The organism is Kribbella sp. NPDC051952 (assembly GCF_040680855.1).
In the GTDB taxonomy this organism is placed as follows: domain Bacteria; phylum Actinomycetota; class Actinomycetes; order Propionibacteriales; family Kribbellaceae; genus Kribbella.
In genome coordinates this window covers 1-82,832 of sequence record NZ_JBFAXQ010000029.1, presented here as the reverse complement: position 1 = coordinate 82,832, position 82,832 = coordinate 1, and the positions used below count along the sequence as shown (strand labels likewise).

Genomic DNA, 82,832 nt, shown 5'->3' with positions numbered 1-82,832 from the left:
TTGAACGACGTCGGATTCACGATCCCCGCGGCGGGAGCGACGTACTGGGTCGGCGAGGCGATGGGCTCGGTGGACTACAACGACGCCGGACCCAAACCCGACACCACCGGCCTCACCACGAAGACCGAGGTCGCGCGCGTTCATGGACCCAGCGCGCGCGACCGCTTCAAATTCACCGAGGCCGCCCTGGATCCAGCCCGCACTATTTCTTCGGCGAAACCGGACGGAGAACGTCCGGAACCAGTCCTAGGGTGAAGTGAACTTTCGATCATCACGAGAAGGATGAGCCCGTGGCTGGTTACGTGGTTGCGCATCTGGACGCTATCGAGGAATTCGACGACGCAGGCTGTCACTACCGGCCGATCCGGCACGAACTCGGCATCTCGGCATTCGGTGTGACTGCTTGGACGGCCCACGCCGCAGGCGACCTGGTCATCAACGAGCACGACGAGGGCGACCCCACCGCAGACCAGGAACTCTTCCTCGTCCTGCGCGGCCATGCGGTGTTCGATATCGACGGCGCCGAGGTCGATGCTCCGGCAGGAACTCTCGTCTCCGCCCCTCCCTGCACCAAGCGAACCGCCTCCGCCAAGCAGGCCGGGACGACTGTCATCGCACTGGAAGGCACACCGGGCAAGGCGTACGACGCACGCGGCTGGGAACTGTGGGCACCGCTCGCCCCGCTCTATCGGGCCGGCGGGTACGCCGAGGTCGCCGACCGTCTCGGCGAGCTTGTCGCGACCAGCCCGCAGTACCCCATGCTGTTCTTCAACCTCGCCTGCTGCGAGAGCCAATGCGGCCGCACCAGTTCCGCACTAGATCACCTCCAGCACGCCATCGACATGTCAGCAGAGTTTCGCACCTCTGCGCAGACCGACTCCGACCTGGACCCGATCCACGACGAACCCGCCTTCCAGCGACTGATCCTCGACGCGTAGCCAGCCCGTCATTGTCTAACCCGACGGACACAGGCCTCACAACCTGAGTGAGGCTCGGTTATTGCCTGACGCAACAAGTAGCGAGGTCGTCCGACAACAAGTGATTGAGCCCTATCCGGGATCGAGGGCGCTCCGAAGTAGGTGTACAAGGCAACAAAACCCTCCCAACACCGTAGGAGCCTTCCATGGATTACCACAGCGGCATCAACATCGTCGTCGGCCTGTTCGTCGAGATCAGCTCACGCTGGAGTGGCCACGGCCACGGCGGCTGGAGCCACAGCCTGCTCGGCCTGTTCAACTGAACCGACGCACCACAAGGAGCTCCCCGCATCAGCGGGGAGCTCCTCGCCGTACTAGATAGTCCGGACCACGGCGGCCCGATAGACACGGCAAGCGAGGCCGCAGCGCACGTCGTCCTACCGTTCTGCAACCTGCGCCTGCGGCAGATCCGTACGGGTCCTTCACTTCGAGACCGCAACGGGAGAACGCGTCCGCGGATGTCGGTGCCGGCGGGCGGCCGTGCTGTGCTGTGCCAACGCGCTGATCTGCGGAGCCGGACCCACACAATGCAATCGCGGGCAGGCAGCCTCGTGCAATTTGCTGGACACTGATCAGCATGAGTCTTTCCCTGATGAACGTCACGGTCGACACTGACGTGCCACCCGGCGCGGTCGCCCGTTGGTGGGCCACCGCGCTCGCCGCGAAACTCGACGGAGACTGGGGCACTGCGGCGCGGGTGAACCTACCGGCCGACGGAGCACCACGTCTGCTGTTCATCCAGGTCCCCGAACCCAAACACGGCAAGAACCGTGTCCATCTCGATCTGCTCGCCGACGACCGCGACACGGAGGTGCAGCGCCTCACGGATCTGGGCGCAACCGTCGTCGCTCACCAGGACGAGTCAGGCGAGTCCTGGACAGTCATGCGAGACCCGTACGGCAACGAGTTCTGCGTCAACTGAACGCCTGCGCAAACGCCCATACGTGCCGCGATTCGTGCAACCAATGGACAGTCACACGATCCGCTGCGCAGCCCGTCCTCGAGAACCCGCCGGTCAGAGGCAGGATCGCGAGCCACCGGCAACTATCGATCAGGTTTGGCTGAATCAGGCCTTAGCAGTGGGTGGAGGACCGCTGGACTCCGACCGTCGACCTTCTCATTACGAGGAGGAATGACATCGCCGCATCGCGAGTGGACCCAGGCCGAAGTGACACCAGACCAGGCTGGTGTCGCATAAGCGGCTACAAGATCGACCTGGACATGATCGCTGCCCTGCTCGAAGCAGGGCGTGTGGCGTACGTCGAGCCGACCGGCGGCCGCTTCGGGACTTCGAAGCGAAATCCGTCAGCTCGCCGGAAGTTTCTCTTTGAACTGCGGGCAGACCTGATAGACGGCCTCCAACTGGACTGCGACTTCACTAGGCCGCTGTGCGTACGTCTCAGCGGTGACCTCCTCCCACGTCTCGCCATCCTCCAGCAAGGTGCACGTTCGCTGAGCCAGGTGCCAGGCGTCATCGGGGCTCATATAGGTGATGCCTGCAGTCCGCAGCTTCTCGGCGAACTCATCGCGCTTCACAGACTCGGGGTCCGTCTGATTCTCGGTGTTCGCGATGCACCCCGTACACGGCCGGGTGGTCTCCGTCTGAGGGCTCTCGGGGGCAAGAGTCACTCCAGCCTTGCTCAGCCCGCTGTCGTCGGACGCGGAGGTTTGATTGCCTCCTCCAGTCAGGCTGATGACCAGGACAATGACTGCGAGGATTGCGAACCCGATGAGCGCGGAGAGGACACGACCCACGATCGTCGCAAACACGATGGTCAGGAACTGCTTCATTGCTGCCTCCTTGATTTGAAGTACGGGCCACCACCGCAACCCGAGCCGGCGTGGAATGGTTGAACCCGTAGCGATCGCAAGACCGACCCGCCATGACCGGCAGCCGATTCACCGATCTGGCACGGCGGCTCCGGTCAAAAGATCCATTTGGTGGACTCAAGGTCGGACTTGGCGATGGTGTCGACAGCTTCCTAGCGCGTTTGGGAGTCCTTCCGGGTGCTGCGGAAGCTGTACACGTCGGCGTCAAAGACGGCGATGCCGGTCGACCGGCCCCACATGCGTCCTCGCTAGTCGCGCCCGTCCATGAAAGTCCGCACTGCACCACGTGCGATCCCCACCACGAAGGAGGATCAGACTCACCACGGCGGACACCCGCGACTACTGCGATGCCGATAGCACCCACAACGCCGTTAGCTTCCTACTGCCCCCGCTCCAGGCCATGCATCAATTTCAGCCATGCCAGTACCCCCCAAACATCCCCCGCGCAGTGCGCAACCCCCATCCCCCTTGCTGCGCACCCGCCCCTGGCTACATCGGCACCAACCACGCAGCGTTACACGATCCAGTCCAGCAGTTCGTCGTCCCCCTGTACTGCCTGGCGGTTCTGGACCGGCACGCTCGTCCGCATGCCACATGCTCCGTTCGACTTCGAGAGCTTTCCGGGCAGAACCCGGACGCGACTTGCGAGCACCGCATTGAAAGTGCAAGGGTCGCCGGACACAGGACTAAGTTTCATTGACAGTTCCTTGACCGCGGCCCCGAAGTCTCCGGAGTGGGAGGCTTAATGGACCGGGGACATCCCCGTCCCGTACCACTGCCCCTGGTTGCGATGAATGGCGGTAGGCCCGCCAGCAGTTCGGCCTGCCGCCAAGGTGGTGGCCGGCGACTACGGGAACCCGGCAACGATCGGTACCGTCCGCGGCATGTTCCGCGTGGCCGCAGCTGTGACTAGAGCCAGGCAAGCAGACGCGGCCTGGCAACAACGGACCGCAACGGTTGCGGCGATCTATCGCGGGCGGCGCGGCACGCCAGTTCCCCGCATGCGGGCAAGTGGCCGGATCATTTCGGCGGCTGACACTGTGGGAGGTACGGCTTCTTCGCGCAGATGGGAGGCTCTTCCGGGTCGACCGTCTCGGTCACCGGCGGGGTCGAGGTCGCGGCCTACTCGATCCCGTGGTCGGTGCGCCTGGCGTAGTCGGACCTCTCGTGTCGGGAAGCGTTTCTGCGGTCGCGGCGCACCGCAGGGCCCGCACCTGTGTCGTCACCTGTTCCGCGTTTGCCTGATCCTCTTCCGGCGACGCCGACTCCTTCAGCAGCCCCTTCCTGACATGCTGACATTTCTCCGATATTCCGTCCCGTTGGGCGTCGTCGCTCATTCCCATCACCCGAAGCTCCTCGACGAAGTCGGGAATCAACCCGACGTTCGCGACGCCCTCGAAGTTGATGTCATACGGATCGCTTCGTCCACTCCAGGACAAGACTTCGCGATCGAAAGACTCGTTGGTCATCGGGGAGGTGAAGGGGTACTTCGATCCACGTAGGCGACGAGCAAAGATGCCACACCAGCGCGCCGTGGTAGCTACGACTTGTAGAGCGTTTGCCTGGCCCGGACTTCGGAGGAAACGCCGCGGAAGTTTGTGCCGCCGTCCGGACGGATGATCTCCGTCATCTCCACGACCTTGCCAGACGGGTCCTGCGCGAACAGCTTGAGCTCCAGGTGCCACTCGACAATCCCCGCAAAGGTCGACACAGGTATGGTGCCGAACTTCCACGTCCGTCCGGCCTCGATCTCAAATGCCTGTACGCCGAGGAACGGCTCTCGGTGGCTACGGATCACCTCGCCGGCGTTCTCACCCATCTCTACGTGGACCGCAGCAGAGTTCGCCTGGTCCAAATCGAGCGCAAGCGCCTCACCGATCAGCCCTCCGCTCTCGGAGTCGAACCGCGCCGCGAAAGTAGCCGGCGTCCTCTTGTCCACTACCGCTCGAAGGCTTGTGATCTGCAGCGACAGTTTCTGCGTATTGGTGATCGCGACCTGCGCTCCGCCGAACTCATCGATACCTCCGGCCCTCCACAAGGTAGCGCTCCTGCAGGCAGACGAATCGTCTGCTGCCGTATCGCAGGCGTTCCACGCTGCCATCACCCCCGGCCAGTCCGCAGGAGCCTCACGAAAAGTACATGTTCCAGTTGCTGTCATTCTGCGTCGCCGAAATCGCGACAGGCGGCACGTTCTCCGGGGGCCACAGAGCGTCGGACACACGAGGTACGACGTATCCGACGACCGCGGCGAGCACCACCAGGGCAACAGAGGCCACCGAGGCCCAGAACTTTCGTCCGTGATGCGGCGCTGTGGATCGAGCGTCAGTTCGGCGCCCAGCAATCTTCCGCACCGGCATCATGCAACTCGCAGGGGCATGAGATCTCCTTCCGCCCGTCCGGCATTAGAGGTGGTCGCGAGGCGTCTGATACATACCAGCCGCCTGCAACGCATCGGTGTTGCGGCGTGCTCGGACCGAGGCTGGCGCGGTTGGCCGCGTACGGCAGGTCACTCATCTGGCTGGCCCCATGGCGAGCTGGCTGCCGTGCTGACAGTCCGCCGCCCAGCCGCGGGCGGTGCCATCGGTAAGCCTCGATCCGAGATTGGACATCGCCAGGATGGCCTGCCTCAGCGGCAGCGCGGGTCCATCGTTCGGCCTCGTCCAGGTCGCCGCGAATCAGCATCATGTATCCCGTCGCCTCGATGTGCCTCCAAGCTGAGATGGGAGCCGTTTGCGGTTCACTCCGTGCCTCATGCGGGCAGCTGATCGCCAATTGTGAACGCTCGATCGTCGTCATAGGCGAGTAGCTCCGCCCGGGCCGCGATTCGGAACCGTTTCAATGGCTCATAGAGATGCTCGTACGCCCGTAGGCCGTCTGGAGCCCCGTTCCAATAGGTGCTGTTAAGAGCGTCAGCTAGTCCTCCGAGCGATTCGCTGAGACGACCGGAGGCGATGAGAGCCAATCGGTTGTGGAGAATCCACAGTCGACGAGTGAGCTCCTCGGAGCGAGGCCCATCGTTGTTGGCGGCGCTCTCGATCTCCTGATAGACCTCCAAGAACGCGACGATCGCCTCGTGGCACCCATCGCGCCGCTCGGCGACCCGGGCGACCCTGTCCTTCCTCTCAGCTTCAAGCTGCGCGATTCGGTCCTTCCTCTCAGCCTCCCGCTGGGAATACCGCTGAGAAACGATGGTCGTCAACGAGCCGATGACCGCACCAAGAAGGGTGCCGAGAACTGAGAGCCATGCCATTGGCGCATTCTGCCGTAAACCCGCTCCAGCGGAACCCGCCCAGTGGCTCGACACCGGAACAGTCCGAGGTCGGGGCCGCCGGGCGCCGCCCGGGAGCGGCAGTCATGAGTGGACGTAACACCCAGCCACCAAACGACGATGACCGAAGCAAGGGGGAACACTATGCGAGCAATTGCAACCGTCGCTGCGGTCGCCGCCGTCTGGCTGCTGACCGGCTGCGGTAACGACCAGCCAAAGCTCCGGTATCAAGTCCAACGTTCACGATCAGCGGAACGATCACCCTGAGCGCGGCCATATCCACCGACACCAGCACGGTCACGCAGATGGGCAACCAGTGCACTCCAGATGCTGGTTACGAGGACATTACGACCGGCGCGCAGGTCACAACGAGGAACGGAACGGCAAATTCGCACCGAAGCCTCAGCTCATCAGTATCGGCGTGAACGACGACGGCGGCCTGTACTGCTTCAACGTCCTGGAAGCTCAGGAGCACGCTCGCAAGGTCGAGCAGGTGCGCGTTCGAGGTCTGCAGGCCCAAGTCGAGATGGACCAGTACCGCGTGACTCACGCGCACTGACTCTTAGCGTCACGGCCAAACCCGAACCGCAACAACCACTTGCCTTACGCCGTGACGCCTCTCATTCCTAGGAGGCAGAACCAATGGATTTTCTCAAGATCGTCGCTGCGACGATCGTCGGTCGTATCCTCGCGTCTCTCATAGGGCTCGTTGTGCTCGGAGGACTCTTGGTCCTCGTGTACTTCTTCAGCGGAGGCAACATGAGCCCTGCAGACGACCCAGCACCGTTGTCCAAGGCCGGTGTCACCGTCGCCCCTGAAAACCCCTCAGAAGGGCTTACAACGGCTCCTGAGACCCCCGAGACGTCAGAGACCTACTCCGTCGACGGCGTCGCACAGCACAACTTCATCAACGCGGTCAAAGAGAGTTCCTGGTCCTGGATTCTGGCCAACGACTCCGACGACAAGATCGCGGAGCTGGGAGCGCTGGCCTGTACCAGGTTGCAGGAGGGTGCGACCTGGGACGAGATCAAGACGGACAAGGCCAAGCACAACGCCTCCGAGGTTGAGGCGATCGACGGTGTGCTGAAGCTCGGTGTGAAGTACTTCTGCCCGCAGTACAAGAAGCTCCTCCCGAGTAGCTAGGCACAACCTGCACCAAATCCCGTACGTGATGGTGAACAAGGGGCTGACGACTGCGACCCGAGTGCGAGTAAGGGTCAGGATTCGTAAACGTCGACTGGCGGAATGGGACGCCAAAGGATTCCTCGCCGGCCGGCGAGGCCGCGATATCGTCGCCCAGCTCCAACGCCGCAATGTCGACGGACACCAGTTCCTTGAGACGTGGTTCGTCGACTGCACCTACTACGCACGCGGTGTGCGGCTCGACCCGTTGCAAAGGACTGTCACCTGGGCCACCGCGGAGCGGCCCGACACTGTGCTGTTCATCGAAAGCACCTCCGACGGCTCGGGAGCAACCAACTTCCCGATCAGCTTCCCATCGACGTCCCGCAGAAGTTCAGCGGTTCCATGGAGACGTACAGCCAAACAACACGTTGCCGATGACGCCAACGGCAGTCAGCCCCTGCCGACATCCCATGAATCGCGTGGGTCTTTCTCCTTGGCCGTGTCCCCCTCCGCCACCGTTAGCGGGTTCCCGGACTGCGCGTTACGGCCGAGCACCAGCCGGCAAGGTAGCTTTGTCTGATGGGCTCGACACCCGACAGCGCACCCGACTCGGACGTAGTACGCCAACTCCTATCTTCGACAACGGACGTTGGCCGCGTGTCGGGACGTAGACCGCTGCTTGATCTTCTTCGCTGGATCAGTCGCGGTCGGCTCGGACACCGCACAGACTGGCCGGTGATTCCCCGACTGCCCAATCCCTGGCAAGACACGATCACTGCCGAACGTGTCGGCTGGCGTCAGCGTGCGGCCAACCTCGCAGATCCCGCGAACCGTGAAGGTGAGTTCGTGTTCGCCGTCGACTATCGGGTGTGTCGCCGATGCAGTCTCGGCTGGGTCGAGCAGCCTTACACCATCCCGCGCTATCAGCGTAGAGGCATAGCCAGCGGCGGCTTGGCCGCTTTGCGTACCGAGCATCCCGGCGTGGCGTGGCACACCCTCGGCGGCCACCTTGGTGACGCACGCGAGTTTTGGTCCGCTGTCGGACTCGGAGTACCGGGCGGATACCGCCAGCGCGAAATGTGTAGCCACGTCCGTCCAAGGGGCTGATTGCCGCCAACGGGGCGCCCCAGCTCCTTCGGTGCGCCGACGATTGTGCGAGGAGGCTGTGGATCACTCCTCGGCCAGCCGCCAGGTGCTGCGAACTGTTGGGGTGTCTGATCGTCAACGCTCCAAAACAACTCGGTCCCTCTGCGCACTCCGCGAAGCCGTCACCTGGGCGAACGATGGCGGCACTGCGCAGGTCCCTCAAGGAGCCGGAAATATCGTGCCGATCAACTGAAGCGGATCGCGAGCTAGGTCCACGTATGCGGAGTTCGCGCCGCCGGCAGCCCGGCGTTTCCGCGTCGCCGCATGCCGCTCAGCCCCGTCCGTACCAGAACGGCTGCCGCACGGGCTCCGAACCGCGTGACAGATACGTATCCAGCACGTTGACCAGCTGCTGTGGGGCGAGCCGCGCGAGAAACCACTTAGCTGCGCAAGCCTCGCTGCAGAACACACGGACGAGCGCGCAGTTGCGCGCCTCCGGCGCCGAGCGGACCAAGCTCCAGCTCTCGGCATCCGCCTCGGCGAGGTCCTGACCGCACACCGTGCAGGCCTCTTCGTTCGGTTCAGCCATGGCAGCACAGTTTAGCGCCGAGGCGCACCGCGAGTTAGAGCTCGGAATCTGTCGAGCCGTGTAGGCCTGGCGCCGGTTCGGACAAGCGCCGAAGAGGTCTCAGGCCGCCTGGCCGACTGACGACGTTCCCGGCCAGCCCTGAGCGGCCGTCCAGATCCAGCCTCTGCACCCCGGCGTTTCGGTTCGGTACGCGAGCGGCCAAAACTTCATCAGCTGATCGCCCCATCCGCTGGGTCGCTAGGCGCTGGTCCTCCCGTTCGGAGACGTAGAAGACCTGGTGATCCCACTCGACCGAGCCACCGACCGCCTTCGTTCAACCACGCGTCCAGCTCGCCAACCCGACGCTGGCATCCGTCCACGGGAACGGGCGGGTCGACACCCCTGACGTCAGCCTGATCTCGCGGCCCGTGAACCGTGTACGGCAGCTCGAGATCCGCTACTAAGGCACTCGCCTCGGCAGCGCTCGCGCAGCGGCCACGATGACCGTTCATCGCGTTGTCCCAGACGATCCAGCTGAATCACGATCGGTCGCGTCTGTCGCGGCGACAGCGCACCGCTGAACCGGCCGTGCTCTCCGGGCGCGCATACGGGAGCGCTGCTGACCAGCCACGGCGCAGCCGCTTCGGCGGTCACGGGCGCTACCCCCGGGAGCCCGCACAACGGGGCCCGACCAGCAACTGAATCGTCAACCGCCGGTGCAGCGAGATGCGCCATCTCCCCCAGCTGCCAGCCGGACTACCGCACGCGTCCGCCCTGACGAACTCACCCCCCAGCGACAAACTCTTTGTGTGGCCGAGGCTGAGCCCGCGTTGGTGCGCGGACTCAGCCTTGTCGGAGTGTCGGTGCAACGATCAGAAGTTGGTCGTTGTGCCTGGGTAGGAGCTCAGGACCTTGTTGAGCGCGGTGAACGAGGTTTGGTCGTAAACGCGATGTGTCCACGCCGAGTTCAACGGGCAGTTGTTCGTCTTGCTTGAAGAAATCATGCCGATAGCGAAGTTGCCGTTGACCACTACACCTCCGCTGTCACCGCCGATCACGCACATGTCTGCGCGCCACAACGGGCCGGCGTACCCGGCCGACTCTCCGTTCGCGTCGAACCACTCGATGAAGGGCTTCAGCTGCCCCACCTCACCACACGACCAGCCCGATCGGGTTCCAGACTTGCAGACGTCCATCCCGGTCGACGGCGCCGCCATCGAGGCCATCGGTCGGTATCCCTCAGCGACGTGTGTGTTGATGCTCGAGTAAGCCCCGGCCGAGGCGGTCAACTGGACCAGCGCGACATCTGGCGCTGGGGCGGAGGCAGGGGCCATCTCCCGGAACCCGTTGCCGATCACGCGGCCGAGGTACGTCGAAGTGCTCGGTGGACCGCTATACGCATAGTCGCCCGTGCCGTAGAAACAGTGCCCGACCGTCAGCATCACCAGGCTGCCCTGCCGCAGACCACTGAAGCCCTGCGTGCAGATCGCATTGCCGTTTACTCCGTCGTACGAGATCTCCATGCCGTTACCGCCGATCTGCGTGGCCGCCGGTACGTCCTTACGCAGCTCAACCGGTGTATACCTCACCTCGACACCCGGCATCCTCGCAATCCGGGCGCCGAAGCTGCGAGCTCTCGACGACGCTGTCAGCGAGACGACGACGGCCTGGTTCGGAAGGTCGAGCGTCGCCTCGCGAAGCTCCATTACCCTCGCCGACTCAGCCGCCACCGCGACGGTGTGCGCGAGCGCGTTCAGGTCGGACTCGCCGCGGACGACGAAACGTGGGACCAGCCCCGCCGCCCGGGCCTGATCTGCGGTGGCTTGCTTGGACACGTTGACGCGCAGCTTGTTGTCCGCCTCGACGAAGTAGGACCCGTCGACGTCGGACGTGCCGGCCCTCAATTTCTCCAGGGCGGCGACGGCACCGGCCTGCGCATCGAGACGCGCAGCTGCTGCCTGAACGGACACGCCGCGGTGCTTGGCCAGCGCCTCCAGCATTCCCTTGTCATATCCAAGCAGCCTGACGCCTTGCCCCGGTTGCGGTAGCTGGTCGACGATCGCGTGCGCGGGTGAGAGCGCCGTGGCGGCGAGCAGCAAGCTCACGATTCCGACTGCGGCAACATGACGTTTTCGCATACAAGTCTCCTCGTTTGGGCGGACGAACGAGTGCAGTGCCGACTGAATAGTCGACCGGACATCTCTCAGAGGCTAGGGGGCTGCCTGCTGACACGCCCACGCAGTTGCAACTACCTGCAAATGCAGCCTTGAAGCTCCGATTCGAGACAGTCGCGCACAAGCGCGAGAATGAGGGCACCCGTTCCGCCGTCCGCTGAACACGACTGCTAATCGTGGGAGCTGCCCGAGCGCGGCTCTCGGCTCAGACCATGATCAGAGAATCCTCGACGCCTGCGCGATGCCGGCGTCAGGTCCGGGAATCCGACTTGCTGCGCTCGATCGATCTCGGCGCCGCAGTGGGCGGAGTCACCGAGCAGACATCTTGGGGCTCGGTTGGAAGCTGGTGACCAGTGGCCCTTGTGGCCAGGCCAGTCCCATGGTTCGGCTCCTGTCAGGTGAGTGGTTCGCCGAACCCTGCCCTGGTAGCGAGGGCAATAACGAACGCTCATGAAGCTTTTGAGAGCGCTCGTCACAACCGAGTATCTGACCGGCTTCCTGTCGTGGCCAGCGCCCCCGCACGACTCGAAACACTGGATGCCAACCACGGGTGGAGTGACGACCGGACGACGTACCGCGCGCCCAGCTGCCGAAACTCCTTTCAATCCTGGCAGGCTACTCGCATCGAGACTTGCGCATGACTGGGCTGCGACCCTCGGCATCAACCTCGTGTGGTCCGGCACGAGCGCCACGGTCACCGAAGCGCCACCCGCCTGGACGCGAACCGTCTGGCTTCAGCAGTTGGCTGAGCGGGTGCTGGTATATGGGACTTAGTTGACTAGATTCAGCCAGGTGGTGGTGTTGGCTACTCCTGTGGCGGGGAGGTTTACGCGGGTCTGGAAGGTCCGGAGGTTGGTGTCGGTGGCGGGGCCGAAGTCGCCGTCGGCTTGGGTCGTGATGCCGTGGGCGGTCAGTTGGCTTTGGAGGGCCTTGACAGCGTCGCCGGTGCTGCCCTGCTGGACGGTGATGATCAACTGCTGCCACGTCGCCGCGTCCACCCGCCCGTCGACGGGCAGGCCGTGGGCGCTCTGGAAGGACTTCACGGCGGCCAGGGTGGCGGGGCCGAAATCCCCATCGACGTCGAGGCCGGCGGTCTGGTGCTCGTTGAGCAGGTATTGGACGGTTCTGACCCGCTCACCCTGGTTGCCGGTGACAACGGTCGGCCAGGACGGTGGAGGCGGCGGGGTGTCGTCGCCCGCAACCTGCACGTCCAGGTAGTCGCCGTCGATGTTGAGCTTGTAACCTCCGTGCGTCTCGTCGACTCCCCCGCTGTACTGGTGCGCCCGCTGATGGTTCGCCCAATGAGTCGGGTCGATGTAGCTGCTGTCAGTACTGTGAGCGTTGTTGTAGCTCGCGAACCAGATCACGTCCGGAGACGTCGATCCGTAGCTGCCGTTGAGATCGCGTACGCCGCTCAGCAGGCTGCTGTAGACACCCGACTTGTAGCCCTTCGCATGGAGCTCGGCCGTCCACGCCGCAAGATAGCTGAGCACATTCGTCTTGTACGTCGCGCTGTACGCCTCCATGTCGTTGTACAACACGCTGCCGGCGGGCATCCCCAACGCACCCGCTCGGAGCACCGCGTCGTCGGCCTCCGCCGTACCTTTGGCCGCCGCGCCGGTGCCGAGTCCGGACGCCTGCGTACCCACATAGATCGGCAGGAAGTGCCAGCCGCGACCGGCTTGCTCGGTCAGCCAGGCCGGCGTCAGGTTCGGCTGGGCCGAGCACGCCCGATGACTGCCGCCGAAGTAGATCCCGATCGCGCGGTACGTCGACGACGCGGTCCACGCAGCCATCAACGCCGACGAGGGCGCGTTGCAGGCGTCGAATCCCAGACCTGTGTAGTTCGTGTCCGTCGCCGCGATCGACGGCGTCGCCGCAACCTTTGGTGCCGGCACTGCCGCAGCACGCGCAGCGCCGTCCAACCGTGCACTCCGGAGTACGCCGGCCAGTTCGTCGAAGCCGGCGCCGTACGATGCGCTGACCACGACACCGGCCGCGGGTACGGCGTACTGCACCTCCTGATCGACCGTCCGGATCAGATCGCCGGGAGCCGCACGCGTGGAGTCCAGCACCTCGAGGTTCGGATGGGCGGCGACCGCACCCGAGTCCAGCGGCTGGATCACGATCGACTCGGTCCGGCCGACAGCGTGCGACGGGCACTGCTGGTCTCGGCCCGGGGTACCTAGGTAGATGACGTGCTGGTCGCTACGCACACAGGTCCTGGGAGTCGCGGCCAGGTCGACAACCCGCCACTGCGTTGGAACGGACAGGCTGTAGCCGCGATAGGTCACTACCCGGGTCGCGGAGGATGCGCTTGCCGGCCCGGTGATCGACCCGAGCACCACTGCGGTGGCCAAGGCTCCGGTCACGACGTGATGCAATCGCATAGCTGATTTCCTTCCGGAAGAACGTCAGAGGAGGAGGGATTTCCAGGTGTCGATGTCGACGGTGCCGGTGACCGGTAAGCCATTGGCGGTCTCGAATGCGCGGACCTGCGTCTCGGTGCCCTGGTCGAACGTTCCGGTGACCGGCGTCGAAAAGCCGCGAGCCGACAACTGGGTCTGCACCGCCTTGATCGCGGCGCCGGTGTCACCTGGCTGCACGACCGGTACGAGCGCCTTCCAGGTCGCCGGATTGACGATGCCGTCAGCAACGATGCCGTGCGCGGACTGGAAACCCTTCACCGCGGCGGTGGTCAGCGATCCGAAGACGCCATCGACCGCAAGTCCCTTGCCGAGCAGCAACTGGACGGTCTTCACCCTGTCGCCGGTGCCGCCCTGTTTGACCGTCGGCCAGCCGAGCAGCCCGACGTCCATCGCATACACGACCCGGTTCCCGGGCACCTCGCTCAGGGACCACAGCGCGTTCGTAGCGGGCCAGTACGAAAGATCCTCCGGATGCGCCTGCAGCGTGTTGAGGAAGCCGGTCGGGCCCTCCGCCCGGGTGAACGTGTACAGCGAGCCGTACGACGCGGAGCTCGTGGTGTAGCTGGTCGAGGCGTAGAACCGCCCGCGCACCGACGCTGAGCCCTGCACGTGCGTGATACCGGTCTCGTACGCCTCGGTCCCCGCCGATCCGAGCTCGAAGGTACTCGCGTCCGCGGGGAACCGAACCACGCGGTGTGTGCCGCTTGCAGAGGTGTTGTACTCGCAGACCACCATGCTGTCCGACGTACCGGTGCGGTCCAGGGAAACGGCTGAGTAGCGCAGTGCCGAGTACCCCGTCGTCGATGCGGTGTAACGGAACGCCTCCGGCAGCACGTACTTGTAGCTGTACGCCTCGTAGCTGCCGTCGGACTGCCGTCCGATCGCCGTCTTCGTCGAATCGACCTTCCACAGGTGGTCGAGATCGAAGACGCGGAAACCGCCCCAGGTGTCGGCGACGTACAGGTAGTGGCCGTACCAGGTGATGCCGCCCGAATGGAGCGAGATCTTCGCGCCGGTGTCGGCATCGACGGTCGTCTCGGCGCGGAAGTCGGGCTGGTGCGCCGAGTTGGTGTACGGCTCGACCAGCAGGACCACGCGGTACTGCGGGGCGCTCGGGTTGGAGTAGTCGACGAATGCGATCCGCGCACCACGCTCGGTTCCACCGCCGTTCCAGTACCAGCTGGCGAGGATCGCCTTCCGGTTTTGGTAACTGCCCGAAGGGTCCGCATCGGCGCTCGTTGTGATGCCCTGTGGATACCAGTCCGAGGTGTGTTCGTCGTCCGTACCGGCGGCTGAGGACCAGCAGAACGACGCTATCCGGCCGGACGCGTGCGACCCGCACAACGGCGCGGACCGGTTGGCGTCGTCGATCACCTGTTGAGCCGTGGCCGTGGGCAACTTCTCGTCCAGGCCGGCGATGGCTGGGTTGTACGCCGTCTTGTGCAGCTGGAAGTTGGCCGCTGTCAGCCCCGATGGTGCGGCAGCGGCTGTGTTCATTGCGTACGTCGGGATCAGGGCCGACGCGATCAGTGCCGCGGTGGCCGCCAAGTGCTTCTTCATCGGCTACCTCGCCACCGGGCTCGCGTAGCCCATGATCGCGGAATACGACCGGCTGACCGTCTTCTGCAGTAGGGCGTCGTCGTTACCCGTGGCCGGGTTGGAGGTGTTACCCGAGATGTAGGTGACCGAGCTGCTCGTCGCGGACACCACGAGCCCGACGTGCCCGTAGCTGAAGACGATCGCGTCACCGGGCTGCGGGCTACCGGTGTGCCAGGTGCCGTAGTTCTGGCCGTAGGTCTTGAAGCTGCTGTAGTACGAGGTGACGTACGTCGTCTTCGCGCCGGCGAGGTTCCACACCCACTTGCCGAAGTCGGCGCACCACGCCTGTGTCTTCCAGCCGTTGGAGCAGTGTGCGCCGGTGCCACTGAGACCGAGTGCGGTTGTGTAGTAGTTGCAGTTGTACCCGCCGATCTCGTGGTTGCGCGCCGGGTTCGCGGTCTCTTGCTGGGCGATCTGGACGATTGCCGCGGCCAGTACGCCGGGTGGCGGCGGGGTGCAGTCCTTGACCCGGGTGATGCCCATCGCGGTCATCGTCGCGGCGTCGGCCTGCCCGGTCTGGGTCAGACTGTGCGCGCCCTGCCACGTCTTCACCGCGGTCTCCGTCGCCGGCCCGAACTCCCCGTCCGGGTCGGCGCCGACAGCCTGCTGCACCTTGGTCACCTGCGCATCGAGCTCGGCGGTCGTCATCGCCCCCACGACCCCGTCGTCATCCAGACACCGATCCGTCTGAAACGCCTTCACCGCGGCCGTCGTCTTCGGCCCAGTAGCACCGTCCACGTCCCCGAACCCCAGATAAGCCATCCCAGCCAGATCGAACTGCACCTGATTGGTGGTCACCGCCTCCGCGGGTTGCACCCCCGAGACGACCAGCCCTAGAACCAATCCACCCACGCCCAGCAAGCCACGAATCCTCACAGCTGTTCCTCTCATCAAGTGCTCGTAGAACAAGGGCATGACGTCACCACCAGCGGTTGGCGAGGCTGATATACGTTCCGGCCGTCGATCCGAGTCCCGCGGCGGCATCCGTCAGCGAGAAGGTGAGATGGACATGCCACGCAGCCATCTCCAGTCGCATCGCATGGACGAGGAAGGCATCCGTCGCCGGATCACCGGTCGCGAGTAGCACCGACCGCTCGGTGGCCGCCGCACCGCGGTATCTGCCTGCTGCCGACAGGACCCGTCCCGAGGCGACAGTGCCCGCGAATGCCGCCGCCTGGACGCCGGACTGGGTGGCGTTGCCCCACTCGTCGTTGGCCACATACACGCCGGCATCGAACGTACTCATCGCCGCACCGGCCCAGGCACAGTACTTGTACGGCGAGCAGAAGCCGAGAACTGTCTCGGCCCCCTTCCACACCGGATGATTGACCAGGCTCTTCAGCTTCTGTGCGAGTGTCTTCGGCGGGGCGATGGAGTAGTGGCTGCCGCAGTAGTCGTGGGCGGTGTCTACGTGGCAGCCGGGGTGCCAGATTTCGTAGCTGGCGTTGCCGTCGGCGCCGCAATAGTTGTGGGCGGAATCGACGTAGCAGCCGGGGTAGTGGCGTTTCGCCGGGTGGTAGGTACGGCGTGCCGGGGCGTGATAGTGGTACCTGCCGTTGTGGTAAGTCTTGGCGCGGGCGGCCTGGGACTTCTCCCAGTTCTTCATGCAGGAGCCCCAGCAGTCGGCCGGCTTGAGGCCGGTCGGATCGCTCAAGGTGACCGGGTTGTCGGCCGCGTACGAGTAGGGGTTGGCATTGCTGGGCTCGGCGTTGTTGTCGAGCGGGTCGGGCGAGACGAACTTGGCGATCGTCGCGTCGTAGTACCGGGCTCCGAGCAGATCGAGGCCGGTCGCCTTGTCCTGCACCTTGCCGAGGAAGCCCCGGTCCGTCGGCAGTTGGCCGGCACCACGAACAGCGCCGTTCGGCAGGTACCGCTGCCGGCTCACCGAACCGTTCGCCGCGATCGCCAGCTGCTCCGAACCCTGCTGGTCAGCGGTCAGCCAGGTCAGGGCCGCCGGAGTCCGCTGGGCAACGGTGGCACCAGCAGAAACGTAGTACCGAGTGGCGCTGACCCCACCCGTACCGGCGGTGAGCTCGGTCCCGTCGAGGAACAGCGTGGTGCTGCCAGGGTCCGTACGCAGCAGGCGTTCTCCTTCGGTGTTGTAGACAAAGCTGCTCGTCCCAGTAGGTGCGACCACCGAGGTGAGCTGATTCTGCGCGTTCCATGTGAGCGTGGACTTCACTCCAGCAACAGTGCGGGTCTGAAGGTTGCCGTCGGCATCGTAGGTGTAGCCATTGGTCCCGACCGAGCTGACCGCATGCGGCCGGACCGAGCCGGTCCCCTGGGTGGGATAGGTGTACGTCGACAGCGCCCCGTTGCTCTTGGCGGTCAGCATGTTGCCGCTGCCGTCGTAGGTGTAGCTGAGGTTGTACGGGTCAGGCCCGCCGGTGTCGGCCGCGTTCGGGCAGGTCGCGGTCGTCGTGTACGCCGACGTGAGTCGGTTGCGGCCGTCGTACCCGAAACACTGTGCCTGGTTGGCGACCCGATCGGCGATCGTCGTGACATTGCCGGTCTTGTCGTAGTTGTAACCGTCGTCCTGCACGACGTTGCTGCTGACAACGGTCTTGATCCCGGACAGCCGGTTCGTGGTCGGCTCGTAGCTGTACTGCCGTTGCACCGTGCTGCCGTACTGACGCGACGCCAACTTCAGCGAGTCGGAGAATCCGGTCGCGGACACGTACGTCGCCGCTCCGACGAGGGTGCTCGGCAGACCCAGCGCGGTGTAGCTCTGGGTCACGGTCTCCTTGGGCAGACCGCCGGCCGCCGGATAGGTGATCGATGTCTGATGGTCCGCGGAGTCGTAGCCGTAGTCGAACTGGTACGTCCCGGCCAGCGAACTCGGGGCCGGCACGTTCACCGAGCGACCGATCGCGCGGTAGCGGCCGTCGTACCCGCTCACAGTCTGGGTATAGGCCTTGCCGTCGGCGCCGTACGACGTGGTCGACGACGCCTGGCCCAGGGCCTTGGTGCCGCCGTCGAGCGGCGTGGTGTCGTAGGTCCACTCGGCCTGCTTGGTGCCGGTGCCGACGCTCCCGAGCCAGCTGGACGTCTTCCGCCCGAGGTCGTCGTAGCCCAGGGACACCTTCTGGTTCTTGGCGTCGGTGACCGAGGCGACCTTGCCGGCCAGGTCGTAGACGGTCGTACTCGTGCCACTGTCAGGGTCGACGGCGGTCAGCTGCTTGCCCCTCCAGTCGTAGCTGTAGGTGCTGACGTTCCCGTTCGGGTCCGTAACGGACGCCAGCTCGTGCGTCGGTGTGTAGGTATAGGTGGTGTCCTGGTGCGCGGAGCCGTCGAGGTAGTTCTGGACCTTGACCGGCTTGTCGCGTACGTCGGTCCAAGTCACGGTCTGCCCACCACTCGGTGGGACCTCGACCGTGTGGTCGCCGTGGTCCGTCGTGGTGGTCCGCCACAGCTCGGCACCGGCCGCCTTGGTGACGGTCGCGGACTCCCCTTCCTGCGCGTCATAGCTGGTCGTGGAGTACTGCGGGATGACGTTCTCGGCCGGGTTCAGCAGCCCGGATCCGGCGGCGGCCGAGTTGTAGAACGGCTGGGACTCGAGCGCGCTCAGCCCGCGGCTGTCGTTCCGGGTGACGGTGACGACCCGGCCGCCCTGCGGTCCAGGTGCCTGGGTCTCGACCGTGCCGCCGAACCCGTCGTTGTACTCGTAACTGCTCAGCCAGACCGCAGCGGCACCGGTGCCGGATTGCAGCTGCTTCGAGGTGACCAACGTCGGCCCGGTGGGTGACGTGATGCCGTCGGCCGGCGTGACGTAGCTGAAGGTGGACGACGGCGTACCGGCGGAGCGGGGTTCGGTCGGGCGCCAGACCGCGGTGAGGCGGCCGAGCGCGTCGTAGTCGGATTCGGTGACCTTCCCGTTGATGTCCTGCACCTTGGTCGGGCTGCCGAACGCCGGGCTGGTGACGGTCACGGCCGACTGATTCAGCGGGTTGGTGACAGTGACGCCGTCGGTCGGATAGCCGGTGGCCGGCGCGTACGTCGTCGAGGTGACCTTGCCCAGCGGGTCCGTCTCGGTCTTCACACGGCCCTGGTCGTCGTAGCTGTGCTTGACCGTGCTCACAGTGGTCGGGTCGACGGACGTACGCACCTCGGTCGCATTGCCGTCCACCGGCTTGTTGACCGTGTCGTCGGTCGAGGCGGCGCCGTCGTACAGCGTCACCTTGCGGGAGATCACCTGGCCGGTGCAGGCGCCTTGATGGGTCTCGACGGTCTCCGGGTAGGAGATCATGTACCGCCAGTCGTCGGTGTTGCGTGCGTACGACGTGGTGGTGCAGGTGTCGTCGGTTGCGACGCCGGTGTCGCCGAGGTCGGACTCGGAGGCGATGAGGCCGTACGTGTCGTAGGTGTGATCGACCTCGGTCACCCGCCAGGTGCCACCGTCCAGCAGGTCGCGGGTGTAGTGCTTCTGCTCGCGCACCTGGTAGGCGTCGTGATTGCCCGGGCCGTTGGCCGTGATGCCGGTATCGGTGTAGAGCCACCGCTCCGAGGACAACTCGGTGAGCGAGTCGTCGTCGTTGCGCCGGAACTGCTGCGCCTGCACCTTCTGTCCGGTCCGGCGCTCGTAGTCGAACCAGGCGTTCCCGTCGTAGTCCGGAATGGTCGTCTTCTTGGTGGTGCCGTCGACCTTGATGTCCTCGTAGAGGCCGCGGTAATACGTCGTCGTCGTGACCGTCCGCTCAGTTTTGGCGCCGTTGCCCTTGGTCACCCGCACCTGGCCGTAGCCGCGCCAGTCACCCCACGACTTCTGGTCGCTCGGGGTGAGCATGTCGTCGTCGTGGTGCCAGGCCGCGTTGCCCAGATACTCGTACGACGTGACCTGGTCGGGCTGGCCGCCGACATGGTCGATGTCGCGGACCTCGACCGCCGAGTACTTGTGGAAGATGCCGAAGCCGGCGGCGGCGTCCTCGGGCTTGAACAGTTGCGGGTAGCACTCGTCGTCGTTGGTGTCCCAGTGCCCGTCCTTCGTTCGGTACCAGGCATCCCACCCCGATGCAGCAGAGCCGCCGGTGAAGCACCCATGACCCTTGCCGTGGTCGTAGGTGACCTTGGTCTCCCCGCCGAACTCGTTGTGGACGCTCACCAGCCGTCGCATCGACAGCGGCTTCACGCCCAGGCTGTCGTTCCAGTCCACACGGTTGTTGAGATTCATACCGTCGAACCTCGTCACCGCCTCGCGGATCGTCCCGCCCTGGTAACCGATGCGACGGACGTAGTCGAGCCACAGCGCCGGCTGGGTCTTGTCGTCGGTGGCCGGGAAGGAGTACTTGAACTGGTACTTCGTCACCGGGTCATAGCCGTTGCCCGCCTTGTTGCGCACGAATGTGCTGACCGAGTCCAGCCAGTCGGTGACGAAGAACGTCGGTGACTTCTTCGAGCAGGTGGACGAGCAGATCTGGTCCGTCGGCACATCCGGGTACGACGACGGCGAGCTCGCGATCGTCGGGCAGTCGGCCGGCGGGGTCTGGTCCGGATCGTCCACAGTGGTGCGCTGCTTGCAGCGGTTGTAGTGAGTGAAGGAGATGTACGCCGGCGGCTCCGCGTCCGGCGTCTCGGTCTTGCCGTACTCGATCTTCGACAGATACCCGCCACGGATGTAGGACAAGATGTTGCCCGACGACTGGCGCTTGTAGCTGTTGGTCTCGGTGGCGTAGTAGAGGACGGTCCAGTTCTCGTTGGGGTCGTGGACGTGGTCCAGGTTCCACCGGTACGTCTGCTTGCAGGAGGCGTTGTCGCTCTGGTGGCAGGGCTCACCAGCGTCGTCGCTGACCACGGGCACGTACCAGTTCGAGTTCGTCTTGGCGTGGGTCGTGCGCTGCTTGTCCTCGCCGTACCCGAAGTAGTACCGGGTGCCGTCCAGGGTCGAGATGATCCAGTACTCGCCGTCGTTGTCGTCGTTCGGTCCGCCGGTGACGTGCTCGATCTTGTACGAGTTGTCGTCCTTCATCCGGTACGAGCCGTCGGAGGCCTTGATCAGCTCGGTGGTGTGGCCGCCGAAGTTGATCATGTATTGAGCGGCTGCCGGGTCGCCGGAGTACGGCGACGACCAGCACAGGTCACCCCAGTCGAGGTGACCGTCCAGCGAGCAGGACTTGTAGACCCGCTGGATGTACGGCTCGCTCAGATCCCAGCCCTGCCCCACCCAGGACGCCTGGTTGTTGCTCTTCGACGAACGGCCGTCGACGGACCCGGAGTTGTAGCTCAGCGACAGGTCCGGGGCGTCGCCGTACGGCGGTGCCGGGGCCTCGAGCGGATACGAGTACGTGAACGCCCCACCCGCTTCACCGGCCATCCACTTCGCCGTGTCGCTCAGGTCGGTAGCGCGGTAGTCGCCGGACTGCCCGGAAGCCATCGGCGTGACGGCGTACACGACCGGAGTGCTCGTGGTGGCGACGGTCGCGGTCAGCGTCTGCGTGCTGGCGTTGTTGCTGGTGATCACCGGTGTGCCGCCGGAGCAGGCGGCGTTGTCAGGGTGGTCCGCACAAACTCCTGGCAGCTCGACCACGCGCAGGCGGTCGGTGTACGAACCGCCGTACGCATTGGCGAAGCGGGAGTAGTTGACCGTCAGCGCCACCGGACCGCTCCGGCCATCGGTACTGCGCAGCTCGAGCGCCATCGCGGTTCCGGATCCGAAGTGCTCGGCCGAGTCGTGGCCCAGGCTGCGGGCCCGGACCTGTGCCGGCGCCGAGGCAGTCATGGATTTCGAGGCGGCCGCGCTCACGCTCACAGGCAATGCGCCGAGTTGGACGGGTTGTCCGTTCGGCACAGCGACCGTCAGGTCGGCAGCCTCCGGCCAGGTGGTCGTGGTGTCGATCGTGGCCGTGCGGTCCGGGTCTGCCTGCTGCGCGACAGCCGGCGCACCGCGGCCCGGGACCGACGTCTCGGTGGCCAGCGGCGCCGACGGGGCTTTCGGTGGACCTGCAGTCGCAGGCAAGGCTGACAACGAGCCTGCGATCACTGCGGCGCTGAGCAGCGGGACAAGGAATCTCGACAGCATCGAACGGTTCTCCTGGCAGACGTCGGGCGGCGCGGGCACGGTTTTCCCGCTCGGGCAGCCTGACGGAGCGCAATTGCCACAACGTTGCCAAGACCGTGCCACGCCGGCACGGACCCCTGGGCTAGCTGTTCAGCCGGAAGATCTCCGGGGTGTCGGGGACGGTTTGCCCCAGCAGCAGCTCGGCCTGCGCGGGACGCAGTACGTCGAGGTCGCGCAGGATCGTGATCGCGTCGTTCCAATGGATGCGGGCGCGGTCCTCGTCGCCGAGAGCGTGGAACGCCTGACCGATCCCCCAGAGCTGCTCGGACTCGTTGTAGCGATCGCCCCAGTCCCGGAACAACGGCAGCGCGGCCTGATGGCAGTCGATCGCGAGCGACGGGAGCCGGGACCGCTGGTAGACCCAGCCGAGGTTCGCCAGCGCGAGGGCCTCGCCGGTGTGGTCACCGATCCGGCGGTAGCCGGCGATGCTGAGCTGGCTGCAGGTGATCGCTTCGTCGTACCGGCCCGTCGCCTGCAGGGCGAGACCGAGATGGTTGAGCGCGGACGCCTCGCCCGGGAGGTGACCGATCCGGCGGTTGATCGCCAGCCCGTCCTGCAGGCACGCGACAGCCTCGCCGAGCCGTCCCAGCTGCCGGTAGGCGATGCCCAGACCGGTCAGGCAGCCGGCCTCCCCGATGTGATTGCCGGTCTGCCGCCAGATCGCGAGCGCCTGCTCTGTGCGCTGTACGGCGTCCTCGAGCCGACCGACCTGTCCGCAGAGTGCGCCCAGATCCTCCAGTACCAAGGCGTAGAGCAGTTGGTCGCCGGCCGCGTCGGCCGCCATTTCGTTGAGCGCAATGCGCTCTCGTGAGTGGCCTCGATTCGCCAGCGGCCGGTACAGCGCGAGTACCAGCCGAACAGCAAGGTCGGGGACGTCGCCTGGAAGCTGGACGGCCCTCCGCACGGTGGCGACCAAGTCGGCCAGGTTGCGTTCGGTCCACTCGATCGCCTGTGTCGCCGTGGTCAACTCGCCCGTCCGACCGTCTGCGGCGGCGACCCGACGTGACTCGCTGGGGTGGATCAGCAGCGTCGCCTGCGTCGCATGGACGAGATAGTCCTGCAGCAGGCGTCGGACCGCCGCGCACTGCTCCTCCTCCGGCTCGTCGGCCAGCGCACGATCGCGGGCGTAGGCGAGCACCAGGTCGTGCATCCGGTAGCTGCCGGGTTGACGCTCGTACACCAGGTACTCGTCCAGCAGAGACTCCAGCTGCGCGTCAGCCTCGGCCACCGGCAGCCCGGAGAGCGCGGCGGCGGTCCGGGCGCTGAGTTGGTGCCCTGGGTTCAGACCGAGCAGCCGGAAGAAGCGCTGACGCTGCGGCGGCAAGGCCTTATAGGACAGGTTGAACGACGCCTCTCCCACAGGTCGATCGGCGTCGACTGCCAACCTGGCCACCAGATCACTCAGCGCCCAGGTCGGGTGGGCACGCAGGCGACGAGCCGCGAGCGCGATGGCCATCGGCAGGTAGCCACACAGGCTCGCGACCCGGGCGGCGTCCTCCTCGTTGCCGACGATCCGCTCGGGTCCCGCGATCCTTGCCAGCAACGCGATCGTCTCGGACCGCGTGAAGACGTCCAGCGGAAACGGCTGTACGCCATCCAGTCCGGACAGGCGACGCCGACTGGTGATCAGCACCAGGGACGATCCGCTCCCGGGCAGGAGCGGCCGCACCTGCTCCTCGGTCGCGGCGTTGTCCAGGAGGACGAGCGCTCGCCGCCCGTCCAGCTGACTGCGGTACAGCGCGGCCCTGGCCTCCAGGTCCTCCGGCATCTCGCAGCCCGGGACCCCGAGCTGTCGCAGGAACGCGCCGAGAACCGCAGCGGGATCGGTCGGGCATCGCTGCGGGTCGAACCCGTGCAGATCCGCCCACAGCTGCACCTCCTCGAACCAGCCGCGGCGGACGAGGTCGTGCGCCGCGCGGATCGCGAACCGGGTCTTGCCGACACCGCCCATCCCCTCGATCGCGCAGACCACAGGCGAATCACCCGGCCCTGTCCCGGCCGGTGCGGCCATCGCCGTCAGCGTGGTCAGCTCGAGGTCGCGGCCGGTGAACTCGGGGATGTCCATCGGCACCTGGTGCGGCGGTCCGAGACTGCTCAACTGCGCGGTCTCCGCCGGCCGCGTACCTGCCAGCTCCGGATCGGCAGTGAGGATCCTGTGCTGCAACTTCTGCAGCTCCGGACCCGGGTCGAGTCCCAGCTCCCCACTGAGCCGGTCGCGTGCCTGCCCGAGTACCTGCAGCGCCTCGGCCTGCCGTCCGGCCCGGTACAGCGCGAGCGCGAGCCGCGCCCAGAGCCCTTCGCGATACGGGTGGTCCCCGATCAGGCGGTACACCTCAGCCACCACCTGTTCATGACGTCCCAGGTCGAGGTCGGCATCGACGGCCAGCTCGAGCGCGATCAGCCGGAGTTCGTCGAGTTCGGTCGCCAGGCGCCGGCGGAGCAGGTCAGAGCTGGCGTCTGCCAGCGCCGGGCCCCGCCACAGGTTCAGAGCCGATCTGAGCTGCGTAGCTCTCGAGCTCGCGTCGATGGTTGCCCGCGCCTTCTGTACGAATGCGCTGAAGCGGTTGGCATCGATCGCCTCCGGGGCTGTCTCGAGCAGGTAGCCCCCGCCACGCGCACCCAGCCGTACGCCGTACTGGTTGCGGCCGGCCGGATCGAGGCAGGCGCGCAATCTCGACACGTGACTACGCAGGCTGGCCCTGGCTGTCTCGGACGGACTGCCGTCCCAGAGCAGATCCATCACCCGCTCCGCGGACACGACCTTGTTGGCCTCCAGCAAGAGCACAGCGAGCAGCGCCCGCTCCCGCCGCCGCCCGAGCTGCAGCCGTTCGTTACCGCGCCAGGCCTCGATCGGCCCCAACAGCCCGAACCGCGCCGAGCCCACCTCCGGCTCCCCCGCCCGCGGAAGCATCCTCACCGTCCGGCCCCCTCTCCATCCAACCCAACAGTCTGCCCCGCCAGGGTGTCGCCCGCCCTGCCTCAAGTACGACCTCCACACGTCCGCCCGTGTGACACCCAGCGATTGGTGCTGCCCGATCGGGCAATAGCACCCGAGGTGAGTCCGCCGGCGTCTTCACCTGGCGTTGGAGGTTTGTCGGGAGGCTTGAGGGCTTGCGGTGGGTGAGGTGTGGGCTTATATTTCCGGCAAATCAACAGATCATGTTGACGGTGTGGCTTCGGCCGGTCGGACTGATCGTCCAGGCACACCACGGGTCACACGATCTCCCTTGAGAGGCGTCGCGATTGCGCCGCCAGTCGGTGCGCTGTGCGCACTGGAGGGAGAATCTCGTGTCGATCCACGCCTCCGCAGACTCGGTCGAAGAGCAGACCGCGGACATGGGTACGACGTCGTTCACGACGAAGGTCGTGTACGGCAACTCGGCGTCGTTGATGATCGCTACCCGACCGGCCGGCTACCACTCGGCGCCCCATTCGCACGACTGCGAGCAGCTCAACTGGCTTCAGCACGGTGAGTTGTGGGTGTTCGTCGAGGACACGGCTCACCACCTGAGGACCGGCGACTTTCTCCGCATCCCGGCCGGCGAGGTGCACTGGTCCTGGAACAAGTCCGACGAGCCGTGCACGCTGATCGAGGTCCACAGCCCGGGGCTGCACGCGGACCCGCTGGTGAAGGCCTTCGCGGTCGGCCTGCATCGCGACGGCGAAGTACCGGACTTCCTCGGTTCGCCGATCAACGAGTTCCTGCCCGAGGGCAGCTCGTTCGACCCCACCGTCGCCGAGCAGCAGGCGGAGTAGTGCCATGGCTGCGCAGACATCATCTGGCCGGGGCGTCACCCGCACTGCGGCGTACGGCGCGGTCGTGCTCGCGGTCCTGTGGCTGACCCTCCTGGTCTCGTACTTCGATCGGGTCGCGATCGCCGCCGCGCTGCCGTTCATGTCACGCGATCTCGGGCTGTCCCCGTCCGTCGTCGGGCTCGTCACCGGCGCGCTGTTCCTGAGCTACACGGCGGTCCAGGTGCCGGCGGGATACCTGTCGGACCGGTTCGGGCAGCGCCGGGTGATCGTCGCCGCGATCGCCTGGTGGACGATCTTCAGCTTCCTGACCGGTGTGGTTGCCGAGAGCCTGATCGCACTCGTCGTCGTCCGGTTCCTCATGGGTGCGGGCGAGGGATTCCACCCGCCACCGCTATGGCGGATGCTGGCCAACTGGTTCAGCCCGGGACGACGGTCGACACCGTTGGCGATCATGCTCACTGCTCTCACACTGGGCCCGGCGCTGGCCCCGGTGGTGGCGTTCCCGATCATCTCGTCGCTGGGCTGGCGGTGGGTGTTCTACCTGACCGTGATCCCCGGCGGCCTGACCGTCGTCCTGGCGGCGCTCGCACTACGCGACTCGCCTGAGCACAAGAACCTGCGCACAGCACCAACAGCCGTCGATCGGGTTGCACAGCAGCGGAACTGGCTCGTTCCGCACATCTGGCTGACCTTCGCGGCGTTCTTCTTCTTCGGATTCGTCCTGTACGGCCTGATGGGCTGGCTGCCCACCTATCTGATCAGGTACCGCGGTCTGAACCTCGCGCACGCCGGTGTGTTCGCCAGCTCGCCGTACCTGGCCGGAACGGCCGGGCTGGTGATCGGCGCGATCCTCTGCCAGCGGTACTGGAACCACATCCGCCGCAGGTTCATCGCCGCGACGTATCTGCTCACCGCGGTCTGCATCCTGCTGACCGTCCTCGCACCCACCGTGAACCTCGCCGGGATCGCGCTGACCGTGTCGGGCTTCTTCCTCTTCTCCGGCCTCGGCCCGTTCTGGTCCGTGCCGATGGACATCGTCCGGCCGCACGAGGTCGGCATGTGGCTCGGATTCATCAACATGGGCACGCAGCTCTCGGGCTTCCTGGGCCCGATCCTGATCGGCTGGATGATCGGGCTCACCGGCTCGTTCACCGTCGCACTGGTCGCGATGATCTGCTCCCTGGTGCTGGCCGCGGGATGTCTCACACTGGCTCGCGCGAACGCGCCGGTGGTCGCCGTCGCCGCCCCCGTCGCGCCATGACCGCCGTACTCACGGCTCCGTGTTCCGTGCCGCCGCCCGCTCCGGCCGCGGCCCGGTGGCACGCTGAGTCGATGGACATCGAGAACCACCTGATCATCGTCGGCTACGCCAAGGTCCCGGCAACGTCCGCCTCGCGGGCGGCCCACGAGTACCTGTCAATCAGCCTGCGGGTCGATCGCCGCACCGGCACGGTCGTACAGGTCGACTCCACCGCCGTGACGGCTCTGGTCCGCGATTGGATCGCCGAGCTCCTGCAGGATCGGGATCTCGGCACAGATCCGGATCCGATCATCGAACAAATTGACACGAGCTACCTGGGCCACGGCTCCGGTCCGATCAAGCAAGCGGTCATCGACGCCTGGCGCCGGTACGCCGCCTATCGCAAGGAGAACGAATGATGAGCAGCGACCGGATCAGCTACGAGATCCGCCGGCTGAACTTCGGGTCGGTCACCATCGACGAGTCGATGCGGCTCCGGGGCATTGCCCCGGGCAACATCATCGACGTGCCTGCCCAGGGATTCCTGATCCTGGGTGGGGCCGCCCCGGTGCTGGTCGACGCCGGCTACCGCGACACCAGCGTCCTGGGGGCCGGTGGCCACGTCGGCCCTGGCCAGGGCTTCGAGGAGCAACTACAGGCTCACGGTGTCGAGCCGGGAGATCTGGGCTGCGTGATCATGACCCACCTGCACCGTGACCACGCGGGTCATCTCGACAAGGTCCCCCTGCAGGTGCCTGTACTGGTGAACCGGAGCGAACTCGGCAGCGCGTGCACCGGCATCCAGGGCCGTGCCTATGCACTTGACGATCTCCACCACCTGCTCGACCGGGTGTACACACCTGGTGCGATCCAGTTCCTCGACCTGGAACAGTCAGGCCCGCAGGAGGTCCTGCCCGGCATTGTCTGCCAGCTCTCCGGCGGCCATACACCAGGCTCGATCGGCATCGTCGTACCCACGATCGACGGCGACGCCTACCTGTGCGGCGACCTCTTCTACGACGTCGAGGGAGCCCTGCACAGCCAGCCGCGCGGCACCTTCGTCGCCGGCGTGCAACCGTCGGCGCTCGTCGCCACCGATCCCGCGCTCAGCAACAACTTCACGACGTCCCTGGCCCAGGAGATCGGCGCCGCGAAACGTGCTCTCGCCTACCGCTTCATCGTCCCCGCCCACGACGACCCCGGAGTGCTCGAAGCCGGCCGGTACATCGGCCGGATCGAGGGCGACACGATCCCAGGTCCAATCACCCCACCACGGCACAGCCGATGAGCCCGGAGCACATGCTCGCCATACGGCAGTCGACTGCCGAGACCGGTCGGATGACGGATACGCGATCACATCGTGAACACGCAGAATCACCGCGATGGGGAAATCGGCATCAGCAGCCCAGCGGCACGATTCCGGCACAGCTGGGCACCGAGCATGATCATGTGTCACCGACGGAAGGCATGCGATGAAAGCATTGGTATTCGACCGGCCGGCGCAAGACGCGGGCGCAACTCGGGTCGCCGACGCGGAAACGCCCGAGCCAGCGCCAGGGCAGGTGGCGATCGACGTCCGAGCGGCCGGAATCAATTTCATCGACGTGATGGCACGACGGGGAGACGCGGGATATGCCACTGGCTGGCCATTCGTCCCCGGCCTGGAGGTGGCCGGAACGGTCCGCGCGTTGGGCGCCGGCGTCAAGGGACCGGAGGTCGGTACGCCGGTCGCAGCGTTCACCGGGTCCGGCGGACTCGCACAGGTCGCCACAGTGCGAGCCGAGCTGGTCGCAGACATACCGGCTGGACTGTCGTTCGAGCAGGCCGCCGCCGCACCCGGCACCCTGACGACATCGGCCTTACTGCTAAGCCATCTGCAGCCAGGCGACTCGCTGCTGGTCCACTCAGCTGCAGGCGGCGTTGGACAAGCCCTGGCCGCACTGGCCCGCCTCAAGGGCGCAAGCCAGATCTTGGGAACCGTTGGCGGGCGGAACCGCGTGCAGTCAGCCGAACGGGCTGGGTACGACGCCGTGTTGGTCCGTGGTGCTGATCTGGTCGCGGCCGTGCTCGAGCGGACCGCGGGACGTGGTGTCGACCTGATCCTGGATCCGCAGGGCACGCAGTGGCTCGCCAGTGATCTGGAACTGGTCGCACCGGGCGGCAGGATCATGTTGTTCGGCAACGCAGGCGGCGCCCCGCTGGCACCTGTTGCCGCGGGCCCCTTGTTCGCGGGGAACGCCTCGATCGGCGGCTTCAGCATCCGCGGCTACGCGGCCAAGGCCCCCGAAATGGTCGCGGCCGCCCTGACCGACGTACTCGCGAAGCTCAGCAAGGGCACGCTGCAACTCGAGCCGACAATTGTCGACGGACTCGACCATGCCGCCGAGGCCCAACAAGCCCTCGCAGACGGCCTCGGCACCGGCAAGTACGTCGTCCGCTTCTGACCGCACACTCCTGGATTCGTGATCGAGCGCGATCATACTTGCGCCGCGCCGGAAGGATCGTCTACAAGCGTGAGTACGCCGACACCCAGCACTGGGAACGGTTTAGTACAGAGGACGCCTTAGCCGATGGTCGTGGTGCTCGGCCTCGTCGCGGCATGACTTGGGCTCTATCGTGGCGAGGGTGGACGAAGCCATCGCCGAGCAGATCGAGTACTACAGGGCGCGCGCCGGAGAGTACGACGAGTGGTGGGTCCGTCGAGGGCGGTATGCGCTGCCACCGGAGCTGGAGCGGCAGTGGTTCCACGACGTAGCCCAGGCGGAGACGGCGTTGCGGGATTTCGCTCCGACAGGACGGGTGCTTGAGCTGGCCTGCGGCACCGGGCTGTGGACCCGCCACCTGGTCGGACACGCCCAGCAAGTCACCGCCGTCGACGCCTCACCGGAGGTGATCGAGTACAACCGCGAACGACTTGCCGGGCACGACTCGACATCGAATACGTCGTGGCCGATCTGTTCAGCTGGCAGCCTCCGGCGGCGGCGTACGACGTGGTGATGTTCACCTACTGGCTTTCGCACGTCCCCGACGATCGACTGGCAGGGTTCTGGTCCGGGGTCCGGTCTGCGCTGAAACCTGGCGGCCGAGTCTTCGTCATCGACAGCACTGCCGGTGGAGTTCCAGCACATGATCAGGCGGCATGGCCCTCGCCCCCGCCGTCCGGCGCGCGCCCGGAGCAGCGCCAACTGGCCGACGGCCGCCAATTCAAGGTGCTCAAGCGGTACTGGGGCGTCGACGAGCTCGAATCCGACCTGCGCTCCCGCGGATGGAGCCCGACGGCGTACACGACCGACAACCAGATGATCCTGATCGCAACCGCAACCGCAACCGCCACCGCCACTGGGCCTGAGCGCCCTGGCTGAATCGCCATGCTGGCCGGGGAGCTGGTCGCCGTGCTGGATGCGTCGGGGCGGTACGGCGACTTCTACGACGCGTTGGACCGAGGAGCTGGCCAGGGTTCAGCTGAGGGTGCGGTTGGACAGGCGGCGGGATTTTAGGGTCAGGTGCAGGTCTAGCCGGGTCAGGCCGTTGTCCAGGTCTACGTCGAGGAGGTCGGCGATGCGTCGCAGGCGGTAGTACAGGCTTGTTCGGTGTAGGTGCAGTCGCGCTGCCGTGCGTTGTGCGTCGCCGGCGAGGTCCAGATAGGTCTCGAGCGTTCGCAGCAGCATGGGAGCCGAGGCGCCGAGGTTGTCGAGGGCGGCCAGTGTCGTGTCGACGGAGGCTGGGATCCGCAGGAGTCGGCGGTAAGGACCCAGGTCCGACCAGGTCAGCGGGTTCGGCAACGCCGGATCGAGCGCGGCCAGCTCGGCCGCCGCCAGCGCCTGGTTGTACGCCGTGCGGACGGCGTCCAGCTCGAAGAGCACTGGCTCACTGATACCGGCAACCGCGTGCGAGGGCATCTCCGCGCTCGCGGCTGCGAAGATCTGGCTCAGCACATCGCCCGCCGACCGGCACCGGACCAGCACGACCGCTTGGCTCGCGCCGACGTACGAGCCGACGTACTCCGGGCGCCGCCCCAGGGCGGAGGGCAATCCGGCAGTGAGCCGCACGAACTCGGTACTGGTCAAGGCCGAGACGCCGGTCCGGTCCGGCGTACTGGAAACCACCACGCAGATCTGGATACGGGCCCCGAGCAACGACGGCACCGCTGCCGCCAGATCGTCGAAGTCGACGGTACTCGCGGACTCGCCGAGCACCCCCCGGATCAGTGCGCTGAGCTGCACCGGAAGCGATGCCGACCGGCGCCGGCCAAGTTCGGGGGCGATGTCGCCGGCGAAGCGGACGACCTCGGCGACCGCGCTGTCCTCCAGCGGCCGGCCGGACGACAGCACCCACAGGTAACCGACGCACCTGCGCTCCTGCCGAACCGGCACACACAAGCGCGCCGCCATCCCCAGCTCCGGATTGGCCAACACCTCGACCGGTCCGGTCGCGTCGGCGATCCCGTGCTGGTTCTGCCAGGCCTGAACCTCTGGGGCGACGTGTCGCGCCAGAATCGCCGAGACCCGGACCGGATCCGTCGAATGGTTCTGCGCACTGTAGGCGATCAGCCGCCCGTCCGGAGCATCGATCGACAGGCTGTGCCCGGTTGCGAGCGCCAGTCGGTCCAGCCGGTCCTGGAGTGTGTCGTCCATGCGTCCCCTCGGCGTACGACGTTCCTACAAGTGTAGGAACGATCCGGGAAATCTTGCGCCATCACTCCGATGCGTCTCCGGCCAAGGCACACCTACCGTGAGTGGCCTGCGAACGGAGGAAGTCACGTGACACATGCGCTGGCCGAGCGGCCGTGGGTACCGGAGCTGACCGAAGAGCTGGTGCGCACCACCGCCGGCGCCGTGGCCGGGCTGCCCGCGGCCGACGTACTGGACCGGCTCAACCGCCTGGTCGGTGAGAATCGCCAGATTCACGACACCGAGGCGATCAACCTCAATCCGGCGACGAACCTGATGAGCCCGAGGGCAGAGGCGATGCTGTCGGCGGGCCTCGGCTCGCGTCCGTCGCTGGGGTACCCGGGCGACAAGTACGAGATGGGTCTGGAGGCGATCGAACAGATCGAGATCATCACGGCCGAGCTCGCCGCCGAGGTCTTCGGCGCACGGTACGCCGAGGTCCGGGTAGGCTCCGGCGCCCTGGCCAACCTGTATGCCTTCATGGCGACCACACGCCCCGGTGACACGATCGTCGCTCCACCGGCCGACCTCGGTGGGCACGTCACGCATCACGCCCAGGGAGCCGCCGGCCGCTACGGGCTCACCACCGTGCCGGCACCGGTGGCCGCGAACGGCTACTCCGTCGACGTCGACGCCCTACGCGCCCTGGCGCACCAAGTGCGCCCGAAGCTGATCACCATCGGCGGCAGCCTCAACCTGTTCCCCCATCCGGTCGGCAAGATCCGGGAGATCGCGGACGAGGTCGGCGCCTGGTTACTCTTCGACGCCGCCCACCTGTGTGGGGTCATCGCCGGTCATGCCTGGCCACAGCCTCTGGCCGAGGGAGCCCACCTGATGACCATGAGCACCTACAAGAGCTTGGGTGGGCCGCCCGGTGGGCTTGTCGTCACCAACGAGCCAGAGCTGGCCGAGACTCTCGACGCCATCGCGTACCCGGGTTTGACCGCCAACTTCGATGCCGGCAAGACCGCTGCCCTGGCCGTCACGCTGCTTGACTGGAAGGTCGCGGGTCTCGCCTACGCACGCACGATGACAGCGACCGCCCAACGACTGGCGACCGAGCTGGCCGCTCTGGACGTGCCGGTCTTCGAAGCACGAGAAGGCGGCACCCGCTCCCATCAGTTCGCGGTCGTGGCCCACCGCTACGGCGGCGGACAGCGAGCCGCCCGCCGACTGCGCGCGGCGAACCTGCTCACCAGTGGAATCGGGCTGCCTCTCGCTCCGGTCGACGACGACCTGAACGGCTTGCGCTTCGGTACGCCGGAGCTCGCGCGCATCGGCATGACGGAGTCCGACATGAGGGAGCTGGCCTCCTTCATCGCTCGCGGACTGAACCCGGCAGACGATCCGACCACCGTTGCAGCCGACGTTACGGCGTGGCGGCGACAGTTCTCCGGAGTGCACTTCACCGTGGATACCCCCTCCTGAAAGGCTTGGACATGACTGACCAGATTTCCGCACTGACCTGGCTCGGCGGGAACCCCGGTGACGGCTGGTACGAGATGACCGAAAGGCTGGTGGACCTGCTCAACGGCCAGGAGTCCTCGGTCAAGCTGACGCTGGCGGCCGGTGGCGGTGAGCAGAACCTCACCAAGATCCAGGATGGCGAGGCCGAGCTCGGCATGAGCATCGACGTCGTGGTCAACGCCGCGGTCAACGGCGGACCGCCCTTCGACGCCCCGATGCCCAGGCTCGCCAGTCTCGGCACGGGCTGGTCGGCGTTGCCGTACAACCTGCTGCGATCGCCTTCCGCCGCCGAGTTCGGGGCCGCGATCACCGGTGGTGGGCTGCGGATCGGCGTACCGCCGAGGGACACGACGGACGAGCTGATGTTCCAGCACGTGGTCGCGTACTACGGAACCACCTACGAAGAGATCGCCACTCGTGGCGGGCAGGTGCTCCTTGCCGACTACGACGCGCTGATCGCCGCGCTCACCACCGGCACGATCGACTACGTCTTCGGTGCGACGACATTGCCCGCACCGAGCATCGCGAGTGCGGCCGACGGACGCCGAAAGGTCGAGCTCGCTCCTCTGCCCGCCGATCTCATCGAGCATCTGGTACGGCGCTATGCCTGCAGTCGGGGGGTGATCCCGGCAGGCACCTACCCCGGTCTGCACGACGCGGACATCGCCACGTGCTTCGCGCAGACCGTCTTCGTCGTCTCCGCCGACGTTCCTGAGACAGCGGCGTACGACCTCACCCGGCTGCTGGTGATGAACACCACCGCCCTTGCCGAGGTGCATCCCAGCCTGGCCGGGTTCAACCCCTTTGCGGCTTGGCGCAACGGCCCAGCGCCCATTCATCCCGGAGCAGCCCGCGCCTATCGGGAACTAGGGTGCATGGACTGAATCAGGCCGGGCCAAGGTCGACTCCTATCGCAGCGTCGACGGCGGGCGGGCGATGGGAAAAGCGGGGGCGGCAGAGTGGGCTCGGCGTCTATCGTTTGGCGCGTGGTGATGCTGAGCTTTACTGATCCGCTGCCGGAACGGCCGCGACGGGTTCTGGTGGCCGGGACGTCGGCGTCGGGGAAGACGACGCTGGCGCGTGCGATCGGTGAGCGGCTGGACCTGCCGCACATCGAGATCGACGCGCTGTTCCACGGACCCGACTGGACGCCGAGGGACACTTTCGTCGCCGAGGTCGAGGAGTTCAGTTCCCGGCCCGGATGGGTCACCGAGTGGCAGTACAGCTCGGTCCGGCCGCTGCTCGCGGAACGTGCCGACCTGATGGTCTGGCTCGACCTGAGCAGGGCCGTGGTGATGCGTCAGGTCGTACGCCGTACCGTCCGTCGCAGCGTCCGGAACCAGCAGTTGTGGAACGGCAACTACGAGCCACCGCTGCGCACCGTCCTCACCGACCCCGACCACATCATCCGGTGGGCCTGGAAGACCCATCACGAGAACGCGGACCGCATCACCGCCCTGCACGAGCAGCGCCCGGACCTCCCCATCGTCCGCCTCCCGAGCCACACCGCCGCCCGCCAGTGGCTGGACAGGTCGTTGCAGTGACGGCACTACGAGCCTGATCGTTGGCTTGCGCCGTCACTGGGTGGTTGCGTGGTGGAGTTGGCGGGTGGTCGGGCGGTCGTCTTTGTCGAGGCGTACGACGATGTGCTCGTCCCAGCGCTCGTCGGAGTGCGGGTAGTCCGAACGCCAGTGGCAGCCGCGGCTGTCTTGTCGTGTCGTCGCTGCCGCGATGACAGCTCGCGCCACCGTCGCGAGTGGTCCGGTGCCCAGGGGCTGGAGCTCGTCAGCGGCCGCGTTCAGGCCTGCGCCGTCGCGACGGATACCGGCGTACTTGGTGAGGATGGCGCGGATCCGTTCCGGTTCGCGATCAGGGTTCAGCACCAGTTCGTAGGAGCGGCCGTGGTCCGATGCGGGGAGATCGAGGGTCAGGGCGGTTGCGACGCGCCGCCCGAAGACCAGTCCCTCCAGGAGGCTGTTGGAGGCGAGCCGGTTGGCCCCGTGTACGCCGGTTGCGGCGACCTCACCAACGGCGTACAGGCCTGGTACGTCGGTTGCGCCGTCGCGGTCGGTTCGGATCCCGCCGCACAGGAAGTGTTCGGCGGGCGCGACCGGGATCGGCTCGGACAGCAGGTCGACGCCGATCCGTGCACAGGACGCCAGTACGGTCGGGAATCGCCGTCGGAGTACGTCGGGCGCGATGGACGTGGCGTCCAGCCAGACGTGGTCGGATCCGTCACGGCGCATCGTTGCCTCGATCTCCCGGGCGACGATGTCCCGAGGAGCCAGATCGGCCCGCGGGTGCCGACCGGCCATGATCCTGCGACCATGCCTGTCGCGTAGAACCGCACCTTCACCGCGCACGGCTTCGGTGACCAACGGCAACTGACCGCCGGTTTCGCCGGTGAAGAGCGCGGTCGGGTGGAACTGGACGAACTCCATGTCCACCAGAGATGCACCGGCCCGCAGCGCCAGAGCGATGCCATCACCGCGCACCGTCGACGGATTGGTGCTCGCCAGGTAGGCATTGCCGACCCCGCCTGTGGCCAGTACGACGGCACGGGTGTCGATCCGGGTGATCTCCGTACCGGTTTCGACGAGTACGCCGACGATGCGGCCGGAGTCGGACTTGATCAAGCCGACAGTCCGTCCGTCCATCGTCTGTACGCCGGTGAGCCGTAGCGCGCTACGCAGTGCGCGATGAACCTCAGCGCCGGTGGCGTCACCGCCTGCGTGCACGATCCGGGAACGACCGTGTCCTCCCTCGAGAGTTCTCGACAGCGATCCGTCGGCGTCACGGTCGAAGCGAGCCCCCTGAGCGATGAGTTCGGCCAGTCGCTGCGGTCCCTCCTCGACCAGCGCCCGAACGTTGCGCGGATCGCAGAATCCTGCGCCGGCGATGTCGGTGTCGCGCGCGTGGTCGAGCGGATCGTCCTCGCCGTACGCCGCGGCGACGCCACCTTGGGCCCACGGTGTGCTCCCGTCGCCGGCGCTCAGCAGCAGTACGTCGCGGGTCGCCGCGAGACCGAGCGCGGTTGACAGGCCTGCCACGCCGGCGCCGATCACGACCACGTCGACGGCGCGCCTCATCGAGCACCCGCAGGCTTGCCGATGGCAACCATCCGCTCGACCGAACGCCGTGCCCGCTCGACGATCTCGGCCGGCAGTTGGATCTCGTCGCGGCCCTCTCGCAGGCATCGCACCAGCAGTTCCGGGGTGATCATCTTCATGAAGCGGCACGAGGCCTTCGGGTTCACCGGCAGGAACGTCGTCTTCTGGTTCACCTTGCGAAGTTGATGGAGCATGCCGATCTCCGTCGCGACCAGGGCGGTCTTCGCGGTCATGTCGCGCGCGACGTCCAGCATGCCGGCGGTGGACAGGATGTGGGTCCGATCAGCCGGCAGATCACCGACGCCGGCGAGCCAGATCGCCGACGACGCGCAGCCGCACTCGGGATGCACGAGCACCTCGGCCGCGGGGTCGGCCGCCACCTGAGAGCGCAGGTCGGCCGCGGTGATGCCGGCATGCACGTGGCACTCGCCCATCCACACCTCGATGTTGTCCCGACCGGTCTGCCTCCGGACATGGGCTCCGAGGAACTGGTCGGGGAGAAACAGCACCGGCTGATCCGCCGGGATCGAGTTCACCACCTCCACCGCGTTGGACGACGTACAGCAGACATCGGCCTCGGCCTTCACGGCCGCACTGGTGTTGACATAGGCAACAACCGCAGCGCCGGGGTGCTCGGCCTTCCAGGCCCGCAACTGGTCAGCGGTGATGGTGTCCGCCAACGAGCAGCCGGCCCGAGCGGTGGGAATCAGCACGGTCTTGTCCGGGCTGAGCAGTTTGGCAGTCTCCGCCATGAAATGCACGCCACAGAACACGATCGTGGACGCGTCGGTACTCGCCGCGATGCGCGACAACGCAAGCGAGTCGCCGACGTGATCCGCGACGTCCTGGATCGCCGGTTCCTGGTAGTTGTGGGCGAGCACGACCGCATCTCGCTCCCGGGCCAGACGGCGTACCTCTTCCTGCCAGCTGATTGCTGTCCCAACGGTCACAACAGGTCCTTCTCTCGGGAGATTTTCGCTTCATAGGCGATAACTGGGGGTGACGACGCCACCGGCGCCGTACCGGAGCTCAGTTGAGTTCGTGGTCGCGAGTGACCAGCAGACTGATGTCGAGGGCGGTAGGCGAGTGGGTGAGGGCGCCGACCGAGACGGCATCGACACCGGTGGCCGCAACCTCGGCGACGGTGTCCAAGGTGACTGTGCCGGAGGCCTCGAGTTGGGATGTCGACCCGGAGGTGTTGCGCCACTCGACGATCGTGGCCATCTCCTCGGCGGACATGTTGTCCAGCAGGAGCCACTCGACCTGGCAGTCCAGCGCTTCGCGGGCTTCCTCCGCGGTGGTGACTTCGACCTCGATCGCCATACCTCTGCCTTCCCCGGTCATGCCGTCCCGGACCCGGCGAACGGCCGCCGGTACGCCGCCGGCCGCAGCGAGATGGTTCTCCTTGAGCAGCACCATGGCGGCCAGGTCGAGTCGGTGGTTCGTTCCACCGCCGCAGCTCACGGCGTACTTGTCCATGGCCCGGAGACCGGGCGCGGTCTTGCGGGTGTCGAGCAGCCGGACCGGGCGCGCTCCGATCGCGGCTACGAAGGCCGCCGTGAGGGTTGCGATGCCCGACATGCGCTGGACGAAGTTCAGCGCGACCCGCTCGCCGGTGATGATCGATTGCGCCGCACCACTGATCCACGCCAGCGGCTGTCCGGGGAGAACCGGATCGCCGTCGGCAACAGCCGGCCGCACCGTGACGGTTGGATCGATGGTGGCGTAGACCTCTCGTAATGCAGGCAGACCGGCTACGCGTCCGGGCTGCTTGGCGATCATCGTCGCCTCGACCTGTAGCGCGGCTGGGACGCTCCACCGGGTGGTGACGTCGTCTGCCGACTGATCCTCGGCCAGTGCGGCCAGCACCGCGGTCCGGACCGTCGCCCTCGTCAGTTGCATGTGTTGTTCCGGCCCTCTGTCTGTGGTGCTGATCCGCGTGGATCGCAACCTTTCGGATGTTTTCGCCTGGTAGTCGATAACTAGACGCACGCTACCATCGTCGTCGTGCCCGCAGCCAAGAAAGGTGATCCGGTTAACTTCCCCAGCTATCCGCACGAAGTGCTCGCCGTGGTCCTGTCCGTTCGCGACGGCAGCTTGTGCGTCCTGCTCTGGAAACGCGCACAGAGTCCGCATCGTGGCCGCTGGGCTCTTCCCGGCGGCGGGGTCGAGCCGGTACAGCGGCTCCGGGAGGCCATCACCGGGCACCTCGCGGCGAAGGTCGACGTCCGCGACGTCGCGCACCTGGAGCAATTGGCCACCCACAGTGCGATCGATCGTGATCCGCGGGCCCGCGTGCTGGCAACGGGCTACCTCGGCCTGGTTCCGTCCGACGTACGCCCGACGCTTCCGTCCGACACACAGTGGCACCCGATCGACGACCTGCCGCGGACCGCGTTCGACCATCACTACTTCATCGAAGCCGCGGTCGCGCGGCTGCGCGCGAAACTGTCGTACACGAACATCGGGTTCGCGCTGGCTCCCGTGGAGTTCACCATTGCCGAGCTGCGTGATTTGTTCGGCGCCGCACTGGGCTATGAGCTCGGCGCCACCAACCTCACCCGCGTCCTGACCCGGCGGCACGTGATCGACCCGACCGAGCGACGAGCCACCCCCGGCCAGAGCGGCGGCCGCCCGGCCACCGTCTACACCTTCGTAGCCCGCGAACTAACCGTCACAGACCCCTTCGCAGTACTCCGCCCACCCCGCTAACCAACCGCAGTCACTCGTCGGGTGTCCGTTAAGCGGGCTATCGCGGCATTCCGGCCTGGGTCAGTCCGTAATGGGAATACGGTGGAGATGTTCGCCTGGCGGTCGTCCCGTAACCGGGCTCGCCCCAGGGCGCTGGGCCGCGCGACCCTCTCCCCACGAGGCGCGCCAGTCCCCGCCCGTTTCGAGCCGCTGCCCGGCACCGCCAGGCGGGCCTAGTCACCGCCTGGCGCCGGTCCGTGCCGAGGCCCAGACCCAGGCTCAGGCTCAGGCTCAGGCTCAGGCTCAGCCGAGGGCCTTCAGGAGGGCTTGGGAGAAGGCGGGCAGGTCGTCCGGGTTGCGGCTGGTGATCAGGTTCTCGTCGACGGAGACCTCCTGATCGACCCACGTGGCCCCGGCGTTGCGCAGATCGGTCTGCAGGCTCGGCCAGGACGTCAGCGTGCGTCCACGCACCGCGTCGGCCTCGACCAACGTCCACGGAGCGTGGCAGATCGCCGCGACCGGCTTGCCGGAGGCAACGAAATCCTTGACGAAGGCAACCGCCTTCTCGTCACCACGCAACGCGTCCGGGTTCGCGACACCACCGGGCAGCACGAGCGCAGCGAAGTCATCGACCGCGACGTCCGCGACCACCTCGTCGACCGGCAGCTTCTCCGCGGCCGTCAGGTGATCGAAGGTCTGCACTTCTCCGCTGCTCGGACTCACCAGGACAGGATCGTGACCAGCTTCCTGGACCGCCTTCCACGGCTCGGTCAGCTCAACCCGCTCGATCCCCTCAGCGGCTACCAGAAAGGCGATTCTGCTCATCGTTTCCTCCTTCGATCAGTTGCCGTGCTAGTCACGCGGGAGCTGCTCGTTCGGGTCCTCGTCGGGGTCGGGCTCCGGAACGGGCTGCTCCAGCGGGCTGTCGTCGCCGGGCCGGGTCGTCACATCGGGGGCGTCGGGATCCCCGCCCGGAATGACCGGCGGGACCGGGGGAACAGGAGTGGTGCTCATCGCAGTACCTCCATCTAGGTGACGGACCGTCGGCCGGTACCCGCGCCACCGGCATCCAATCGCCGCGGCGGTTTGGGACGGGTGGACCCTGGTACCGGAGGTTCATGCACAAGTCGAGGATCGTCGTCGTCGGCGCGGGGTTTGCCGGGTTCCACGCGGCACGCAAGCTCCGTGAGCTCACCCATGACCGGGCCGAGGTCGTGATCGTCAATCCCACCGACTACTTCCTGTACGTACCGCTGCTGCCCGAGGTGGCCACCGGCATCCTCGAGCCCCGGCGGCTGACGATCTCGATCGCCGACACGCTTCCCGACGTACGCCTCGTACTCGGCGAAGTCGACGGACTCGACGCGGACACCAGGACGGTGCGGTACGCCGGTCCGTCCGGTGAGCGCGGGGAGATCGGGTACGACCGGCTGGTCCTCGCCGCCGGGAGCGTCAACAAACTGCTGCCGATCCCAGGGATCGCCGAGCACGCCCACGGGTTCCGCGGCATCCCCGAAGCAGTGTTCCTGCGAGACCATCTGACCCAGCAGCTCGAGTTGGCCGACGCGAGCGACGACCAGGACGAGCGAGACGCGCTGTGCACCTTCGTCGTGGTCGGTGCCGGCTACACCGGCACCGAGGTCGCGGCGCATGGCGTGCTTTACACGGAGCTGCTCCAGAAGCGCCACCCACGGCTCCGTGACCAGCGGATGCGCTGGATGCTGCTCGACGTCGCGGACCGGGTCCTGCCGGAGCTCGACGAACGACTGTCGCAGACGGCCGACCACGTGTTGCGGCAGCGTGGGGTGGAGGTGCGGATGGGTGTGTCCGTGCAGGAGGCGCGCAAGGACGGCGTACAGCTCACCGACGACAGTTTCGTCGCAACCCAGTCGCTGGTGTGGTGTGTCGGCGTACGCGCGGACCCTGTCGTCGAAGGTCTCGGCCTAGCTACCGACAAGGGCCGGCTGGTCGTCGACGAGTACCTCACCGTGCCGGATCATGCTGACATCTTCGCCTGTGGCGACGCGGCCGCCGTACCCGATCTGACCCGGCCGGGCGAGGTCACGCCGATGACAGCGCAGCATGCGGAGCGCCAAGGCAAGCAGGCAGCCGTGAACGTGGCGGCAAGCCTGGGGATCGGGAGCGCGCAGCCTTACCGGCATCACGATCTCGGCTTCGTCGTGGACCTCGGCGGGCGCGACGCCGCGGCCAACCCACTGCACGTCCCGCTCGCCGGCCTGCCCGCCAAGGTCGTCACCCGCGGCTACCACCTCTGGTCGATGCCCGGGAACCGCGTACGCACGGCCGCCGACTGGCTCCTCGACACCGTCACCCGCCGCCAGACAACCCAACTAGGCGTCATCCCCGCCAACCAACTCCCCCTCGAAACCTCAACCCCAGAACACATCCACCCTAGGTGAGCATGAGTACTGCGAAGACACGTCGTGAGGCACTCGTGCGGCTGACGCTCGATCGCCATGGCCGGACCTATGCCCAGGAAGCCGGCATCCGGCTCACGGACAAGCCTGCGCCGTTGTTCCAGCTCCTCACGCTGTCGCTGTTGCTGAGCGCCCCTATCTCCGCCAGGGTCGCCGTACCCGCCGCGAAGGAGCTGTTCGCCGCCGGATACCGAACAGCTCGGGCCATGCAGAACGCCAGCTGGCAGGACCGCGTCGACGCACTCGGCCGCGGCCACTACCGCCGGTACGACGAGAGTACGTCGACCATGCTCGAACAGACCGCCGACCTCGCCCTCGACCGCTGGCAGGGCGATCTGCGCAAACTGCACGCTGAAGCCGGTGACGATCCACGTCGCCTGATCCCGCTTCTGACCGAATTCAAGGGCATCGGACCTGCTGGAGCCGACATCTTCCTGCGCGAGGTCCAGGCGGTTTGGCCAGGGATCTCGCCGTACGTCGATGAGCGGGTCAAGCAGGGCGCCCAGCGGATCGGCCTGCCGGTGACCGCTCGCGGCCTGTCGAACGTCACCACCTCCCCGCGGCAAACGGCCGAACTGACTGCCGCCCTCGTCCGCCTGTCTCGCGACCCGCGCGCAGCCGAAGCCCTCGTCCGGGAGGCCTAGCCGGCTAGGTCGACTGTTTCGTTGTCGCTGGGCAGTTGTCGGGGTGGCGCGGTGGTTCGGAGCGCGGCGGATTCGGGTGGGGTACCGGATTTGTGGTTCCGGTGAGGATCTCGACGGCCGACGGTTGGGAAAGCAGCCGGTGTGCAGCCGCCAGATGTCCGGCAGAGGTTGCCACTGCGATGGACGATGTGAAAACACCCTTGGTCGTCGAACGGGCTCGCGACGTTCTGACGGTGTGGTTCGACGTCTCCGCGGTCGAGGCGGATCGCCTGCTGACCGCCTGGGCCGATCGGACCCACGGTTCGGTGGCGGAGGTTGCCACGGCCCTCGTCTTCGACATCCTCCAAGGCACGCCGAGCGGCTCTCAGCCGCACATCCTCCGCTACGTCGAGGACAAGATCCGCCAACTGCCCTCCAACCCAAGGACACAGCTGTAACGCGACGGCTCCCAAGCTCATGAGTGGGGCGGATCTATCCGGTGCTTGCGGTGACTTCTTGGCGGAGTAGGTGGATGAGGTCCTCGGTGGCGGGATGCCGGTCGTCGCCCGGGAGGAGCGCGTAGATCTCGCGGGTTGGTGCGTCCTGGAGATGGATCGAGGTCACGTCCGGGCGGAGTGCGGCGGTGAGGGAGCCCGGGACGAGCGCCACGGCATGGCCGGTGGCCGCCATCGCCAGCTTGCCCGGTAGGTCGGCGGCGGTCAGGTCGATCCTCGGCGTGACGCCGGCGCGGGCGGCGTGGTTGCGCAGCAGAGCCGCGGAGCCGTCGTTGTCCTCGACCCACGTCTCGTCCGCCAGCGCAGCGATACCGATCCTGGCGCTACCGGCCAGGCGGTGGCGCTTGGAGACGACGACCATCATCTCGTCGGAGCCCAGACGTTCGAGCACGAGACCAGGCTGGTTCGGCAGGCCGGGCGGTGCATCGGTGACAACGGCCAGATCGATCTCTCCGGCCAGCAGGCGGTCGTACAGCTCGCGGGTGAGCGCGGCCACCAGCGACCAGGGACGTGGCCCGCTCTCCTCCAGCAAGCGGTCCATCGCAGCCGGTACGACGCCCGCCGCCAGCGACGGCGTGGCACCGACGACGAGCGGCCGCTGCGAACCAACGGTCGCGTCACGAGCAGCCCGAACCGCGCGATCCGCCGCATTGACCGCGACCAGCGCATGTGCCCGGAACGCCTCGCCGGCCGCCGTCAGCACGATCCCGCGCGGAACCCGCCGTACCAGCGGTACGCCGACCAGCGTCTCGAGCGCCGCGACCTGGCGCGACACCGCCGACTGGGTATAGCCGAGCTCGGCGGCGACCGCGGACAGCGATCCGAGCCGGCCGAGCATCACGAAGGTCCGCCAAGCAGTCAACGACACCCGACAAGTATGCGCTTTACGCAGAGCAAGCCCGCCAGATCTGCGCTTGTCGGACCTGACCCGATCGCGGAGGCTGGTCACCATGAGCGCATCTCTGCCGAATGTCACCGTCCTCGGACTCGGACGGATGGGTACCGCGATCGCAGACCGGCTCGCCGGTCAGGGCTGGGAGGTGACCGGCTGGAACCGTACGCCGGTGTCCGCGGCCGGCAGCATCACCCTGGCTGCCGATCCGGCCGACGCCGTGGCCAAGGCCGAAATCGTCGTACTCGCCTTGTACGACGGACCCGCCTGTCGTGAGGTGATCAGCCGAATCAAGCCGGCCCTGCGACCGGATTCTCTGATTGTCAACACGAGTACGATCGCCCCGGCCGAGGCGGCGGCGCTGTCGTCCGACCTCGGGGCCAGCTACCTCCACGCGCCTGTCCTCGGATCGGTTCCGGCGGTCACCAGCGGATCGCTCACGATCCTCGTCGGCGGACAGCCGGCTCGAAGTGTCGACGTACTGGCATCCCTTGGCCGGATCGAAACTGTTGGAGATGCGGCGACTGCGGCCGCCCTCAAGCTCATCGCCAACTCGAGCCTCGCCGGCGTAGTCTCGGCGCTCCGTGAGAGCCTCCAGCAGGCAGCCGCCCTCGGAGTCCCCCGGGACCGGGCCCTCGACATCCTCGCCCTCGGTCAGCTGGGCGGGCTCGTCACTCGCAAACGCCAGGTCCTGTTGGGAGAGGCGACTCCCACACAGTTCACGATCGGCGCGCTCGCCAAAGACGCCGATCTGCTCAGCACAGCCTCCGGCTATCCGTTGCCGTACGCAGCCGAACTCGCCGAGAGCGCGGCCGATCCCGACGCGGACATCGCCCTGGCCGCGACCGTTCCACCCGTAGATGCCGCCGTGCTCGCTCCGCTCAACGCCTACATCCGCGGCCACGCGACCGGCGATCCAGCCCACTTCCGCGCCGCCTTCCTGCCCAGCGCCCACATCGAAGGAATCCGTGCCGGCGCCTTCGTCTCGTGGGATCTCGAGCAGTACTGCGCCAAGTTCGACGGCACCCCAGCACCCGACGAAGCGTCCAGGCGTCGCCGGATCGACTCCGTCGAGGTCCACGGAACCGTCGCCACCGCCTCGATGACCCTCTGGCACGGCCCCGACACCTTCAAGGACATCTTCCTCCTGGTCCACACTCCCACCGGCTGGCACATCGCCAACAAGGCCTACGCTCGCAGCTGAACCACCGGCTGGACCGAAACCCAGCTCTTCGCTCTCCGCACCCCGACGCTGGAACCGGTGCGCGATCCGCCACCAGCCCGTGCATTGCCGGGCGAGGCGGAGACTGCGACCGCGCTCGGGCTACCCGCTCAACTCGTCAACGGCGATGAGGTTGGCCGAGCTGACAGCATCTAGTCTGAGATGGAGCCAACCAACCGACCCGTATGCCGTCGCCGGTTGACGCTTGCGCTCTACTGACAATCGGTGGCTGTGGCGCGCTTCCATCGGTTGACGACGTCGTCCGTAGGTGGCAGCGGAAGCTTCACGATCTCGCCGTCTTTCCTGACCGCGAGCAGCCTGTCACCCCACGGCGCCCGGCCGTTGGGGCGTATCTCTGCGAGATCGTGCCATGGGATCCGGGTTGCGCCGAACGGCCCGACAACTCGAAGCCCGTCCGCTGTCGTCTCGACACGACAGCGGGCTGCGTCCAGGAGCAGGTAGGCCCCGCAGGCGGCGAGCAGCAAGCCCAGCACGCCGAGGGCGAACTCGCCACTCACGAGCCTGGTCGCCGCCGAGATACCTCCTGCTCCGGCCATGCCGCCGGAACTGATGAGGCGCAGGCGTCGCTTGGCGGGCCACGAAACCTCACGGTTCTCCATCAACCTCACCTCGACCACCGACAGAAACCCGGGGCGGCCCTGGCGCACATTGGCCGAACGCCAAGACCTCGACCACCCCATCCCCGGCCGGGATTCGTTGGAAGGTCGTGACCGACCGGTAGCCGCCGGGGACGGATTGAAACATCCTGTCGGCGAGCCGAGCGATTGTCGGGAGCATGTCAGCCGCGCGCATGCAGCTGGGTACCCGGAACGCGCCCGACCTGGTTCGGGCCGGGGAGCTTCCTGTTTCGCGACCGATGGAAGGCAACGATGAGCACCGATCCACGCACCAGGTACGCCGGACCTGAGCAGCAGGAGCCTGATCAGCAAGAACATCCCGGGCACAGCGACGCGATGACACCCGAGCCCGACTACGGCGAGGACAGCTACCGCGGCAGCGGCAAACTCACCGGCCGGCGAGCCCTGATCACCGGCGGCGACTCCGGCATCGGCCGCGCAGTGGCCCTGGCCTTCGCCCGCGAGGGCGCGGACGTGATGATCTCCCACCTCGAGGCCGAGGAGAGCGACGCCCGCGAGACCTGCCGCCTGGTCACCGACGCCGGCCGCAAGGCCGCAGCACTGGCCGGTGACATCCAGGACGAAAAACACTGCCAACGTCTGGTCGAACGCTGCGTCGAGGAGCTTGGCGGTCTCGACATCCTGGTCAACAACGCGGCGTACCAAATGTCTCGCGAAGGCATCGCGGACATCTCCACCGAGCAGTTCGACCAGGTCATGAAGACCAACGTCTACGCGATGTTCTGGCTCTGCAAGGCCGCCCTGCCACACCTGTCCGAAGGCTCGACGATCATCAACACGACCTCCATCCAGGCCTACGAACCCTCATCGAACCTGCTCGACTACGCCACCACCAAGGCAGCCATCCTGAACTTCACCAAGGGACTGTCCCAGGAGCTCGCGGCCAAGGGCATCCGGGTCAACGCCGTCGCCCCCGGCCCGATCTGGACACCCCTCATTCCGGCCACGATGCCGGCCGAGAAGGTCGGCGAGTTCGGCGCCGACACTCCCCTCGGCCGCGCCGGACAGCCCGCCGAACTCGCACCGGCGTACGTCTTCCTCGCCTCCGACGACTCCACCTACATCACCGGCGAACGCATCGGCATCACCGGCGGCCGCCCTCTCCCCTGACCCCGGCGGGTGAGGCTGAGCGGCGGAGGCAACTACTCCCAGGATGCCTGGAGGAGTGCGTGCCCACGACGGATGTGAATCAGCGGCGGCCGAGGCGACGCTCGCCGGTGGCGGCGGAGTAGGGAAGGTCGTAGTGGGCGAACAGCTCTGGTTCGTTCGCGGCGGTGAGCTCGCCATCGGTGTCGATGCTCGGTCCGTCGTGGATGAGCTTCTTCGGATAGCGCACCCTGACGGTGGCCGGCGCGACGGTGGCGCCGTCCACCGGCACGAACACGAGTCGATGCCGCCCCAGCATGCCGATTCGCACCGTCACGAACGCCGGCTCGTCGGTCGAGGTGTCGACATAGACAGCCTCCAGCTCACCGACCTTGTCCCCGTCCGGGTCGATGACTTTCTGGCCGCGCCAATCTCTCAGGTTCTCAGCAGGAAACATGTCCGCCCGGTACCCGGGCCCCACACTGCCAATCGGTCGGCGGAGGAAGCGCGCGACGCCCAGGCTTGTGTAGCTGCCTAGTGTCCGTGACTGCTGGTGTGGTCAGGTCCGCGGTCAGCTTGTGACGGGTTCGTTGGGGCAGTGTCGGTCTCAGAGGCTGCGACGCCGGCCCAGCTGGCGAGGAACGCGAGGGCTTGCTCGGACGGTGAGTCGGCGCGTGCGGTGAAGGTGACAAGTGTGTGGCCGGGGTCGGCGGCGAGCGCCATGGCTTCGTAGTCGAGTTCGAGGTCGCCGACGACGCGGTGGCGGAAGTGCTTCGATCCGGTGGTGTGCCAGCGGACGTTGTGGGTGGCCCACAGCGCGGCGAACTGAGGGCTGCGGGAGCTGAGTTCGCCGATGAGCGCGTTGAGCTCGCGATCGTCGGGGCGGCGGCCGGCTTCGGCACGCAGTTGTGTGACGGTGTCGCCGGCGGCCTTGGTCCAGTTCGGGTACATGTCGGCAGAGCGTGGATCGAGGAAGATGAACCGGCCGTGGTTCGGGATGCCGGTGCGGTCGTCGATCGCCGGCCCATCGTAGAGATCGCAGTACAACGCGCGGGCCAGGATGTTGGCGGCGAGCATGTCCAGGTTGCCACCCTGGATGAACGCGGGTACGTCGCTCATTCGATCCAGGAGCCGCTGCACAGCCGGCCGGACACGGGAGGTGGACGGTCGGCGGGTGGCGTGCGCCGAGGGTGTGGCGGCCCGGACCAGGTTGTACAGGTGGGCCCGTTCGGCGTCGTCGAGCTGCAGGGCTCGAGCCAGGGATTCCAGGACGGAGTCCGAGACGCCGTTGGCGTTACCGCGTTCGAGCCGGGTGTAGTACTCCGACGAGACCCCGGTCAGGGTGGCGACTTCCTCGCGGCGAAGTCCTGGGACGCGGCGATGGCCGAGCGTCGGTAGGCCTGCCTGTTGTGGGGTGATTCGGGCGCGCCTGGTGACGAGGAACTCGCGCAACTCGTCAGACCTGGTCATGCGTCCCAGCGTAGGTGCTGTGCACCCGATGAGGGGGCACTGCCAGTTCCCCTCTCGACAGGCTCTGCCACATCCGTGCCGTACGCCGTTGACTCGTCAGTGCTGAGTACGCGACAGACAACGAAGAGGACGACGACAGCATGAGTGAGAAGCAGATCTGGTTGGTCACCGGCGCAGGGCGAGGCATGGGCACCGATATCGCCAAGGCGGCGCTGGCCGCCGGACACACGGTCGTGGCGACCGGACGCAGCATCGAGCGGGTCGCCGGCGCCGTCGGCGACCACGACGACCTGCTCGTCGTGCCGCTCGACGTCACCGACACCACGAGCGTGCGGGCAGCGATCGACACCACCGTGTCCCGTCTGGGCCGTATCGACGTCGTGGTCAACAACGCCGGCAACTTCAAGGCGGGATTCTTCGAGGAGATCACCCCGGACGACTTCCGCGCTCAGGTCGAGACCGTGCTGTTCGGTTCGGTGAACGTCGTGCGGGCGGTTCTTCCGGTGATGCGCTCCCAGCGGTCCGGGCTACTCGTGCAGATCTCCTCGACGGCGGGAATCAACGGCGGGGAGTTCCTGACCGCCTACGCCGCAGCGAAGTTCGGAGTAGAGGGCTGGTTCGAGTCGCTCGCGCCGGAGGTGGCCCCGTTCGGCATCCGCACGCTGCTCGTCGAGCCCGGATTCTTCCGCACCGAGTTGCTGACTCCGGAATCGACGGACTTCGCCAGGTCCACCATCAGCGACTACGCCCAGCGCACCGACGAAACAGTGGCCCAGTGGCAGTCGATGAACGGCAAGCAAGGTGGCGACCCGGCCAAACTCGCCGCCGCCCTACTGCAGCTCGTCGGCCAAGACCCGAAGGTGACCCGGTGGCCGGCGGGGGCGGATGCCGTAGGCACCTTCGAGCAGAAGGCCGCATCGCTGCTCGCGGACGCTGACGCCCACCGCGAACTGTCGAGCCATCTCGACCACGACGACACCTGATCGTGCTGTCGTCATTGATGGTCCACTGACTCGCCGCCGAGGCGATCCTTTCGGCTCGGTCCACCCGAGTGCCACGGCCGCGAGCTTCGCGGTCAGTAGTAGTGCGAGAGGTGGGGATCGTACGGTTGGCACGTGAGCACCTTCGGGCAGTGGCTGGACACCGCGCAGCGCCGGCGCCGGCGGCTCGGGTTCCCGCTCGCCGTGGCGTACAAGTTCTTCGACGACCAGGGCAGCTATCTCGCGGTCATCGTCACCTACTACGCGTTCGTGGCGATCTTCCCGATGCTGCTGATCTCGTCGTCGGTTCTCGGGTTCGTTCTGCAGGGCAACGAGGATCTGCAGAAGGCCGTCCTGCAGTCGGCGCTCAAGGAGTTCCCGATCGTCGGCACCCAACTGGCGACCCCGCAGGGCCTGCAAGGGAGTACGCCGGCCGTCATCGTCGGCACGCTCGCCGCGGTGTACGGCGTGATCGGGCTCGGACAGGCGGTCCAGAATGCGGTCAACGTGACCTGGGGAGTCCCTCGGAACGGACGCCCCAATCCGTTCCGTGGACGCCTGCGGTCCGGCGCGCTGCTGTCGCTGGCCGGTCTCACCGTCCTCAGCTTCGCCACCCTGACCGTCCTGGCCGGCAGCCAGGCATCGCTGTCCGGTCAGGTCGCCTACAACATGGGCTGGCTCGTATCGATCGGCTCCGTCCTGGTGCTCACCGCCATGCTCACGCTGTGCCTGCGCCCAGGCACGAAGCCTCGGCCGGCTTTCCGGAAGATCGTCCCGGGCGCGCTCTTCACCGCAGTGGGCTGGCACCTGCTCGAACGTCTGGGCGGCATCTACGTCAACAACGTGCTGGCCAGGACCAGTGAGGTGAACGGCGTCTTCGCGCTGACCCTGGGGCTGATCGGGCTCATCTACGCCGCGTCGGTGATCGCCGTACTCGGCGCCGAACTGAACTCGGTGATCACACACCGGCTCTATCCACGTTCGTTGCTGGCCCTCTTCACCGACTCGGCCACCGACCTGACGCCGGCCGATCATCGCGCCTACGCGATGTACGCCCAGGCCCAGCGCCACAAGGCCGCCGAAACGATCGAGGTCACCTTCGAACCCCACGAACCGGACGATCCCCCCGCACAGACTCCGCAGGAGCCGGAGCACCGGAAATCCGACTGAATCGCGATCATGATTGATTTATTCCTGTCCACAACAGCCTTGGGCCTGACCGCCTGAATAAGGCGCACTGGCTGAGCGCACTCGTATCGCCCGTCTTTCGCCGCCTCATTCACAAGGAGCAGTAACCTGCGCGTTTCGTCACTGGCGGACATCGGCGAAGCCACTCGTCGGGGGGCCTCAGGGTTCCAATCCGTGCAGGGCCATGCTTGGCTGGCGGGCATGGATACCGCGGCTGTGCTCGGTTTCGCCTTGGCTTGCGTGGTTCTGAACATCGTGCCGGGTCCCGGCATGATGTTCATCATTGCCCACGGCATCTCCGGCGGCCGGAGATCCGGAGTCGTCGCAGCCACCGGGATGGCATCCGGTGTCGTCGTACACACCGTCCTGGCCGCTGCCGGCCTCAGCGCCCTGCTCCGTGCAGCGCCGTACGCCCTGGACGCGATCCGGATCGTCGGCGGCTTGTTCCTGCTGTACCTGGCCATCAACGCGTTGCGATCAGCACGAGCGGTCACACCAGCTGAGCCGGGGCGAAAGACTTCGTTGCGCCGGACCTATCTGTCCGCCGTACTGACGAACCTGGCCAACCCCAAGGTCGTCCTGTTCTACCTGGCGTTCCTGCCACAGTTCCTGACGCCGCACGGTTGGCCCGTCTCCACGCAGATTCTGATCCTGGGCGCCGTGGTCATCGTCATCGGACTGGTGATGGACAGCGCGATCGGACTGATGTCGGGGACCTTCTCCGCGCTGCTACTCCGCCGCCCCGCCTTCGAGCGCCGCCTCAAGCGCCTCTCCGGCGCGATCTTCGGCGGCCTCGCCCTCCGCCTCCTCACCGACCACTGAGCTGCATCAGGCAACGCTGAAGGACGGTACTTGTGACTGGCGGTTTGAGCGAGGACAGGGGCGAAGGGCCGCGGGGTCTGCTGTTCGTTCCGGGGCTCGGTCTGGATTCGCGCGAGTGGTACGGCGTACTCCGGTGCCTGAACGACCAGACCGCAGCCGCCACAGATCCCGCGTCCGTCGTCCTTCTCCCATCGCTTGGACAGCGTGCTCCCCGCGGCACAGAGCTGCGAGTCGAGGCATTGGCCGAGCGACTGGCGAACGTTGTTCAGCCGGGGGCCGTTCTCGTCGGCCACTCAGCCGGCTGCGCTGTTGCCATCGAGATCGCCGCACGGTCTACGTCGGTCGCCGGTCTGGTGCTCGTCGGCCCGGCGACCGACCCGCGGGCCGCCACCTGGCCTCGGCTGATCACCCAGCTGATCCGGACCGCGGTCCACGAACACTGGTGGGAGGCCCCGATCCTGCTCCCCCAATACTTCAGTACGGGACTGGGGTCGATGGCGCGTGGCATGAACGCGGTGCGATCCTTTCGCTCCGACCGCGCCATCGCACGCACCAGCGTGCCAGTCGCCATCGTGCACGGGTCCCGCGACCGGATCGCGCCGTACGACTGGTGTTCTCAGCTCGCGGAGGCGGCAGGCGGCCAGGCTTTCGTCACCTCGGTCCCGGGTGCGGCCCACATGGTGCCGATCACCCACCCCGAGGCGATCGCCGTAGCCGTCCAGGCGATTCAAGCTCGATTCACCCAACCAATCACCAACGAAGGCGCAGAGTGAACGCGCACGACCGGATCGGCGGCATGCTTCGGCCGAGCGGGTAGCGGGTACCGCCGTGACATGACCGCGTTGCCCGAGCAGTTCAAGCGTCCCGAAGGTGTCGACTCACCGACCGTGGAAGCCGTCGGTGCGTTGACGGAGGCAATGGAGACCGTGATCCGGGCGCGCGGCGCGTTGTACGAGTTCCACCAGCTGACCGGCAAGGCGGACAATCAGGTCGTTCAAGCAGTTGCCGCCCTGCGTACGGCGGGACACGACGAGCTGGCCGACGAGCTCGAGCGGGAGATCGTCGGCCGCAACGTCAACGATCGGCGCTGGACATTTCAGATCGTCGACGACTACGAGCGTACGTACTACGAACCGTTCGCCGAGCGTCACCGCAGGGTTCGTGACCTGTTGCTCGGTGGGCAGCAGCACCAACTCGAAGCCGAGATGAAGCAACGCCGGGCGACGCCGGACGAGCCGGACCACGGATTCTGATCAGTCACGCATTTCTGACATCTGCTGGGTGACCGTCCGGGTGAGTTCGGTCCAGGAATTCTTGAACTTGTCGACGCCTTCGTGCTCGACGGTGGTCAGGACGTTCTCGAAGTCGACGCCGACCGCGGTGATCTGGTCGAGAGTTTTTCGAGCCTTCTCGCCTTGGCCGGTGACGCAGTCGCCCTCGACCACGCCGTGGTCGGCGAACGCCTCCATCGTCGCCCGCGGCATAGTGTTGACGGTGTCGGCCACGACGAGCCCGATGACGTACATCGTGTCGGGATAGTCCTTCGACTTGACTCCGGTGGATGCCCACAGCGGGCGCTGCTTGTGCGCACCGGCCTGCCCCAGCCGCTTCCAGCGCTCGCTCGCGATCACTTCTTCGTACGCCGCGTAGCCCAGCCGGGCATTCGCCAAGGCGGCGTGTCCCTTCAGCTCGAGAGCGGCACTGGTACCGATGGCGTCGAGCCGGGCGTCGACCTCAGTATCGATACGGCTGACGAAGAACGACGCAACGGACTGGATCTGGCTCAGGTCGAGGCCGTTGGAGCCGGCTTGTTCGAGGCCCGTGAGGTAGGCGTCCATGACCTCGCGATAGCGCTGCTCGCCGAAGATCAACGTGACATTGACACTGATGCCTTGGGCAATGGCCGCCGTGATCGCGGGCAGGCCCTCTTTGGTCGCCGGGATCTTGATCAGGACGTTCGGGCGGTCGACGGCCGTCCAGAGTGCTTGGGCAGACGCGATGGTGCCGGCAGTGTCGTTGGCCAGCGTAGGTTCGACCTCGATCGAGACGCGGCCGTCTGCTGAGTTGCCCGTCGCCAAGGGCGCGAGCAGGTCGCAAGCGTCGCGCACGTCGGCGGTGGTGAGCGCAAAGACCACCTTCTCGACCGGCTCGCCCGTCGAGACGAGTTTGTGGAGCTGCTCGCTGTAGCGCTCGCCGTTGGCGATGGCACCGGCAAAGATAGTCGGATTCGTCGTGACGCCAACCACCGAATACTCCTCCACCAGCTTCGCCAGTTCGCCGGACTCGAGCAGCTCGCGAGACAGGTCGTCGAGCCAGATGGAAACCCCGGCATCAGCCAAGGCCTTCAGACGATCATTCATGGTTGCTCCAGTAAGTCGCATCAGTTGAGCCAGGACGGCCCGCTCGGCAACCACTTGCCCGCATCGACGAGGGTCGCCGTTCGCCGGTTCATGGGAGGCGTCGGTGGCTGACAGGTCCGCGGCTCAGTAGGTCGGACACCTCACTGACCACGGTGCGCCGACGCAGTACTGCGGTGGAGCCTGCCGAAGCGTGCCCCATTCCCAGGAGAACTTCCCGCAGAACACTCATCGAATCGATCGTCGGCGACCAGTCGAGCTCACGCCGGGCTCGGGAGCTGTCCAGCGCCGGCGCGGCATATCCCAGATCGAGCCAGCCAGGAGCAACGGGCTGAAGCCTTGCCTGCCACGCGGCCAGCATCAGAGCGCGAACCACCCGGACCGGAGTTTCGATCCACCGCACTCCGAGAGCCTCGGCAATCATCGCGGCACTGACCGGTGACGCGGCGGCCAGATTGAACGCGCCGGCGGCGCGCTGCCACAGCACACGGACGATCGCTTCCGCAACGTCATCGGCGTGCACCATCGGAATCGTCAGCCCCGCGGGCATCGGAAGCACCGGAATTGCCCTGATGGCCTTGGCGGGCAGCACCGGCGGCAGGGCGTACCGGAGCAGCGCACTCCCGGCCGACAGTTGACCAATGATTCCGGGCCGCAGCCGCGCGACAGCCGTACCCTCGGCGGTCTGTTCGAACGAGGTCAGCAACCTTTCGGCCGCAGCCTTGTGCCTGCTGTACGACGAGCTGGGTACGCCGTCGACCGGCCACTCCTCGTCGACCGGAGTCGCATCACGCTTGGGTGAGTAGGCTCCCACGGAAGACATGTGAACTATCTGGCCAACACCCATCGCAGCGCACGCGTCCAGGACGCGTTGCGTCCCGCCGACCCCGACGGCCTCGAGATACCCGACCTGATGTGAAGGCTGGAATGCCCAGGCCAAGTGGACGACCGCGTCAGCATCACGGACTGCGAGTCGTAGCACGCGGCCGCTGTCAGGCCTGGACAGATCTATCGACGCCCACTTCGGCCCGGAAGCCGGGGCGTGGCTGGGTGTACGTCGTGCCACAGCGACGATGTCGTGCTCTCCGGAGGCCTGCAGACGCCGGATCAGCGCGCTTCCCACGCTGCCGCTGGCGCCGGTGATGACAACTCGCATGGTCTTGCTCCCAGTCCATCTTCGCTGTGCCCCTACAGAAACCTCGACCGCCCCAGCCACCTGCTGCCAGGGCGGCCGACTCAGCTACTTGGAAGCCTTCTTCTTGGCCTTGGCCTGCACCTTGCCCTTGATGGTCCCCTTGAGGTCCTGGACGGTGGAGTACGTGCCGAACAGGGCCGGGTCGGGCGCCGGCGCGGTTCCAGGACCGCCAAGCGGCTCGGGATCGAGCAGGTACTCCAAGGGATCCTCGCCCTTGGTCCACCCACCGTCCTGGCCGTCGGTGCCGTCGGACAGCCGCCAGATGGTGTGGTTGTGGTCCTGGTCCTCTTCGTCGAACAGTGCGTCGGGCACGATCGGGCCTTCCAGTCCGTCGGACTCGAGCTCTTCGATGGCCTTCAGCCACTGCTTCTGGTGGACCGTGTCGCGGGCGAGGTTGAACTGCAGCATCGCCTTCACGCCCGGATCGTCGGTCATGTTGTACAGCCGGGCGGTCTGCAACCGCCCCTGCGCCTCGGCCGCAGCGTTGGCACGGAAATCGGCCAACAGGTTGCCGCTAGCAACGATATAGCGGCCGTTCCACGGCACTCCCTGGCTGTCTGCGAGCAATGCTCCACCACCCGCGACGATCGCGTGCTGGGGGTCCATCCCGCCGATCATCGCCGCCATGACCGGATCCTTGACGGCCTCCGCGGTCATCGTGGCCGGCGCACCTTCCAGCAGGCGGGCAACCATCGTGGCGAGCATCTCGACGTGACCGATCTCCTCGGTCGCGGTGTCCATGATGAGGTCCTTGTACTTGCCCTCGACGCGGCAGTTCCAGCCTTGGAAGAGGTACTGCATCGTCACGGACATCTCGCCGTACGTGCCGCCGATCAACTCCTGCAACTTGCGGGCGTACACCGGGTCCGGCTTCTCCGGCTTGGCCTCGAACTGCAACCGCTTGGTGTGACGGAACATGGTTCTTCCTCTCGTCGAGCCTTGATACGTCGCTCGACTGCTGGGCAAGATGGCACCGGGTCTGGCGCACCGACAGCAGTGCTGTCGGGGAGTTGCCTACGGCCGCAGTCTGGTGAGTGGGCTGCTGCCAGGTCTGGGGCAACAATCAGAATCACAGCTGTCCGGCCCCCGCGCCTTCAACTGTTCGCGAGGCCGGTACCCACGGACAAACGATCGCGCTGCCCAACTCGGTGGTCGCTCAGGCGGGGTTGTCCCCGAGGGAGACTTCTTCGTTGGTGCTGGGGAACTTGTCCGGGTCCCCCGAGATCGCCGCGCGGGCGGCGCCGATCAGCTGGACGACCTTGCTGCTGGAGCTTTCCCAGTACTCGGCGCTGTCGGCGTGGACCTTGATCAGCGTCAGCCCCGGGGTATCCAATCCTTCGGGGAACCAGGTCTTCAGCGGTGCCGACCACAACTCCTCGGCCTTTGCCTGGTCGTGGACGATCTCGGCCGTACCCGAGACTGAGGTCCATTCGCTTGATTTGTCGTTGGAGAAGCTGACGTTCACCTGCGGATTGGCCCTGAGCTGGGTTGCTTTGTCGGAGTCTTCGTAGGCGAAGAACCACAGGTCACCGTCGAACTCGACATCCTGCACCGCCATCGGCCTGCTGACGTGCTTCCCGGTGCTGGTCATGGTGGTCAGCATGCTGATCTTCGCGCGCTCGACGAGCTCGGCGACGTGTTGCACTGCCTCACGGTTCGCGTTCATGAGATTCGGTCCCTTTCGATAGCTGTCTGTTGGCGGATTCCAACCAGGCCGCGGCTCCAGGAGCTCGGCGACATCGAGATAGATGACTCTCGGGGGCGTCGGCTGAACTTATGCATCCAGCACCTCAAACCTATACCGATCCATTGGTGAACCCAACAGCTCGACGCAGTTTTCTTTGAATTACAAGGGCAGAGAGTCGATCCCGGGACAGTGAGCGACTGCAGTGCTTACGTATCGCGACGCATCTGGCCGGAGGTTGCTGCGCCGGAGTTCGCGGTGAGCCACAGCTCGCTGATCTGCTCGATGGCGCTGTCCAGGGTCGTCGCTGGATCAGGGGAATGCGGCCAACCCGGACCCGCCGCGCAGGACACGACTCCGCCGTCGCTCGTGATGGTGCGATGGAATTTCATCAGTTCGCGGCGCCGGACCAACGCCCACAACACAACGACCGAGGGGGTGATGCGGGTGATCGCGTCAATGGCCGCATCAACCGGCAGGCCCGGACCGAGGAAGACCGTTGGGACGGCCTGGTCCAGCAAAGCGCCCTGCAGGATCTTCAGCGGTAGGTAGTGCCGTTCTCCGGGAGAGCAGATCAACAGCACGGGATGTGGTGCGTCGCCGGCTCGTGCCCGGAGCAGGTCGGTATGGCGGTCGACGGCTTCCGAGACCGCCTGGGTCAGCACGAGTTCGATGTCGGTGCAATCGCCCGTTGCCAGCTGTCGGGCCTCCAGTATCCGCAGGCCTGGGCGGATCACCTGGTCCCAGGCCGATGCCACCCCCCTTTGCGTCAAGCAGGACTGGAGCTCATCGGCCAGCAGCTGCAGACGCGCACTCGAGGCCAGATCCACCAGGTACTGAGCCTCATGCTCGCTCCACAGCTCTGCGCTGTCGCGATCGGTGCCGGCGGTGGCAGCTGCGGAGAGCGGCGCGGCCTCACGCGCCGGCATCCCTGCTGCGATCAGGTTCCGCATCCGCTGCAGCCGCTCGACGTCCGCCCGGTTGTAGCGGCGATGCTGTCCGGGCGAGCGCTGAGAAGGACCGATGTCGTAGCGGCGTTCCCAGCTGCGCAAGGTCACCGCCGGGATCCCGAGCAACTCCGCGACCTGCCCCACCGAAAACAATGTTCCGCGCGACGTCGAGTCAGCGACGAGGGTATCCGCAACTTCTACGAATACCTGGGCGAGGCGTTGCTCCCTGCTCGTCATGTGCTGCCTTCCGGTTGCGGACACGCACAGAGTGCCCGGCATCTCGACTGTAGGCCTGTCCGGAAAGGATGGATAGAACAGGTGCACAGGTTTGCCTGCCGACTTGCCCAAGTTTCGCGCATGCGCATCCGTCCCAGCGGGTACTGGACCGGCAGGCCGGCGCGGCGAAGTCCACCGGATCGCGAGCCTGGCCACTCGACTCAACCTGGAGCATGCCCGTGACCACCATCGAACGCGTCATCGTCGTCGACAGACCCGTCCAGGCCGTCTTCGCCTATCTGTCCGACTTCGAGAACACCAATGAGTGGGACCCGGGCACCGTCAAAACCACCAAGATCGACGGCAATGGCGGAGTCGGCACCAGGTACCACAACACGTCGTCCTTCGCCGGCCGCGAGTCCGACCTGGAATACACGGTCGAGGCGTTCGAGCCTGGCCGGCTGTTCCAGCTCCGCGGTGAGAACAAGTCGCTCGTCTCCCACGACATCATGAGGTTCCGCGACACCGGGGGCGGCACCGAAGTCACCTACCGCGCCATCTTCCACTTCAGAGGCCTCGCCCGGCTCGCGGTGCCGCTACTGAAAGGCCAGTTCAAGAAGCTCGGCGACAACGCCGAACAAGGCATGCGCAAAGCCCTCTTCAAGCTGTAACAACTAATCCCAGCTACTGCGGGAGGGAGTCGGCCTTGACGGCGTTTCGGTCCCCGAGGGGACGTGGGTCACCTTTGGTGGTGTCGCGGGCGGTCTGTTGTTCGGCTTCGGCGTTGATCTCGGCTCCGAGCAGTACGGCGTACGCCGTCAGCCAGAGCCACAGCATCAGTACGACCACTGCGGCCAGGCTGCCGTAGGTCTTGGCGTAGTTGCCGAAAGTCTCGACATAGATCGAGAAACCGACCGACGCAATCAGCCAGATGACGGTCGCGACAACAGCTCCCGTCGACACCCAGCGGATGCGCGGCGCGTCCCGATCCGGTCCGAGCCGATAGACGACCGCAAGTGCCACCGTGATCAGTACGACGGCAAGCACCAGGCGGGCCACCTCGAGCCCGATCCGCAGCGGCGTTGCGAGATCGTCGCCGATCGCGGCGCCGGCCGCGAACAGGGCGATCGCGAGCAGGACGAAGACGATGGCGCCGAGCGTCATGCCCAAGGCCAGGAGCTTCCGACGGACGAACCCGCGCGTCTCCTCCTCGTCGTACGCGAGGTTCACCGCGGTCAGCAGGTACCCCGTGCCTCCGGACGCGCTCCACAGCGCGGCCACCACGGCGATCGCGACGCCGATCCCCAGGCCCTGCCGTGGCGCCGAGGTCAGGGCGTCGAGTTGCTGGAGCAGCAGATCGCGCCCTGACGCCGGCATGGCTGCGGTCAGATCCTTGGCCTGGTTGCGAATCGTTCCCGGATCGGCAACCAGGCCGTAGGCCAGTACGGCAGCGACGACGGCCGGAAACAACGAGAGGAAGCCGAAGAACGCGACGCCGGCAGCAAGCAGCGGGACCTGGTCGGCCTTGGCCTCGGCCCACGCTCTCCGGATCACCTGCCACCAGCCGGCCGCCGGAATCTCCGTCGGCTTCTCGGCATCCACTCCCGGAACGTCCGCGGGCGGATTCTCGGCATCCGACCGATGATTCGTCGTTTGAGACATGTGACGGCTCCTTCCAGGAGCTACAACGTCGAACCACCACAGGGTCGAACTACCGGTGTCCGAGGCCAAACAGCCTGAGCTGGGCAAGCGATTGCACGGAATTCAAGCGGGCTTGGCGATCGGCTTGGTCGTCAAGGGCGCGGTCTGATGCCTTCGGCCCACATGACCCTGGGTACCGGAGTAGGTACCAACCCCTGCGAAAGGACTACGAGATGGCTGTGGACGTTGTTGATCTGATCATGCAGGACCACCGTGAGGTTGAACGGCTCTTCGACGAGCTCAAGGACAGCCCGGAGAAGCGGCCGAACCTGCTACCGGTACTCACCACCTTGCTGACCGCCCACAGCCGGGCCGAAGAGGCGGAGGTCTACCCGGTCGCGGCGCAGGAGGCCGGCGAGAAGGAAGAGGTTTCGCACAGCCAGCAGGAGCACGTCGAGGCCGACCAGCTCCTGGTGAAGCTCGCCGGGACCGATCCGATGTCGGGCGAGTTCGACAAGGCGCTGCAGAACCTGATCGACGCCGTGTCGCATCACGTCGAGGAGGAAGAGACCAAGGTCCTGCCCGGAATGCGGGCCAACCTGTCGGACGAACGCCGTACCGAGCTCGGTGAAGCGTTCGTTGCCAGCCGCAAGCAACACCTCGGCGAACAGCCCGGCGAGCTGACCCGGGAGCAACTCGCCCAGCAAGCGAGCAACGCCGACATCTCCGGGACCTCAGGTCTCAGCAAGGACGACCTGCAGAAGAAGCTGCAGGACGAGGCGGAGAGCTGATCCAGCCGCACCTCCGTGTCCCCGGTGATCAGACGACAGCACCGGGGACTCGATATTTCAGAGGTCAGTAGCCATCGACACTCGCTGATCAGGTTCGGTCGGAGATCACCGGGGTACCTGACAGCATGAGGAAAACACACCGGCACGGGCTGCTGACCGCACTTGCGGTAGCCCTCTTCGTTGCCTTCGGGACAGTCGCCTTCGGGTCATTGGCGATGGCGTCCCAAACAGTGCCGGATCAGGCATTCATCCACGCGGTCCCGATCTCCGCCGATCAGCCGATGGCCGCGACACCGAGCCCGGAACCGTCCGGCTCGGCCGATGGCGACAACAACGACTGGTCCGGGATGTCCTGGCTCTTCCTGGTCGTGCTCGTACCGGTGATCGTGGTCGGTGCGATCGTCGTCTCCAAACGGCGAGCCGGCAAGAACTCGGGAAAGCTTTAGCCAGGTGACCGATGCGGTTGTCGTTGGTGCTGGACCCAACGGACTCGTCGCGGCGAACCTGCTGGTCGATGCCGGCTGGGACGTCGTACTGCTGGAGGCGAACGACAAGATCGGCGGCGCGGTCCGTAGTTCGACGGAGGTCGACGCCTCGTTCGTCCACGACACGTTCAGCTCGTTCTACCCACTGGCGGCCGTCTCGCCCACGATCAAAGGCCTCGATCTCGGCGACTACGGCTTGGAGTGGTCCAACGCGCCGGCGCCCGTTGGCAATCCGCTGCGCGAGGGCGGATGGGCGCTCGTCCACCCCGACCCTGCCGACACCGCGGCCGCCCTTGACGCGCACGCTCCAGGCGACGGACAGGCTTGGCTCGATCTGTACTCCGACTGGGAACGCGTCGGCCCAGCGGTCGTCGACGCCTTGCTCACTCCGTTTCCCCCGGTCCGTGCGGGTGTCGATCTGCTCCGCCATCTCCTCGGTCCGCGCGGACTGAAACGGCTACAGCTCCTGATCGGTCCGGTCCGCTCCGTCGGCGACCGGCGATTCGCAGGTGAGGCGGCAAAGTTGCTCTTGGCCACCAACTCGCAGCATGCCGACATCGCACCCACCGCGATGGGGTCGGGACTGATGGGCTGGCTGCTGGTCATGATCGCGCAGCAGTACGGGTACCCCGTGCCCCGAGGCGGTGCCGGGCGACTGTCACAAGCACTCGCCGATCGCTTCACCGCACGAGGCGGCACGATCGTGTGCCAGGCTCGAGTCGACCAAGTCGTCATCCGGGACGGCCGGGCGACCGGCGTACGAACAGCCGACGGCACGCAGTACGCCGCCAGCCATGCAGTGCTCGCGGATGTCTCAGCACCGGCCCTCTACTGTCACCTCATCCCTCGTCAGGACCTGCCCTCCCGGGTGCTGCAACGGCTGCGGTTCTTCAAGTGGGATCCCGGCACCGTCAAGGTCGATTGGGCCCTCAGCGCACCGATCCCCTGGCGAGACGCGCCTGAGCTGGCTCCAGGCACCGCGCACCTGGCCGACTCGGTCGATGATCTGCGCCGGTGGTCCCGTCAGCTGGCCGACGGATGGATCCCGGACCGGCCCTTCCTGTTGATGGGGCAGATGACGACCGCCGACCCCACACGTTCTCCGGCCGGCACCGAAGCGGCGTGGGCCTATACCCACGTGCCCCAACTGACCCGCGGTGACGCCGCCGGAATCCTCACCGGTCAATGGGACGACGCCGACGCAGCCGTGATGGCCGAACGGATCGAGGCCCGGGTCGAGGAGTACGCGCCGGGCTTCACCGACACGATCACCGCACGTCGAATCCTCAGCCCACTGGAGCTCGAGCGGCGCGACGCCAACCTCGTCGGCGGCGCCGTCAACGGTGGCACGTCCGGCCTGCGGCAGGAACTGTTCCTCCGGCCGATGCCTGGCCTCGGCCGGCCCGAAACCGCGATCAAGTCGCTATATCTTGCCTCGGCCTCGGCCCATCCGGGCGGCGGCGTACACGGCGCGTGCGGTTCCAACGCGGCCCGCGCCGCCCTCTTCCACTCCCGCTAGCGACGAACGGCCTTCCATCCCACGGCGACCGCCCCGGCGGCTATCGCCGTACCGGCGATCGGCCGGAGCCAGTGGCGACCCCAACGACCGTGCTCGCTGTCGCCCGCTGGAGAAGGCTCCATGACGTTGCCCGGATGCGGGCTGATCTCGTCGCGCGACAGGCCGCCCGCCTTCATCAGTGGGGTGACGATGCGGTCGAAGATCGCAGGCAGACGGCGAAACCCGAACACTGTCAGCTGATTGGCCACTCCGACGGACGCCGAGCGCGAGGGCCGGTCGGCCAGCCGCATGATGCGCCTGGCAACCTTCTCCGGCCGGTCGACCGGTGGCGGCGGGCGGCCGGCGCGACCGGCATAGTTCGCGGCCTGCAGGTAGGCCGGAGTATCGACCGACCCCGGCCAGACGAGCGCGACCTCGACGCCCGGCACCGATCTGACTTCGATCTGCCAGCAGCGGGTCAGGCCGTGAACCGCCCATTTACTGGTCACATAGGAGCTCAGGTACGGCGTCGCGATCTTTCCGAGCAAGGAGCCGACGACGATCAACGTGCCGCTGCGATGCTGCTGGAACCGGCGCAGGGACGAGCGTCCGACGTTCGCGGTGCCTTGGACATTGGTGGTGATCACCTGGTTGAAGATGTCACCCGGAACGTCCTCGAACCGTCCGTACGCAAGAACCGCGGCCGCATGGACGACGACATCGACGCGCCCGAACCGCCGCTCAGTTGCCTCGAGCAACTCATCGACCTGATCGGCCTTCGTGACATCGGTCGGCACCACCAACACCTCGCCGCCGTCGGCCTTGCACAGCCTCTCGGCCACAGCGAGGCTCTCTACCGAGCGAGCCGCCAGGACGAGCTGGGCTCCTTGCCGGGCGAACGCCCGGGCCGTCGCGAGGCCGATTCCACTCGACGCCCCTGTGACCACGACAACTCTGGTCACGGCGTCAGCAGCACCTTCACGGCTCCGTCCTGCTTCTTCTGGAACATTTCGTACGCCGCCGGCCCCTCGGACAACGGGAGCCGGTGCGTGGCGAAACCATCGACACCGAGCGGATCCTCGTCGGTCAGCAGCGGCAGGATGTCGTCCACCCAGTGACGAACATTGCCCTGTCCCATCCGTAACTGGATCTGCTTGTCGAACATCGTCAGCATCGGCAGCGGGTCGGCGGCCCCGCCGTACACGCCACTCAACGAGATCGTGCCACCGCGGCGAACCAGCTCGATCGCCAGGTAGAACGCGGCCAGCCGGTCCACGCCGATCGTCTGCATCATCTTCTCCGCCACACCGTCCGGCATCAGCCCGACGAGTTTGTGGGCGACCTGCGCCTTGGGAGATCCGTGCGCCTCCATCCCGACGGCGTCGATCACGGAATCCGGACCCCGGCCGTTGGTCAGATCCCGCACCTGGTCGGCGACGTCATCGGAGTACCCGACCACCTCGACCCCACGCGCCTGGGCGCGGCTGATCCGCTCGGGAACCAGGTCGATGCCGATCACCCGGTAGCCCCGATGCAGACCGATCCTCGCGGCCATGTCGCCGATCGGGCCCAGACCGATGACGGCCAACGTGCCACCGTCCGGCACCGCCGCGTACTCGACTGCCTGCCAGGCCGTCGGCAGTACGTCGGACAGAAAGACGAAACGATCATCGGACGGTCCCGCCGGTACGACGATCGGGCCGTACTGCGCCTGCGGCACGCGAAGGTACTCCGCCTGACCACCCGGGACCTGCCCGTAGAGCCGGGTGTAGCCGAACAGCGCGGCCCCCATGCCCTCGTCGCGCACCTGGGTCGTTTCGCACTGCGACTGCAAACCGCGATCGCACATGAAGCAATGACCGCAGGCGATCCCGAAGGGGATGACCACGCGGTCCCCCGCCTTCAAGTTCGTGACCTCCGAGCCGGTCTCGACCACGATGCCCATCGGCTCGTGCCCCAGCACGTCACCGGGTTCCAGGAACGGTCCCATCACCTCGTACAGGTGCAGGTCCGACCCGCAGATCCCGGTGGAGGTGACCTCGATGATCGCGTCCGTCGGTTCCTTGATCACCGGGTCCGGTACGTCGGAGTACTCGATCTTGCGTTTGCCCTGCCAAGTCAATGCCTTCATACCAGCCGGTACCCAGCACCAACCGCGACCCGCGTCGCGCCGCGGCAGAGCCAGGCCGGAGGCGCGCCCTTGCGGTCAGCGCGCGGGATCGTGGATCGGGCTGGGCGTCGTAGCGCTGTGCGGTGGTGTGTCGTCTGGGGTGGCCGGTACGACGAGAGTGGGGTCGCTGCCGCCCATGTCGAGGCGGAAGGGCGGATAGACGTCGGTCATCAGGGCCGCATAGCCCGCAACCCGCAAGGCCCAACGGTTCATCCCGAGGATGATGTCGTACAGCGACCTGGGATAGGCACCGGTGAACCCGAGAATCACCGCCGCAATGATGACCAGGATGCCGACCAGACCGCCACCGCCACTGAGGTTCCACTGCCAATTGTCGGTCCGGTCAGCGGCCCAGGCGCCACCGCCGACGAAGACGCCGACGATGACGTAGTGCGGGATGGCGAGCAGCCACCACTTCACCAGCACCAGGCCGCGCGACAGCTGCGCCGGATAGTCGACCGACAGGTGCGCGGGATAGTCCTCGACCTCCTTCAGCGTGAACGGCGGGTACTTGTCCGTGCCGAGCGCACCGTAGGCGTAGTACGTCACCCGCCACGACCACCGCATCACACCGACGTTGTAGTCGAAGATCGCGCGCGGATAGCGACCGGTGAAGAGGATCGCGAAGAACGCGATGACCGAGCTGACCATGAAGCCGACCCACAAGAACGCCAGTACGACGTAATGCGGAATCACCAGCACCCACTTGACCAGCCAGAGCCACCTCGACGACTTCGGATCCACCGCGGCGTTCACGTGCACGGGATAAACCACAGACGATGCCACTACAACCATCTCCAGCAGACTTACGCAATGAGAGTGGAGATACCACTCTCGCCATTCGGGGTGGTGGTCATAACCGACTCGGCACTGGCTCCGTGCCCGCGCTCCAGCTCATGTTCGCCATGCGGAGTGACCCCCTTTGCAGGCAGCCCGAGACCCGGGACTGCCCATAGTCGTCTCCGACGGACACGCCTGAGACCACCACCGCATGCGTCCTGTTTGCTGCTCACCATCCTCTGCACACCAACCCCTGTCAACGTGGGTTCCCTGACGGTGCCGCTCGCGCGTAGACAGGGCAGCGAAGATCAGCTGGGGACCAGGGTGTTGCCGCGGAAGTGGTGACGATGGTCGCCGGGGGTGGTGTCGAGGCGCCTGCGGAACGTGCGGTTCATGGTCTCGGGGGTGCCGAAGCCACAGGTCCTGGCGATCTGTTCGATGGTTCTGTTGGTGGTCTCGAGGAGCCGGCACGCGGACTCGAGCCGGACGGCTTCGACGTGGTCTGCCGCGGTCGAGCCGACCTCGGCCTTGAAGACGCGGGTGAACTGTCGTTCGGAGAGGTTGAGCTGGCGGGCGAGCGCCGCCACCGACAGATCGTCGGTGAGGTGATCGCGCAACCAGGACAGGAGATCGCGAACCGGTTCGGTGTCGGCCGCCTGACCGGCCAGCAGCGCCGAGAACTGCGCCTGTCCGCCGGAACGCTGCAAGTAGACGACCAACTGACGTGCAACCGTGGCGGCGGCCTGGTGTCCGTGGTCGTCGGCGACGAGAGCCAGCGTGAGATCGATACCCGCGGTCACGCCTGCCGAGGTCCACACGTTGCCGTCGTGGACGTAGATCGCGTCGGGGTCGACGGTGACCTCGGCGTAGGTGTCGCCAAGGAGTCCGCACTCGGCCCAGTGCGTGGTTGCCCGTCGTCCCTCCAGTAGGCCGGCTGCCGCGAGTACGAACGCGCCGGAACAGACCGAGGTCACGCGGCGGGCATCAGCGGCGAGCCGCCGGACCTGGGCAAGGAGTTCAGTGTCCGCCACGGCGGCGTCCATATCGGCGCCGCCGGCGACCATCAACGTGTCGACGGGGCCGGTGACGTCGGCAATCGGGGAGGAAACGAACTCCAGCCCGCAACTGGCGTGCACCGGGCCACCCCGGGTGGTCACGACCTTGGTGCGGTAGTGGGCGACGGGAAGGTAGCGGGAGGCGCTGGAGAAGACCTCGAGAGGACCGGTGACGTCGAGGATCTGCGCCGAGTCGAAGGTCACGATGACCACGTCCCGCTCGAGAGCCGGCACGGTCATCGGGAGTCCATGTGTTGACAGTACGCCGCAGACCCGATGGCCGACATCGTCAACAAGCTGTCCTTGTGGCCGGCTCACCCCGGCCACACGCTGAGGTATGTCCCCGACGCAGCATCTTCTCCCCGACACACCCACTCCGCTCTCGTCCAACCCACGGCCACCGCCGGGCCGAGCCGTGGGCGGCCGCTGGCAAGACGTCGTACGGCGGCTGCTGGTCCGCGACTCGGCCTCGTTCGCTCGTGGCTGGGCTGGGAAGGTGCTGGTCGCGGTGGTCCTGATCGGTATCCCCACCACCATGGTGCTGTTCACGGTGACCGGCGGCGGGTACGGGCGGTACGCCGAGGACAGCTGGCGGGCGCTGCTCATGCTCGTCGTCCTGGCCGCGAGCTACCTCGCTTCCCGCCGCCTCCTCGTCACCGTGCTCATCGGAACGCTGACCGTCGCGGTCGTGTCCTGGGCGTTGTCCCCGAACCTGGCAGACACCCGCAACGGCGATGCCACGGTCCTGGCGCACTTGGACCACCAAGCCGGACAGGGCATGCTCGACGGCTACCACAGCGTCGCCGTCGCCGAGGTCGACCTGAACGCGGCCCAGCCGGTCCAGCTGGCCGGAATCGGCGCCGACGACACCACCCCGATGGAGATCGGATCGATCACCAAGGCACTGACAGGGCTGGTCATCGCAGACGCCGTACGCCGCGGCGAGATCCACATGGACGCGACAGTCTCCACCTATCTTCCCGAGCTGACAGGCTCAGCTGCCGGCGCCGCCACGATGCACGAGCTCGTCACCCACACCTCCGGGTACGCCGAATTCGGCGCCGCAACCGTCCGTCACGCTGCGTGGAAAGCACCGCTGGGCCGCAACTTCCTGAACACCGGCAGCGCCCAGCTGACCAAGGAAACCTGGAGCCAGACGCTGAACGGCCGCGGCCACTACGCATACTCCACACTCGGTTCGGCCGTTGCCGGCCAAGCCGTCGCCGCCGCAGCCCACCTCAGCTATGCGGACCTGATGCGCACGCGCCTGTTCGAGCCGCTCGGAATGACCCACACCGCCATCGAAACCGGCCACGCACTCGTCGCCGGCGGACGATCGCCGACCGGTCTCCCGGTCCAGCCATGGGTCATGAACGCCTACGCGCCCGGGGCAGCCGCGGTCTCCACCGTCGGCGACCTCGCCAAACTCGCCACCGCGCTCCTCGACGGAACCGCACCCGGCCTGGCCGCCCTGGAGCCCACAACCGCCACCGACCAGTCGAACACCCGCATCGGCAACTTCTGGCGGATCTCCACCTGGCAGACCGGCCAGACCATCACCTCCCACGGCGGCCAGACCGGCGGCTACGCGGCGTACCTCGGGCTCGACCGCACCCGGCGCACAGCCGTCATCGTCCTGTCCGACATCGCCAACGACGCCAGCGACCTGGGCACCCAACTCCTCGCCCACCGCCAGTAGACCTCCGGCTACCGCGGCAAACGGCGACCGTTAAATCTCCATATCCGAAGATTAAGCTAGGATGTCGGATTTGTAGATACCGTTCGTCCTCGGGAGTTCATCGTGCACGTCGACTGTTCGACCGCCACCATGCGCTGGGTCAAGGACCAGCTTGGCGACGGCGAGGAGATCACCGCGGTGGCCGAACTGCGCGGTGGGTGGACTTCGCGGATGCGCCGACTCGAGATCTCCGGCCCGCTTGGGACCCGGTCACTGGTGCTGCGCTCGTTCGTCAGCGACTTCTTCCGCGGGCACGCCGACGGCCTGCTCAGCCGCGAGGCCGCCGTACTCGAGCTACTGAAACCAACACCGGTGCCGGCCGCCGACCTGATCGCCGTCGATGCCGAAGGCAACTACTGCGACGACCCGTCCTTGCTGATGTCGATGCTGCCCGGCCGGGTTGAGCTCTCCGACGACGATCCCGCGCCGCGCATCGACCTGCTCGCCGCCCAACTGGTCGCCATCCATCGAGTGGAGATCGCTGACCACAGCAGGCCACGGACCTATCAGCCGTGGACGTCCGCAGAAACGGTGCGAGTGCCTGAGCGAACCAACCGCCCCGGCCTGTGGCGCCGTGCGATCGACGGTATCCGGCAGGAGCCGCCGCCGCACAATGCCTGCTTCCTCCATCGCGACTTCCATCCGGGCAACGTGTTGTTCGCGACGCAAGATGGAGAGCCTCGAATCAGCGGCGTCGTCGACTGGGTCGAGACCTCTTGGGGCCCGGCCGACCTCGATGTCGCACACTGCTCGACCGCACTCGCCCTGCTGCACGGCCCGGCGGCAGGGATGACCTTCGCCGACCAGTACGTCGCCGCCGGCGGAAGACTCGCCGCTGCTCCGGGCGACCACTTGTACTGGCGACTGCTCGACTCGCTGGCCTTCGCACCCGACGCGGAGAAGGTTGCCATGCCGTGGCGAGACGTGGGACGCAGCGATCTCACGCCCAGCCTGCTCGAGGGCCGTCTGGAAGACTATCTCGCCGCTGTCCTGGACCACTTCGGATGAACCTCGCGATCAGCTGAAGGTCACCACGAGGACGGCCACCGCGACCGCGGTGTCCAGAACCGCACAGAATTCGGCGAGCGAGCGCGAAACCACTCGTTGCGCCCGATGGTGCACGACGTCCCAACCCGCGTGCGCCAGCAGGGCGCCACTCACCAGCACTCCGGCCCAGACCTCACCGGCGCCTTCCGCGGGCAGAGCAACCGCGGCCAGAGCGAGCATCGCGGCCGCTTGCAGCGGCAATCCCCAGGTCGGCCGCACCGCGCCGCGAGCCAGTCCGTAGACAGACAGGACACCGACCAGGACGAGCATCCACCACGACGCCTTGAAGTCCGGCACGGCCAGACGGACGCCAACCAGTACGAACGTCACCAGAAACATCGGCCACGCCGCCGTACGCCGTTGCAGTGCCGCCGAGCCCAGGTACACAGCGCCCGAGGCAACCACTACGGGTGCCACATCGGAGCCGCTCGACGCTCCGGTCATAGTCAGCGCGGCCACAGCGGCGCCCGCGATCGATGGCCAGCGCCCACCCAACCAGCGCAGGGCTCCGGGCCGGCTTCGCAGTTCGTCCTCGTGCTGATCGGTCTCGATCGACGTCGTCATCATTATCCCCTTGATACGGTACGGGGGTATAGTATTACCTCGTCGTCGGTAGATGCACAAACCCTTTACCGCAACGCGAAACCTCACCGCTGGCGGATCCACGGCAGGATCTGCTCACTCGTGGTCGGTGTCGTCCGGGGTCGATCTCGCCAGCTCCACCAGGGTCTCCAGGGCCTGATCGAGGATCTCGATGGGCGGCGAGGCGAGCGCCAGTCGCACCGCGTTCGGCGCCTGGCCCGGGCCTACCGTGAAGGCCGCCGCCGGAGTGACCGCGATACCGCGTCTCGCGGCAGCGCCGACGAAGGTCTCCGCCCGCCACGGCGCCGGAAGCGACCACCACAGGTGGTAGGCGCGCGGGTTGACCTTGACGGTCAGACCCGCGAGCCGCTCGGCAGCGAGCCGCTGCCGCGCCTGCGCGTCGTCCAGCTTTGCCCGCACGATGGTCGCCACTGCCCCGTCCGCGATCCATCGCGTGGCGGCCGCCAGAGCGAAGGCGGGAGCCGTCCAACCACCCGACCGCACCGCGGACGACAGCCCACCCACGAGCCGACGGGGTGCGACCAGGAAGCCTGCCGTCAGGCCAGGCGCCAGTCGCTTGGTCAGGCTGTCGACCAGGATCGTGTGGTCCGGAGCCAAAGCGGCAAGCGGGGTCACCGCAGGCTCGAGGAATCCATTGACCATGTCCTCGATCGCCACCAGGTCCAGGTCGGCGAGCACGGCCGCCAGCTCGGCTCGGCGGTGCTCGGGCATGGTGATGCCCAGCGGATTGTGCACTGTGGGCTGGAGGTAAACAGCCCGTACGCCGGCCGCCCGTACGGCGGTGGGCTCGACGCCGTGGTCATCCATCGCCAGCGGCACCAGCGTCACGCCGAGCCGACCGGCGATGCCCTTCATGACCGGGTAGGTCAGGGCCTCGACACCGAGCCGCTCCCCGGGCCCAACCAGCGTCGCGACGGCCGCCGCGAGTGCTTGTCGCCCGTTTCCCGCGAACACGACGTGTTCCGCCCCTGGGCTCCAGTGCGGCCTGGTCAGCAGCGTTGCGGCCGCCTCCCGCGCTTCTTTCGTGCCTGTGACGGTTGCCGGACGCAACGCGGTCGCCAAAGCGTCCGGCCGGAGCAGTCCCTCCAGACTGGGCGCGAGGAGCTCCGCCTGGCCGGGCAGGATCGGGAAGTTCAGCTCCAGGTCGACGCCGGCGCGCGCCGGTTCGGCCAGCGCCTCGGTGGCCGGCTCAGCAGTGCGTACGAACGTTCCCCGGCCGACCTCGCCGACCACCAGGCCGCGGCGCACGAGTTCGCCGTACACCCTGCTGGCGGTCGACGCCGCGATCCCGCGGTCTCGCGCGAAGCGGCGCTGGGTCGGCAGCCGCTCCCCCGCCCGCAGCCGCCCGGCGGCGATGTCAGCGGCGACCAGATCCGCGATCTCCCGATAGGCCTGTGTCATTCCAGCTCCTCGAACCTCGCGATTGCACCGAGAGCAAGATTATCATTGATCCGAGGTTTCTCAGTGCATATCGTGGGGAGGTCAGTCCCCCCGATCCAAGGAGAAACAACGATGCCGACAGCATCGATCGGCGACCTCACCGTCGCCTACGACGAGGCGGGCAGCGGTGACCAGGCGCTGATCCTGGTGCACGGCCATCCGTTCGACCGCAGCATGTGGCGGCCCCAGCTCGAGCGGTTCGGCCGGCCGGGCCGCCGTGTGGTCACCGCCGATCTGCGCGGCTACGGAGCGACCTCGGTGGTCCCGGGTACGACGACGTTCGAGACCTTCGCGCGGGACGTGATCGGCCTGGCCGACCACCTGGGCATCGGCACCTTCGTCCTCGGCGGCCTGTCGATGGGCGGCCAGATCGTGATGGAGACGTACCGGCTCTTCCCCGAGCGCATCACCGGGCTGATCCTGGCCGACACCTCGGCGCAGGCCGAGACCCCGGCCGGCCGCACGATCCGGCACCAGATGGCCGACCGGCTGCTGACCGAGGGCATGGGTCCGTACGCCGAGGAGGTGCTCACCAAGATGGTTGCCCCCAGCAACGTCGCCACACTGCCCGAGGTGGCCGAGAACGTCATGCTGATGATGCTGGCGGCGCCGCCGGCCGGTGCGGCCGCCGCGCTGCGCGGCCGCGCGGATCGACCGGACTACCTGGAGACGTTGGAGGGCGCCGCCGTACCCACCCTGGTCGTCGTCGGCAGCGACGACGCCTTCACTCCGATCGCCGACGCCGAGCTGATGCACAAGACGCTGCCGGACTCGATCCTGGCCGTCATCGAGGGCGCCGCCCATATGCCGAATCTCGAGCGCGAGGACGAGTTCAACGCAATCCTGGACGCGTTCCTGACCTCGGTGGAGCAGCGGTGAGCGCGACTCCGCGCAAGACAGTCTTCGTCACCGGCGCGAGCAGCGGCTTCGGTGCCGCCATCGCCCGCCGGTTCGCCACCGACGGACACCGGGTCGTCGCGGCGGCGCGGCGCGCCGAGAAGGTCGCCGACCTCGCCGCCGAGCTCGGACCTGCTGTTCTGCCGATCACGCTCGACGTGCGCGACCGCGCGGCCGTCGCAGCCACCTTGACGAATCTGCCGGACGACTTCGCCGCCGTGGACGTCCTGGTCAACAACGCCGGTCTCGCGCTCGGGCTCGCACCGGCGCAGGAGGCCGACCTCGACCAGTGGGAGCAGATGATCGCGACCAACTGCACCGGGCTCGTAACCTGCACGCGCGCCCTGCTGCCGGGCATGGTCGAACGAGGCACCGGGCACGTCGTGAACCTCGGCTCTGTTGCGGGTAGCTACCCGTACCCGGGCGGCAACGTCTACGGGGCGACCAAGGCCTTCGTCCACCAGTTCAGCCTCAACCTGCGCAGCGATCTGCACGGCACGGGCGTCCGGGTGACCTCGATCGAGCCAGGGTTGTGCGGCGGCACCGAGTTCTCGGTGGTCCGCTTCGGCGGCGACGAGGAGAAGGCGGGCCACGTCTACGACGGCATGCAGCCGCTGACCGCGGACGACATCGCCGAGTCCGTGTACTGGGCCACCTCGCAACCCGCGCACGTCAACGTGAACACGATCGAACTGATGCCGGTGGCACAGAGCTTCGCGCCGTTCCAGATCCACCGCGCGTGAAAACAGCTCATCGGTACGCCGATCCCCGAAGGACCGCGGACCCGTTGATGGACGGGTCCGCGGCCTTGTCAGTTTTGCCTACTTTGCCGGGAAGCTCCGGCCGGTCAGCGAGCGGATCGCCTGCTCACCCGACTGACCGCGGAACCCCACGGCGTACTTGTACTGCTGGACGACTCCCGGAGCCGTCAGATCGACCGCACCGAGAGTGCTCGTGGTGAGCACCCGGGTCCAGCCCTGGCCGGCATCGGTCCAGGTGGTGATGTTGTTGCCGTCGACAACAAATGCCCATTTGCCGCCCTTGACGATCGGCGGCCCGGCGGCGCAGCAGGACCCCTGCAGCCGACCGTCGACGACGACGTCGATCCCGCCGGTGCCGTTCTCACCGGTCCAGGCCGCGATGTAGTTGCGCGCGTCCTTGACCAGACCGATGAACAAGGCATCCATCACCGGGCTGTGACCGACGAAGTTCTCCGGTGAGATCGCCACGACCGCCTTGGGACTGAGCGGTCCGGACTTGTGGGTGACGTAGCTGTAGTACGCCGGTTCCGCGGTCGCCCGCAGGAGTCCGCCGCCGAAGCTCAGCTGCGGCTTGATCTCGCCACTCGACGGTTCGAAGGTGACGTAGTCGCCCGAGGTGTCGGTGTCGAACTCGTCCTCCACGCCGACAACCGGGAACGCCTCGGGCCGGAACCTCACCTCCTGCACCCCACGGGCCTGAACGGCCTTCCGGACACCATTGTCGGTCCACAGCGCTGTTCCGACCGCCTCGGCCACGATGCCCGGCACCACGTCCTCCGGTGCCTGCACCTGGAAGGCAACGTGGGTGTAGGCGGCCGGAGCCAAGTTGGCCACCGTGGCGGGCCCGATCGGCGTAGCGGTCCAACCCGCCGGCAGATCGAGCTTCGCGCGGACGTCACGTACGGTCCGCGTCGTGTCGTTCACCACCGACACCACGGCCACGCCCGCGTTGTTCGCATCGAGGGCCGCAGGAGCTAGCGATACCCCCGGCCGATCGGTCACCGTGGCCCGCGGCTTCGGCACGACCGTGGAGACCTTGCCGGCCACTACCCGCGGCGGAGCACCTTGTACGCCGGCGTGCAGACCGAAGACCTGCAGACCACCGCCGTCGGAACTGAGCCTGATCCGGACCTTGTCCTTGCCCGCGGGGACCGGGATCGCGACCTGGTAGCCGTAGTGGTTGGCGTCGCCGCGCCCGTACCGGCCGTGCGCGCGGGCCGCGATGCCGAGCGGATCCCACGGGTCGTCCGGCAGGACTTCCGATCGAACCGCTCGCCCGTCGACACTGACGGTCAGCTTGGTCGGGAACTTGCGCGCCCCGGTGGGCCTGATGCCGTCGGTGACGCCTGGCGCCTCGTTCGAGGACGCCTCGAGCAGCAGGGTGCCGCCGGAGCGCGGGACGGTCGCGTCGTACTCGAACCAACCGCGTCCGACACCGAGGATCTGCTGCGAGCCGCCCGCGACGTCGACCTTCGAGCCACCGGACCACGACTGCGCGACCGGCTTGGTCGGATCGAAGGCACCGTCCTCGGGCCGGCCGTCGTCGAAGCTGAGCAGATTCTCGGCGACGGTCTTCCCGCCGGCCTCGAGCCAGACCCAGACGTAGCCGGTCCGCAGGTTCTCCGGCACCCGGACCTGCACCGTCCCGGCGTCGGTGACCTGGTACTGCAGCGGCGCTACCACCTTCGACCCGCCGATCAGTGGGTCGACCCACTTCCCTTCTCGGTTGCTTCCGGCAACCTTCCAGCGCAGGGTCGCCTTGCGCAGGTCGAGGTCGCTGAAGTGGCTCAGCTTCACCGGCAGCGAGATCTCGTCGCCGGGCGTGATGCTCGCCCGGCTGTCCCGGACGATCGCGACCATGTCGTCACCGTGCACCAGCTCGGACCCGACCAGCCGGCCGTTGTGATCCTTGAACAGCGTTCCCCGATCCTGCCGGTCGTAGCTGAACGGGCTGACGATCTCGTCCTCCTGGTCGGCCACCTGCACGCCGCTGTACCCGGCCGACTTGGGCAGCGCGCGGACAAGGCTCATGTTGGTGAGCTGCTCGCCGGTGTTGAAGGCCATCTCGCTCATCAGCCAGGGCTGACCGGCCTGCACGCCCTCGTCGAAGTTGCGCTTCGACCCCGGCACGAGCTCGTCGGAGAATGTCTTCACGTACGGCGCGAGCTCGTCGTACCCGCCGTACCCGGCGTGGATGTCGTTGATGTCGGTCGCACCGGTGTGGCCGTTCTCGCAGCAGGCCGAGTTGTCGTCGACCAGGACGCCGGGGAACTGCTGGTGGGTGAGCGCGACCAGGTCCTTGATGTACGGGATCGCGGCAGGCATCAGCGGACTCGGTCCGCCGGCCACTCCCCAGCCCTCGTTGAACAGGTTCCAGATCACGATCGAGGGGTGGTTACGGTCCCGGGCCAGGCTGCTGCGCAGCGCCGTCTCGAAGTAGCCCTTGGCCCCCTCGCCGTAGGCCGCCCGGCCGAAGTTCGGCATCTCGTGCCAGACGAGCAGCCCGATCTTGTCGGCCCAGTGGTAGTACGACGGCTCGAACAGCTTGACGTGGCTGCGGACCATGTTCAGCCCGAGTTTCTGGACGGCGCGCAGGTCGTACAGGACCGATCCGCGGCCGGGGTTCGCCGCCGTGCCGGTGACCAGATCGGCTCCGGTGACCTCACCCGTCGGCGTGTGGATGCCCCACGGGTTGTAGCCCTGGTCGAGCGTTCCGCGCAGGTAGATCGGCTGGTTGTTCAGCCAGATGTACTGGTAGTCGCCGTTCGAGCCCGGCGCGGCCCGGCGCTCGATCGACCGCAGGCCGAAGGTCGCCCGGACGCCGTCGCGATGCGCGCCTGCGGAGCTGACGGTCACGTCGGCCTGGTAGAGGTTGGGCTTGCCGATGTCCCAGAGCTTCGGCTTCGCGATCGGCAACCTGAGCCGCGCGTGGCCGTCGACGACCGGCGCCTGGCCGGTGGCGACCCGGTGTCCGGACGGGTCCGTGACGACCACCGTCGCCCGGTCGGCCGCGCCCGCGACCGGTACGTCGACGTCGACCGCTGCCGTCGAAGGCGTCCGGGAGGTGCCGCTGAAGGTGACCACCGGGTTGAGACCGACCTCGCTGATCGTTGCCTCGGACACCGGTTCGATCCAGACCGACTGCCAGATCCCGCCGGAGTTGGTGAACCGGTCCCGGCGACCGATCAGCCGCTCCTGCGCCTGGTCGACGACGGGAGCGACGACCTTCACCGCGAGCGTGTGCGTCGAACCCGGCGCCAGTTTGCCGAGGTCGATGCGCAGCTCGGAGTCACCGGTCTCGGTGAACGGCTGCACCTGCTGACCGTCCAGCCAGACCGCCGATCCCCAGTTCGTGGCACCGATCCGCAACCGCGTGCCCTGCCCCGCGAAGGAGGCCGGCACCGTGAAGCTGCGGCGGTACCAGACCGCTCCGGTGTACGCCGCGAAGGCGCCGCGGTAGACGTCGTCGGTCGCGAGGTCCTGCTCACCGAAGGCGGCCAGCGACTGGTAGGAGAACGGCACCTGGATGGCCTTGCCCAGCGGTGATCCCGGGGTTCCGGTGCCCTGGGGATCGAAGTCGAACGACCAGGTGCCGTTGAGGCTCAGCCATGATCGCGCGCCGAACGGTCGCCGGTCGGCGTCAGGCCGGGGGTACTCGGCTCGCGGCGGCTTGTTCTGTCGGGCCAGCCGCATCGTCGCGACACCCGAGTCGGGAGTGACCACCGACGTGAACGAGTAGCCCTCCTTGGCGGCGATCACGGACGGGCTACCGGACGGGACCTCGGTGAGCGAGAACGTCCCGTCCGCACTGCTGACGGCGTACCGATCGGTCCGGGCGGCATGCACCGAAGCGCCGGCCACTGCCCGGCCGGCGCTGTCGAGGACCTTGCCGCGAACGGTTCGTGGCGTACCACTGACGACCGCGGGCGCGATCGCCGGCGCGGCACTCGTCCGCGCGGCGCTGGGCGCCGGCGGTGGCTGGGACATAGCGGGGGTGGACAACGTGAGGACGAGCGGTACGGCGGCGAGCAGCGTGATCGCCGGTCTGAGCAGCATGCGCATGACGGCTCCGATCGTGGCGGGCGAACGAGGCAGGACAACTCATCGCGCAAGCCGGCACCGCGCTGCCGAACGAACTCCCGGCGGCGTCTTGTGCGACCTCGCGCTCTGGGCTTAAATTCCCTAATAACGGGATCCTGAAGATAGATTCGCGATATCGAAGATGTCAACACCGTACGCGAGGGGAGAATCGGTGACAGAGATACGGATGGCCGTGGTCGGGCTGGGCCCGCGGGCCACGGGAACGTGGATCCCGTTGCTGCGGCAGGTGCCCGGATTCCGCATCGTCGCGGTGCACGATCCGCTGGAAGTGCGGACCGATCGGGCAATGGAGCTGATCGACGACGCCACGGTCACGCGGCATGAGAGCTGGGACGACGTACTGGCCGACCCGGCTGTCGACGCCATCGCCCTGACCGTGCGCTGCCGTGAGCAGGGCGCGATGGCCGCCGAGGCGCTGGAGGCCGGAAAGCACGTACACGCAGAGGTTCCGGCGGCACACAGCATCGAGGACTGCTGGCGGATCGCCCTGGCCGCGGAGCGCAGCGGCCTGGTGTACCAACTGGCCGAGCAGACCCGGTACTGGGGATTCGTGGACGCCTGGCGCGAACTGCGCGAGTCCGGCCGGCTGGGCACTGTCACCCTCTGTGAAGCGCAGTACTTCCACTACCACCCGGAGGGCATGTTCATCGATCCGCGCACCGGCGACGCGATCGGGCCCCAGGATCTCGCCGACCACCCGGACGCCATCGCGTCCTGGACGCAGGACATGCCGCCGATCCACTACCTGCCGCACTCGCTCAGCCCGATGCTCAAGGTGCTCGACGACCGGGTCGTCGAAGTAGTTGCCATGAGCACCGAGTCGCCGTCGCTGGTGCACCCCGAGCTGACCCAGCCCGATCTGCAGATGGCGCTGATGAAGACCCGGCGCGGCACGATCCTGCGGATGGCGACCAGTTTCGTCCAGCCACACCCGGACGGGAACTGGCACTGGTACCAGGTCAGCGGTACCGCCGGCCACGTCGAGTGGAAGCGGTCGGTCAAGGACTCGCCCCGGATGTGGCTGGCCGGCCAGCAGATGCACGATCTCGCCGAGGTCGACTGGCGCTACGAGCGCACCGACGCGCCGCGCGGGGCTCGCGGCAGCGGGCACGGTGACGCCGACTACTACACCCAGGTCGCGTTCCGGGACGCCGTACTGGGGACCAGACCGCCCGAGTTCGACGTGTACGCCGCACTGGAGACCGCGGCTCCCGCGATTCTCGCCGCGACCTCGATCGAGCGCGGCAGCGTCCCGCTCCGGGTTCCAGACTTCCGGCCAGGCCCCGATCGGGCCGCCGGTCAGGACCTCAGCACCACCCCGCCCCATCCGAAAGGAACATGATGCGATTCCGCCCAACCGCTCTCGCCCTCGCTCTCACCGTCGTCGCCGGCCTGGCCGGTCAGCAAGCCGTCCACTCGGCCGATTCCCACCGCCCGAAACCGCACGCCCCGCAACTCCTCGGTGACGTGGTACCGGTGGGAACCGGCACGCCCGTCAAGCTGATGCCGCTGGGAGACTCCAACACCGAGGGCGTCGACGTCGTCTACGAGGGCTACCGCGGTGACCTGTGGCACCTGCTCACCAGCGACGGCCGCCCGGTCGACTTCGTCGGCTCGCTCAGCGCCGGCGCCGCGAACCTGCCCGACAGGAATCACGAAGGCCACGGTGGCTGGACGATCCAGGGCATCTACGACAACGTGATCGGCTTCATGAACGCCGCGCACCCCGACGTCATCACGCTCCAGATCGGCACGAACGACATGAACACCGAGGAGCTGGTGGCCGCGGCCCCGGGCCGGCTCGCCGCGCTGATCGACCGGATCGGCCAGACCGACCCGAAGGTGAAGCTGTTCGTCACCACCATCCCGCCGATCGTCTCCGAACTCGGGCAACGCCGGGCGCAGGGCTACAACGCCACCATCGCGCCGATCGTCGAGCAGCGCAGGCGGGCCGGGCAGAAGGTCGCGTTCGTCGACACCGGCTCCGGTTACGTCCAGCCGCACGACTTCGGTGACCCGGTGCACGTCCTGTACGGCGCGGCTTCGAAGGGCGCACTGCGGTGGTACGACGCCCTCACCGGCCAGACCTCCACCCGCTACGAGGCCGAACAGAACTCCACCGCGACGGTCGTCCATGCGCAGCGCGACACGAACTACTCCGCGTCCGGTGGCACGAAGGTGGGCAACATCGACTACGCCGACAGCTCGGTGACCTTCAAGGTCAACGCCGCCGCCGCAGGTAAGTACCGCGTCCACCTGCGCGGCGCGAACGGTACGGGCACGACCTGTACGCACAACTTCTCCGTGAACGGCGGTACGGCGAGCACCGTGTCCTACCCGTCGTACGGCACCACACTGGAGCACTGGCGGATGTGGAGCATGCAGAAGGTCGACATCAGGCTCCCGGCCGGACCGAGCTCCCTCAAGATCACCAAGGGAACCTGCTCCGCCGAGCTCGACTCGCTGGACCTGACCGGACCGAAGAACTGACGTTCGTCGTCCCAGAACGGATCTGATTGCTATGACCTTTGCAGTTCTCGTCCGCAGCGGCGGCCGGGCCGGGCGCTACGGGCACTACCTCGCCGAGATCTGTCGCGGCGAAGGCCTGGTCGACCATGAGGTGCTCGATCTCGACACCGTGACCACACCACTGCCGGAGCTGCTCCAACGCTTCTCCGCGATTGTCGTCTCGGCAGGCGGTGTCCACAGGGCCGAAGCCGATGCCCTGCACAACTATGTCTCTGCCGGTGGAGGTCTGGTCCTCGTCCAGCCGTCCCGACTGCTGGCTGAGCGATTCGGCTTCGACCCGGCCGACCGGACTGTCAATCCGGCGTACGTCGGCATCGATCGATCGCACCCGATCACCGCGGGGTTCGATCCGCACCCCGTCCAGACGCACGTAACGGTGGACCTGTACGCCAGAGTCCCACCGGGTGAGGCTGTGGCCACCGTCTGGCTCGATGCCACCACGACGTCCCCGCACCACGCGGTCACCCGGCTCGACGTGGCAAGGGGGCAGGTGGTCGTCTTCCACTACGACCTGCCCCGGGCGGTCGCGCGTCTGCGGCACGGCGATCCGGATCGGGTCGGCAGCCGGAGCCTGGGCTTCCTGCCCTACCGGCAGGCGGACCTTCTCGAAGGCCACGTCGATCGCTCCTGCTGGCACCTGCCCCAGGCCGAGATCCATGGCCGGCTGCTCGTCAACGCGATCACAGCGGTGTCGACCGCACCTGTGCCTCGCTGGTGGTACTACCCGGACGCGGCGATGACAACGCTCGTCATCCAGGACTCCGACGACGATTGGTCGACCAAGGAGCAGTTCGACCAGATCCTCGCCTCGGCGGACGAATTCGAGTTCCACGACACCTTCTACCTGATGCTCGGCAACCGGCCGACGGTCCTGACCGACAGCGACGTCGCAGACCTCCGCGCCTCGGGACACTCGTTCGGCATCCACCACGACGCCCTCGAGGACTGGGCCGAGGGCGAGGACCAGGAACTGGTGATCGAACAGATCGTCCGCCGGGACGTCGCGGAGTTCGAACGGCGCTTCGGTCGCCGGCCACTGGTCAATCGCAACCACTGCCTTGTCTGGCAGGGGTACGTCGACCTCGCCCGGCTCTGGTCCGAACTGGGAGTCCGGATGGACTTCAACGCCCAGGGCATGGGCGACGCCTGGCTCAACTACACCAACGGCTCGTCCAGGCCGCTACGGTACGTCGACCTGGACGGCACCGTGATCGACACCTACCAGCAACCCACCCAGGTGTTCGACGACCTGTCGCTGGTGGAGCGGTTGGGTGGCGACCCCGACAGCGAGGCGGCCGCTGTCGCCGACCATCTACGGTCCCAGATGCAAGCCGGACACGGTCCACTCTCGATGCAGTCCCATCCCGTCTCGTTCGCGACGTACAGCGCGAAGTTCTTCCGCGCGGTCTGGCGGGCGGCCCGAGCCCTGGGCGTGCAGATCTGGAGCGCGGAGGAATGGGCCCGGCACACCCTGGCGAGAGATTCCTCGACCGTCCGCAGCCAATCGGACCAGCGATCCTGGACCGTCACCGCCCGCGGCATCCATGGCCGGTCGACCTTGATGATCCCCGTCGCCGGGACTGACCCGGCCCCGGCCGCAGTGGTCGACGGCCACCGCGTCCTGACCCACCCGATCGTCATCCACGGCATCACCTACCTGCCGATCCCGCTGGAAGCGTCAGAAGCAGGAATCGTCCACTCCGTGACTCTTGAGGGAGACTCCCCTGCTCTGAGACAGCACTGAACGTCGGCTCTGGCGGGTCAGCGCGACGCCGGCGAGCACGACGGCCATGCCTGCAAGGAGACGCGGGCTCACGTGCTCACCCAGAAAGGCGGCGCCGAGCGCGACCGACACGACCGGGACCAGATAGCCAACGGTCGCTGCAGTGGTCGCGCCCTCGTCGGCGATGATTCGGTAGTTGAGGTAGAACGAAACGCCGGTGCCGCACGTCCCCAGGACCGTCACAGCGATCAGTACGGACGGAGCTGCCTGCACCGGCGTCAGCCCACCCAGAGGAAGAGCCAGTGCGCTGAGCCCTGCTGCCAATGCCAGTTGACTCGCTGCCAAGGCAATGGTCGCCGTCGACTTTCCGACCAGATAACGGGCCATGTAGACGAAGCCGACCGCTTGGCTCGCCGCCGCTCCAAGGAGCGCGAGAGCGCCCCAACCGTCGACGGCACCATGGCGCCAGGGAGCGAAGATCAGCAAGGTCCCGGCGAATCCGAGCAGGACGCCACCGAGCCTGGCCCGATCGGAACGGAGCACGAACCCGATCGCGGCGGTCCACAAGGGATTCGTCGCGGCCAGCACGCCGGCGACTCCCGAGTCGACAGTTCGTTCTCCGAGCGCATACAGAGTGAACGGCGCGACATTGCAGAAGAACGCGGCCACCCCGAGATGCAGCCACGCCGATCGGCCCCGCGGTACGCGCTGGCTTGTGCAGAACGCGAGTACCAACAAAGCGGCCGCGCCGAGCACGCACCGGGCCAGCGTGATCTGTACGGGCGTCAGTCCGGCCAGCGCCACTTTGATCCAGAGGAAGCCCGATCCCCACAACAGCGCGAGAGCGCCCATCCGGACCGGCGTACCGCTGACCATCTGAACGCCTCTCCGCTCCCTTGTGCTCGTCCCACCCTCGCCCGGCACACTTCGCAGGACAAGTGAAAAGTTCCGCACGACCGTTAAGGTCACCTTCATGCTCGATGTACGGAGAATGCAGATCCTGCGAGCGGTGGTCAGCAGCGGATCGGTCACGGCAGCCGCGGGGAACCTCGGGTACACGCCGTCCGCGATCAGCCAGCAGATCGCGACGCTGGAGAAGGAGGCCGGCATCGCCTTGCTCGAACGCGTCGGGCGTGGCGTCCGGCCGACCGCCGCCGGGCGGCTGCTGACCGAGCACGCCGCCGTCATCGGCCAGCAGGTCGCCGACGCGGAAACCGCACTCGCCGAGCTGCGCGCCGGGCGGACGGGCCGGCTGACCGTCCGATACTTCGCCACCGCCGGATCCGCGCTGATGCCGCCGGCGATGGCACGGTTCCGCCGCGACTTTCCGGCAGTCCACGTCGACCTCAAAATCGTCGATCCGGACGATCCACTCGTCGAGGTGGAACGCGATCGAGCCGACCTCGCGATCGTGGTCCGGCCGGCGGAGCGGCCGCGTCCCGGTATCCGGCTCGTGCATCTGCTCGACGATCCGTACCGCGCCGTACTGCCGAGAAAACACCGCCTGGCAGCGAAACGCGTGATCGACCTGACCGACCTCGCGGACGAACCCTGGGTGAACTGCGAGCAGGCCGGGGCCTGCCTGGACACGGTCCTCGACGCCTGCGCGGCGGCCGGATTCACCCCCCGCATCGACGTCGAGAGCGACGACTACGCCAGCGCCCAGGCTTTCGTCGCCGCCGGCCTCGGCATCAGCCTCATGCCCCAGATGGCCCTCGGCAGCCGTCCACCCGGCATCGTCATCCGCCCGGTCCGCCACCCCGAACCCATCCGCCCCATTTACGCCGCCCTCCGCAACAGCGCGGCAGCCAACCCACCCGTGACCTACCTCCTCGAGGCCCTCCAGGAAGCCGTGCGTTGCTAGTGGCAACGAGCGTGTCCGGCACTTGTTCCGGTCAGGGCCGTTTTAGCCGACGCCGCAGGCGGACGGCTCGCCGGCGTGGTGTCGTGGCGGGGAACTAGTTTAATTAGGCAACCACTTCGGGTCGTTGCCTAATGCATCCGATGAGGCGTTGACAGCGTGTGATCCTTCACCTAACGTCTGAGATTAGTTACGAATTGTGATCGGCAGGACGGGCCTTGGACGGCTGTCGCCGATCGAACGGGGTGCGAACACGCCATCAAGGTGGCGGGACCTGCATGGTCCTGCTGCTCGTGGCGGTCTGCCCGATGTCCTGTTACCGGGCCTGGACCCGCCTGGATCGCTCGATGTCGTTCCTTACGACCGCGGATCCT

General features: G+C 67.0%; 69 protein-coding genes and 2 pseudogenes. 37 read left to right on the top strand and 34 right to left on the bottom strand.

All coding sequences use genetic code 11. From position 1 onward, the window contains the following. The 3 genes and pseudogenes from AB0L70_RS35680 to AB0L70_RS35670 form a co-directional block, all read left to right on the top strand. Positions 1-255, top strand: a pseudogene (locus AB0L70_RS35680) (hypothetical protein); the annotation flags it as partial. Positions 256-290: 35 nt separating this feature from the next. Continuing rightward, on the top strand, positions 291-938 hold the full coding sequence (locus tag AB0L70_RS35675) for a hypothetical protein (RefSeq protein ID WP_363691242.1): 648 nt from the start codon (positions 291-293) through the stop codon (positions 936-938). A 616-nt stretch (positions 939-1,554) separates the two neighbouring features. Then, positions 1,555-1,899 (top strand): VOC family protein, encoded by a 345-nt coding sequence (locus AB0L70_RS35670; RefSeq protein ID WP_363691241.1) that lies wholly within the window; start codon positions 1,555-1,557, stop codon positions 1,897-1,899. A gap of 383 nt (positions 1,900-2,282) precedes the next feature. On the opposite strand, the gene AB0L70_RS35665 is transcribed toward AB0L70_RS35670, so the two are convergent. The 3 genes from AB0L70_RS35665 to AB0L70_RS35655 all read right to left on the bottom strand — a co-directional run bounded on the left by AB0L70_RS35665 (position 2,283) and on the right by AB0L70_RS35655 (position 6,057). After that, on the bottom strand, positions 2,283-2,768 hold the full coding sequence (locus AB0L70_RS35665) for a DUF732 domain-containing protein (RefSeq protein ID WP_363691240.1): 486 nt from the start codon (positions 2,766-2,768) through the stop codon (positions 2,283-2,285). 1,579 nt (positions 2,769-4,347) lie between these two features. Continuing rightward, positions 4,348-4,908: a hypothetical protein gene (locus AB0L70_RS35660; protein WP_363691239.1), complete on the bottom strand. Its 561-nt coding sequence runs from the start codon at positions 4,906-4,908 to the stop codon at positions 4,348-4,350. Between the two features lie 648 nt (positions 4,909-5,556). Beyond that, entirely contained in the window at positions 5,557-6,057 is a 501-nt protein-coding gene (locus tag AB0L70_RS35655) for a hypothetical protein (RefSeq protein WP_363691238.1), read from the bottom strand. Positions 6,058-6,496: 439 nt separating this feature from the next. On the opposite strand from AB0L70_RS35655, the gene AB0L70_RS35650 reads away from it, so the two are divergent. Continuing rightward, positions 6,497-6,634, top strand: coding sequence for a hypothetical protein (locus AB0L70_RS35650; RefSeq protein ID WP_363691237.1), 138 nt, complete (start codon positions 6,497-6,499; stop codon positions 6,632-6,634). Between the two features lie 83 nt (positions 6,635-6,717). Further along, positions 6,718-7,218, top strand: coding sequence for a DUF732 domain-containing protein (locus AB0L70_RS35645; protein WP_363691236.1), 501 nt, complete (start codon positions 6,718-6,720; stop codon positions 7,216-7,218). A 1,399-nt stretch (positions 7,219-8,617) separates the two neighbouring features. Here AB0L70_RS35645 and AB0L70_RS35640 read toward each other — a convergent pair. The 7 genes from AB0L70_RS35640 to AB0L70_RS35610 all read right to left on the bottom strand — a co-directional run bounded on the left by AB0L70_RS35640 (position 8,618) and on the right by AB0L70_RS35610 (position 25,018). After that, positions 8,618-8,875 carry a hypothetical protein gene (locus AB0L70_RS35640; RefSeq protein WP_363691235.1) on the bottom strand — a complete coding sequence of 86 codons (258 nt, stop codon included), beginning with the start codon at positions 8,873-8,875 and terminating at the stop codon, positions 8,618-8,620. A gap of 851 nt (positions 8,876-9,726) precedes the next feature. After that, complete coding sequence (locus AB0L70_RS35635) at positions 9,727-10,992, bottom strand: S1 family peptidase (protein WP_363691234.1); 1,266 nt, start codon at positions 10,990-10,992, stop codon at positions 9,727-9,729. A gap of 806 nt (positions 10,993-11,798) precedes the next feature. Further along, a complete protein-coding gene (locus AB0L70_RS35630; protein ID WP_363691233.1) occupies positions 11,799-13,418 on the bottom strand; it encodes a glycoside hydrolase domain-containing protein in 1,620 nt (539 codons plus the stop codon). Between the two features lie 24 nt (positions 13,419-13,442). Further along, the gene (locus AB0L70_RS35625) at positions 13,443-15,017 is read right to left on the bottom strand and encodes a peptidoglycan-binding protein (RefSeq protein ID WP_363691232.1); all 1,575 of its coding nucleotides are present in this window, start codon (positions 15,015-15,017) and stop codon (positions 13,443-13,445) included. Between the two features lie 3 nt (positions 15,018-15,020). Beyond that, positions 15,021-15,932 carry a peptidoglycan-binding protein gene (locus AB0L70_RS35620; protein ID WP_363691230.1) on the bottom strand — a complete coding sequence of 304 codons (912 nt, stop codon included), beginning with the start codon at positions 15,930-15,932 and terminating at the stop codon, positions 15,021-15,023. A gap of 43 nt (positions 15,933-15,975) precedes the next feature. After that, a complete protein-coding gene (locus AB0L70_RS35615) occupies positions 15,976-22,068 on the bottom strand; it encodes an RHS repeat-associated core domain-containing protein (RefSeq protein WP_363691229.1) in 6,093 nt (2,030 codons plus the stop codon). Positions 22,069-22,189: 121 nt separating this feature from the next. Further along, positions 22,190-25,018, bottom strand: coding sequence for a BTAD domain-containing putative transcriptional regulator (locus AB0L70_RS35610; RefSeq protein WP_363691244.1), 2,829 nt, complete (start codon positions 25,016-25,018; stop codon positions 22,190-22,192). 377 nt (positions 25,019-25,395) lie between these two features. Here AB0L70_RS35610 and AB0L70_RS35605 point away from each other — a divergent pair, with 377 nt between their 5' ends. The 6 genes and pseudogenes from AB0L70_RS35605 to AB0L70_RS35580 all read left to right on the top strand — a co-directional run bounded on the left by AB0L70_RS35605 (position 25,396) and on the right by AB0L70_RS35580 (position 30,465). Beyond that, on the top strand, positions 25,396-25,863 hold the full coding sequence (locus AB0L70_RS35605) for a cupin domain-containing protein (protein ID WP_363691227.1): 468 nt from the start codon (positions 25,396-25,398) through the stop codon (positions 25,861-25,863). A gap of 4 nt (positions 25,864-25,867) precedes the next feature. Next, complete coding sequence (locus AB0L70_RS35600; RefSeq protein WP_363691226.1) at positions 25,868-27,124, top strand: MFS transporter; 1,257 nt, start codon at positions 25,868-25,870, stop codon at positions 27,122-27,124. Between the two features lie 71 nt (positions 27,125-27,195). Further along, complete coding sequence (locus AB0L70_RS35595; RefSeq protein ID WP_363691225.1) at positions 27,196-27,522, top strand: DUF3870 domain-containing protein; 327 nt, start codon at positions 27,196-27,198, stop codon at positions 27,520-27,522. Beyond that, the gene (locus tag AB0L70_RS35590; protein WP_363691224.1) at positions 27,519-28,391 is read left to right on the top strand and encodes an MBL fold metallo-hydrolase; all 873 of its coding nucleotides are present in this window, start codon (positions 27,519-27,521) and stop codon (positions 28,389-28,391) included. The genes AB0L70_RS35595 and AB0L70_RS35590 overlap by 4 nt, the downstream gene beginning before the upstream one ends. Positions 28,392-28,575: 184 nt before the next feature. Further along, a complete protein-coding gene (locus AB0L70_RS35585; protein WP_363691223.1) occupies positions 28,576-29,547 on the top strand; it encodes a zinc-binding dehydrogenase in 972 nt (323 codons plus the stop codon). Between the two features lie 172 nt (positions 29,548-29,719). Next, positions 29,720-30,465: pseudogene (locus tag AB0L70_RS35580) on the top strand (class I SAM-dependent methyltransferase). 96 nt (positions 30,466-30,561) lie between these two features. Here AB0L70_RS35580 and AB0L70_RS35575 read toward each other — a convergent pair. Then, entirely contained in the window at positions 30,562-31,737 is a 1,176-nt protein-coding gene (locus AB0L70_RS35575; protein WP_363691222.1) for a helix-turn-helix domain-containing protein, read from the bottom strand. A gap of 126 nt (positions 31,738-31,863) precedes the next feature. On the opposite strand from AB0L70_RS35575, the gene AB0L70_RS35570 reads away from it, so the two are divergent. The 3 genes from AB0L70_RS35570 to AB0L70_RS35560 all read left to right on the top strand — a co-directional run bounded on the left by AB0L70_RS35570 (position 31,864) and on the right by AB0L70_RS35560 (position 34,784). Next, positions 31,864-33,201 (top strand): aminotransferase class I/II-fold pyridoxal phosphate-dependent enzyme, encoded by a 1,338-nt coding sequence (locus AB0L70_RS35570; RefSeq protein ID WP_363691221.1) that lies wholly within the window; start codon positions 31,864-31,866, stop codon positions 33,199-33,201. A gap of 11 nt (positions 33,202-33,212) precedes the next feature. After that, positions 33,213-34,124: a TAXI family TRAP transporter solute-binding subunit gene (locus AB0L70_RS35565; protein WP_363691220.1), complete on the top strand. Its 912-nt coding sequence runs from the start codon at positions 33,213-33,215 to the stop codon at positions 34,122-34,124. A 108-nt stretch (positions 34,125-34,232) separates the two neighbouring features. Further along, a complete protein-coding gene (locus tag AB0L70_RS35560) occupies positions 34,233-34,784 on the top strand; it encodes an AAA family ATPase (RefSeq protein WP_363691243.1) in 552 nt (183 codons plus the stop codon). 33 nt (positions 34,785-34,817) lie between these two features. Here AB0L70_RS35560 and nadB read toward each other — a convergent pair whose 3' ends face one another. From nadB to nadC, 3 genes are all read right to left on the bottom strand, one after another. Beyond that, positions 34,818-36,329, bottom strand: a complete 1,512-nt coding sequence (gene nadB, locus AB0L70_RS35555; protein WP_363691219.1) for an L-aspartate oxidase — start codon at positions 36,327-36,329, stop codon at positions 34,818-34,820. Continuing rightward, the gene (gene nadA / locus AB0L70_RS35550; RefSeq protein WP_363691218.1) at positions 36,326-37,300 is read right to left on the bottom strand and encodes a quinolinate synthase NadA; all 975 of its coding nucleotides are present in this window, start codon (positions 37,298-37,300) and stop codon (positions 36,326-36,328) included. Before nadA ends, nadB begins: the two co-directional genes overlap by 4 nt. A gap of 79 nt (positions 37,301-37,379) precedes the next feature. Next, positions 37,380-38,252, bottom strand: a complete 873-nt coding sequence (gene nadC / locus AB0L70_RS35545) for a carboxylating nicotinate-nucleotide diphosphorylase (RefSeq protein WP_363691217.1) — start codon at positions 38,250-38,252, stop codon at positions 37,380-37,382. Between the two features lie 105 nt (positions 38,253-38,357). On the opposite strand from nadC, the gene AB0L70_RS35540 reads away from it, so the two are divergent. Beyond that, positions 38,358-39,062, top strand: coding sequence for an NUDIX domain-containing protein (locus tag AB0L70_RS35540; RefSeq protein ID WP_363691216.1), 705 nt, complete (start codon positions 38,358-38,360; stop codon positions 39,060-39,062). 282 nt (positions 39,063-39,344) lie between these two features. Here the strand turns inward: AB0L70_RS35540 and AB0L70_RS35535 are convergent, their stop codons facing one another. Both AB0L70_RS35535 and AB0L70_RS35530 read right to left on the bottom strand, forming a co-directional pair. Continuing rightward, entirely contained in the window at positions 39,345-39,866 is a 522-nt protein-coding gene (locus AB0L70_RS35535; RefSeq protein ID WP_363691215.1) for a type 1 glutamine amidotransferase domain-containing protein, read from the bottom strand. Between the two features lie 27 nt (positions 39,867-39,893). Continuing rightward, positions 39,894-40,055 (bottom strand): hypothetical protein, encoded by a 162-nt coding sequence (locus tag AB0L70_RS35530; protein WP_363691214.1) that lies wholly within the window; start codon positions 40,053-40,055, stop codon positions 39,894-39,896. A gap of 104 nt (positions 40,056-40,159) precedes the next feature. On the opposite strand from AB0L70_RS35530, the gene AB0L70_RS35525 reads away from it, so the two are divergent. The 3 genes from AB0L70_RS35525 to AB0L70_RS35515 all read left to right on the top strand — a co-directional run bounded on the left by AB0L70_RS35525 (position 40,160) and on the right by AB0L70_RS35515 (position 42,560). Continuing rightward, a complete protein-coding gene (locus AB0L70_RS35525; RefSeq protein ID WP_363691213.1) occupies positions 40,160-41,461 on the top strand; it encodes an NAD(P)/FAD-dependent oxidoreductase in 1,302 nt (433 codons plus the stop codon). 2 nt (positions 41,462-41,463) lie between these two features. Next, complete coding sequence (locus AB0L70_RS35520; RefSeq protein ID WP_363691212.1) at positions 41,464-42,123, top strand: endonuclease; 660 nt, start codon at positions 41,464-41,466, stop codon at positions 42,121-42,123. Between the two features lie 179 nt (positions 42,124-42,302). After that, the gene (locus AB0L70_RS35515; RefSeq protein WP_363691211.1) at positions 42,303-42,560 is read left to right on the top strand and encodes a hypothetical protein; all 258 of its coding nucleotides are present in this window, start codon (positions 42,303-42,305) and stop codon (positions 42,558-42,560) included. Positions 42,561-42,594: 34 nt separating this feature from the next. Here the strand turns inward: AB0L70_RS35515 and AB0L70_RS35510 are convergent, their stop codons facing one another. Then, positions 42,595-43,485, bottom strand: a complete 891-nt coding sequence (locus AB0L70_RS35510) for a LysR family transcriptional regulator (RefSeq protein WP_363691210.1) — start codon at positions 43,483-43,485, stop codon at positions 42,595-42,597. A gap of 82 nt (positions 43,486-43,567) precedes the next feature. On the opposite strand from AB0L70_RS35510, the gene AB0L70_RS35505 reads away from it, so the two are divergent. After that, complete coding sequence (locus tag AB0L70_RS35505) at positions 43,568-44,713, top strand: nuclear transport factor 2 family protein (protein WP_363691209.1); 1,146 nt, start codon at positions 43,568-43,570, stop codon at positions 44,711-44,713. A 230-nt stretch (positions 44,714-44,943) separates the two neighbouring features. On the opposite strand, the gene AB0L70_RS35500 is transcribed toward AB0L70_RS35505, so the two are convergent. After that, positions 44,944-45,351, bottom strand: a complete 408-nt coding sequence (locus tag AB0L70_RS35500; RefSeq protein WP_363691208.1) for a PH domain-containing protein — start codon at positions 45,349-45,351, stop codon at positions 44,944-44,946. Between the two features lie 270 nt (positions 45,352-45,621). Between AB0L70_RS35500 and AB0L70_RS35495 the strand changes: the two genes are divergently transcribed. Continuing rightward, the gene (locus AB0L70_RS35495; protein ID WP_363691207.1) at positions 45,622-46,500 is read left to right on the top strand and encodes an SDR family oxidoreductase; all 879 of its coding nucleotides are present in this window, start codon (positions 45,622-45,624) and stop codon (positions 46,498-46,500) included. 79 nt (positions 46,501-46,579) lie between these two features. On the opposite strand, the gene AB0L70_RS35490 is transcribed toward AB0L70_RS35495, so the two are convergent. Beyond that, the gene (locus tag AB0L70_RS35490) at positions 46,580-46,933 is read right to left on the bottom strand and encodes a PRC-barrel domain-containing protein (protein WP_363691206.1); all 354 of its coding nucleotides are present in this window, start codon (positions 46,931-46,933) and stop codon (positions 46,580-46,582) included. A gap of 77 nt (positions 46,934-47,010) precedes the next feature. Next, the gene (locus AB0L70_RS35485) at positions 47,011-47,946 is read right to left on the bottom strand and encodes a helix-turn-helix transcriptional regulator (protein WP_363691205.1); all 936 of its coding nucleotides are present in this window, start codon (positions 47,944-47,946) and stop codon (positions 47,011-47,013) included. A 140-nt stretch (positions 47,947-48,086) separates the two neighbouring features. Here AB0L70_RS35485 and AB0L70_RS35480 point away from each other — a divergent pair, with 140 nt between their 5' ends. From AB0L70_RS35480 to AB0L70_RS35460, 5 genes are all read left to right on the top strand, one after another. After that, positions 48,087-48,929, top strand: a complete 843-nt coding sequence (locus AB0L70_RS35480; protein WP_363691204.1) for an SDR family oxidoreductase — start codon at positions 48,087-48,089, stop codon at positions 48,927-48,929. 132 nt (positions 48,930-49,061) lie between these two features. Continuing rightward, positions 49,062-50,096: a YihY/virulence factor BrkB family protein gene (locus AB0L70_RS35475; RefSeq protein ID WP_363691203.1), complete on the top strand. Its 1,035-nt coding sequence runs from the start codon at positions 49,062-49,064 to the stop codon at positions 50,094-50,096. A gap of 219 nt (positions 50,097-50,315) precedes the next feature. Next, the gene (locus AB0L70_RS35470; protein ID WP_363691201.1) at positions 50,316-50,936 is read left to right on the top strand and encodes a LysE family translocator; all 621 of its coding nucleotides are present in this window, start codon (positions 50,316-50,318) and stop codon (positions 50,934-50,936) included. 44 nt (positions 50,937-50,980) lie between these two features. Beyond that, on the top strand, positions 50,981-51,709 hold the full coding sequence (locus AB0L70_RS35465) for an alpha/beta hydrolase (protein WP_363691199.1): 729 nt from the start codon (positions 50,981-50,983) through the stop codon (positions 51,707-51,709). Between the two features lie 60 nt (positions 51,710-51,769). Further along, positions 51,770-52,189, top strand: a complete 420-nt coding sequence (locus AB0L70_RS35460; protein ID WP_363691198.1) for a hypothetical protein — start codon at positions 51,770-51,772, stop codon at positions 52,187-52,189. Here the strand turns inward: AB0L70_RS35460 and tal are convergent, their stop codons facing one another. The 5 genes from tal to AB0L70_RS35435 form a co-directional block, all read right to left on the bottom strand. After that, the gene (tal, locus tag AB0L70_RS35455; RefSeq protein WP_363691197.1) at positions 52,190-53,296 is read right to left on the bottom strand and encodes a transaldolase; all 1,107 of its coding nucleotides are present in this window, start codon (positions 53,294-53,296) and stop codon (positions 52,190-52,192) included. An 88-nt stretch (positions 53,297-53,384) separates the two neighbouring features. Beyond that, entirely contained in the window at positions 53,385-54,449 is a 1,065-nt protein-coding gene (locus AB0L70_RS35450) for an NAD-dependent epimerase/dehydratase family protein (protein ID WP_363691196.1), read from the bottom strand. 84 nt (positions 54,450-54,533) lie between these two features. Further along, the gene (locus AB0L70_RS35445) at positions 54,534-55,406 is read right to left on the bottom strand and encodes a manganese catalase family protein (RefSeq protein WP_363691195.1); all 873 of its coding nucleotides are present in this window, start codon (positions 55,404-55,406) and stop codon (positions 54,534-54,536) included. 238 nt (positions 55,407-55,644) lie between these two features. Then, the gene (locus tag AB0L70_RS35440; protein WP_363691194.1) at positions 55,645-56,154 is read right to left on the bottom strand and encodes a pyridoxamine 5'-phosphate oxidase family protein; all 510 of its coding nucleotides are present in this window, start codon (positions 56,152-56,154) and stop codon (positions 55,645-55,647) included. A gap of 227 nt (positions 56,155-56,381) precedes the next feature. Further along, positions 56,382-57,359: a MerR family transcriptional regulator gene (locus AB0L70_RS35435; protein ID WP_363691192.1), complete on the bottom strand. Its 978-nt coding sequence runs from the start codon at positions 57,357-57,359 to the stop codon at positions 56,382-56,384. Between the two features lie 218 nt (positions 57,360-57,577). On the opposite strand from AB0L70_RS35435, the gene AB0L70_RS35430 reads away from it, so the two are divergent. Then, entirely contained in the window at positions 57,578-58,009 is a 432-nt protein-coding gene (locus AB0L70_RS35430; RefSeq protein WP_363691191.1) for an SRPBCC family protein, read from the top strand. A 13-nt stretch (positions 58,010-58,022) separates the two neighbouring features. On the opposite strand, the gene AB0L70_RS35425 is transcribed toward AB0L70_RS35430, so the two are convergent. Continuing rightward, a complete protein-coding gene (locus tag AB0L70_RS35425; protein ID WP_363691190.1) occupies positions 58,023-59,000 on the bottom strand; it encodes a YihY/virulence factor BrkB family protein in 978 nt (325 codons plus the stop codon). 212 nt (positions 59,001-59,212) lie between these two features. Here AB0L70_RS35425 and AB0L70_RS35420 point away from each other — a divergent pair, with 212 nt between their 5' ends. From AB0L70_RS35420 to AB0L70_RS35410, 3 genes are all read left to right on the top strand, one after another. Next, entirely contained in the window at positions 59,213-59,770 is a 558-nt protein-coding gene (locus AB0L70_RS35420) for a hemerythrin domain-containing protein (protein ID WP_363691189.1), read from the top strand. Between the two features lie 125 nt (positions 59,771-59,895). Continuing rightward, on the top strand, positions 59,896-60,216 hold the full coding sequence (locus AB0L70_RS35415) for a hypothetical protein (RefSeq protein WP_363691188.1): 321 nt from the start codon (positions 59,896-59,898) through the stop codon (positions 60,214-60,216). A gap of 4 nt (positions 60,217-60,220) precedes the next feature. Then, positions 60,221-61,774: an NAD(P)/FAD-dependent oxidoreductase gene (locus AB0L70_RS35410; RefSeq protein ID WP_363691187.1), complete on the top strand. Its 1,554-nt coding sequence runs from the start codon at positions 60,221-60,223 to the stop codon at positions 61,772-61,774. Here AB0L70_RS35410 and AB0L70_RS35405 read toward each other — a convergent pair. From AB0L70_RS35405 to AB0L70_RS35390, 4 genes are all read right to left on the bottom strand, one after another. Further along, positions 61,771-62,715, bottom strand: coding sequence for an SDR family NAD(P)-dependent oxidoreductase (locus AB0L70_RS35405; protein WP_363691186.1), 945 nt, complete (start codon positions 62,713-62,715; stop codon positions 61,771-61,773). The genes AB0L70_RS35410 and AB0L70_RS35405 overlap by 4 nt on opposite strands. Then, entirely contained in the window at positions 62,712-63,884 is a 1,173-nt protein-coding gene (locus tag AB0L70_RS35400; RefSeq protein ID WP_363691185.1) for a zinc-dependent alcohol dehydrogenase, read from the bottom strand. The genes AB0L70_RS35405 and AB0L70_RS35400 overlap by 4 nt, the downstream gene beginning before the upstream one ends. A 75-nt stretch (positions 63,885-63,959) precedes the next feature. Continuing rightward, positions 63,960-64,709 (bottom strand): DUF4389 domain-containing protein, encoded by a 750-nt coding sequence (locus AB0L70_RS35395; RefSeq protein WP_363691184.1) that lies wholly within the window; start codon positions 64,707-64,709, stop codon positions 63,960-63,962. A 302-nt stretch (positions 64,710-65,011) separates the two neighbouring features. Then, the gene (locus AB0L70_RS35390; protein WP_363691183.1) at positions 65,012-65,998 is read right to left on the bottom strand and encodes a GlxA family transcriptional regulator; all 987 of its coding nucleotides are present in this window, start codon (positions 65,996-65,998) and stop codon (positions 65,012-65,014) included. A 97-nt stretch (positions 65,999-66,095) separates the two neighbouring features. Here AB0L70_RS35390 and AB0L70_RS35385 point away from each other — a divergent pair, with 97 nt between their 5' ends. Both AB0L70_RS35385 and AB0L70_RS35380 read left to right on the top strand, forming a co-directional pair. Further along, positions 66,096-67,457 carry a serine hydrolase domain-containing protein gene (locus AB0L70_RS35385; RefSeq protein WP_363691182.1) on the top strand — a complete coding sequence of 454 codons (1,362 nt, stop codon included), beginning with the start codon at positions 66,096-66,098 and terminating at the stop codon, positions 67,455-67,457. Positions 67,458-67,559: 102 nt separating this feature from the next. Further along, entirely contained in the window at positions 67,560-68,504 is a 945-nt protein-coding gene (locus tag AB0L70_RS35380) for an aminoglycoside phosphotransferase family protein (RefSeq protein WP_363691181.1), read from the top strand. 9 nt (positions 68,505-68,513) lie between these two features. Here the strand turns inward: AB0L70_RS35380 and AB0L70_RS35375 are convergent, their stop codons facing one another. After that, positions 68,514-69,107 (bottom strand): hypothetical protein, encoded by a 594-nt coding sequence (locus tag AB0L70_RS35375; RefSeq protein ID WP_363691179.1) that lies wholly within the window; start codon positions 69,105-69,107, stop codon positions 68,514-68,516. A gap of 114 nt (positions 69,108-69,221) precedes the next feature. Continuing rightward, complete coding sequence (locus AB0L70_RS35370) at positions 69,222-70,547, bottom strand: PLP-dependent aminotransferase family protein (RefSeq protein ID WP_363691178.1); 1,326 nt, start codon at positions 70,545-70,547, stop codon at positions 69,222-69,224. 111 nt (positions 70,548-70,658) lie between these two features. Here AB0L70_RS35370 and AB0L70_RS35365 point away from each other — a divergent pair, with 111 nt between their 5' ends. Continuing rightward, a complete protein-coding gene (locus AB0L70_RS35365) occupies positions 70,659-71,465 on the top strand; it encodes an alpha/beta fold hydrolase (RefSeq protein ID WP_363691177.1) in 807 nt (268 codons plus the stop codon). Then, positions 71,462-72,226, top strand: coding sequence for an SDR family oxidoreductase (locus AB0L70_RS35360; protein WP_363691176.1), 765 nt, complete (start codon positions 71,462-71,464; stop codon positions 72,224-72,226). Before AB0L70_RS35365 ends, AB0L70_RS35360 begins: the two co-directional genes overlap by 4 nt. A 78-nt stretch (positions 72,227-72,304) precedes the next feature. On the opposite strand, the gene AB0L70_RS35355 is transcribed toward AB0L70_RS35360, so the two are convergent. Then, the gene (locus tag AB0L70_RS35355; protein ID WP_363691175.1) at positions 72,305-76,306 is read right to left on the bottom strand and encodes a sugar-binding domain-containing protein; all 4,002 of its coding nucleotides are present in this window, start codon (positions 76,304-76,306) and stop codon (positions 72,305-72,307) included. Between the two features lie 190 nt (positions 76,307-76,496). On the opposite strand from AB0L70_RS35355, the gene AB0L70_RS35350 reads away from it, so the two are divergent. Genes AB0L70_RS35350 through AB0L70_RS35340 form a run of 3 tightly spaced genes read left to right on the top strand, consistent with a single transcriptional unit; the run spans position 76,497 to position 80,618 of the window. Further along, a complete protein-coding gene (locus AB0L70_RS35350) occupies positions 76,497-77,687 on the top strand; it encodes a Gfo/Idh/MocA family oxidoreductase (RefSeq protein ID WP_363691174.1) in 1,191 nt (396 codons plus the stop codon). Next, entirely contained in the window at positions 77,687-78,835 is a 1,149-nt protein-coding gene (locus AB0L70_RS35345; RefSeq protein WP_363691173.1) for a GDSL-type esterase/lipase family protein, read from the top strand. Before AB0L70_RS35350 ends, AB0L70_RS35345 begins: the two co-directional genes overlap by 1 nt. Before the next feature lie 31 nt (positions 78,836-78,866). Then, positions 78,867-80,618, top strand: coding sequence for a hypothetical protein (locus tag AB0L70_RS35340; RefSeq protein ID WP_363691172.1), 1,752 nt, complete (start codon positions 78,867-78,869; stop codon positions 80,616-80,618). On the opposite strand, the gene AB0L70_RS35335 is transcribed toward AB0L70_RS35340, so the two are convergent. Next, the gene (locus tag AB0L70_RS35335) at positions 80,553-81,473 is read right to left on the bottom strand and encodes a DMT family transporter (protein ID WP_363691171.1); all 921 of its coding nucleotides are present in this window, start codon (positions 81,471-81,473) and stop codon (positions 80,553-80,555) included. The genes AB0L70_RS35340 and AB0L70_RS35335 overlap by 66 nt on opposite strands. 97 nt (positions 81,474-81,570) lie before the next feature. On the opposite strand from AB0L70_RS35335, the gene AB0L70_RS35330 reads away from it, so the two are divergent. Then, on the top strand, positions 81,571-82,461 hold the full coding sequence (locus AB0L70_RS35330) for a LysR family transcriptional regulator (RefSeq protein WP_363691170.1): 891 nt from the start codon (positions 81,571-81,573) through the stop codon (positions 82,459-82,461). Positions 82,462-82,832: the final 371 nt, after the last annotated feature.

Bases quoted from the DNA above. Each gene is read 5' to 3' on its own strand.
- AB0L70_RS35670 (WP_363691241.1), top strand. From the start codon at position 1,555: ATGAGTCTTTCCCTGATGAACGTCACGGTCGACACTGACGTGCCACCC.
- AB0L70_RS35665 (WP_363691240.1), bottom strand. From the start codon at position 2,768: ATGAAGCAGTTCCTGACCATCGTGTTTGCGACGATCGTGGGTCGTGTC.
- AB0L70_RS35660 (WP_363691239.1), bottom strand. From the start codon at position 4,908: ATGGCAGCGTGGAACGCCTGCGATACGGCAGCAGACGATTCGTCTGCC.
- AB0L70_RS35655 (WP_363691238.1), bottom strand. From the start codon at position 6,057: ATGGCATGGCTCTCAGTTCTCGGCACCCTTCTTGGTGCGGTCATCGGC.
- AB0L70_RS35645 (WP_363691236.1), top strand. From the start codon at position 6,718: ATGGATTTTCTCAAGATCGTCGCTGCGACGATCGTCGGTCGTATCCTC.
- AB0L70_RS35640 (WP_363691235.1), bottom strand. From the start codon at position 8,875: ATGGCTGAACCGAACGAAGAGGCCTGCACGGTGTGCGGTCAGGACCTC.
- AB0L70_RS35635 (WP_363691234.1), bottom strand. From the start codon at position 10,992: ATGCGAAAACGTCATGTTGCCGCAGTCGGAATCGTGAGCTTGCTGCTC.
- AB0L70_RS35630 (WP_363691233.1), bottom strand. From the start codon at position 13,418: ATGCGATTGCATCACGTCGTGACCGGAGCCTTGGCCACCGCAGTGGTG.
- AB0L70_RS35625 (WP_363691232.1), bottom strand. From the start codon at position 15,017: ATGAAGAAGCACTTGGCGGCCACCGCGGCACTGATCGCGTCGGCCCTG.
- AB0L70_RS35615 (WP_363691229.1), bottom strand. From the start codon at position 22,068: ATGCTGTCGAGATTCCTTGTCCCGCTGCTCAGCGCCGCAGTGATCGCA.
- AB0L70_RS35610 (WP_363691244.1), bottom strand. From the start codon at position 25,018: ATGCTTCCGCGGGCGGGGGAGCCGGAGGTGGGCTCGGCGCGGTTCGGG.
- AB0L70_RS35600 (WP_363691226.1), top strand. From the start codon at position 25,868: ATGGCTGCGCAGACATCATCTGGCCGGGGCGTCACCCGCACTGCGGCG.
- AB0L70_RS35595 (WP_363691225.1), top strand. From the start codon at position 27,196: ATGGACATCGAGAACCACCTGATCATCGTCGGCTACGCCAAGGTCCCG.
- AB0L70_RS35590 (WP_363691224.1), top strand. From the start codon at position 27,519: ATGATGAGCAGCGACCGGATCAGCTACGAGATCCGCCGGCTGAACTTC.
- AB0L70_RS35585 (WP_363691223.1), top strand. From the start codon at position 28,576: ATGAAAGCATTGGTATTCGACCGGCCGGCGCAAGACGCGGGCGCAACT.
- AB0L70_RS35575 (WP_363691222.1), bottom strand. From the start codon at position 31,737: ATGGACGACACACTCCAGGACCGGCTGGACCGACTGGCGCTCGCAACC.
- AB0L70_RS35565 (WP_363691220.1), top strand. From the start codon at position 33,213: ATGACTGACCAGATTTCCGCACTGACCTGGCTCGGCGGGAACCCCGGT.
- AB0L70_RS35560 (WP_363691243.1), top strand. From the start codon at position 34,233: ATGCTGAGCTTTACTGATCCGCTGCCGGAACGGCCGCGACGGGTTCTG.
- nadB (WP_363691219.1), bottom strand. From the start codon at position 36,329: ATGAGGCGCGCCGTCGACGTGGTCGTGATCGGCGCCGGCGTGGCAGGC.
- nadC (WP_363691217.1), bottom strand. From the start codon at position 38,252: ATGCAACTGACGAGGGCGACGGTCCGGACCGCGGTGCTGGCCGCACTG.
- AB0L70_RS35535 (WP_363691215.1), bottom strand. From the start codon at position 39,866: ATGAGCAGAATCGCCTTTCTGGTAGCCGCTGAGGGGATCGAGCGGGTT.
- AB0L70_RS35530 (WP_363691214.1), bottom strand. From the start codon at position 40,055: ATGAGCACCACTCCTGTTCCCCCGGTCCCGCCGGTCATTCCGGGCGGG.
- AB0L70_RS35525 (WP_363691213.1), top strand. From the start codon at position 40,160: ATGCACAAGTCGAGGATCGTCGTCGTCGGCGCGGGGTTTGCCGGGTTC.
- AB0L70_RS35520 (WP_363691212.1), top strand. From the start codon at position 41,464: ATGAGTACTGCGAAGACACGTCGTGAGGCACTCGTGCGGCTGACGCTC.
- AB0L70_RS35515 (WP_363691211.1), top strand. From the start codon at position 42,303: ATGGACGATGTGAAAACACCCTTGGTCGTCGAACGGGCTCGCGACGTT.
- AB0L70_RS35505 (WP_363691209.1), top strand. From the start codon at position 43,568: ATGAGCGCATCTCTGCCGAATGTCACCGTCCTCGGACTCGGACGGATG.
- AB0L70_RS35500 (WP_363691208.1), bottom strand. From the start codon at position 45,351: ATGGAGAACCGTGAGGTTTCGTGGCCCGCCAAGCGACGCCTGCGCCTC.
- AB0L70_RS35495 (WP_363691207.1), top strand. From the start codon at position 45,622: ATGAGCACCGATCCACGCACCAGGTACGCCGGACCTGAGCAGCAGGAG.
- AB0L70_RS35490 (WP_363691206.1), bottom strand. From the start codon at position 46,933: ATGTTTCCTGCTGAGAACCTGAGAGATTGGCGCGGCCAGAAAGTCATC.
- AB0L70_RS35485 (WP_363691205.1), bottom strand. From the start codon at position 47,946: ATGACCAGGTCTGACGAGTTGCGCGAGTTCCTCGTCACCAGGCGCGCC.
- AB0L70_RS35480 (WP_363691204.1), top strand. From the start codon at position 48,087: ATGAGTGAGAAGCAGATCTGGTTGGTCACCGGCGCAGGGCGAGGCATG.
- AB0L70_RS35470 (WP_363691201.1), top strand. From the start codon at position 50,316: ATGGATACCGCGGCTGTGCTCGGTTTCGCCTTGGCTTGCGTGGTTCTG.
- AB0L70_RS35460 (WP_363691198.1), top strand. From the start codon at position 51,770: ATGACCGCGTTGCCCGAGCAGTTCAAGCGTCCCGAAGGTGTCGACTCA.
- tal (WP_363691197.1), bottom strand. From the start codon at position 53,296: ATGAATGATCGTCTGAAGGCCTTGGCTGATGCCGGGGTTTCCATCTGG.
- AB0L70_RS35450 (WP_363691196.1), bottom strand. From the start codon at position 54,449: ATGCGAGTTGTCATCACCGGCGCCAGCGGCAGCGTGGGAAGCGCGCTG.
- AB0L70_RS35445 (WP_363691195.1), bottom strand. From the start codon at position 55,406: ATGTTCCGTCACACCAAGCGGTTGCAGTTCGAGGCCAAGCCGGAGAAG.
- AB0L70_RS35440 (WP_363691194.1), bottom strand. From the start codon at position 56,154: ATGAACGCGAACCGTGAGGCAGTGCAACACGTCGCCGAGCTCGTCGAG.
- AB0L70_RS35435 (WP_363691192.1), bottom strand. From the start codon at position 57,359: ATGACGAGCAGGGAGCAACGCCTCGCCCAGGTATTCGTAGAAGTTGCG.
- AB0L70_RS35425 (WP_363691190.1), bottom strand. From the start codon at position 59,000: ATGTCTCAAACGACGAATCATCGGTCGGATGCCGAGAATCCGCCCGCG.
- AB0L70_RS35420 (WP_363691189.1), top strand. From the start codon at position 59,213: ATGGCTGTGGACGTTGTTGATCTGATCATGCAGGACCACCGTGAGGTT.
- AB0L70_RS35415 (WP_363691188.1), top strand. From the start codon at position 59,896: ATGAGGAAAACACACCGGCACGGGCTGCTGACCGCACTTGCGGTAGCC.
- AB0L70_RS35400 (WP_363691185.1), bottom strand. From the start codon at position 63,884: ATGAAGGCATTGACTTGGCAGGGCAAACGCAAGATCGAGTACTCCGAC.
- AB0L70_RS35390 (WP_363691183.1), bottom strand. From the start codon at position 65,998: ATGACCGTGCCGGCTCTCGAGCGGGACGTGGTCATCGTGACCTTCGAC.
- AB0L70_RS35385 (WP_363691182.1), top strand. From the start codon at position 66,096: ATGTCCCCGACGCAGCATCTTCTCCCCGACACACCCACTCCGCTCTCG.
- AB0L70_RS35375 (WP_363691179.1), bottom strand. From the start codon at position 69,107: ATGACGACGTCGATCGAGACCGATCAGCACGAGGACGAACTGCGAAGC.
- AB0L70_RS35370 (WP_363691178.1), bottom strand. From the start codon at position 70,547: ATGACACAGGCCTATCGGGAGATCGCGGATCTGGTCGCCGCTGACATC.
- AB0L70_RS35365 (WP_363691177.1), top strand. From the start codon at position 70,659: ATGCCGACAGCATCGATCGGCGACCTCACCGTCGCCTACGACGAGGCG.
- AB0L70_RS35355 (WP_363691175.1), bottom strand. From the start codon at position 76,306: ATGCGCATGCTGCTCAGACCGGCGATCACGCTGCTCGCCGCCGTACCG.
- AB0L70_RS35345 (WP_363691173.1), top strand. From the start codon at position 77,687: ATGCGATTCCGCCCAACCGCTCTCGCCCTCGCTCTCACCGTCGTCGCC.
- AB0L70_RS35340 (WP_363691172.1), top strand. From the start codon at position 78,867: ATGACCTTTGCAGTTCTCGTCCGCAGCGGCGGCCGGGCCGGGCGCTAC.
- AB0L70_RS35335 (WP_363691171.1), bottom strand. From the start codon at position 81,473: ATGGTCAGCGGTACGCCGGTCCGGATGGGCGCTCTCGCGCTGTTGTGG.
- AB0L70_RS35330 (WP_363691170.1), top strand. From the start codon at position 81,571: ATGCTCGATGTACGGAGAATGCAGATCCTGCGAGCGGTGGTCAGCAGC.